Origin of the sequence: Marinobacter sp. GH_1 (assembly GCF_048595985.1) — a bacterium.
In the GTDB taxonomy this organism is placed as follows: domain Bacteria; phylum Pseudomonadota; class Gammaproteobacteria; order Pseudomonadales; family Oleiphilaceae; genus Marinobacter; species Marinobacter shengliensis.
Window position 1 is genome coordinate 2238895 of the sequence record NZ_CP184460.1, and the last position, 114214, is coordinate 2353108.

Below are 114214 nucleotides of genomic sequence, written 5' to 3' on the forward strand. Positions count from 1 at the left end.
GGGTCGCTATTTAGAGGTAGGTGTTCAATGCTTTTGCTGTCTCGAAGTTCCCATTACTCGCTATCGAGTTGGCGCCACATGTGAGGGTGCTGCTGTTTAGCTTTCTGGCTCTGGTGCTGGGAGGATGTGATCAGCCGACGAATCTCATCAAGTTGAGTGGCTGGGCACAGGGGGCGGTTTCTGATCAACCCACCGGGAACTCGGTTTTCGCATAGCGAACATGGGATTTACGTCGTACTGTCAGGGTATAACCCAAGGTAAGCGGGCCAAGGCGACCGATTAGCATGATTGCCATGACGACCAACTGGCCGGCGGTGCCGAGTTCGCCCGTCGTACCCCGTGAAAGACCAACGGTGCCGAACGCGGAAACCACCTCAAACGCGATGTCCAGAAATTCATCCTCAACCAGGATGCTCAGTGAAATTACGCCGAGGAAGACCACCGCCATCCCGATGGTGGCTGTGGCGAGGGCTTTGAGTACGGTCTCGCTGCTGAGGGAGCGTTTGAAGAAGCTGACATTCAGATTGCCCCGCAAAAACGAACGGGTTGCGGCAAGAACAATGACGAAAGTCGAAATTTTGATACCACTGGACGTGGAGTTCGGGGCACCACCGATGAACATTAGAAGCAGCATCAGCACACTGGTGCCGGCGGTTAACGATCCAATATCGAGAGTGTTGAAGCCTGCGGTTCGTGGTGTCACTCCTTGAAACCAGGCGGCGAGGAGCTTGTCCCAGAAACTATCCAGTGCACCAAGAGTGGCTGGATTGCCAAATTCCAGGATAAGGATGGCGCCGGTGGCGAACAGGTTCAGAAGCAAGGTGGCTAGTAGTATGACTTTGACGTAAACCGACAACCGCGACCAGCAGCGCTTATCCAAGAGCTCCATGATGACGATGTAGCCCAGACCGCCTGTGATAAACAGGGCCGTTACCGACAGACTTATGCCTGGATGGTCGACATAGGTAGAGAGGCTGTCTGGCGACAAGGCGAAGCCGGCATTGTTAAACGCTGAAATCGTGTAGAACAAGGCCTGGTAAAAACCCTCTGACCACCCCAATTCCGGGACGAAAAATAGACCGAGTAATACAACGCCGATGGCTTCAGCCGTCAAAGCAAATACGGCTATCGACACAGCGGCTCGTCTGGCTGTCTGAAGTGAGATTTCGTTGAACGCTTCCTGAGCAACCAGTTGGTGCTGCAGTCGTAACTTGAAGCCCAAAGCGAGAGCCGTGAGCACTGCGAAGGTCATCAAACCCAGCCCACCCAGCTGGATCAGAGCCAGTATCACCAGCTGTCCAAACAGGGTGTACTGGCTGCCAGTATCTACAACCACAAGACCGGTCACGGTCACCGCCGAGGTTGCCGTGAAGGCAGCCTCCATCCAGGTGACCTGCTCAACCGTTGCCACGGGAAGTTTGAGCAAACACGCCCCAAGCGCAATGAGGACAAGAAATGACTCAAGCAGCAGTCGGGGAGGGTTGATGCCCCGTTTGCCGGGGGTATTTCCCTTGGTCTGGTGGGAGACCAGATCCAGAAAATGGATTTTCATAAACGGTTGACCAGATCCCTCAAGTCTTCGAGTTGGCCGCCTAGGACTATCCTGTCGCCCTTTTTAATCTTCCAAGTATGATCCGGATGAGGGTGGGCTTCTTTCATTCGCTTCACAATCAGTGCTACTACCGGTTCTCCGTTAATCACTTCTCCAATGGTCTTATCGACGAGGTCTGCTGTGGTATGGAAGTCCACGATAAAATAGTCATCGTCGAGACCCAGGTAATCGTGAACCATCGGATAGTTCAATTCCTGGGAGATCCGCACCCCCATCTCATACTCGGGTGCAATTATGCGGTCGGCTCCAAGTCTCTCCAGAATCCGGTGATGCTGATTCGTCAGCGCTTTCGCCCAGACTTTTTTTACCCCAAGCTCCCGGAGCTGCAATGTGGCCAGCATGGTGGCTTCGACGTTCCTGCCGATGGCGACAACAGCCGCATCATAGCTGCCGGCGTTCAATTCAATAAGAGAGTTTTCGTCGGTGACATCGGCGATCACCGCGTGGGTAATCTCTTCTGCCAGTCGGTCTACACGCTGTTCATCCGAATCGATACCAAGTACTTCGTGTCCAAGGCGCGTTAACTCGCGCGCAATGGTTGCTCCAAAAACGCCAAGGCCAATAACAATAAACTGTTGTTTCTCAATCATGGCTGTCAATCCGGTATCGGTAGAATGTGTCAGGAAGCCGCGACCAAAATTTTCTCATGAAGCAGCCACGGTCGCTCCAACTATGCCGTAAAAAAACCGTAAAAATTTGCTTTTGGCCGTCCTCATTTTTCTCGGGATGTGATCTCCTTATGCCGTCTAATGGACAGCCGGGCAGGGCGGGACTTTTAGCTAATGAAATTCTATCGGTTAAAACCGGAACTCCTTGGTCATATCGTAGTCGCGTTGGCTTGGCTTGGTTTTTTGGCAGCGGCGAACAGTCAAGCTCCTCAGCCAGTGACGTCCATCTTTCCTTACTTGGCGCCCGTGGTTTTTTTTGCTTGGGTATACGGTGCCAAATGGGGATTTTTCTTTGCCGTAATTTCAACTATCGCAGCGCTTCCCGGTGACTATATTGATACCCACACCAAAGCCGAATTACTCTATGCTGCTTTATCTACTTATTCTCAGTTAACAGGAGCTGTCATAGGCTGTGTGCTGGCAAAAATGATACGTGAACGGTCTGGGCGATCCTGATGCTGCCTCTGTTAAATATCCTTCCAGTTATCCAAATACTCGGTTTCCTACTGATTTTGCTCAGTTTACTGATGACGCTGCCAGTAAATCTCCTAATGTTCGGTGATACACCGGATTGGCTGGCTTTCGTGAAGTCCGCCAGTATCTGTTGCGCTGTTGGCCTGTTATGTTTTTTTGGAGCGGGCGGAAAACGCCGCCATGCCCTAAAACAAAGGCAAATGTTTATCCTGACCGTATCTGCCTGGATTTTTATTCCATTATTCTCAAGCCTGCCGTTATTGTTGAGTGATCTTGACCTGAGTATTACAGACGCATTCTTCGAAAGCATCTCTGGCGTGACAACCACGGGCTCTACGGTAATGAGTGGGTTAGACCACCTCCCGGGAGACATTCTGCTCTGGCGATCGATCATGCAATGGATGGGAGGTATCGGCATCATTGGCATGGCCGTAGCGATTCTTCCATTTCTCCGAATTGGTGGTATGCGGCTGTTCGCTACGGAATCTTCAGAGTGGACGGAGAAAGCCGTGCCGCGCACGAACCGTCTTGCGAGGGGGCTGGTTGCCAGTTATCTGGTGCTGACATTTGGCTGCATCCTAACATACTGGGCCTTGGGCATGGATCTATTCAACGCAGTGAACCATGCCCTGACAACCGTATCCACCGGCGGCTATTCCACATCAGATAGCTCGATGGGGCAGTTTGACCAACTTTCGATACTCTTTGCTGCGAGTATTTTCATGATGCTCGGCGGTATTCCATTTTTCCTGTTCGTCAGACTATTGAACGGGCAAGTTCAGCCGTTACTGCGCGATCAGCAAATTCACTTTTTCCTAAAGTTCCTGTTTCTGATTGCAGCCGTTATTGCCGTATACCGCATCTGGAATGACGGAACGTTTCCACTGGATGCGTTTGTGCACGCGCTATTCAATGTGACATCGGTTGTAACGACAACGGGCTACGCTTCTCAGGATTATTCGCTATGGGGACCTCTGGTCGTGGTCCTGTTTTTCTTTCTTACGTTTGTGGGTGGCTGTTCCGGTTCAACAAGTGGTGGCATGAAGATCTTCCGGTTCCAGCTATCCATGCTGCTACTGCGGGAGCAGGTATCCAGATTGCTCCACCCAAGAGCGGTTATAGCAAGGCATTACAACGGGCGGATCATCAGTGATGAAATCGTGGCGTCCAGCGTAGCGTTCTCATTTATATTCCTGGCAACGTTAGCGGTAGTGGCAGCAGTTCTTGCCGCATTGGGCCTTGACCTCGTAACCAGTTTGACGGGGGCGGCGACGGCACTCGCAAACGTGGGGCCCGGCCTTGGTGACACCATCGGCCCTGCGGGTAATTTTCAACCATTACCAGATGCGGCAAAGTGGGTGTTGATGGTTGCCATGCTTTTAGGACGATTGGAGTTGCTGAGCGTGTTCGTGATGTTCTCACCGCAATTTTGGCGAAGCTAGAGTAAGCTGTGTGTGAGGTACCATCAATAATCCATGGCGATGGGTTAGTCGTACTATCACCATCTACTTGCTAGGCGACAAAACAATGAAAAAACTAACCCTTCAAATCGCCGCATTTCTTAGCGCTCTTTCTTGTTTTGGATCAGTAAATGCGGCTGAGTCGAGAACTGCTCTCGTTCCACTGCCTTCCATTGACGATTTTACAAATGGCGATGGTTGGGGTTTTGGGCTTGGGTTTGGCGTTGAGTATGAGACTGCCTACGAGGGGTCCGACGAATTTGAATTTGAGGTCGACCCAGCGGGTGGTGTTCAGTACCGGACCGGCGATCACCTGTTTTTCTGGGCAGGTGAAGCAATTGGCTGGCGGACACTGGTAAAGGATACCTGGTTGTTTCAATCATCCATCGGCTACGAAGAAGGCCGTGAAGAAAGTGACTCAGACGATGGCAGACTGGACGGTTTAGGCGATTCACGTTCCGGAGTCACCGTGCTGCTGGAAGTGCGCCATGCGCTGACGGAAGACTGGCGTTACTTTCTGGATGGCCGGGTCTTAACAGGTGAGGTCGGTACACTGGGGATTTTGGGAGCAGGAACCTGCCTGGCCTGCAAGCCCGACGGTACTGGCTGGGAAGTGGGTGCGGTTGTTACGTTCCACGATGGCAAGCTTGCCAACCGTGACTTTGGCGTGACCACACAACAGTCCATAGATTCCGGCCTACTGGCAACCGATGTTGATAGCGGGTACAGATCAACAGGGTTCAATGTTAGCTACCGTAATTACTTGCACAAGAACTGGCAGATCTTCGGTGAGGCTCTTTACGAAGCCTTTGGGAGTGAGGTTTCAGACAGCCCGATCACGCGCAACAATTACGAGGCGGAGATTGGTATTGGCTTCATTTATGTTTTCTAGTTTTGGCTGAGGGAGGCGTAAACGATTCTGTTCGTCTTGCAAAAGCGACATCCGGGTCTATATTGGATTTAACATAATATACATTATGCGCAGTTGTGCATGAACTGGAATCGCATAAAGAATACCCCGCTGCTGTCCGGCGCTATGCGAGCGATTCTGCAAAAAAATCCAGAAGCATGCGCACCTTCGGCGACAGATGACGGTTATGGGGATACACCGCCCAGATACCGTCATCGTCTTCCTGGTAATGGGTAAGCACCGGAATCAACAGCCTGGAATCCAGAGCGTTCTGAACGTAGTAATCCGGTAGTTGAACAATACCAATGCCCTTGAGGGCGGCATCAAGCAGTGCCCTGCCACTGTCGCAGCGGATGTTCCCCGTTACCCGCACGTTGCGCGGCTGGCCCGCTTCCTGGAAGCGCCAGTAATCCAGGTTTCCCAACAGGCAGTTGTGGTTCGCCAGTTCGGACAACGAGTGGGGCGTGCCTTGCGTGGCGAGATAATCCGGCGAGGCACACACGTATAGGGTTCGCGATGCCAGGCGTCGGGCCATCAGGGTCGAATCCTCCAGCTTACCCATGCGAACAGCCAGATCGTATCCTTCAGCCACCAGGTCCAGCGTCTGGTTGGTAAGCTTCATGTCCACGTCGAGTTCGGGGTATCGCAAAACAAAGTCGTTGACCAACGGAGCAATGGATTTCTCTCCATAGGTCACCGGCGCAGTCAGCCTCAGCCTGCCTCGCGGGACCAGCTGCATGTTGGTAATAGAGCGCTCGGCCTGCTCCAGGGCGTCGAGTACCTGCCGGCAGTGCTGGTAAAAGATCTGTCCGGCCTCGGTTACCGACACCCGGCGTGTGGTGCGGTAGAACAACCGGGTCGATAGGCGGGCCTCTAGGGCACTGACCTGGCGGCTGACCTGTGCCGTCGACACGTCCAGTCGCTTCGCGGCACGCGTGAAACTCTCGGTTTCGGCAACCGCCACAAACTCGTTTATCCCTTCCCAGCGATACATGGTTTTCCCCGTTTGCTTTGCACCACCCGATTATTGCACACACGTAAAGGTGATTTGATAAAAACAGAGATTATCAATCAAAGAGCCATAAATACAATATGGGCTTCGTTTGGGCGTCCCGCCCTTCCTGAATAATCAATGGAGAACGTTATGGCTGAGATAATCAAATCAAAAGCAGCAATTGCCTGGGGCCCGGGTCAGCCACTGTCGGTTGAAGAGGTGGACGTGATGCCCCCGAAAGCAGGGGAAGTACGGATAAAAGTGATCGCAACCGGTGTATGCCACACCGATGCGTTTACCCTCTCGGGTGAGGATCCCGAGGGCAACTTTCCAGCAATCCTTGGCCATGAGGGGGGCGGCATTGTAGAGGCGATTGGTGAAGGCGTTACCAGTGTTGCCGTCGGCGATCATGTGATTCCTTTGTATACCCCCGAATGTGGCGAGTGCAAATTCTGCCTGTCCGGCAAAACCAACCTGTGCGGGAAAATCCGCGAAACCCAGGGCAAGGGGCTGATGCCCGACGGCACCAGCCGCTTCTACAAGGACGGACAGCCAATCTATCACTACATGGGTTGCTCGACCTTCTCCGAGTACACCGTTCTGCCGGAGATTTCGCTGGCGAAGGTCAACAAGGAAGCCCCGCTGGAAGAGGTGTGCCTGCTCGGCTGCGGCGTAACCACCGGCATGGGCGCGGTCATGAATACCGCCAAGGTGGAAGAAGGTGCTACGGTGGCCATTTTCGGTCTCGGCGGCATCGGCCTGTCTGCGATTATTGGTGCGACCATGGCCAAGGCGAGTCGAATCATCGCCATCGATATCAATGACAGCAAGTTCGACCTGGCACAACAGCTTGGTGCAACCGACTGCATCAATCCCAAAGACTATGACAAGCCGATTCAGGAAGTGATCGTTGAACTGACTGACGGTGGCGTGGACTATTCCTTCGAATGCATCGGGAACGTCGATGTCATGCGGTCCGCACTGGAATGTTGCCACAAGGGATGGGGCGAGTCGGTCATTATTGGCGTTGCCGGGGCAGGCCAGGAAATTTCCACCCGCCCGTTCCAGCTCGTGACCGGTCGCGTCTGGAAAGGCTCCGCCTTCGGAGGGGTCAAAGGCCGTTCCGAGCTGCCTGGTATTGTCGAGCGTTACCTGCAGGGTGAATTCAAGCTTAATGATTTCATCACCCACACCATGGGGCTTGATGACATCAACGAGGCCTTCGAGCTGATGCATGAGGGCAAGAGCATCCGCAGCGTTATTCATTTCGACAAGTAATCGCGACGGCCACCTGCCCCGCAGGTGGCCGACCGATGGAGGTCCCGATGACAATCGAAAACCTGAGCAGCAACAAGAGCTTCGGTGGCTGGCACAAGCAGTACAGTCACCGTTCTGAAACTCTGGGTTGCACAATGCGATTTGCGATTTACCTTCCGCCAGGAGTAGCCAACGGGGAAAAAGTACCGGTGCTCTATTGGCTGTCCGGCCTGACCTGTACCGATGAAAACTTCATGCAGAAAGCCGGCGCCCATCGTGTGGCCGCGGAATTGGGCATGGCTATCGTGGCACCGGACACCAGCCCCCGCGGCGATGACGTTGCCGACGATGAAAGCTACGATCTTGGCCAGGGCGCTGGCTTCTACGTGAACGCTACCGAAAGCCCATGGCATCCCAACTACCGCATGTACGACTATGTGCTGAATGAGCTGCCTGCACTGATCGAATCTGTTTTCCCGGTAACGGATCAACGCTCGATTGCAGGTCATTCAATGGGTGGTCATGGTGCCCTCGTTCTGGCTCTGCGCAACCCTGAAAGATACCGGTCCGTATCGGCCTTCAGCCCGATCAGCAATCCGGTAAATTGCCCATGGGGCAAGAAAGCCTTCACTGCGTACCTGGGCAAGGACACCGCGCGTTGGGCCCAATACGACGCCAGCCTGCTGATGCGGGATGCAACACAGTTCGTTCCGGCACTGGTCGATCAGGGCGAAGCGGATAATTTCCTGACTGAGCAGCTTCAGCCAGAGGCGCTTGAGGCCGCGGCCAGCATCAGCAATTACCCGCTGGAGCTCAATTTCCGGGAGGGCTACGACCACAGCTACTTCTTTATTGCGAGTTTTATCGAGGAGCATTTGCGATTTCATGGCGGGCATCTTGGGTGTCATGTCTGATCTGGCCCCGGATTGCAGGGGCCGTCAATTGACGGTCCCGGTCCGGGTTATGGCATAGCAACCGAACCCAATCACTACACCCCAGAAGTGCCGAAAACAGATTGTTGGTAATTTGACCTGCCCCCAGCAGGGCGAGGCCCGTCAGGCAAAACCCTCCAGCACAATCTTGCCAACGGCGGTTCCTGATTCCAGTTCGGCGTGTGCGGCACGTAGATTCTCAGCGTTGATCGCTCCGAGGTGCTTCCCTGCAGTTGTGCGGATGAAGCCTTGATCTACAAGCCGTGAGACCTCATTCAACAAGTCGTGCTGAACCTGCATATCATCCGCCTGGTGCATTGAGCGGGCGAACATGAATTCAATGTGCAATGACAGACTCTTCGGCTTGATCTTCATTACATCCAGACTTGCAGGATCGTCGATCATGGCAATCTTTCCAAACGGCCTAAGCACCGCCACATAATCGTCGAAGTATTGATCTGTGGCGTTAAGACTGGCCACATGGGTTACAGAACCAATTTTGCCGGCAGACACCAGTGTTTCGATCTGGGGCTGCAAGGGTTCACGGTGATTCAAAACAAAATCCGCACCCAATGATTCAACCCAGGCCTTCGATTCCGGGCGAGATGCCGTAGCGAGTACTTTTGCGCCTGTCAGCTGTTTGATCAATTGAACTAGAATTGAACCCACGCCTCCTGCGGCGCCAATCACAAGTACCACATCGTCGCTTGGAGTGATGGACCCAGCCAACTGTCGCTCAAGTTGCAGGTGGTCAAACAGCATTTCCCATGCTGTTATCGTGGTCAGGGGCAACGCCGCAGCATCGGCGTCGGACAGGCTGGCAGGCTTCCGACCAACCAGACGCTCATCGACAACCTGGTATTCAGCGTTGCTGCCCTGACGGGTAACGTCACCGGCATAAAATACGGTGTCACCTTCTTTGAAGAGTGAAGCGTCCTCGCCTATTGCCACTACCTCTCCAACGGCATCCCATCCAAGTACTTTGATCTGGCCTGGTTCGGGCTCTGCCTGCTGGCGTACCTTGAAGTCAACGGGGTTCACGGCGATGGCTTTGACTCTGACCAACAGGTCCCGGCCTTTTGCGACGGGACGTTCCATCTCAACATTTTGCAGCGCATCAGGGTTTTCGATAGGAAGAGATTCCCGATATCCAACAGCTTTCATTATCTGTCTCCGCAATGATTTTCGAGTAGCGCACAGTATGGTCGCCGTTTACATTCGGGTAAACGGGAAAATTTGTTAAACATATTCAAAGAATTTTTGAAAATGAGTCTTGATGATCTGATCGTGGTTTTGAGGAACGCCAGCAATGAGGCTGTTGAGGGATGACCTGCGTGCAAAAGTAGGCGAACTGATGAATGCAATGATTGCCGGCGGCCTTTTTCCTCCGGATCGCTTGTCCGGAGGAAAAGATGAACAGCCTGTCGCATCAGTCAGGGTGATGATTGATATATCTCGTCCGAATTAGTCCGCCCGGCCAACGGGCGGATATGCTACCAGCTCTTGTACACCAAATTTCCCGAGGATGCTATGAACACACTTTTTACTCCCCTGAAAATGGGCGCCAGTGAATTGGCCAATCGGGTCATCATGGCCCCCCTCACCCGCGTCCGTGCCGACGCTGATCACGTTCCCACGGATATAATGGTTGAGTATTACGCCCAGCGTGCCTCTGCCGGCCTGATCATCGCTGAAGCGACCATGGCCATCGAAGGCACTTCGGCCTTCTGGCGCGAGCCCGGTATCTATTCCGAGGCGCAAGTTGAAGGCTGGAAGAAAGTCACTGATGCGGTACACGCCAAAGGTGGCAAGATTTATCTGCAAATCTTTCACGGTGGCCGCGCCTGCCACCCGGTGTTAAACAATGGCAAGGATCCGGTAGCGCCCAGCGCCATTGCCATCACCAGCGATGAAGTGCACACACCGGAAGGTAAGAAGTCCTACACGGTTCCCCGCGCACTGGCCGACAGCGAAATCCCGGCCATCATCGACGGTTTCCGCACCGCCGCCGAGAATGCCAAACGCGCCGGCTTTGACGGTGTTGAGGTTCATGGCGCCAACGGCTATCTGCTGGACCAGTTCCTGCGTGATAGCTCCAACCATCGAGAAGGCCCCTACGGAGGCCCGATCGAAAATCGCGCCCGGCTTCTATTGGAGGTGATTGAAGCCGTATCCGGAGCGTTCGGTTCCGAGAACGTCGGTGTTCGACTGAGCCCCCTCAACAGCTTCCAGAGCATGAAGGATAGTGATCCGGTCGGTCTGGTTACCTGGCTCGCCAAGCGCCTGAACGACTACGACCTGGCCTATGTTCATTTGATGCGCGGCGACTTTTTCGGGGAACAGCAAGCGGACGTCATTACTCCGGTCCGTGAACACTTCAAGGGCAAGTTGATCCTCAACATGGGCTACACCGGTGAAGAAGCAGAACAAGCCATCGAATCCGGACAGGCCGACGCTGTCGCCTTTGGCGTGCCCTTCATTGCCAACCCGGACCTCCCGGAGCGCCTGAAGCTTGGCTCCGAGCTCAACGAAGCAGATCCGGCGACTTTTTACTCCCAGGGTGCGGAAGGGTATATTGACTACCCTTACCTTGAAAGAGTTAGCTGAAGCACAATGCTGAGAAGGGGCTGTCAGCCCCCTTTTTCGTTGCGCAGAACACATGACCGTTGAAAGCGCGATCTCCTTTCTTGTTTCTTCCAGTCTGAGGCCCTAGTGATCTGGCCGGTTAGACCGCTTTCAGGTGCCGCCCGCAGGGCGAGGTGGTCATGATTTCGTGCCAGCGATCCCGCAGCAGGCGCTCGAGGTGGTCCCGAATCCAGATAATGCCGGGATCCCGGTCATGGCGGGCGTGCCAGACCAGGTACATGCTGGTGGGATCAACCTCAAAGGGCAGCTCTCCCATCCAGAGCCCGTTCACAAAACCGCAGTCCTGACTGATGAGCTCCGGCACCGCCGCAATCAGGTTTGTCTCCCGAAGCACCTGCGGCACGATGGAGAAATGATTGACGGTGGCGGCAATCCGGCGGCTTTGCCCCTTCTGGTCCAGGTAGCTGTCCACGAAACCATGGGCGTCGCCCGACATGGACACAAGCAAATGCCGGGCCTCCAGGAATTCCTCCATGGTGATCGGCTTACCCGCCAGCGGATGTCCTTCGCGCATCGCCAGCACGTAGCCACCCTCAAACAACCAGGTGCTCCGCAGGCTGTGGTCGTGCTGGTTCAGAACGCCAACCGCCAGGTCCACGTGGGCTTCGCGCAGATCGTCGTAGGTGCCATCGGGCGTGTACGGGACCGCGTGCAGATCGACACCGGGCGCCTCCTGCTCCAGCAATTCGATTAACTGGCGCCAGACCATCTCAACGATCACGTCGGTAGCGGCGATGCGAAATTTCCTTTTGGAATTAGCGGGGTCGAACTGAGTGGCTGAAACCGCGTTGGTTAGCGCGTACATGGGCCCGCCTACCTGGTCCCAGAGGCTCAAGGCATAAGACGTTGGCTCGATGTTACGACCTTTGCGGACAAACAGCGGGTCGCTCCAGATCTGGCGCATCCGGGAAATTGCGTTGGATACCGCCGGCTGGGTCATGGCCAGACGCTCGGCGGCTCGGGTCACCGAGCGCTCGGTCATGATGGCGTCGAAAATATAGAGGAGTTGCAGCTCCTGGGTTTTCATCGTGGGGTACCTGAATGATGGCAATGGACCCGGATAAGTCTGACGAGCATTGGCGGGCAGTGCAACCGGCACACAAAAACACCCTCCCATAGCAGGAGGGTGTTGATTCGAACCGGTGAGTTACAGGTTGCCTTTGACGAAGGCCCGCAACTGGCCCAGGGTACCGGCACCGGTCTGCCGGGCCACCACGCCGCCCTCGCGGAACAGCGCCAGGGTCGGAATGCTGCGGATTCCCATGCGAGCCGCCGTTTCCGGGCTGTCATCCACGTTGACCTTGGCCACTACCAGGTCATCGCCCAGTTCGTCGGCGATTTCTTCAAGCATGGGGCCAACGGTCTTGCAGGGGCCGCACCAGGGTGCCCAGAAATCGACCAGGACCGGCTTGTCGTTACGACCAACGGCCGCATCAAAGTTGCTGTCGTTTACTTCAACGATGTTGCTCATATCGTTTCTCCGTTTCCAGTAATGCCTGAGCCTAACCATGCGCCCTGCTCTTGCTGAAAACCAATTGTTCAGCGGTATACATGGTATTTCCCGGGGTGATGTACACCGGTTGTCAGTGACTGCCAAAGCGCTTGCTCAGCACCAGTCCGCCCCAGGCCAGGGTGCGATCACCGGTACCGTTCTTGATTTCGGAGCTCTGCACACGCAACACGTAGCTTAGCTCCATGTTGTCCCAGAGCGTGTAGGTGTAACCGGCCCAGACTTCCGCTAGCAGTACATTCAGATCATTGGCACTGAGTTCGTGATCAGAATCCCGGAACTGACCCTGCAGGAAAGCGTTGTAGGCTCTGGCCTTCACCGACAGGCCACCCCAGAAGTAGTTCTCCCGACCGCCAACCGCGGAGACGCTGGGCGCCCGCTCACCGTAGGCCATCAATTCCGGGTTGAAGCGGTTATCCGGCGACGAAATCAGCCCTCCCCGGAACACCAGGGCGGCGCCAAATTCAGTGAGGTATCCGACGCTCCCAAAGTAGGTCACCTTGAACTTGCTGCCCGGCTCACTGCCATCCAGGTACTGGTGGTAGGCCGCGTGGTACCGCAAGGTAGGCTCGCCCCCTTCGGAGATCTGGTGATCCCAGCCTTCGGGCTTGTCACTGCCGGTGGCCTTGTGAATCGCATTCTGACTGTGCTCAAACAGGTCTAAGCCCAGGGCACCAACGGTCAGCGAGGTGGTCCATCCCGAGGTGCCACCGGCTGACTGATAACTGCGGCTCGTGGACAGATACACCAGGCTGCTGTACGGTCGGTCGCTCCTGTCGATACCTTGCTCCGTAATCTCCTCGGGGGTAAAGCCGTAGGCACCGAACTCCACCGAGGTGTTCTCAGGCTGGTCCGGCAGCCGGCCAAAACTGCCAACCAGGCCCTGGTCGATCGCTCCCACCGCGCGGGAAACCAGGCTGTTGTTCAGCGCCTCGGAGTTGGAGGAATAGGTTATGGCGACCCCGGCTGTGTAGTCCCGGTCGGTCCGGGTCGGGGCGAACAGATCGTTATCAATAGACAGTGCAATGGCGGAAGCGGACTCACCAGCCAGGCTGACAGACGACGCCACAGCAAAACCGAGTGCAAGAGCGAGTGAAAGGGAACGCATGGCCAACTCCAGTGCTTCAATTGTGTGGATCAAGTTGGCGGCTATTTTTCGGATGACGGGCGCGGCAGACTAATCAAGAGATGGTATTCTCAACATCACAGATAGTGATGCATAGGTACTTATACCGCCTTTTTCAGGCTTATTCCCTGAGCCTCCCTTCTAAGAAGAATTATAGAAATCACACCTTAACTAATGATGTATAGATATTTTTTATTTTTAATCGTGGAATCCTAAAACGTTTCGGTGAACGTTTCGGCAGCAAAAAACGGTTTATTATAATTTGAGATGATGTGTTCCATATTGTTTCGGAATTATTCAGGTCGCCTCCCCAGCCCCATACTTCTCCCCATCAACTGCCGACCACCCAGGCAGTTCCGATGAAAGCGTTGACTCATTCAAACTCAGGAGAAGATGTTATGCGTAAAGTTGCACTGCTAACCCTCGCCTCACTCATCGCGGTAGCGGCTATTCCTGCCCACGCGACTCTGGCAGATCGCAAATCCGATGAACCGGGCGTCGAAGCCCCTCAGCCGGCCCCCTATAGCGGACAGGTTGTTATCCGCGGCGAAGTGAAGTCCGAAAGCCACGGTTAAGCTTTAGCTGCTTCATTTGCGTCTTGGCACCAGGGACGGTGCGTTTTTGGCTTCGAAGCAACGCGTAAGCCTCACGGGGCAAACGTCAGCGCGGTACCGAACCAAGCCAAACTCTGGCATAGCCATCGTTCCCATTTGACACTTTCCCATGCTGGCACCAAGCTCCAAGAACACCACTTAATTGAACTCAAGTCCGGAGCTGACCATGAGCAATCTCGCGCCCGACACTGAACTGGATTGCCCCATTACCGATGAATGTGGCGCTATAGTCCAGCTTCTTCATCCCAGAAACCGTGACCTCGGGGGCTTTTCGGTAAGGCGGGTTCTGCCGGTAATTGGCCGGAAAATGATCGGGCCATGGATCTTTTTTGATCATATGGGGCCGGCCCATTTTGCGGCCGGGGATGGCATTAACGTGCGCCCTCACCCCCATATTGGCATTGCGACCGTTACCTACCTGTTTGAAGGTGAAATCCTGCACCGTGATTCGCTGGGCAGTCAGCAACCGATCCGCCCCGGGGATATCAACCTGATGGTGGCCGGGCGCGGGATTGTTCATTCGGAGCGGGAGCGCCCGGAAATCACAGCCTCCGACCACACGCTCCACGGATTGCAATTGTGGCTGGCGCTGCCCGAGGCAGACGAAGAAACAGAACCGGCGTTCTATCACTATCCCGGCGACACAGTGCCATCAGTTTCCGTGGATGGCGTTCAGGTACAGGTAATGATGGGAACCGCTTTCGGTGCCGCGTCGCCGGTCAAGACCTTTGCCGGTACCCTGTACATTGAGGCATGGTTGAAACCGGGGCAGAAACTGACTCTGCCTGATGCCGAGGAACGAGGGTTGTACGTTGCCAAGGGGAAGCTGCGGGCAGGCGGAACGGAGGTGCCTGAATATTCCATGGCCGTTTTGGCGGCTCACGAGGGCGTTACGGTTGAAGCGATCGAAGACACCCGGCTCGCCCTTGTTGGCGGCGAACCACTGGGTCGACGGTTTATTGAATGGAATTTTGTGTCCAGCCGTAAGGAGCGTATCGAACAGGCCAAGGATGACTGGCAGAACCGGCGTTTTCCCATCGTGCCTGGCGATAAAGAAGACTATATCCCGTTACCTGGCTAGAACCATCGCCCAACACGTGAGGTGTACTGGGTGTAATCGTCCCCGAATAATGCCCGCATATGACGTTCCTCGGGTTTAATCTGGAAGCGATTCATGTACAGCATGAACAGCGGGAGTAACAGCGCGGCAAATACGCTGCCCAGATACAGGCTCCACGCAATAAGCATCAGCAGAAATCCGAGGTACATGGGATTGCGGGTGTAACGGTAAATCCCGTCAACCACCAGGCTGGCAGACTGATGGGGCGTGCGAGGATCAACGGTGGTGCCTGCTGCACGAAATGCCAGAACGCCGGCCAGGGCAATACCTGCGCCAGCCAGGACCATGAAGGTGCACAGAATCAGCCTGCCCGGAACAGTAAAGTAGCCAGCCGGCAACAGCCTCGAAATAGCCCACATGGCCGCCCCAAAAAGGATAACCAGAACAACGGGCGGAACCTTGAGTTCAAGTGCTTTCACTATTTGTGTTCGCTCCTGAGAACGTTTGGCTACACTGGTATCTCTGACTGGATGCCCAAGGCTGAGTTTACGGCGTCCCGAATCTCGCGATACCGCTCCGGATTGCTGATCAGTGTATCCAGATTGTCCTCAGGGAACATCTCTTTCAGCTTGGATCTGGCCGATTCTCCGGCAAATACCGCCGGGAACAATTGCTCCAGGGCACGCAGCATCACCTCAGGTGACACCGAGGCGCCAGGCGACGCCCCAAGTATTGTGCCGTAGGTTTTATCCTTCGACACGATAATCTCTGTGCCCATCTGCAAGTCACCGTCCTTGATGATCTGTACCCGCTGCCCCGCCTCGATGGGCTTCCAGTCAAACTTCTGGCTCAGGCCGGGGGCAAACTTGTCGAGGGCCGCCAACATACTTTTATCGCCTTTGAAAGTTTCGGAGATCAGGTACTTGACCAGCGGGAAATGCTCAAGGGCCACATTCAGCAGTCCCGGAATATCGTGCAGCCGCATGGCCCGGAGGTAATCGAATAAGCCTCTGCCCTTTTCCAATACTGGCTTGAACGAAGCGAACGGGCCAAACAGGAGGTAGTGCTGGCCATCAGCCACCCGTAAATCCAGATGCGGTACCGACATGGGCGGGGCCCCGACCTCCGCTTTGCCATAGGTTTTGGCCCGGTACTGGTCGGCCTGCTCCGGGGTAATCCTGGCCTGCAGAAAACGCCCGCCCACGGGAAAGCCGGTAAACCGGCGAGCGAAAGGTAGATGGCTCTTCTTCAGAATCGGAAAGGCTCCCCCGCCGGCTCCCACAAACAGAACGTCCGCGCGGTGTTGCACCGGCTCGCCCCGGGTTTGGGTTTCCACCAACCAACTCCCTGCCGGGCTGCGATGCACTCGCTTAACATGCACACCGTATTCGACCTTTACACCCAGCTGGTTCACGGCGTATTCCGCCATCAGCTCAGTCAAGGCGCCAAAGTTGACGTCGGTGCCCGTTTCGATAACGGTAGCGGCCATTTTCTCATCGCGTGCGCGGCCTTCCATGGTGAAGGGAATCCAGCTTTTGATTTCATCAAAGTCTTCGGAGTAACGCATATGTTCAAAGAAATGATGGGCCGACATTTCTTTGAATCGTAGTTTCAACTCCTCGATGGAGGATTCAGATACGATGGTGCAATGCTTGGTCTGGTTGATAAAGCTGGTTGGCTCTTTAATAGCGCCTTTATCAACCAGGTAAGCCCAGAACTGTTTGGCAACGTTAAACTGGGCGTGAATTTTCAGGGCTTTCTCAACGGAAATAACCTCTTCATCCACCGGCGTGTAGTTGAGCTCGCAGTTGGCTTCGTGACCGGTGCCGGCATTGTTAAATACCCAGGAGTTGCCCGCCCCTGCGCGGTCCAGGCGTTCCAGAATGGTTACGTCCAACTCCGGGGCCAGTTCCTTTGCCAGGATGGCAAACGTCGTTCCCATAATGCCTGCGCCGATGATGGTTACTTTCATAGAGATAGCCGCCAGTGTCCGTTTGAGTGTCTTTAACTGAAATATCTTCCCAGAACATAACATAATTCCAGAGGGCTCGATAACGGGATCAGAATAGGCTACTATGGGACTGTATATTTATACAGTCATCCATAAACAGCGAGGAATCTTCTTAATGGCTGTTCAATCTTTGTTCTACTCAGACCGCGACGGACTCGAAATGGCACTCAAGAATCCCGACTCGATGCTTTTCACTTCCAAAGCCGAAGCTGATGCCCGCGATAAAATGCTGGAGCTGTCGGAGAATATCCAGCTCTGGTTTGAGAAGAAAATCCCGGATATGCCGGAGCAACTGGTGGAGCAGTGCGCCCTGCTGATTGCCGAGAACAAGGATCTGTTCCAGAAAGCACTGAAGAAGCCGGAGATCCTGGCCGAAGCCGAGACTCCGGCTGACTAGAGGCGAACGCCTGGGCCGCCCCCAGTCGGGAATCCCCTATTTTTCCTTGGGTGGTATTGATTCGTACACTGGTCTGAAAATCGATGTTAACGTAACAACTCCCGTACCACGGAATACCATTCAGCAAGGAGTCTCTAATGGCAAATACCCGCGCATACGCTGCATCAAGCCCAACGTCCGGCCTGGCGCCCTACTCCTTTGACCGGCGCGAGCTGAGACCAGACGACGTTGCTATTGAGATTGATTACTGCGGCGTTTGCCACAGTGACCTGCACACGGTCGAGAACGACTGGGGCGGCTCTCAGTATCCCGTTGTTCCTGGCCACGAAATCATTGGCCGTGTAACCGCCATAGGCCGGGATGTTACCCGCTACCAGCCCGGTGATCTGGTGGGTGTAGGCTGCATGGTTGATAGCTGTCGCACGTGTTCAGCCTGCGATTCCGGGCTGGAGCAATACTGTATTGAAGGCTCCACCATGACCTACGGCAGCCTGGATCGCCACGATGGCACCGTCACCCATGGCGGTTACTCAGAGAGAATCGTGGTAAGCGATCGTTTCGTGGTTCGGGTGCCGGAAAATCTTGACCCGGCCAGCGCGGCACCGCTCCTGTGTGCCGGTATCACCACTTACTCTCCGCTCAAGCACTTCAAAGTTGGCAAGGGCCACAAAGTGGGCGTTCTTGGCATGGGTGGCCTGGGCCACATGGGTGTGAAGCTGGCCAAGGCCATGGGAGCGGAAGTCACCATCTTCACCCGTTCAGAAAGCAAAGTGGCGGAGGCGAAGAAGCAGGGTGCTGATCACGTCATAATTTCCACAGACAAGGCGCAGATGAAGGCCGCTGCGGATTCATTCGACTTCCTGCTCGACACCATTCCCGTGGCCCATGATCTCAACCCTTACCTGAAGTGCCTGAAATACGATGGCACCCATATTCTGGTAGGGCTGCTGACGCCTGTGGAGCCCGCACTCCAGGCGGGACTGTTGGTAACCAAGCGGCGGGTGGTTGCCGGTTCGCTGATCGGCGGTATGCCGGAAACCCAGGAAATGCTGGATTTCTGCGCGGAACACAACATTACCTGCGACGTTGAAATGCTGGACATCCGCAATATCAATGACGCCTACGAGCGACTGAAAAAGAGTGATGTGAAGTACCGCTTCGTGATCGATATGGACACGCTCAAGCAAGGCTGATTACCACCCGTTAACACCCCGGGTTGGCATTGTGTCGCCCGGGTGGTCTTTGACAATCCGCTAATAACCATTCCGGTTGCAAAGGGTTAGCATGGGTCTATTGTTATCGTAATCGACCCTGGACACAGCGCATGACTTTTGCACGCATTGCCGGAACCGGCTCCTACCTGCCGGACAACATCGTTACCAATCGCGACCTTGAACAGAAGGTGGATACTTCTGATCAATGGATTCGTGAGCGCACCGGCATTGAACAACGTCACATCGCCCTGCCCGGCCAGTCCACTGTGGATCTGGCAGAGCAAGCCGCACTGCGGGCCATCGAAGCCGCCGGCATTGAGGTAACGGATATTGACCTTATTGTTTTTGCCACCACCACCCCGGATAAGGTTTTTCCGAGCTGTGCCTGTATTCTCCAGGCCAGGCTGGGTATTCAGGGTTGCCCGGCCTTTGATATCCAGGCGGTATGCAGCGGTTTTGTCTATGCCCTGGCAACCGCTGAGAAATTCATAAAAACCGGCACCAGTAAGAAGGCACTGGTCATTGGCGCTGAGGTGTTCTCCAGAATCATCAATTGGGAAGACCGGGGCACCTGCATCCTGTTCGGCGATGGTGCCGGTGCGGTAATTCTTGAGGCCAACGAAGAAACCGGAATTTTGTCGACTCACCTCCACGCTGATGGCCGCTACGAGGATCTGCTACACGTTCCTTGCGGCGTATCTAACCACTTCGATGCCATCAAGGCAGGCAATGCGTTTGTAGAAATGAAAGGTAACGAGGTGTTCAAGGTTGCCGTAAACACCCTTGGGCAGATTGTCGATGAAACCCTGCAGGCCAACCAGATGCGAAAATCCGACATCGACTGGCTGGTACCACATCAGGCAAACCTGCGTATTATTGCCGCCACGGCCCGCAAACTGGATATGTCCATGGACCAGGTTGTGGTGACTGTTAATCGCCATGGCAACACCTCCGCAGCGTCCATTCCCCTGGCGCTGGATGAGGCCGTTCGGGATGGACGTATCAAACGGGGTGAAACCGTTCTGCTGGAGGCCTTCGGCGGAGGGTTCACCTGGGGCTCCGCATTGCTGAAATACTGATCAGGCACGGTGCTCTCATTCCCGAAAGCGCTATTATTATTTTCTTTTAGTATTTTTGGTTCTTAAAAAACTTTGTTAGATTACTTCTCAGATTCACCATTTCCGGTTCTGAGGAGCGTCTGATGAAACAACTGTTTAAAGGATTTGCGCTGGGCGCAGCCCTGCTCTCCGCCCAGCCAGCGCTGGCGGCTGATCGCGAGCTTCTCAATACTTCCTATGACATCGCTCGGGAACTGTTCGCGGCCTACAACGTGGAGTTCCAGAAGTACTGGCAGGAAAAAACCGGTGAAACGGTCAATATTCGCCAGTCCCACGCTGGCTCCTCACGCCAGGCACAAGCCATTATCCAGGGCCTCAAGGCAGACGTAGCCACCTTTAACCAGGTTACCGATATTGACATCCTGCACGAACGCGGTCGCCTGATCCCGGAAAACTGGGCAGAGCGTTTGCCAAACAACAGCTCCCCCTACTATTCCACCATGGCGTTCCTGGTACGCAAGGACAACCCGAAGAACATCCAGAACTGGGATGACCTGGTTCGTGATGATGTTGCCCTGGTCATGCCGAATCCGAAAACCTCCGGCAATGGCCGTTACACCTATCTGGCCGCACTGGGATACGCCCAGGATGCCTTCGGTGACGACGAAGCAAAGATTGACCAGTTCCTGGCAGACTTCCTGGGCCGTGTCCGGGTGTTTGACAGCGGCGGCCGTGGCGCCACCACCACCTTTGTTGAGCGCGGCATTGGCGACGTACTGCTGACCTTTGAATCGGAGGTTCTGAACATCGCCGATCGTTTCGAGAACGGCGAATATGAAGTTATCACCCCCAAGGTCAGTTTTCTTGCAGAATTCCCGGTCACCTGGATTGACGATTACACCCGCCAGAACGGCACCGAGGAACTGGCAAAAGAGTACCTGAGCCATCTTTACTCTGAAGACTCCCAACGCTTGCTGGCCGGCTTTAACTACCGGGTTCACAACGAAACGGTGATCGAAGAGAACGCAGACCGGTTCCGTGAGCTGAAGTTGAAATCCATCGATGAGATTACTGGTGGCTGGGAAAACGCCATGACCAGGCATTTCAGCAGCGGTGGCAAACTCGACCAGTTACAGCGGCGTCGGTAAGAGGCTGAGATGTCTGCTCCCGCTCAAATGAGCGCCGCCCCAGCGCGGCGCTTTTCAGGTCGTAGCAAACGGGTATTGCCGGGGTTCGGTTTGAGCCTCGGCATTTCGCTGTTTTTCGTCAGCCTGGTTTTGTTGCTCCCGTTATCTGGCCTGGTGGTGGAAACATCCGGCATGACCTGGGACCAGTTCTGGTTCACGATCACCGATCCCCGGGTGGTTGAATCCTACAAGGTGACGTTATGGACGGCCCTGGCCGCATCGCTGTTTAACGGTGTCTTTGGCTTGTTATTGGCCTGGGTTCTGGTGCGTTATGACTTCCCGGGCAAGCGCGTACTGGATGCCTTTGTCGACCTACCATTTGCGCTGCCTACCGCGGTTGCAGGTATTACCCTCGCTACCCTGTTTGCCCAAAACGGCTGGTACGGCCAGTGGCTGGCCAAGCTGGGCATTGAAGTGGCGTTCACCCCTTTGGGTATTGTGGTTGCCATGGCTTTCACCAGCATTCCCTTTGTGGTGCGCACTGTCCAGCCTGTGCTGGAGGAATTGTCACCGGCGGATGAGGAAGCCGCGGTCAGCCTCGGTGCTTCCGACGGCCGGGTGTTCCGCAAGGTCATCTTTCCGTCGTTGTGGCCTGCGCTGGTCACAGGCATTGCGCTCTCCTTCACCCGCAGCCTGGGTGAATTTGGCGCCATCATATTCATTGCCGGCAATACCCCCTACGTCAGCGAAGTCACCAGCCTGATGGTATTTATCCGGTTGCAGGAATACGACTACGCTGCGGCCAGCGCCATTGCCTCGGTTGTTCTGTTGGCCTCACTGGTACTGCTGTTTGCCATTAACCTCTGGCAGGGCCGATACCTGCGTCGTCTGGAGGGCCGATAGATGGCAGCTGAACATCATCGCGTCGGCGATCAACCCTGGGTGCGCCGCCTGCTCATTGGTACTGCGGTTCTGGTGTCGCTTGTTCTACTGGTGATTCCGGTGGTGGTCATTTTCTTCCAGGCCCTGAGTGCCGGCTGGAGCACCTTTACCGGTAACGTGCTGGACCAGTTCACCCTGCACGCCATCGGCCTGACCTTGCTGGTTGCAGCACTGACGGTGCCACTCAATCTCATCTTCGGTACTGCCCTCGCCTGGGCCGTTACCAGGTTCCGGTTTCCAGGCCGGAAACTGCTGGTGACCCTGATCGATATTCCCTTTGCCGTGTCACCGGTAATCGCCGGCTTGCTGTATCTATTGCTTTACGGCCGGAACGGTTGGCTCGGCGGCTGGCTGGCCACCCACGATGTCCAGTTGATGTTTGCCTGGCCGGGCATTGTCATGGTCACCGTATTTGTCACCTGCCCGTTCGTTGCCCGCGAGCTCATCCCGCTGATGCAACAGCAAGGCAGTGAGGAAGAAGAAGCCGGCGTGGTTCTGGGCGCTTCTGGCTGGCGTATTTTCCGGAAGATTACCCTGCCTAACATCAAGTGGGCGCTGATCTACGGCGTAGTACTGACCAATGCCCGCGCCGTGGGTGAATTCGGTGCCGTGTCTGTTGTTTCAGGCAATATTCGCGGTGAAACCAATACCTTACCGCTTCATGTTGAACTGCTTTATCAAGATTATAACGTGGTAGGCGCCTTCGCCAGTGCCGCCCTGCTGGCAACCATTGCCATCCTGACGTTAGTCGTTAAAGCCTTTGTAGAGTGGCGCCAATCCCGCCCAACGATCCTGACGCCCGAGAAAGGAGGTGTCTGATATGAGCATCACTATCGACCAGATTTCCAAAACCTTCGGCCGTTTCCAGGCGCTGAAAGACGTTTCGCTGGAGATTCCTGAAGGTAAACTGACCGCGCTTCTGGGGCCGTCCGGCTCGGGCAAAACCACGCTGCTGCGGATTATCGCCGGGCTTGAATCTTCGGACTCTGGCCGAATCCTGTTTGGCGGCGATGACGTCAGCAACCTGCACGTTCGGGATCGTAATATTGGCTTCGTGTTTCAGCACTACGCCCTGTTCCGTCACCTTACCGTGGCAGAGAACATTGCATTTGGCCTGGAGTCCCTGCCCCGCAAACAGCGGCCGACAAAATCCGAGATACGCCAGCGGGTGGCCAAACTGCTGGAGATGATCCAGTTACCGCAACTGGCTGACCGATATCCGGCGCAGTTGTCCGGTGGCCAGAAACAACGTGTGGCCCTGGCCAGGGCCCTGGCAACTCAGCCCCGTATACTGCTTCTGGACGAGCCCTTTGGCGCCCTGGATGCGAAAGTGCGCAAAGACCTGCGTCGCTGGTTACGGGCGCTGCATGACGAGTTTCATTTCACCAGCATCTTTGTCACCCATGACCAGGAAGAAGCCCTGGAGCTGTCCGATCAGGTGGTGGTCATGAGCCAGGGACAGGTGGAACAGGTTAACGAACCTACCGATCTGTATGCACGGCCCGAAAGCCGGTTTGTGTTCGACTTCCTGGGCCATGTCAATGTGATCTCCGGCGTCGTGAAACATCATAAGCTGGTTCAAGGGGATGCCTGGGTATCTCTGCCTGGGCAGAAGTCTGATCAGGAGGCGCAGCTGTACTTGCGCCCCCACGAGGTCCACCTTGCCCGGGCGCCAGCAATTCACGCCCGTTTACCGCTGCGTATCGAGGCCATCAGTCTGATTGGCTCGGAAGTGCGGATAGAGCTCGTGCCGGTGGGCTGGAACAGTGACGAGATCTGGGAAGTTGGCATGAGCCACAACGAATTCGCCCGCCACAATCCAAGCCGGGGTGAACTGTGGTACGCGGTACCAGACATCGGCCACCTGTTCGTCGCCGATAGTGCCCAGCCACGATCCGTCGACTGGGCTTATACCACAGCGGCTAACGCCAGTAATATGTAATTATCAGGCCGCCACCCAGCAGCCGTCGGAATACTGCTGCAGGCCGCTGTCATCCACCCGCCATAGCCAGAGCCACCGGTTTTCAACCAGGGCTCTGACGTCGTCCTGAGCCTGCAGCACTTGCTCAATTCGCTCTGCTGGCGCGTCGATCACCACGGTCAACCGCATGGGTTCGTGGCGCAAACGTTCACCATCGTGAACGGATTGCCAGGGTAATCCGATGCGAAGATCGGTGCCGTTGCCCTCGACAACCCCAATGTTGCCTCCCACAACCGAATGCAGCAGTTTGTTGCCCGCGCCATAGAGCGATGGCTGGGTAACCGATCCGAAATACTGCAGGTTGATCCAGTTTGCCACCACCATCGGCGCCGACATCAGCGCAGACAACACCGAACCTGTGTCGTCCAGTTCTGGTCTGTATTCGTGAAGGAAACACCGGCCGGCAAGATTGATTGAACGGCTGCGGTGGCGGGGCGCAATAATCATGGCGGCATTGTTTGCCAGCCCCCATTCAGGCCTGACCTCCGCCCAGTTTTGGGTACGCTTGTTGAGTTCTTTCAGGAGGCCCTCATCGGAATGACCATTCAAGCCGAGACTCCCTGCCCGCTCACGGCGCGTGGCCGCCGAGGCATTTTCAAAGCACTGCAATAGTTCATTGGCAATCCGTTGATGGCTGGCGGGTATGGCCGTTTCCCCCAGCAGGCGTACCTGGTCCGTCACTGTGCAGTGCTCCGCAGCCACAACCAGGGTGCTTTCCGGCAAGACAATCCCGCGCTCCGCCAGCCCGGCGCGCACACAGCGGTCGTTAAGCAACTGTGCGGCAATGCTGGCATTAACGTCGCCGTTTTTACCGCCGCAGGCTCCGCAGGCAAGTCCAGCCTGGTTCGGATTGTTATCGGTGTGAGCGCCATGGCCGACCAGCACCAGCAATGGTGCAAAGTCGCCAGTCAACGACATGGATCTCAGCAGTCCCTCAGCAAGGTTAACCCGCTCTGGATCTGATAAGGGATCTCCGCCATAGCGGTGGAACAGGCGGCCTTCCGGCGCCGTCTCCCTGGTTTTTCGGTTCTTGTGCAAGCCATCCCGAATCAGCTTCCATGCCCATGCCAGTCCGGTGGTTTCCACCAACGTAAAGGTTGAGAGGCTACCGTATTTCGCATGTCGAACCGTTTCCCGTACCTGTTCCCGTCCATCCAGCCGCCTGTTGCGCTCCAAGTCTGCCGAAAGACTGCCAAGGGTATCAACATAACGATAAGCCGGTGCCAGCAAACCCGGCAACCGGGCTTCATCGTCTGACGGGCCAAGTTTTTGATGCATCACGGGCAGCCCAAAGAACCCGGCAACACCAAGGGTGTCTATCTTTGCCGAAGCGCTTTCCAAGTGCCGCCTCAGCACCTCTGAGCGGACATCAATGCAGAACGCCGCCTGGACTTCAGGGATTCTGCTTGCCAATTCTTCGGGTTGTTTCGCCGGGCGCCGCAAGCAGTCCCTGAACTGGCGCTGCCATGCCATTTCATAGGCGCGATGCCAAACCCACACCAGTGCATCATCACCGTGAGCGTGCCTCGCCAGTTGCCCACCAGAGACCGCTTGTTGCCATTTATCCCGCTCATCGGCCGGTAGCGCAGACGCAGCCATCCACTCGCAAGCCAGTAACACAGTAGCTAACTGGTGGCAGAGGTGGGATGGCTGGCCGTCAAGGGACGCTCGCCAATCTTCACCGCGGCACCATGACGCCCAGCCCGGCAAATGCAGCAACAATGCATGTACCGCCGCCGTTAACTGATCTGGGGTATAAGGCAAGGCTTTAGCAAGAAAATCTGCAGCACTCTGCCAATCATCCGGAAGTTGTGCCGCCAGCGCTTTAGAAACCAGGCCCCGGGGACCGGCCATGGATAACCAGTAGCGATACAGGTCGGTACCCTTGGTATTCGTCAGCCATTGTCCCTGCCGATGATCAAAATACCGACCACAGAGCAGCCCGAGAAACTGCGTAGTCTGTGATAGCGCATCACCGTCACCCGATGGCTGAATGTGTGACAGCGCCAACCCCGGTTTCACATCACGTTGCCGTAACCGGGACAGCTGCTCAAGCAACAATTGCGTCGGCCTGTCTACCCCCTGCGCCTCGGCTGCAGCTATCAGGTCGCTCTCACGGATACGGCCGCCGTGCCAGGCCTCCAGATAGAATTCCGGCGCCATCAACATGCCCTGCCCCCTGCGGGAAACCAGTTCGATGGCGGCTTCCTCGATACCCTGATGCCTGTGGCCCCACCAGGGATTCACCGCTATCCACCGATCCAGAGGCCAGCTAGGGGCAATCCGCTCACAGGCCATAGCGACCTGATCAACAGCCTGGTTCTGACCAACATCCGGCACGCGTATGGTTGCACTCATGATGGTTCTCCTGAAGACAGAACGTAACGGGCTTTTTTCGTCTTTTCCGTGCCCCCCTGGAGCCATTGCCTGGCCCACCGTCGGGTAACCCGTTCGAACGGTTGATCAAGATACAGGCCCTGGCTGAGCGGCAGGTTCAACCGCTGCAACCAGGCCCAATCCGGCCGAAAAAGCACGAGTAATGACATCCCCGCCAGAAGACCCAGCATTACCCAGGCCACCACATTGGCCGCCGGCCAGAGCATAAAAGTATCTGCGCCCGTAACCGCAGGCCCCAGTACCAGGTGGAGAAGACCATATAGCGGTACCAGACTGATCGCCATGGCGACAACCAATACCCGGGCTCGGGCCGTGCTACCCGACGGAACTCCGAGAACCGATGCGGCAACTGCCAGCACCAGTAACGCCGCCAGTATCGCTTTGCCCTCCACAAGCTCGGGAAGCATCCACAGCATGGCTGCCGCCAAACCTGATGCCACGCCGGCAAGCACCAGCTGCGATGCCCCCGGTCGACCGGAGAAGTAGACCGCCGTGGCCTTTACCGTCCGGCCAGACGCCAGTAATGAGTGCGCTTTGTACAGTGAGTGGGCGAGCAAGTGCAGCAACGCCAGGGTGTAGGCACCCAGCGCAATCTCAAAGAGCATAAAACCCATCTGTGCGTTGGTGGACCAGACCAGCGCGTGTTTTACCGAGCTCTGAGTCATCATGGCAAACACCGCCACGATGGCGGTCACGCTGCCGGCGACAAGCAACAGGAAGTGGCCGGCTGTAAACCCTTCAAACACCGGGAACAGCCGCAGCCAGAGGAACCCGCCAAGGTTGATCACCCCGGCATGAAGCAGCGCCGATACCGGCGTAGGCGCTTCCATCACCCGGATCAACCAGCCGTGAAATGGAATCTGTGCGCATTTGAGAACGGCGGCGACGGCAAGCAGTACGGACGCGATCGTCAGCTCGGGGGACGACCCACCAATTTCCCTGGCCAATGAGTAGATTTCGGGGATATGAAAACTGCCGTAGTGGCGCCAGATAAACACCACAGCACCAATAATCGCCAGATCACCCAGGCGACTGGTAATGAACTTCTGTGCCGCGGCCAACCGGGCTTCCGACCGTTCCGGGTAGAGCGTCAGCAACTGGTGCAAGGCCAGGCTGACACCAATCCAGGCGAATGCCAGAACCAGCAGATGATTGGTGAATACCAACACCAGCACACTGGCCACTGTGGTGAGGAACCAGGGCAAGAACACCGGGAAGGCGGCATCGCCGCGCAGATAATCCCGGGAATAACGTAGAATCACCCAGGAGACAAAACTGACCATCAGCGCCATCCATACCGACAGGCCATCGGGATACAGCCCAAGGGGTGCACCCAATTCCGGCAATCGCGTATCCAGCCCGGCCGACTTCAGCAAAAGCAAAATGCCCACCACACCGGTGACCACAATCAGCGCTTTCAGCAAAAACTCCGCCAGGCGCCAACAATGGGCAATTCTGGTTTTTGATCGAGTCCAGTTGACGAAGCCGGCCAGCGCCAGGAGCAGGATCGGCAAGGCAATCCAGGTTGCTAGGGCGGAGGTAGAAAATAGGCTGGTAATTGTCGGCATAACGAACTCCTTTTGCGAACAGAGTTACTTTGCCGACTATCAATTCATAGATAAAATGGTTTATAACGATTAAATTGTTCTTAAAAAAAGAACAATGTCAAAATCCGGGAGTATCCGTGCGCCTGAACTATCACCATTTGTACTATTTCTGGAAAGTAGCCAGTACCGGCCATCTGACCCGAGCAGCGGATGCGTTGCATATCTCCCAGTCTGCGCTGTCCGGTCAGATCCGGAAACTCGAGGACAGTCTTGGCCATGAACTGTTCATCCGGGAGGGGCGACGGCTAAAACTATCCGAAGCCGGCCGCGTGGCCTTCACCTATGCGGAAGATATTTTTCGCCAGGGCGCGGAGCTGGAAGCCCTTTTCCGAACCGGGCGCCAGACCAATCGGGAGGTGCTCAAGGTTGGCGCGGTAGCGACTCTGTCAAGGAACTTCCAGGAAGGCTTCCTTCGGCCACTGCTCGGCCGCCAAGATCTGGGCCTCAAGCTCCAGAGCGGAAGCCTGGAAGATCTGCTACGACGACTATCGGCCCACCGTTTGGATCTTATTCTGTCCAATCAACCCGTTCACGGTGACGACGAAACCCCTTGGCTATCACGGCGTATTGCCAGGCAACCTGTCAGCATTATCGGGCCGGCGGCCGCCGAATCCCGGGTCGGCTTTCCTGACATGCTGCGTGACCAACCACTGATCGTTCCGGGCCAGGACAGCAATATCCGGCAGGCTTTTGATCAGCTGTGTGAGTACCACCAGATTCACCCGATTATTCTGGCTGAGGTGGACGACATGGCGATGATGCGCCTGCTGACTCGAGACAGCGGGCATTTCGCCATCCTGCCCCCGGTGGTTGTGCGCGACGAACTTCGCAAAGGCGAACTCAGGGATTACGGTGCGTTGCCGGGCGTGTTCGAAGAATTCTATGCCATTCGTATTCGCCGGCAATTTGAGTCTCCGGCCCTGCAGGAGCTAATGGCTCAACCTCCGGAACGACTATTGACCTTTCCGGACAATGATTCTGGTTGAACTGGTCTTTTGATGCGGCGCCGGGGCCGTTATAGTCATAGGGAGTAAAAATACAACAAGATCAGGAAGTAGCCATGACATCACGCGCCCCTCAAAAACCTTCTGTCATCATAATCGGCACCGGATTTGGCGGGCTCGGCATGGCTATTCAGCTAAAAAAAGCCGGCTATGAGCACATCACATTGCTGGAAAAAGAAGGTGCAGTTGGCGGAACCTGGCGAGACAACACCTACCCCGGCGCGGCCTGTGATGTTCAGTCGCACCTTTACTCCTACTCCTTTGAGCCCAAACACGACTGGAGCCGGAAGTTTGGCCTCCAGGCCGAAATACTCGGGTACATGGAGCATTGTGTTCACAAGTACGACCTGGCGCGCCATATTGAGTTCGACCGTGCCGTAGCCACGGCCAGCTTTGACAGCCAGTCGAATGAGTGGGTAGTGGGTACAGAATCGGGCCATGAATATCGCGCTGATGTGCTGATCACGGCTACCGGGCAGTTGAACCGCCCTGCCATACCCGCCATCCCCGGCATTGACCGTTTTAAGGGCACCTGCTTCCATTCTGCGCGCTGGAACCACGATTATGATGTGACCGGCAAGCGGGTTGCGGTGATCGGCACCGGCGCCAGCGCCATCCAGTTTGTTCCGGAAATTACTCCAAAAGTTGCAGCGCTGGACCTGTATCAACGCTCCGCTGCCTGGGTTCTGCCGAAAGCCGACCGCCCATTTACCGCGCTTGAGCAATCACTGTTCCAGAAACTGCCGGCCTGGGACAGGCTCTACAGGGCCATGATCTACTGGAAGAACGAGTCACGCGGGCTTGCTTTTACCAGGTTCAACCGGCTACTGGATATCTTTGCCCGACAGGCCAGGAAGGAAGCACAGACATGGGTGACCGACCCCCACAAACTGAAGCACATCATTCCGGACTATCGTATCGGCTGTAAACGGATTCTGATCTCCAACGACTGGTACCCGGCCATTAACCAGCCGCACCTGAATCTGATCACTGAGGGAATTTCTGAGATCGATGAAACCGGCGTTGTGACGGCCACCGGAGAACACCGTCCCGTCGACGCCATTATTTTCGGAACCGGCTTCAAGGCGACGGAGTTTTTGTCACCCATCAAGATCACTGGTCGTCAGGGTGTTGCGCTGAACGACGCCTGGGCAGACGGCAGTAAAGCGTTCAAAGGCATTACCGTGAATGGCTTTCCGAATCTGTTCATGCTGTATGGGCCCAACACCAATCTGGCCCACAATTCGATTCTGTTTATGCTGGAATCCCAGTTCCGCTATGTCATCAGCTCACTTGATTCCCTGGCCAGATACCCCGGGGCTGCCATGGAGGTGCGGGAAGACCGGCAATCCCGCTATTGCCAAGTGGTCCAGCACAGCCTTGAGAACAGCGTCTGGGATTCCGGATGCACCTCCTGGTATCTGGATGAACATGGCCGTAACACCATCAACTGGCCCGGGTTCACGTTCAGTTATCGCTTCTCTACCCGCGCTGCAGACACCGCTGATTACCAGTTTCTGGAGCCTGAAGCAGGCCGTTAGTCCTCTGCTGTACCCGCTCGGTTGCAGTTCAACGCTAAAGATAGGATGATTGATCGAGCTCTATGATTATTTTTCGCGCGCCCTGCTCTCCCCCAGCCTTGATGTGATTAACCGGCAGAACCAGCCATGAAATTTCGTCTCGATACGTTCACCCTTCTATTGCTCGGTGCCATCGTCCTGGCGTCGTTCCTGCCGGTTACCGGGCAAGCCGCGGACATGCTTGCCACCACCGGCACCATTGCTGTAGCCCTACTGTTCTTTTTCCATGGTGCAGCCCTATCCCGGCAGCAGATCATCGACGGCGCCACCCATTGGCGCCTGCACATCCTGATTACCGCCCTGACCTTCGTGTTCTTTCCCCTGGCAGTATTACCCATTAATGGGCTCAGCAACCTTGTGCCGGAATGGATGCCGAGGGATCTGGGGTTGGGATTTCTCTATCTGGGCGTACTTCCGTCAGCGGTGTCGTCGTCCATTGCCTACACCGCCATGGCCAGAGGCAATGTGCCTGCCGCCATATGCAGCGCTGCAGCGTCTAATGTGTTCGGAATGATGCTCACTCCGTTCCTGCTGCTTTTACTGGTTTCGACTTCGGGAACCGGGGAGTTTGCAGTGGCTGAGGCATTGAAAGACATTGTTCTGCAACTGTTGCTGCCCTTTGCTGTAGGGCATGCCTTCAGGCCAATGCTGGGAGGTTTTCTTTCACGCAATGAATCATTGATGGCTCGGTACGACCAGTGTGTCATCTGGATTATCGTCTATTCAGCATTCTCACACTCGGTGGTCAGCGGCCTATGGCAGAACCTGCCGCTTCAGGCCGTGGTGTTGACCATTCTTCTATGCGTCGGTTTGCTTGGGTTGTTCATGCTGGTGGCGATGGTGATGGTCAGAAAGCTGGGCCTCAGTCTGGAAGACGAAGCCGCGGTGGTGTTCTGTGGTTCGAAGAAAAGCCTGGCATCCGGTTTGCCAATGGCCAAAGTGCTGTTCTCTGGCCATCCGGGCTTCGGCATGATTGTGCTGCCGATCATGTGCTACAACCAGATTCAGGTCATCGTCGGGGCCATCCTGGCCCAGAAGTATCGAGCGAAAATCGATCGGGCGTCAGCCGCCCATGCCTCCGAATAGGGTTGCCAGGATAACCAGACCGACGATCCACCCAATAACGGCAGGCCAGAAATTCACCATCTGCGGTGGTTGGTCTGCCTGATCGGCACTGGCCTGCTCCCTGGACACCTCTTCATCCGGGTAATTTCGCGGGTCTGGTTCATGGCTTGCTTCCCGAACGCTGAACCAGTCAAACCAATCACCCAGAAACTGCGCCACCGGACGGGGAAAACTGCCGTTCTCTGCCATCGGGCGGATCTGGGGCTCAAGGCTTTTGGCGATTTCCCTGCGTAGCGGCAACTGGTCTGCAGGCGGTTCGCACAAGATGGCCTTCCAGATACCAGCATCCTGCTGGCGCTGGTTGTCGTTCATTAGGGCTTTAATCTGAATCACCACTTCGCGGACAACCTGGGCTTCGTGGGCGTCCAGCGCCCGCTCTGCGTTGCTCTCACCCCCGGATTCCTCAGTCTGCTCTCGGCCGACTTCTCGGGCGACTGGCTCAGGTTGGGTGGCAACGCTGGCAGCCGGCATGCCACCGGTCGCCTCCCTGAAAGCCTGCTCCAGCGCCTGGGCCTCGTTGTCCGAGGCAAATTTCATCTGGCGCTCGTAAGCCTGCCGAATGCGTTCGCGATCTCCGGTTGGCTCGATGCCAAGGATGTCCCAGCAATTCATAAAACAGTCACTCCGGATCTGTAAAATCTGTAATCTTTATAGAGACAAATCAATCGTTCTCCCCTAGGATTCAGGGAGAATCACAAAGAATCTGTCCGCTCGGCAAATTATAGAACGACACCCATGCGCATTACGAATTACCTGTCAGAAAATCGCGCTAACCGGCTCCGCATGCGCAGAACCTTCGGCCACTCCCTGCTTGCCTCAGCCATTTTCGCCCTGTCGATCAGCACTGCCGGTGCAGACACCAGTGTTCCTGAGTTCAGCAATGGACTGGTGGCGTTTGGCGATGACATTCCAGAGGTGCTAACCACCACCCGGCTGCGCCAGCCCAAAACCCGGGTTCCCGGAAGTACCACCGTGATCACCGGTGATATGATTCGGGACCTTGGCATTCAGAACCTGTACGAGGTGTTCCGCCTGGTTCCGGGCATGGTGGTCAATTTCGTTGGCAGCCACCAACCGGTTACCACCTACCATGGCACTGTGCATTATGAACAGCGCCGTATGCAGGTCCTGGTAGACGGCCGAACTGCGCATAAGGCAACCCTTTCCGATATGGACTGGGAAACCATGCCAGTACCACTGGACATGATTGAACGCATTGAAGTCGCTCGGGGGCCCAACTCAGCCGCCTATGGTATCAATGCCTTCCTGGGCACCATCAACATCATCACCCGGGACCCGGCCGATACTGCCGGAGTGGAAGCACGGGTGGTTCGGGGCTCTCGGGGGCACCTACGTACTTTTGGTTCAGTGGGTAATGCCGATCCGGATCTGGATTGGCGATTAACCTATGAAAAGCGCAAGTTTGATGGCTTCGACTACCAGGTAGACGGCGGCGAGCGCTTTCCATTCCACGATGGTCACGACATCAACTCCTTTACCTATGATTCCCGCGTCAAGATCAACGACCGCACGGATGTTGAGCTGCGGGGTGGCGTTGTGGATGGCATCAATTACCAGGACAAGCGCAAAAGCGGCGAGCTGAATCCAAACGAGAATCCGGATATTGATGTTCGGGACTACTACCTGCAATCCAAACTGAACGTGATTGCGTCCGAGCGCCATTTTTTCCATGTGATGGCCAGTGTTCAAAATTTTGACCGTCGGCAACAATACACCGTTGGCTTTCCGGATAGCACTGTGCAGTGCCTCAGAGACAACACACCGCTGTATCAGTACACCTATTTCCCGGATGGCAGTCGAGAACGGCTCTGCTTTGTAGACGGGGGTGGCGCGCCCGCCATTGCCCAGGTAGACGCGGATTCAGAGGATACCCGCCTGGAACTGGAGTTTCAGGACACCATTCTGCTCAGCGACGACCTGAGAATTGTGTCCGGCGCGGGATTCCGGAAAGATACCTTCCGCTCTGAAACCTATTTCAACGGCCGCGGTAACAATTACCAGTCCCGCTTCTTCGGCAACGTGGAGTATACGCCGATAAACTGGCTGACCCTTAACGCAGGCGGCAACTGGGAACGCACAAGCACAACAGACGATCACTACTTCTCACCTCGGTTGGCTGCTAATTTCACGCTCAACAGCCGGCACGCCCTCCGCTTTGTCTATTCCCAGGCGGTCAGAACCCCGGATGGTTTCGAGCAGAATCCGGACTGGGGCTACACCCTCCGCAATGTCCGCCCTGCTATTTATTCCGATCTTGAGGGCCGCAGGGTAACAACCGCGGATGCGTACGAAGACCTGGGGTGGCTTACGCTCGGCAAAGACCTGAGGGAAGAACGAATCATTTCCCGGGAAGTCAGCTACTTCGGCCAGTTCCCGCTGGAGCGGGCCATGCTGTCTCTGGAAGTGCGGGGCTTCAAGGATGAAATGCGCGACATGATCAGCGGTGTCATCCAACTCAAGGACTGGAGCATCGACAATAATGTTGCCGTTGATCAGCAAGGTTTTGAAGTGGAAGCGATGATTGAATACCCCGGCACAACCTTCCGTGCCAGCTACGGCTACCTGGATCAGGATACCTGGTACACCGGTCGGCCAATCATCAATCAGGACGGCGACCTTGATACCGGAAAACAGGAGCAGGCGGTCAGTTTGCTGACCCGGCTGTCTATAAGGCACTCCGGCAGTCTGGCGCTGATTCAGGATCTGCCCTGGGGTCTCAAGGCCTCATCGGCTTTCTACTGGGCGGACGAATTCAGGCGCAGTCAATTCGAGCGCATTGATGCAAGAGTTGTCAAGCGTTTCTATCAACCGCGCTATACGGCGGAAGTGGCCTTCACCATGCAACACTACCTCAACCGGGAACCGGAACTGAGCTCTGATAATAACATCAAGGACCACAATCAGTTCTTTGTGGAGGCGGGAGTCCGGTTCTGACACTATGCTAAAAGGATTGACCAACGGGATAGCACACCAATTGGGACGGTATGATCTCATCCAGACACTCTGTTACTGACCAGCCACGATTCCAGCAACGGTTCAGTGGATACCTGATGGCGCTGGCACTGATACTGTTGTTGCCATGGCCCAGCATTGTCTTCGGCCAAAACGGTCAGCCCGCGCTACCGAGTGTGTACATTGCTGGTTCGGGTAACACCGCCCTGGATCAACACGTGACCCGACTATTACGTTCAGAACTCGGAGAATCGGTTGAACTGGTATTTCTGTCAGAGGGCCAGGAAACTCTTGTATCGGCCAGCCCAGTGATCACCATTGGCCCGGCCGCATTCACTCGTATTCGTCAGATCAACAGGAACGCACAGATACTGGCATTGCTGGTAGAGCGCAAGTTTATCCAAGGCTATGTTAACCGCTCCCCTGGGCTGGTGTCTGCGGTGTTTTATGACGTTCCCCTGTTGCGGCAGGCACTGACCGGTAAAGCGATACTGCCTCAGTCCAAGCGCATTGCCTTGCTGGCTTCCACGGAGTCTGTCGAGATCTATGAAGATTTGATGGATCAGCTGGCGGAGTACAGTCTCGAAGCGCGCGTATTCGTCACGGATAGCGACGACCAGTTGATTCCTACCCTTATCAGGGCCCTGAACTACGGTGATTTTCTGCTCGCCGGCCCTGACGACGTCATCTACAACCCCAGAAATATCAAACATATTCTGCTGACCGCCTATCGGCGAAACCGTATCGTCATCGGGCCAAGCCAGGCCTATGTGAAAGCCGGAGTGCTGGCCTCAGGCTATGCCCCCTTCCCGGCCATGGCGGCGAAGGCTGGCGAGTTACTTCAGACATACTTTGATACAGGTAATTTTCCTGAACCCGTCTATCCAAATGAGTTTCGTGTGGAGGTCAATGAACAGGTGGCCCGATCACTCAATATCCCACTTCCCAGCCGTGAATGGATATCGAAATACCTGGACGACCTGATGCTTTCCAGCCAGGAGGATTCCGAATGAACAGGCAGAATGCATCCCTGTCCAGAAAACTTCTGTTGCTTGGCGCCCTGCCTGCGGTTGTCATGTTTGTTGCCCTAATGGCGTTTTTTACCTCGGCCCGGCTGGAGGACGCGCGTACCGACCTGGCTGAAAGCAGCCAGATGCTGGCGGACAGCCTGGCCCCGGCACTCGAGTACGCTGTGGTTTCCGGCAATATCGCGGCCCTTGAGCAGACACTGAATCAGTCGCTACGGCGTAGCAAAGCCGAGTGGATACGCGTAACCGATGTGGTCGGAAAAGAGCTCGGCTTTGTCAGCAATAGTCTTGACAGCTCCTCACAGCGACACCACAACTTCGATATTTACTCTGCGGAAATCCTTCAGGAACCCCTGGAACTTGGAGCAGGCACTGACTGGTTTAACCCCGGCTATGGGTTCAGTTCTGGTTCCTTGCGGGTTGGTGCAGTTGAAGTCGGTGTTGAACCGCGCGTGCTGGCTGATCGCCAGCAGAGTATTCTGTGGTCATCTAGCGCAGTTGGTGTCGCCATGCTGCTGTTCACCATCGTTCTGGTTAACCATTTCCTCAATAATATCCTGCAGCCCATTCGAAAGGTGGCGAGCCGCGTTGATCAACTGATTACCGGCGATTATGACTTACAGCCAGTTATCACCAAGGGAAACTCAAAAGAGATTGTCGCCATCCAGAAACAGCTGAACGAACTGGCGGGCCATCTGGAGAAGCTCCGAGCCACCCGCGACCAAACCCTGGCAGTGTCGGAAGAGGCCCGGGAAAAAGCTGAAATGGCAAGCCATGCCAAGTCGGAATTCCTTGCAACCATGAGCCACGAGCTCAGAACCCCGCTCAATGGGGTACTGGGAATGGTTGAGTTAATCCAGGAGGAACCGTTAACCAAGCGACAGCGGGATTACCTGGGCACTGCCCGGCAGGCGACAGAGGACCTGCTTACCGTCATTTCCGATATTCTCGATTATGCCCGCATGGACAGCGGCACTCTGGAACTGGAACACCAGGAGTTTGATCTAAGGTCCATTCTGGCCAACTGTGCGGCTTCCTATCGCCATGCAGCAGAGCAGCAAGGCCTGGCACTGGATATCAATTTTCTGGGAGACTGGCCAGACAAACCGGTGGTGGTTGGCGACGCACCTCGAGTCCGACAGATTCTGGCAGGGCTGCTGGATAATTCGATTAAATATACCGCGAACGGGTTTGTCAGTGTTCGCGCAAGTTGGTTATCGCTTGAGAGCGGCTGTGTGCTTTTCGGCTGTTCAGTCAGTGATTCCGGAGCGGGTATTCCCAGTGACCGCCTCCACAATATTTTCCACACATTCGAGCAAGTTGACTCCGGTAACACCCGTGCCCATGACGGCGCCGGACTGGGGCTCTCTCTGGTTCAGCGGTTGGTGGAACTGATGGGTGGCCATATTCAGGTGGAATCAGATTTCGGAGAGGGCTCCTCGTTCCGTTTTGAGCTGCCATTTGAGCTGGCGGATGCCCCGGCCACGGTTCAACCGGAGTTCACGGATATCCCGAGGGAGCAGTTGGGAAAAAAATCCTGGGCCCTGGTGGTCGAGGACAATGAGGTGAACCAGAAGGTCTCCACCACGCTGCTGAACAAGCTCGGTTTTGAAACCGATACCGCGAATAACGGCCAGGAAGCGGTCGACAAGGTAAAAAACAAACACGAAGGCTACGATGTCATCCTGATGGATTGCCAGATGCCGGTGATGGACGGCTACCAGGCAACCCGAATGATTCGCGAATGGGAACAGGGGAACGGCCAATGCGGTACGCCGATCATCGCCCTGACGGCTGATGTCTCAACAGAAACCGAGGCCAGCTGCCGGGCCAGCGGCATGAATGATTACATACCCAAGCCGGTACGCCGCGAGACGCTCAGGGAAGTACTAAGCCGCTGGATTCGATTGTAAAGAACCGGCGAGCTTACGCTACCGGTTCACGCATGGTGACAAATTCTTCCGCTGAGGTCGGGTGAATACCCATGGTTGAGTCAAACTGCGCCTTGGTGGCACCGGCCTTGATAGCAACGGCCAGCCCCTGAATGATCTCGCCGGCGTCTGGCCCCACCATATGAGCGCCGAGCACCTTGTCGGTCTCATCGTCCACCACCAGTTTCATCAGGCATCTCTCGTCCCGTCCGCTCAATGTGTATTTCATCGGTCGGAACTCTGAACGGTAAATGCGCAGCCTGTACCCGGCTTCCCTGGCCTCTTCCTCAGTCAGACCAACGGTACCGATATTCGGCTGGCAGAATACAGCGGTCGGAATAGCACTGTAATCCATATCGCCCTGACCGTCACCAAACAGCCGACGAGACAGCACCATGGCCTGGGCCAGTGCCACTGGAGTGAGCTGCGGTGTGCCGATGACATCGCCCAGCGCGGTGATTGAGGGTACGGAGGTCTGGAAGTGGTCATCCACAACGATGTGACCCGAAGCGTTGAGTTCAATACCCAGTTCTGTCAGCCCCAGACCATCAACCAGGGCTCTCCGGCCCGTTGCCGCCATCACAAGGCCCGTTTCAAGGCGTTCTCCATCAGACAACATAACCTGATAGTGGGCGCCCTGGGTCTCAATGGATTCGATGGTTGCGTTGAAACGCAAGTCGACGCCCTTTTTCCGCATTTCCTGCTCGGTGAACCGGCGCACATCGTTATCAAAGCCCCGCAGGAACAGATCCCCCCTGTACAACAGGGTGGTTTCCACCCCTAGCCCGGCCAGTATACCGGCGAACTCCACCGCAATATAACCACCACCCCAAACCACGGCATGACGGGGTAATTGCGGAAGGTAGAACATTTCGTTGGAGGTAAGGATGCAGTCTTTACCGGGAACATCCGGCACTACCGGCCAGCTTCCCGTCGCGACTGTGATGTGTTTTGCGCTATAGCTCCGCTCGCCTACCGTAACGGTATTGGCATCGCTGATGGTTGCCGTGCCATTGATGATCTCAACTCCGGCATTCTCGAGCAGGCGACCATAGATGCCATTCAGGCGCTCAATCTCAGCGTTTTTGTTTGCCACCAGAGTGGGCCAGTCGAAGCTGACCTGATCGAGCGGAACTCGCCAGCCATAGCCTGCTGCATCTTCCAGTTCGTCATGAACATGGGCGCCGTACACAAACAGTTTTTTCGGAACACAGCCAACGTTGACACAGGTGCCGCCCAGGTACCGGGACTCAACCACCGCAACCTTCGCGCCCCGCTGGGCTGAGATTCTCGCCAGGCGGACACCACCGGAACCGGCACCAATTACGATCAAATCAAAATCATGGCTGTCGGACACATTCACTCCTGATGACAAATTCTGTGTTAATGCGGCGTTGCCTCGTTCCGGGCGTCATTAGCTTCAGACCCAATTTCCCGGAACAGGACATGATCTTCAAAATCACCCAGGCGTATCTTGCCCAGGCTGCGGAAGCCCTCGGATTCGTAAAACGGCAGGTATCGGCTGTTACCGGTATCCAGTACCAGCCCCTTGCCCCGGGGATTTTCCTCACAAAGCTTCTCGACCGCTTTGAGCAAAACCCGACCATACCCCTGATTCTGGTATTTTGGGTTGACCCCCATCAAAGGCAACTGATGAGCCTGTGGGTGCGGCAACAGGTCGCGGATTTTCTGATGGTAATCCAGGTATCGGCGAGTCGAGGCAAAACCCGCGGTCAACACCATGCGAATTCGCCAGCTAAGCTGCTCGGCGAGGTTCATCCGGAGTTCCGGGTCGCCGATGAAGGCCACGGCAATCAGGGTATCCCCTTTCATCACACCAACGGCATCCTGATTGAGCTCAAGGTACAGGTCAATCAGTTCCCTGACTGTCGCTCTTACTCGCTGGTCGTAACCCGCCCGGCGATGATCAAACAGGTATTGGAACGTTGGATCTTCCCGGTACGCATGGCAAAGAATCGACTGGGCCTCGTTGCGGGCAGTCTCATCAAGACGAACCACGACAGCATCAGAATTATTATTGTTTTCCTGCTTATCACGCATTTACTCGCGCTCCTCCGGAATGACCGGTCAGCTTGGGGCATGCCCCTTTCAGATCGTCAGTGTCAGCCGCACGGATACCCGCCCCGGCTCATTTCCCCTGTCCATGGCAGCCTGATCCACAATCACCCCATGCCGGGCATCAAGCTGCTCCAGCCAGGCCGCTACCTCGGCAAACGGTGCGGCTTCAAGCCATACCCGGATGGCAGACTCGCCACTTGGCTCAAATCGCTGTAGCGAAAGCCCCGCTTCACCTGCGGAGCGGGTAACCAGGGCCATCAGTGCCCGACCGTCTTCAGGCTTGTCAACGCCGGCCCCGGCCGACGAACCGGAACCCGCACCACCAAGGCGACGAATGGTTGCCTGGTTTGCCTGCATCCAGGCCAGAAGTTGCTCGGCATTTTCACGACTGGCTTTCGCCTGGTTGCTGAAATCAGCCACAGGCCGCCAGATGCCAAAATAGAGAATGGCCAACAGCAAGGCAATGCCCAGCACCACCAGCGCCTGTCTATCCCGCACCGGCAGTTGATCGTATCTCGCGATAAGCTTACCGACCGCCGGCTGGTCTTTGATTCGTGCCCACATGGCGTTAGCCTCCCGAAACCGTCAACCGGCCACGGGAGCCGGAGCTTTCATTAACCACAGACCCAATCTGCGCACGCAATCCCTGATTGGCCAGGCCATTTCTCAGATTACTCATCCGTTCATAACTGTCGGCCCGAACGTCTACCACCAGCTCTCCCCTGTTCCGGCTGTAGTTAATGGAATTAAAGGTAACCGCCTGGGCATTCGCAACCCGGCTGTACTGATCTCCGATGTATTTCATCAGCGTGATGAAATCCATTTCTTCCCGGCCAGCGCCTGCCACCCTCAACTGACCCTCAATCACCCGGCGCACATTGCCCGCGTGGGTACGGCGGTCAGCCGGAAAAGCGTCACGGTAGATGGCCATCGCCTGGCTTTGCAGCTCCTCGGCCTCCTGGTTGTGATACACACCCATACCAATCTCAAGCCCCAGCTGAATCACAAACCAGACGGACGCAACCGCAATCAGTGGCTTCCAGGGCTTCAACGGGCTGCTGCCGCTCGTTTTAACGGAGAAGGCGCCCTGGCAGAGATTGATCGGGTGACACATTTGATGATGGTAGGACCACGCCAGCAGCTCCAGCGCCGTAAATTCCAGGGGCTTCTGCGCCAGATGTACCCGGCCATCGGCACCGCTCAGTTCCAACAATGCCGGCTGCCAGAGTTCCAGCTCGGGCTCGGTTCCATAAACCGTGACCGGTACCTCCGCGACCACCTCTTCAGTGGCTGGCGCTGCGAGGGTAACCCCCAACATGCCCAGGTTGGCGGTCTGCAGTCGCAGCCACTCGCCTCGATGACTTACCAGCATGACCCACTCGCCGTCGAGGCAGGCGGTCCAGCCGTTATCGGTTATCGGCAACAGGGAGGCGTCCGGGTAAATGGCATCCAGGCGCACGTGCTCCCAGCCTGTAAACAGCTCTAACCACTGCCCCATTTGGGATTGATCTATTGCCGCAACATGGTATCCATCCGAGGTATGACGGCCAAGCGCCAGGTGGACGCTCTCGATATCCTGGGCAATCTGTTCTTCCACCGCGTATGGCAACGCCTGGTGTACGAACCGGCTTTGCTTGGCGGGAATGTCAGCCAGGCAAAACAGGGCTTCGTCACCCGGAATAAGGCCGATCAGCAGCACTTTTTCCAATGCATTCTGGCCGAGTGTCTGCTCAATCGCATCCCGGGTATCTGCCGCACCACTGGCCTGGGTATCGCCACTGGCATCCTGTAAAAGCCAGCTGAACAGCTGTGATTCCGGGTTCTGGTCCAGGTCTGCGAAGGGCGGGACCGGCCGAACAAAAAGGCGGTAAGACATGGCTATCCTTCTGAGAATGTATAAGGCTCTTTGGTGATGCGATTCTTCTGCCCGGAATCCCTGTGAACCGTCCGGACTTCACCCTCCGGACTCCTGAATACCGTACTGACCATATTAACGACACGATTATCGTAGGTAATCCGTGAAACAACTTCAAAAAAACGGGTTTGCAAGGTCAACCCGGTGGTTTTCAGCCCCATGCCGGAAAACTCGGGCAAAGCGAGGAAATCCTGTAAATTCTCAAACCGCTCTTCTTCTCTCTTGGCCAGAACTGACTCTGCCTGAGCTTCCGTCATGTCATCGTGCAACGACATCAACACCGCGCCAGTGGCGGTATTCACATTGATCCCGATACCACTGACCGGCAGCGTACTGACATGAGGCCGGAGCGCCACATAGATTTCCTCGGTCATCCCATCGATCAGGCGTAATTCGGTGATTGACACAAACGGCTGATTGGCCGCCCGATACGCCGGCTCCGCTATCAGGTACTGGCCATCTTCGGCGCCATAGGCACTGATGGTCTGGTCATCTGCATCAATCCAGTCAATCAGTGCGTCGACTGAAACAGCGGTAATGCCGAGAGCCCGGAACAGCCGTACCAGTCTGTCGCGGGTCAAAGGGTCTACCTGGCCGTTTGGGGTAACCAGATCATTGAGGTTGATGCGCCCTGAAAGGTCATCTATCTGAACCTCCGCCACGCCGTTGTCGTCCAGTGGCAGGATGGCAGCATATTGAGCCCAGAATTCATCGGGGCTGTCCACCATCACGCCGTCCTCCCGGTCCTGCTCAAAATCGCGTACCAGAATCCGGCGGGCGAACTCTTCGGCGCCCAGTGCAATGCTGTGCCCCTGCTGCTGCGCCAGGTAATGCCCGGCCTTGAACACCTGAACACTTTGTTGCCTGCTCATGCCTGTGGCCAGCATCACCACCAGAGCCATGGCCAGCAGCACCATGATCAGCGCTACGCCCTGCTGTCCCGACGGCTTACTCTTGACCCGTTGCCGTGTCATGTGCCGGTACCTTGCTGGGTATCCTGAACTTCTTGAGATTCTTCTTCATCGGTATCCGAGTTGCCCGTTGCCTCCTGCTGCTGGTTAACCACGGCCTGTGCCTGGGCAAGGTCAAAGTCAGCCAGGGCAAAGGTTCTGACCAGTTCTCCGAATAGTTCATGCTCCAGAGTAATTTCAATGCCCCTCGGCATGGGCAGGACTGGCCTTGCACCGGGCGACAGGCTGGCGAGGTCCTGATCTGACGGCCAGTCGTCCTGCCAGTTGAGTTGACTGTTCAGAAAGCGAATTTCGAGCGACACCACGTTGTCCAGTAACAGCAGATCCTGGCTGTTATCTTCCTGCCCCTGGTCAACCGTCGGCCAGTAGCGGCGCCGGAGCTCGGTCCCGGTGTATTCCCAGGCAACCCGTTGCAGCCCACTGCGCCTCAGGCCAAGGGGGTTGCGCCAACCCTGGCGGGTTAATACCAGTTCAAAAGCGTCCTCACGACTGCTGAGTGCGGGCCGGAAGTCGCCGTAGACATCCCGAATCGGCCGGTTAACCAATTGGTTCAGGTCCCTCTCCAGCAGTAACATGGTTTTCTGGAGGTTTTCGAACTCGCCAGACACATCATTTACCCGGTCCCGCGCAGTCACCACGCCATTGATCACCTGCCATACGCCGAGGCCGATAACAGCGGTGATGGTCACCGCAATCAACACTTCCATCAAGGTAAAACCGGAACTGGTGTGAAGACCTGAATAGCCTGAACGGGAGTGCATCACTTCTCCCCAAGAAATGCTGACAGGGTATGCACCGGAACCGGATCGCCCCCACTGTCAGTGTAGCGGGCAACGGTTACTTCCACCCGACGCATGCTCGGCTCGGCGGTACCTTGAACAACCGTGGTGACCCGCCACCGGTACTGGCCGAAATCCTGATCATCGGAGTTTTCTGAAATGCCCGGCAACGCCTCTTGCAAACGGAGTTCATTAATCCGGTTATCGGCCACCCAGCCGGCCAGGGTTTTATCGCGAACCCGTTCGTAGCTTGCGATGTACTGGCTACCCACCTCCGCTGCGGCGGTGGCGATCAACCCGAACACCAGCAAGGTAACCAGCACTTCAAGCAGCGTGAAACCTCTGACTGTGTTTACCATGCCCCATCCTCACTGCCCGGCTTTCGCCATTGAAGCGGGGATACACCGTCAGATTCGATTACGTGCATGTCGTCGGTGTTGTTTCCGATGGTGAACTCAATAATAAAGGGTGTGGTTTCGCCACTGGAGAAAAACACCACATCCGGGCGCAGACGATCTTCTGCCGAGGTCAGGCGGGGCGCGTCGTTCTCAATGTAATCAGTGAGGGTTAGCCATTCAGGCAAGGGCCTGGCACGGAACAGCCGCTCCCCGGACAACTTCCATTCACCGGTGTCATCCTGATACGACACGAATCGGTAGTTGTCGTCCTCAATTAACAGCCCAAGCTCCAGATTGTTCAGGATCGCCTGTTCCGATGCGGTTTGCATCAGCAGGAACAGATCCTGAACGGTATTCTCCAACTCTCGCTTCTGGGAACTTCCGGCCATGTTGAACACCGCCAACGCGGCCAGAAGCCCGACAATAATCAGGACAACCAGAATTTCAATCAGCGTAAAACCGATTTGGTTCGCCCTGCGTTTCACAATCGATCAGTTCCCGGTATTCCAGACACTGATATCGGCAGCATCACCCTCGCCACCCTCCTGGCCGTCAGAGCCGAAGGAGTACAGATCGTAGGGACCCTCCGTTCCGGGGCTCACGTACTGGTACTCGTTACCCCAGGGATCTTCCGGGACGCTTTTCAGGTAGCCGTCTGGGTTCCAGTTACGGGGTTCCGGTGATCCGCTGGGCCGGCGCACCAACGCTTCCAGACCTTGCTGGGTAGACGGGTAATGGCTGTTATCCAGGCGATAGAGGTCCAGGGCGTTAGCGATATTGCTGAGCTGGGTTTCGGCTACCGTCACCTTCGCCTGGTCGCTACGGCCCATAATGTTGGGCGCCACAATCGCTACCAACAAGCCAAGAATGACCATCACTACCATGATTTCAATCAGCGTGAAGCCTTTGTTACGGGCCGGGTTCGGGTTCTGTTTCATACTCATTGTTCCACTCATCATTGACCTGGGTCTTGGGTTAATCCGTTTTCATGGCAGGCGTTAGCCCACGAGATTGCTCATGTTCAAAATGGGCAGCATGATCGCCAGTACGATGATCAGCACCACGACGCCCATCACCAGCAGCATCAACGGCTCAAACAGGCCGACAATGGCTGCAATCTTCGACTGCAGGGTGTTTTCCTGCATCCGGGCAGTGCGCTCCAACATGCCGTCCAGCTCACCACTGGCCTCACCACTGGCAATCATGTGCAACATCATTGGCGGAAAATAGCCGGTCTGGTCCAGCGACCGATGCAACGAGCCGCCCTCGCTGACTTTACGTGCCGCATCTTTCAGCTCTTTACGCAGGTAGTCGTTAGACAGTACCTCACCGGCGATTTTCATGGCCTCTACCAGTGGCACACCACTGGTGGTCAGGATGCTCAGGGTGCTTGCATAGCGCGCCGTGTTCACACCCCGAACCATGCCCGAGAACAACGGAAGATGTAATAACTGCTTGTGGAATTTCATCCGGAACCCGGGTTTGTTCAGGGCAACGCGGAAAGCAACCAGTGCCAACATCAACAGGATAAAGAGATAGACACCATAGGTGCCAAGAAATTCCGACACCGATAACATGGCCATGGTCAGCCCAGGCAAGTCCTGCCCCTGCCGCACAAACACCTCGATGATATCCGGCACCACGTAGGTCAGCAGGAAAACGACAATGGCGATTGCAACCACACTGAGAATGATCGGGTAGATCGCGGCCAACTGGATTTTTTGCCGGGCTTCCTGGCGGTTTTCGGTGTAGTCCGCCAGCCGGTTCAGTACCAGGTCCAAATGCCCGGCGTGTTCACCGGCAGCAACGGTGGAGCGATAAAGCCGGGGAAACGCCCTTGGAAACTCACCAAAACTGTCCGCCAGCGTGTAGCCTTCCATCACTTTGGCCCGAATGGCAATCAACATGCTACGGATACGGGGCTTGGTGGATTGCTGCGCGGCTGCACTGAGTGCCTGTTCGATGGGAATGCCTGACTGAATCAGTGTCGCCAGTTGGCGGGTGACCAGGGCAAGGTCCGCAGCACTCAGGGAGCCTCGATTACTGAACGGGTTAGTACGAGCCTGTTGTTTGTCAACGGCCGGTTCAACGGTCAGCGGGGTTAACCCTCTCTCCCGCAATTGCTGGCGCACGGCACGAGCAGCGTCCGCCTCCAGAACACCCTGTTTCTGCTTTCCCCGTTGGTCCAGCGCTTTGTAAACGTAGGCTGGCATGGATTACTGGCTCCGGTGGGTAACGCGCAGAACTTCTTCCACGGTGGTCGTGCCTTCCAGGATTTTTTTGACCCCGTCTGCGTGAATACTCGGACTGCGGAGGCGAGCAGCTTTCTCCAGGTCCATCTCCCCTGCTCGTTTGTGAATCAGCGTGCTGATTTCTTCGGTAATTTCCACCACCTCATAGATACCAATACGCCCACGGTATCCCAGCTGGTTACAGTGTTCACAGCCTTTCGCCCGATAAATGGTGGGCGGATTGGCCGGGTCCTGCTGCAGGAATTCGCAATGTTCTTCGGTCGGCGTATAGGGTTCGCGACAATGGGTACACAACACCCGCACCAGACGCTGGGCAACAATACCCACCAGGCTTGAGGAAATCAGGAAGGGTTCAATGCCCATATCCATCAAGCGGGTAATGGCACCCACTGCAGTATTGGTATGCAGGGTTGAGAGCACAAGGTGACCGGTCAGACTGGCCTGAACGGCAATCTCCGCGGTTTCCAGATCCCGGATCTCACCAATCATGACCACATCCGGGTCCTGGCGCAGGATAGCCCGAAGCCCCCGGGCGAAGGTCATATCCACCTTGGTGTTGACCTGGGTCTGGCCGATACCAGGCAGGTTGTATTCGATGGGGTCTTCGACAGTCAGAATATTGCGGCTTCGGTCGTTTATTTCCTGCAATGACGCATACAGGGTTGTCGACTTACCGGAACCGGTCGGGCCAGTAACCAGCAGAATTCCGTAAGGGCGGTAGATGAGTTTGCGCAGGATCTTCAGGTCATTTCCCGCCATGCCCAGGGATTCCAGCCGAATGGTACCCGCCTGTTTATCCAGCAAGCGCAGCACAACCCGCTCACCACTGGACGACGGCATGGTGGACACCCGGATATCCACTTCCCGGCCAGCAACCCGGAGCGCAATACGGCCATCCTGGGGCACCCGCTTTTCAGCGATATCCAGTTTTGCCATGACCTTGATGCGGGAAACCAGCAAAGGCGCCAGGGCCCTTTTGGGCTGAACCACCTCACGTAGCACGCCATCCACCCGGAAGCGCACCACCAGGTGTTTTTCATAGGTTTCGATATGAACGTCCGAAGCGTTGGTTTTCACTGCCTCGGTAAGAATGGCATTGATCAGGCGAATGATCGGGGCGTCGTCTTCCTGCTCCAGAAGATCTTCGGTCTCCGGCACAGAATCCGCCAGCGACGCCAGGTCCATGTCATCGCCAATACCCTCCACCATCTGCATGGCTTCGGCTGAATCATTCTGATAAGCAGCGTTCAGGGCCTGGTCAAAACGGTTTGCTTCAATTGTGGTAAAGCGGGCCCGACCACCACTGATCCGGTTTGCTTCAGCAAGTGCAGAGTGGGACGCACCCGGTCGCACCAGGATAATCGCTTCACCGTCTTCATTGCGGGTAAGAATGACACCGTTGCGCTTGGCAAAGGTGAACGGAAGACGGCCCAGCGGCGCATCCTGCGGCTGCATTTCAGTTTCGGTGGTCAAGGTCTTCCTCGTTGTTTCCGTCAGATCATTCATTATTCTTCTGGGACTTTCCGGCGCCGGAAAAATCCTTTAATTCTTTAGCCATACAAAGGCACTAAAAAAGGCTACCACAGGAATGGGAACCACTGAACAACTCTATACACTATACTGCCACTAATTCATTTCAGTCTGATAACCTGTGAGCTTTTTACGCCTACGATCATTCATTCAGGAAACCCGATGCTCGCTCTTGATCAAAGGATACCATTGTTACTTGCGGTGACTGCGGTTGTGGCCATGCTAGGGCTGACCACTTGGCAGGCATACCAGTTCTGGCAAAACGAGTCGCAGCGTACCCTGCCCCAGGTGCAGGTAGCAGGCAATGGAACGGACACAACAAGACAGAACGTGCCAGAGGTACAGCTGGCAAACCTGACCCTGTTCGGTGCAGCGACGGACACCGGTGGCGCTGTGGAGGTGGATACCGAAAATCTGCCAGAAACCAACCTCAGGCTTTCGCTGCGCGGTGTGTTGGCTGCTGACGGCGAGTTCCCGGGCAGCGCGCTGATTGAAGATGACAAGGGCAAGACCGAAGCTTACCTGGTGGGCAACGAGCTTCCCGGCAACGCCAAGCTACGCACCGTGTTCCCTAACCGGGTCATTATCGAGCGCGCCGGCAAACTCGAAAACCTCTATTTTCCGGAGCTTGATGATCGCTCAGGCGTTTCTCTGGCCAGCAGCAATGCAGAAGCACTCGACCAGGAGATACAGCAACGGCAAACACCGCAGCCTGCACAACGTGCATCATCCAGCGGCACGGCCACGCCAGCGGGCGAACAACAACGCAGAGAGGAGATCAGACAGCGACTGGAGCAGTTACGCCAACGGCTACAGAACAGTAATTGAGGCCTGATATGGCAACGGCAACCTGGTCTGCACGTCGCCATTCCATCCTCATCCCCCTGGTATTTGCTTTTTCCCTGGCGGGCGCCATTGAACTCAGTGACCGGCTGATGACCTACGTGCTGAGTGAATTCGGCCAGGAAGCCCATCAAAGGCTGCAAGACTGGCAGCGGCTGCATCAATTGGCCCGTAATGCCCCGATCGACCGACAGCTTCGCCTGGTCAATTCGTTCTTCAATCGGATCCCTTTCGTCAGTGACATCCAGCATTGGGGTGAAGAAGACTACTGGGCCACGCCCGTAGAATTGCTGACCACAAATGGTGGAGATTGCGAAGACTTCTCCATTGCCAAGTACCTGACACTCCGAGCCATGGGCGTTCCCGACGAAGAGCTGCGTATTGTCTATGTCAAAGCCCTGGAGCTGAACCAGGCCCACATGGTTCTGGCCTGGTACAAGACCCCGGACGCCGATCCGTTGATCCTCGACAACCTGATAAACGACATTAAACCTGCCTCTCAAAGAACTGATCTAGAACCCGTTTATAGCTTTAACGGTGAAGGCCTCTGGCTCAACCGTTCCACCGGGGAGCGGTCGAGGATTGGCGATGCTCAGAGGCTTGAGCACTGGCAGGACCTGAACAGACGGTTGACCGAGTCTCTGCGACATTGATGTTGCACCTGGCGCCAAATGACAAAGCCAATGTCGCACTCTGCCACTGGGTTTTGGCGCCAACGCTATAGAATGCCGACACTTTTCATGAAATCGGGAGTTGTGGTCGATGCGACGCTGGAATGGATGGGGTGATGATCAGTTCAACCTGGAGCTGCCTGCGCAGGGCCAGGCATTTCTTGAACAGCGAGTTGGTTCTGCCAATCCGTTACAGGATGCCACCCTGGAGAAGGTCTGCCTGAAGGTACCGGCCACACGCCTGCCTGCCGACGCCAAGGTTGATGATTTGATCGATACCAGCGCGGAGGTACGAGTGCGCCACGCCCGGGGCCAAAGCCTGGTGGACTGGCTCGCCCTTCGCAGTGGTGAGATCGGGACCTTTCCCGACGGGGTTGCATTTCCAGACTCCAATTCGGATGTTCGGGCCTTGCTGCGCTACGCCAACGACCACGACCTGCATCTGATTCCCTACGGTGGCGGCACCAGCGTGGCGGGGCACATCAACCCCATCGACCAGGGCAAACCGGTTCTGACCGTCAGCCTGGCCAAAATGAACCGCCTTCTGGACCTGGACCGGGAAAGTCAGCTGGCCACGTTTGGCGCCGGCACGCCGGGCCCCCTGGTCGAGGCGCAGTTACGTGCTCACGGCTATACCCTGGGCCACTTTCCCCAGTCCTTTGAACTCTCCACCATTGGCGGCTGGGTGGCCTCCCGCTCCAGTGGACAACAGTCCCTTCGCTACGGCCGAATTGAGCAGTTGTTTGCCGGAGGCCGAATCGAAACCCTGCAGGGCACGCTGGACCTGCCCACCCTGCCCGCATCCAGCGCCGGGCCGGATATCAGGGAGATGATTCTGGGCTCCGAAGGTCGTCTGGGGCTGATCACTGAGGTTAAAGCCCGTGTCAGCCACCTGGCTGACCAGGAAGCCTTCTATGTGGTGTTCTTCCCAGGCTGGGAACAGGCAAAAACGGCTTGCCGAAAACTGGTTCAGAACCGGATTCCCCTGTCCATGTTGCGGTTAAGCAACGCCATAGAAACCGAAACCCAACTGGCTTTGGCCGGCCACCCCCAACTGATCGGCATGCTTGAGAAATTCCTGTCGTTCCGTGGGGTACGCGAAGGTAAGTGCATGATGACCTTCGGCATTACCGGCAGCAAAGCCCAGTGTCGTTCTACCCTGGCTCAAGCCAGGAAAGTGTGCACTGCCCATGGTGGTGTTTATACAGGCACCAAACTTGGCACCAAGTGGGCTGAAAAGCGCTTCACCATGCCCTACTTCCGGGAGGCGCTCTGGCAAATGGGCTATGCGGTAGACACCCTGGAAACGGCGACAGACTGGGATAACGTCGATAACCTGCTCAATCGCATTGAGAGCAACCTGCGGGAGGGTCTCAGTAAGGACGGAGAAAGAACCCACGTGTTCACCCACCTGTCCCATTTTTACGGACAGGGTTGTTCCATCTACACAACCTATGTGTTCCGCGTAGCCGATACCTATCCGGAAACCGTTGCCCGATGGCAGCACCTGAAAAACACCACCTCGGAACTGATCGTCCGCAACCGGGGAACCATCAGCCACCAGCACGGGGTTGGCAAGGACCATGCCCCCTTCCTGCCGGTGGAAAAAGGTGAACTGGGCATGCACGCCATCCGTGCGCTGACCGATAGCTTTGACCCAGACGCCCGCCTCAATCCCAAAACCCTTCTGGACTGAGGTCGGTATGACACGACAGCAGATTCTCGCAGAACTGAAAAGCGGTGATGCCCGATTCGATGTGGTGATTGTCGGTGGCGGCATCACCGGCGCAGGTGCTGCCAGAGAAGCAGCCGGGAGCGGCCTGAGAACCCTTCTGGTGGAACAGAAAGACTTTGCCTGGGGCACCTCCAGCCGATCGTCAAAGATGGTTCATGGCGGATTACGCTACCTGGGCAGTGGCCATATTGGCCTGGCCCGGGATGCCGTCAGGGAGCGCCAGCGCATGATGGAGGAGGCCCCGGGGCTGGTTGACCCACTCCGGTTTGTCATGCCCCATTTCCGGGGCCAGTTCCCCGGCCCCCGACTGTTCCAGGCTTTGTTATCGGTATACGATCGGCTTGCCGGTGTGAGCAGCCGGCAACGCCTGACCGCCTCACAAAGCCAGCAATGGGCGCCCGGTCTGAGCCAGGCCGGGCTTCTGGGTGCCAGCCTGTTTACCGACGCCCTCACCGACGACGCCCGACTGGTGCAAAGGCTGATCGCCGAGGCGAGCCAGGACGGCGCCCTCTGCCTCAACTATGTATCCGCCAACCGGATCACCCGGAATGAGGCCGGCAGGGTTAATGGGGTTGTTCTGGTTCCGGAGGGGGAACCACTGCAAGCTGGCATTTCCGTATCAGCCAACACGGTTATCAATGCCACCGGTGCCTGGGCAGACAAACTGCAACAGCAGGGCCCTTCAGAACAACCGCTGAGTATTCGCCCGCTCAAGGGCAGCCACCTTGTCGTGCCCTGGCAACGGCTACCGGTAACCTGCGCTGTGTCTTTGTTCCATCCGGAGGACAAACGCCCGGTATTTGCCTTTCCGTGGGCCGGCACAACGGTACTGGGCACCACCGACCTGGACCATCCGGGAAGCCTGGACCAGGAGCCGGTTATTAACGAACAGGAGGTTCGCTACCTGTTGAAGGTGGCTGAACACCTTTTCCCCGGCGCCAGCCTGACCGCCCAGGATGTGATCTCCACCTGGGCTGGTGTCCGGCCCGTGGTGACGGATGGTCAGGGCAAGGCCCCCTCCCGTGAGAACCGTGAGCACGCCCTGCGCCGGGACAAGGGCCTGATCAGCGTCGCCGGTGGCAAACTCACGACCTTCCGACAGATTGCCCGGGAGGCTCTGGAAGCCGCGCTCGGGCCGGATGGCAGCCACAGGCTCCGGGCCGATGACCAGCCAGTGTTCACTCCACCGGCCGACCTTCCGCGACCCACTCAGGTTCGCCACCTGACCTGGCACCGTCTCAAGGGCTACTACGGACCGGCCCTGGGCGAACTGTGTCGCGATGCGGATTTCACTGAAATCGCCGATTCCAACGTGCTCTGGGCTGAACTGGAGTGGGCCTGCCAATCTGAGCAGGTACACCACCTGGATGACCTTTTACTTCGCCGAACCCGCCTGGGGCTTGTCTTCCCCGCCGGCGCCAGAGCCCTGCTGCCAGACATCCAGGAACGATGCCAACGCCGGTTGGGTTGGACTAACGACCACTGGCAACGGGAAGTGGAGCGCTACCTGTCGCTGTATCAGCAGGCTTATGCCCTGCCATCTGAGGGCAGGTAAACAGTATGGCCAACACACCGCTGATTCTGGCGATCGACAATGGCACTCAGAGCGTCCGGGCGCTGCTGTTTGACCAACAGGGCAATTTGCACGGCAAGGGCAAGCAGGAAATCGAACCCTACTTCTCAGAACACCCGGGCTGGGCCGAGCAGCATCCTGACTACTTCTGGCGCAATCTCGGGTTGGCCTGCCAGGCGCTCTGGCAAAGTACCGATGCGACACCGGACCAGGTCGCCGGCGTAACCGTGACGACCCAGAGGGGCACGGTAATCAACCTGGACAAACACGGGCAACCGTTGCGCCCGGCCATTATCTGGCTGGACCAACGCCATGCCCGGGTGGACGGCCCGTTAAAGGGCCCCTGGGGACTGTTGTTCAAACTGGCGAGACTGGAAGACACCATTGAGCGGTTCCGGGAGAAAACCCAGGCCAACTGGATTGCCCAGAACCAACCGGAACTCTGGGCACAAACCCACAAGTTTTTGTTGCTCTCCGGCTACCTGAATTACCGCCTGACTGGCGAGTACAAAGACTCCACCGGCAGCCAGGTGGGCTACCTGCCTTTTGACTACAAAAAACAGCAGTGGGCCGGTAACCGGGATTTCAAATGGCAGGCCATGCCAATCACCCGTGACATGCTGCCAGACCTGGTACGTCCCGGTGAAACCATCGGCCAACTGCTTCCCGACGCCGCCCACCACCTAGGCCTGCCAGCAGGCCTGCCAGTTATTGCGGCGGCGTCAGACAAGGCCTGCGAAATACTCGGCTCCGGCGGGCTCAGCCCGGACATCGGCTGCATGAGCTACGGGACCACCGCGACGATCAATACCACCAATCACCGTTACGTTGAGCCCACACGGTTTATGCCGCCTTATCCATCGGCCCTGCCCGGTCACTACTCAACGGAAGTGATGATTTACCGGGGCTTCTGGATGGTCAGCTGGTTCAAGAAAGAGTTTGGTTTGCGGGAGCAAAAGCTGGCCGAACAAAGGGGGATCGAACCGGAGGTCCTGTTCGATGAACTGGTCAATTCGGTACCGCCTGGCTCCATGGGCCTGATGCTGCAACCCTACTGGAGCCCGGGTGTGCGCCAGCCAGGCCCCGAAGCCAAGGGTTCGATCATCGGGTTCGGCGACGTCCATACTCGGGCACACCTGTATCGCGCCATTCTGGAAGGCCTTGCCTACGCACTCCGCGAAGGCAAGGAGCGGATCGAGAAACGCAGCGGTCAGAAAATTCGCCGGCTCAGGGTGGCCGGTGGCGGTTCACAAAGCGATGCTGCCATGCAGTTGACCGCCGATATTTTCGGACTGCCTGCCGAGCGACCGCACACCTATGAAACCTCCGGCCTGGGCGCGGCGATAGACGCCGCCGTGGGATTGGGGCTGCACCCGGATTTTGACACCGCAGTGCGGGAAATGACTCGTGTCGGCGAGGTATTCACCCCGTCTGAGCAAGCGACTGAACTCTACCAGCGCCTCTATTCCGAGGTGTATCTGGACATGTACCCAAGGTTACAACCGTTGTATCGGAAAATCAGGAGTATCACCGGCTACCCCAAGTAATGATTGACGAGCACAGAATGATGCATTTTCGCCATTTAGGTATATAATGGTGAAAAATGCACAAAGGAGCCCTAGCCATGAACGAGCCGGCTACCCTGGCCCCCCAAACCAGCGACAAAGCCCTGCTGGCCAAGGCCTTGCTGAACTCCGCCAAGGCGTTTGGTATTTCCCAGGCCGAAGCCGCCGCCATTGTTGGCCGCAATCGCAGCGGTTTGACCCGCGATGGCATCGATCCAGACAGCAAGGCGGGAGAACTGGCGCTGCTGTTCGTTCGCCTGTATCGGAGCGTTTACGCCCTGACCGGTGGCGACAACCAGGCCATGGCCCACTGGCTCAATACGCCAAATAATTACTTTCAGGACACCCCCAGGGATATGATTCAGTCAACGGAAGGGCTGGTCCGGGTGATTCATTATCTGGATGCCATGCGGGGAAGGATTTGAACTACAAGGAGCGTATTAAAAACACCCTGACGAACCTACAGGGGCAGGTCTTTCGGGTGGTTGAGAGTCAGGAAGACATCGCCACCACCCGAATCGTTGACAACATGCAGGAACAGGCGCGCCTGGAGCAACTGCTGGATGCCAGCAAACCGACGATCCCCGAGCAGGCCAGTAAACTGCACTACCTGCTGTCAACGCCCTTTCGATACCCGCCACTCAAATACGGCTCTCGGTTCGGCCGTAGCTTCGAACCCAGTCTTTTCTACGGCGCCATGAGCATTCCGACAGCCCTGGCAGAGACCGCTTTCTATCGGTTTGTGTTCACCAGCCACGTGTCAAAACCCTTCAAACGGCCGCTGACCACGCTGCACACGGTTTTCACCGCCCGTTTTCGTTCAAGCCACGGAGTGCGGCTTCAGGCCCCTGAGTGGCAGGACCTTCAAGAAACCCTGACCGACCCGGTCAGCTACCGGGAATCCCAGGCGCTGGGTAGCGACCTGCGCCAATGCGGCGCGGAAGCGTTTCAGTTTCTCTCTGCCCGGGCTCTTCAGGCCGGCTTGTACCAGCTACCCTGGCAACCTGAGCACGGAATGGACGGACTCAACGTGGCGCTGTTCAGCCCCCGGGCACTCCGGGACACGGCGCCGAAGTCGTACCACAAACTCATCGTCGCCACCTCAGACCAGCAAGTATCCATGAGTCTGACGCTGGCTGATGGCCGTAAGCAGGTTCACAACTTTGGCCGGGAAGCCTTTCTGGTAGAGGGTGTTATTCCTCAACCGGCCCTGTAGCCACCACCCCGTCATCGCGCTGCCAACCTCCGCCCAAAGCTTTGTAGAGGTCGACGGCGGCAATCAGTCGGTTCAGGCGCATCTGGCTGAGTTGCTGGCGAGCGTCGAACACATTGCGCTGGCTCTCCAGCAGGGTCAGCAGGTCATCTGCGCCCTCCCGATAACGGACTTCCGTCAGCCTGAGTGTTTCTTCAGCACGTGCCAGGATCTCTTGCAGGCGCTGCTCCTGAAGCTCAAACAGAGAATCCCGGTCAAGGGCATCGCCCACTTCCTGGAATGCCGTCAACAGACTGCCCCGATAGCCTTCGAGCAGGGCCACCCGCCGGGATTCCGAAATCGCCAGGGCGTTTAGCCTCTGGCCGCCATCAAACAACGACTGACTCAAACCCAACAGACCACTCACGCTTCGAGTCGGATCAGCAAGGCTGAGAAAACTGTCGGTGGATAACCGAACCGCTGCACTCAGGGAAACCGACGGCAACAGGGCTGCCCTGGCCTGTTCAATATCGGCGCTGGCAGCCACCAATCTTGCCTCCTGGGCGGCCAGGTCGGGTCGACGTGTGACCAGACTGGCCGGCGCCAGGGGACTGATCACCGGTATGCTTACCTCTGAGATATCGGCATCTGGATTGTCGCCCTCAAACGGTAATTCTCCAGTCAGCACCCGTAATGCTACCAGCCGTTGCCGGGCCTGGTATTCCAGTGGCGGCACCGCGTTACGCAGGCTCAATACCGAAGTTTGCTGGCGCGCCAGCTCAGCCCGACTGGCAGCACCATTGCGGAAGCGGGCCTCCACCAATGCCAGAGTACGCTCGCCAATCGCCAGGTTATTCCGTGCCACCTCTACCCTCTGCTGTAACTCCAGCCATTCAAACCAGGTGCTGGCGACCGATGCAATCAGGGTGATACGAGCTGCGTCGTAGTCAAACCGGGTGGCCTGGAAAGATGCCAGAGCTGCGCCTTCGACGGCAGACAACCGCCCCCAAAGATCCAGTTCATAGTCCACGGATAAGCCGGCACTGGTTGAACCCCCGGTGTTGGTATCACCACCGGAGGCCCGGGAAGCCTGCCGCCCGGTACTGGCCGTTGCCCCCACCGAGGGCAAGAGGCCAGCACCGGCGGACTGCAGCTGCAAATCGGCCTGAATGACGGACTGGGCAGTGGCCGCCAAGTCGGGGTTGGCCGCCAGGGCCTTGTCAATCAGCCGGTTCAAATTGTCATCATTGAAAGCCCGCCACCAGCTGGCATCGATGTCCTGCCCCTCATCGATTTGAGCGGACCATTGCTCCGGTGGAGTAACTGGCAAAGGCACCGGCTCCGGCGTGAACGTGGCGCACCCGCCAACCAGGAGAGCCGGCAGTAAAACCAATATTCGAGCGGTCATAGTCATAGTCTTATTCCGACGCCAGGGCATGGACCGGGTCCAGGTGAGCGGCTTTGCGGGCTGGCAGAAAACCGAAGATCAGCCCGGTGGCAAAGGCACAGGAGAACGCTAACACCATCGGCAACACGGTCATGTGGACCGGCGTGCCAAACGAGCCGATCAATTGGGTGGCGGTGATGCCCAGCGCGACACCGATCAGCCCACCAATGGCCGAGACCAGCCAGGCCTCGGTAAGAAACTGTTGCAGAATGTTCCAGGCCCGCGCTCCGGTGGCCATGCGAATGCCGATTTCCCGCGTGCGTTCGGTCACGCTCACCAGCATGATGTTCATTACACCGATGCCGCCGACCAGCAGCGAAATGGCCGCAATGGAGCCAAGCAGCCAGGTCAGGGTATTCTGGGTTTCAGAGATGGTGTCGATCAGCGACGCCATATTGCGGATGGTGAAATCCTCAATGCCACCATGCCTGGCCAGCAGGGTTTCGTGAATAATCGCCTCTATTTCGCTCATCCGGTCCAGATCAGCCACCGCCACGGTGATATTGCGCAGGTGGGTTTGGCCAAAAATACGCAAACTACCCGTTGTGTAAGGTACTAACACAACATCATCCTGATCCTGGCCCATGGGCGATGCGCCCTTCTCCCCCATCACGCCAATCACCTGGAACAGCACATTGTTCACCATCAGATGTTTGCCGAGCGGGCTTTCGCCGGGGAACAGTGTGTCGGCCGTCGTTTTGCCCAACACGGCTACTGCCGCATAGTTGAGCTCATCCTGTTCCGAAAAGAAGGTGCCTTCAATCACCGGCCACTGCCTGGCCACCGGAAACTGGTATGAGGTGGCGTTAATTTCTGCACGGTGGTCAAGGTTAAAGTACCGAAGCGTTTGCGAACCGGTGAGTTCAGGTATCGCTGCAAGAACCCCTTCTACTTCATTGATTGCGCGATAATCTTCGGGAGTTAACGTGGTCACCGACCAGCGGCCTCCTCGCTGATCCGGGCCGCCGGGGCGAATCAGCAACAAGTCACTGCCCATGGTACTGATTCGATCAACCACGTCTTTCCTGGCCCCCTCCCCGATAGCCAGCATGGTAATCACAGACGCCACGCCAATCACGATGCCCAGCAACGTCAGTGCGGTTCTGAACAGATTGCTGCGCAACGAACGCACAGCACTTTTCAGGGCCTCCTGCCAGTCACTCAGCACCACGCCATGGCGACTGGCCTCTATTGCCGATGATGAGTCTGTAGCGCTGTCATCCCGGCCAGTATCTCGAACCACTTCGCCATCGGCGATATGAATTTGCCGGCGGGCAACATCGGCCACATCCTGATCATGGGTGATCAGAATAACGGTATGCCCCTTGCCAGACAGCTCAGTCAGCAGCCGGATAACCTCTTTGCTGCTTTTGCTGTCAAGGGCGCCGGTAGGCTCATCGGCGAAGATCACCTGGCCGCCATTCATTAATGCCCGGGCAATTGAGACGCGCTGCTGCTGACCACCAGACAGCTGGCCGGGGCGATGGGTAAGCCGCTCGCCCAGCCCCAGTTCGGTTAACAGCTTCTCCGCCCGCTCCCGGCGCTGGACGGGCGCCCTGCCTGCATAGATGGCCGGAATCTCAACATTCTCCCGAGCGGTCATCCCCGGCAGCAGGTTGTAGCTCTGGAAGACAAAGCCGAAAGCCTCCCGGCGCAATAACGCCAGGTCATCCCGACTGAGCGCGGAAACGTCACGGCCGTCATACCAGTATTCCCCCGAGGTTGGCTGGTCCAGGCAACCGAGGATATTCATCAAGGTGGATTTACCGGACCCGGAGGGGCCCATAATGGCAACGAACTCACCCGGATAAATTTTCAGGTCAATGCCCTTGAGTACCGGTACGGCCAACTCCCCTTCACCAAAGGACCGGGTAATACCCCGCAACTCGATCAGAGGCCGGCTTGAGGTCATCGCAGCATACCCCGGAAGTTGTTGGTGTTACTGGAACCAGAACGCGGATCCCGGGAAACCAGCACGACCTTTTCGCCTTCCTTTACGCCGGAGACCACTTCCGTATGTACCCGGTTACTGACGCCGGCCACAATGTCCCGCCATTCAACCTGGCCTGCCTGGGTCAGCACCTGCACCCGGCCCCGTTGAACCGAGGACACTGGCACCCGCATCACATCCAGGGCTTCGCTCTGAATAAAGAACACCTGGGCCGTCATGTTCGGTAGCAGTTTGCCGTCATCGTTATTGGCATCGAACAGGGCGTTGTACAATACAACATTGTTGGTCACTTCCGGTGTCGGCTCTATGTACAGCAACTCGCCGTACACCTTCCGTTCCGCACCACCCAGCGTGGTGAAGTAAACGCGCATCCCAGGCTCGAGTTTGCCCACATCAGCTTCCGATACCTGTGCCCGCACCCGCATGGTGGCCAGATCAGCAATACGCATCAGAACCGGGGCTTGCTGGGTTGCATTCAGGGTCTGGCCCTGGCGGGCTTCAATGGACACGACAGTGCCCTCCATGGGTGCATAGATTCGTGCATACCCGAGGTTGGCTTCTTCCGCGCGCAAGGTGGATGAGGTTTGTTCGATCTGGGCTTCCAGCATCGCCAGTTGCGCTTTGGCGGATGCCAGTGACGCCTCGGCAGTCTGCAGCGATTCCCGCGTAGTAGCTTCTTCTTGGAACAGGTTGGTCTGGCGCTGGAACTGGATTTCCGCCAGCCGCAACTGGGCCTTTCGGTCATCCAGTTGCGCCCGTTGATTCTTGAGCTGGGCCCGGGTGGCGTCGACCTTGGCTACGTATACGGTCGGATCAATCTCCGCCAGCAAGTCACCCTGGGAAACCGTTTGCCCAACCCTTACATGGATGGTTTCGAGCTGGCCTGATACCTGGGCACCAACGTCCACGTAGTTGCTGGGCTCCAGCACGCCGGTAGCGCTGACCAGCTGCTGGATGTCGCCGCGGGTGACTTCGATGGTATTCAGTGGCGGCTGTTTGTTTCCGCCGTTCTGGAAATACCACCAGCCTCCGGCTGCAAGAATCACCAGACCTGTGAAAACACCAACCCAGGTTGGCCAACGCCGGCGGTTGCGGGGAGCAAGTGCCATTCAGAAGTTCTCCATACGCTCTGATCAGCGGCAACCATAGAGAACGCCAGCGAGAAAAAAAAGAGTTTGCTCAAGGTTTTGCCAAACCTTTACATAGCTCCAGTTCAGCTATGAACTGCGGTAACCGCAACCGTTTGCCAGTGGAAATTCGCGGCCCATTCATAAGCCTGTTGGTAAGGCATCGGCTTCGCATAATAGAACCCCTGCCCAAGATCGCACCCAAGTTCAATCAGACGAGCGTGAGTCTCAGCATTTTCAATGCCCTCAGCCACCACCCGACGACCAAAGCTGCGGGCCAGGCCCAGTATTGCGGTGACCACCATTTCACTCTCCGGATCGTCCAGCATGTCATTGACAAAAGAACGATCAATCTTGATCTCGTGGGCAGGAAGCTTACGGAAGTAGTCCAGAGAGGAATAGCCGGTACCAAAATCGTCCAGCGACACCTCCACCCCCAAGTCCCGACACCGCCGAAGCGTGTCAATTACCAGGCTGGCATCATCCATGGCGGTGGTTTCAAGCAGCTCCAGAATCAGCCGGTGGCGGAGCCCGCGGGGCAAACGCTCCACTGCCTGGGCCAGATCTGCCGGGAAGGTTTTGCCCAGAAAGTGGGATGGGCTGAGATTCACGCTCAGGGAATAGGCCAAACCCTGACTATTGAACAGCAACAGTTTGTCGATGGCTTCGTTGATCACCAGGTTGCCAACGGTGCGAGCGTATTCGGTGTATTCAAGATGTTCCAGAAAGTGCCCCGGGCCCAGCAAGCCATCGTCGGGATGATTCCAGCGAATGAGCGCCTCAAAGCCTTCGATGGTCTGGCGCCTATAATCAATCTTGGGCTGGTAATACAGCTCCAATTCGTCACGACTGATGGCCTGGCCAATCTGCTCCAGAACCCTTACTCGCTCTTTCCGGGTAAAATGGGACTGCAGGTCAAAGATTTTATAGGCGTTCTTGCCGGATTCCTTGGCTGCATACATCGCCTGGTCCGCGTGGCGAAGCAGTAAATCGGTATCTGCGTCGTCATCCGGATACACTGTCACGCCCATGCTGCCAGACAGGTGTAAAACAAAGTGCCGGTAACTGATGGGCTGGCGGATGGCTTCCAGAATGCGGGAATACACACGCTCATCGTCTACATCCCGAAGTATCGCCACAAATTCATCACCGCCAAGGCGGGCGATCACATCGTGGCCCCGCACGGTATTCTTCAGCCGCTCCGCGATCGACCTGAGAACTGCATCACCAACGGAGTGTCCATGCTCATCATTGATCTCCTTGAAACCATCGAGGTCAATAAAACAAACCGCCACGGTGCCGTTGCGCTGCTTGGCTTCAAACAGCTCCTGTTCAAACAATTCCGTTAACCGTCGCCGGTTGGGCAGCCCGGTCAGGGCATCAAAATTAGCGGCCTGTTCCAGGCTGAGTTGATGCTCACGTTTTTCCTGGTAAAGACGCTTCCGTTCAATCAGGGTGCCAACGGTCTGCAGCAGCGGAGCAAGGTCGTCGGCAAGGCTTTCTTTATAGCCGCCCACCCGGTTGGCCAGGCCAACCAATCCGATCAGATTCCCGCCACTGTATACCGGCAACCCGATATAACTGGAGATCGGAGGATGGCCAGGTGGCAGGCCACCGCGGCGCACATCGTTTGCATAGTTGTTGGTAAGCACCACAGCGCCGGATACCAACCCTGCCCCCAGGAGGTTATCCAGCCTCTCAAAGAGCATTCCCCTGCGTTCTACCTGCTGGAACAGGGCCTGGGTTTCAGGGCTCCAGGCGATGTTGGTGATGGCGCCTACCTTGAGGTACGGCGTGCCATCGTTGTGATACAACACCTCACCAATAAATCCGAACTGGCTACCCGTAAGGGCCAGCAAATCGGCCAGCATCAACTCGAATGCCGCCCGCTCGTTGTCATTGGTCAGAAAGACATTCTGGGCCCGCTGGATGGCCCGGCTGAGATGCGACACCGCGACGTCACCCGCGTCTCCTCCAGTGAGATAGGCACATTCCAGCTCGTCTTCGATGAGACTCGCCAAAGTACGAAGTACATCCAGGTCCACTTCCTGAATCTGACGGGGCTTGTCATCAATAATGCACAACGAACCAAGCTTGAAACCACTGGGCTCCCGGACAGGAATGCCAGCGTAAAAACGGATGTGTGGATCACCGGTGACCAGTGGATTCGATTTGAAGCGGGGGTCCTGGGTGGCATCTTCAACAATAAACGCTTTGTCCTGGCGGATAGCGTGATCGCAGAATGCCACCGAGCGCGGTGTTTCACGAGCATCAATGCCGTCCTTGGATTTAAACCACTGGCGCTTATCATCCAGAACGGTGAACAAGGCCGTTTTGACTCCATAAAACTGGCGGGCGATTCGAACCAGCCTGTCAAACCGCTCCTCTGGTGGCGTATCCAGAATCCCTAACTTCTCAAGCGCAGTGAGGCGCCTTTTCTCCATAGGGTCCAGGGGCATACAGGTTTCGCTCCGCGTAAGGAAACAAGAGACCAAGCCTTTTCGGCATTTGAGTTGTTAGAAGGGCCTTCGACCAATCCTTCTATCCACTGCCCTTACAACAAGAAGTGTAGATCAAGGCTGCCGCGAGAGTTATTGATTTTAGTAACCGGGCATTGCAGCTTGACGCGCCATGGAGGACCGTTTCAACAGGACAATTTGCCGCCCTTGGGTAAATGCCTATAAGAAATAGCTTTCTATTCGGACCGGGCAGGAGTACAGTGACTCTCGTTGGAAAGATTTAGCACAGCACTCATCAATAAGACGCATCTCTGTTGTAAGTTGTAACAAGTAGCTTTCGTCCTGTTTTTGATCACGCCAGTTTTTTGTTTCCCGCACTCCGCTGACCAAGCCTCACAATGATGCCTGGCGGCAATTAAAATGATTGAATTCAGGATTTATAACTATGTCTACTGTTACCGGTACTGTTAAGTTTTTCAACGAATCAAAAGGTTTTGGCTTTATCACTCGTGAAGGCGGCCCGGACGTTTTCGTTCACTACAGCTCCATTCAGGGCGGCGGCTTCAAAACTCTGGCAGAAGGCCAGCAGGTTGAATTTACCGTTTCTCAGGGCCAGAAAGGTCCTCAGGCGGATAACGTAGTAGGTCTGTAATTTTACGGCCCTGATACGATAGAAAAGGCAGCTTCGGCTGCCTTTTTTTTATTTTAGGCGTGAAAAGTTTGCAACACCGCAAACAACATCCTCCCTCCCCGATCATCACCTGTAGCATTCCCCCATGGTCTGGCTTTACCGCTAGGCTTCTCGCGGTTCGAAGAAATCTCTCTCCCTCCGTCGATCAACTCTGCCACGTGCCCCGTACAAGCATTGGGCGATCCGAAACATAGCACCTATACTGCCCTAAGCAGCTGAAAGATATAGCGGGTATTTTTGATTTCTGCGGACGCGCATATGGGAGGCATAGAATGTCGGCTCGTAATGGACCGAAAGGACACCGTTCATCCGCTGACGACAATGGGCGTTTGCGGGCTTCCACTAAGCAGAGCGAGCAAGATTTCTATGAGCTGATCGAAAGCCTCCCAATGGTCGCAGTTCAAGGCTATGACAGGAAACGCCGGGTAATCTATTGGAACGATGCCAGCCGACACCTCTACGGCTATACCCGGGAGGAAGCCGAGGGCCAGCTGCTGGAAGATCTGATCATTCCGGACCATTTGCGCGAGGGCGTAATAGACGCCCACCAGAATTGGCTGGAGAGCAACATCAGCATTCCACCAGAAGAGATTGAGTTAAAGCACAAGGATGGACACCTCGTGCCGGTTTACTCCAGTCACGTCATGATCAAACAGGACACTGGCGACTGCGAAATGTTTTGCATCGATGTCAGCTTGCAGGAACAGAAGAAAGCCAACGACAAACTCCAGTGGATGGCTAATTTTGACGACCTTACTCAACTGCCCAACAGACGGATGATGGAAGTTGAACTGTCGGCTCGCCTGATGGAGGCAGAACGGCGCCAAAGCGGCGAGATCGCCGTCGTGTTTATTGACCTAGACAATTTCAAACTGATCAATGACACCTTGGGGCATCACTATGGAGACGAGCTGTTGCTCGCTGTTGCGAATGGCCTAAAAGGGGAAATTCGTTGCTGCGACCAGCTTAGTCGCTTCGGTGGCGATGAGTTCGTACTCTTGATGTTCGATTTTGACGGTCCCGAAAGCATTCATGAAGTATTTCGCCGCTTGAGCAGTATGCTCGAGCGTGGCTTCATTCTGAATGGCGCTTGTTATCAAGTCACCGCGAGTTTCGGCGTCAGTCTTTACCCCAATGATGGCACGACGGTCCCAGAATTGATGGGAAACGCCGATGCCGCGATGTATCAGGCAAAGGAAAGCGGCAAAAACAGCATCTGTTTTTACACCTCCGACATCAATGATCGCCTGCTTCGTTATCAAAAAACAACGGCACTCCTCCGTAACGCTCTCGTTGCTGGCTCCCTGCAACTGTATTTCCAGCCCCAAATTGATCTGAAAAACGGGCGCATGCGGTCATGTGAGGCCCTGCTGCGATGCTTTGATGAAAACTCACGGCCGGTACCCCCAGATATCTTTATACCGGTGGCAGAAAAATCAGGACTGATTAACCGCATTGGAGACTGGGTTATTGATGCAGCCTGCAAACAGCTTACGGCCTGGAAGGACACGGCGCTTGGAGACCTGCGAATTGACATCAATTTGTCGGGCAAACAACTGACAAACCAACATTTGGCCAGCGATATCCTGCAGAAGTTGTACCATCATGACCTGCGTCCTTCCCAGTTAGGCGTAGAGCTAACGGAAAACGAAGTGATCGAAGGTGATGAAGTACAGATTGGTCAACTGGAAAGACTGAAAAACGCCGGGGTGCACATTTCCATTGACGATTTCGGCACTGGTTATTCGTCGTTGCTCTATTTGCGTAAACTGCCCGTTTGCAGCCTGAAGATTGATCGGAGCTTTCTACACCATGCCATGGAAAACAGCAGTGATATGGCGATCATGCAAGCCATCATCACCGTTGGGCACAGTCTCGGCTTGAGCGTAGTCGTGGAAGGCGTGGAAACCAGCGAACAAGACAATCTCGTCAAGACCCTGAGCTGTGATCTGGCTCAGGGATATCTTTATGCCAGGCCCATGCCGGCCGACTCAATGGCAGCGTATCTGGTGAGTATGGGGCACTAAAACGGCCCTTCAGTAACCGTTATGGGCGAATCTTCTCCCCAAGCTTTTTATCCATCAGTCTGAACAACGGCTGGGTGTAACGTGTAACCGGACCAGGTAACGCCGCAAGCGCAATGCTGCCGGCAGTCCCCATCAGGCTACCAACCCTGGCTGGCCCTTCATCCACCGCTTTGACGATCCACCCCGCGGCCTTATCCGGAGTCATCATCGGCATGTGCTTGTAAATGCTGGTTTGCGACGACATGGGCGTGCGCACCATCGGGTAGTACACCACGGTAACGTCTATCCCCTGATCACCCATTTCCGCCAACAAAGAGCGTGAGAAAGACTCCAACGCAGTCTTGCTGGCCAGGTAAGCGGAGAACAAGGGAATCGGAACTTGGGAGGACAACGTGGAGATGTTCACCACCTGCCCCCGGCCCTGGGCCAACATCCTTGGAAGCAGCTTCAGCGTTAAGCCGACCGCAGCAACGTAGTTGATATTCATGGTGCGCTGGTAATCGTGCAGCCGGTCCAGAGCCTGAGAGATGGGGCGGCGAATGGAACGGGCGGCATTATTGACCAACACATCTACCCTATCGTGCTCGGCCAGTATCCGGTCTGCAACCGACTGCAAGCCGGCTTCATCCGTCAAGTCCGCCGGGTAGACCCAGGCTTTGCCGCCCTCGGCGATAATAGCCTGCTGCACTCTTTTCAATTCATCCTCCCGACGAGCCACAAGGCAAAGACGCGCCCCTTTTCGGGCCAATTGATAGGCTGCCTGTTCACCAATACCGCTGGACGAGCCCGTCAGAACAATGGTCTTGCCGCTCACACTCATGAATACACCTCGGTTTCTTGTCTTGTTTTTATAACGCCACCTTGATACACCTTGGCGCACTGCCGCGCCGAAAGGCTTCAAGTATAACAACGTGATAAACGCCATGGGCATAGACTACAGCAAACTTGGCTCACCGGAGACCCGGTCGTTCTGGCTCAATCAATTTGGCCCTTACCTCCCTAATGAACCGCTTCGAGAAAACCGCAAGACCGATATCCTGATTATTGGCGGTGGATTCACCGGCTTGTCCTGTGCAGCGCACCTGAAGGAACTGGACCCATCAGTCGAAGTTACCGTTCTGGAAGGCAGTGCCGTTGGTTTTGGGGCCTCAGGGCGCAACGGCGGGTTTTCAATGACCCTGTTCGGCTTTGAGCCCGAGATCACCTGCCTGCTTCACGGCAGGGAAAAGGCCCGGGCCGCCCACCAGTACATGGAAGATGCCGTCGACTACGTGCGTGATTGTGTTACCCGATACGACTTCGACAGCGATTACGAACACAATGGCTTTCTACGGATTGCACTGACCAACAAACATCGTGAACGCCTGCAAAAACAGCAGGATCTGTACCATGAACTGGGGTTCTCAAGCTCCTTTGATTGGTGGGGCGAAGACCAGCTCTCGCAACGGCTTCACAGCCCGCTGGCTAAAGCCGGCCTGTTTGAGCAACGATGCGGCATCCTGAACCCGGCAAAGCATGTTCGGCACTGGAAATCCATTTGCAAGAAGCTGGGCGTCCATATCTATGAAAACACCCAATGCCAGGCCATCACCTATCCCCAGGGCGGGGTTAGCGTGCAGACGTCCGGCGGCACCGTTAGCGCCAGCAAGGTGGTACTGGCTACCAACGCATACAGCCATCTACTGCCGGAGATGGGAGCGTTTCGTCGTAATCAGACCCCCATCTGGACACATCAGATCGTCACCCAACCCCTCACTCCAGAGCAGTGGCAAGCCATCGGCTGGGCCGGACGCTACGGTATAGAGACCAACCGGCACCTGGTTCACTACCTGAGGCCAACGGCAGACGGGCGCATTACCTTTGGCGGCGCCAACGTGGTGACCACCGCAGGCCAGAACATGAGCCTCGACCACCACAAACCAACATGGCGGACACTGGAAAAACACCTGAAAACCCTGTTCCCGCCACTGGCGGAGATTGACATCGATTATCAGTGGGGTGGCCCGGTGTCGGTCACACTCGACATGGTTCCCAACCTTGGATTCTACAAAGATGATCGCACGCTGTACCTGTGCGGATGCACTGGCCATGGTGTATCCCTGACGCAATACAGCGGGAAAACCCTGGCTGAGCTGGCCCTCGGCCTGGAAAGCAAGCGTACCGAGGCATGGTTTGTAAATCGAACACCAGTGCGCTGGCCTGTGCAGCCATTCAAGCAACTGGGTGTAGCGGCGGTAAAGGGGGCGCTTAAAGCCGAGGATTATTGGTGGGAGCGGAAGCTATGGTAAGCCCCCCCACTCCCACCGGCGCCAGCCCTTACCCCTCGTTGACAAGTGTTCCTTGCAGTACGGGTACCTGAACGGTCGCCTCAAAGTTAACGGCCTGCAATAGCAGGTCTCTCGACCCACTCAGCGGGTATTGAGGGTGGAATCCGTAGACCAACAGTGCCAGCTCGTCGCCCGGGTTCAGCGCTTCTGCGACTCCGACCAGTTCAACAACCTCTGCCTTTTTCAGGCCCCTGACCGGTTGGATCTGATCATCGATCAGCTGCCACCGGCTGCTGCCCTCACTGCGTTTACCTAACCCGACAAACAGAATCGCGTCGCAGCCCGGCTCATACTGACTAAGGCCAGCCGCGCATTCTGTTCGACCGAGTATATCGGACACAGTTACAAGAGCTGTGGGAATACCTCCGATTGTTACACCATCGGCGCCGGCTTTGCCCAGCAACAAAGCCTCAGGTGGCAATGTCGGCGTCGCCGCCGCGGTGGCGCCGTTCGGAACAGGCATGTCGGCACTCACCATGCGCTCCACTACGGCATCACCGCTTAGTAACGTGCCCGGTGCGCCAGGTGCCGGGAAGGAATCGACCGGCACCTGAACTGCAGCTCCATCTTCCAGAGAAAGGCAGACGTTCTGATCAGTCCCGTCAAAATAGTCCGCCAGCGGCTTGCCCTGTAGATGGTGCTGGAGCCAATTTAGAGTGGCATCCGATATGGAGACATCGCCGCAGGCAAAAGCCCCGCCGGCAGACTGAAACCCCGGGATCTCCAATAAGCTTGCGGTTGGATCAACGTACTCAGCCGGCTGCAGCTCGTCTGGCGCTTCAACGGGGAGAATATGACCGGTCTGGTGTGTGAGCAATCTGACATCGCCTCCCCGGGCACGCAGACAATCGAAATTTCGCCAGGCTTCGTTGAAATTGAACAGCGTGTCTTTCATTCCCTGGGTAAGCAAAACATTAACGGGCCGGAACGGAGTTGGCGGCACGTCATAGGCTGGCGGAGCAATTTGAAAACTCAACAAATCCGGAGATTCGGGTACCGACAGTGGTTCACCGGTACAGCGATAAGCGGGGCTATGGTAGAAGAAGAAATCCAACCCGGATTCGGGAAAACGGTTCAAGACGAGCCCCTGCGCGAGAATTTCACGGATAATCGGGTCCAGCCCGCCGTTTCCGTTACCGGTTGATCCGGCTTCACCGCCAGCTACAAGCACCAGATCCCAGCCGGTCTTGATCACGTTCCCGGGGTTGAGGCTCGACCGCAGGTCATACCAGGTGATATCAGGAACCAGCGCGTCCAGTCGCAGCTTCGGGTCTTGCCCGTGCAGCAATAACTGAAATCCACCACCGTAACTGCCACCTATAGCGCCGACTACCGGATTCGGGTTCAGCTCCGGTGGCAAGGACGGCTCGCGCCGATACTGAAGGTACTCGAGGTTATCCTCTGCCCAATCCAGTATCTGAATCAGATCGCGGCCTTCGAACTCCGGGTCCATAACTCTCACGGTACCCGTACTTTCGCCAAAGCCACGCTGATCAATGGATATCACGACAAAGCCCGACTCCCGGTAGTTGTCGAAACCGGTCGTGGAGCGTGATCCGCCAAAACCATGGCCATGCAAGACCAGAGGATGCCCCTGCCGACAGTCAATGCCTCCGATGGGCTCCAGCACCTGAAAGGAAATGGTTTCTCCGGAGCTCGACGTAATGGCAACCGGATAGCTGCGGCCACCTTGGGTGGGTGTGTTTGCAGAACACGAAATTGGCACAATCGCGGGAACATCACACGCCTGGCCGGCATTTTCACAACCGTTGTTTGCCGGCCTTTCCGTTACCTGTGGATTGGAAGCAGGCTGTTGTGCATCGCTGGAGCCGCTATCAAGGCAGCCTGAAAGACTCACCGTCATGGCAGCTGCGCAAGCAAAGCGCAGGCTATTAGTGCAACGGATGTAGTGGCGCATCAGGAATTCCTCTCTTGTTATTAGAATGCCAGCCCTAACCCTTTTAGATAGGCATGAATTGTATTATGCGATGCATTCCAACAAAAGTTCAACTGATTCATCGATGCTTTCCGTCGTCACACCATCGTAACGAAATTGCCACAAAGGAGTATTAGGCTGCCTGTTAGTCGGTTTAATTATGGTTATACGATATGAAAGGAATTCACATGAATTATCAGAGACGACGGTTTCTGCAGATACTGCTGGTGGGTGGCTCAACCGTGGCAGTGAGCGCTTGTGTGGGAGGATCCGGCGGTGGCAACCCACTTAACAATCCGCCTGCACCGAATCTAAACCCGGTACCCGACCTGGGCGACACACCCGCGGACATCCTGGCCATGGAACTTCCGCTTTCTCCCGGGCCTCTCATGAGCATTGGCCCTCTCGAAAACAGTGGGGTTGACGGCATTCTGATTCCCCCAGAGTTTGAGATCCGTCGAGTTGCCGTCTCCGGGCTTACAAGCTCCACGGCAATCCCTCTGCCTTCACTGGGGCTGATCAATTACCCATGGCACATCTTTCCGGATGGCGGCGCGGTATTTGATCTTGATGACGGAGGATGGATTTACGTCAGCAACAGCGAAATCACTCCGGCGGGCGGCGTCGGCGTACTGAGATTCAATCGTGATGGCGAGATCACAGACAGCTACCCCATCCTTCGAAACACCCGCCAAAACTGTGCTGGTGGCCCCACGCCCTGGCAAACCTGGCTATCTTGTGAAGAAGTTCCCGACGGCAGGGTTTACGAATGCGATCCTTTGGGCACACCGGATACCGCAAGAGAACTCCCGGCGCTGGGCATTTTTAACCACGAAGCGGTTGCAGTCGATCTCACAACGAAAACACTCTACCTTACAGAAGACTCGGGAAGCGGCCGGTTGTACCGGTTCAGGTCCGGCGGTATGGCCGCATCCATCAATGGAAAGCCGGGGCTGGATATGGATAACGGAATCCTGGAGGTCCTGGAAATTGAGGGCTTCGAAGCCGGCGCATATCAACAAGACCTGGCCGAAGCCCGAACGGTGAGGCGGGTTCGCTGGGTACCCGTTCAGTCCCCGGACCGACCTCAGAGCCAGGTCCGTTCGGAAATCGAGATTGCTACTGGCGCCGGGGCCCCAGGCACTGTTTTCAAAGGCGGTGAAGGGATCTGGCTTCAGGAACTGCCGGAAGGCCAGCGACCGCTGGTGAGCGGCGCGAACAACCCGCTACGTGCGGTGGTCTATTTTGCCTGCAAAGGTGACAACCGAGTGTACGCCCTGGACATCGACAACGACTTGATAGAGGTTGTATTCGACAACGAACAACTGATCGCCCCCGACACCCCATTCGATGATGTTGATAACATCACCATATCACCCATGGGTGATGTCATTGTCGCCGAAGACGGTGACGCCATGCGACTGATGGTAATGAACCCCAATGGTCCGTCAAAAATCCTGTTGCAGATACCCGGTGGCGGCAGTGAACTGACTGGCCCGGCGTTTACCGGTAATGGCCGGTTCCTCTATTTCAGTTCTCAAAGAGGGAATGCCGCAGGTCCCGGGATTCCAGGGCTAGGCATCACTTATGAGCTGACAATACCAGAACGTTTTCGAGCTGGTTGATTTCTAGGCAGCCAGATAATCGCCACAGGCAATTCCCGGGGTGTGCGGGTAAATCTCACACGCCCTGATTCTGCGCATTGCTTTTTGGGGACGAGATCGAAAGGCCAACAGTCTCTGGAAAGGCTGCTGTGGGTTAGTGAGGTAAAAATAAAATGGAGGCGCGGGTCGGAATCGAACCGGCGTACACGGAGTTGCAGTCCGCTGCATAACCACTCTGCCACCGCGCCGGGTAAGCCTAGATTCTGGCTTATGCTCTCAGGAGGCGTGAGAGACTTGGAAATTGGAGCGGGAAACGAGATTCGAACTCGCGACCCCAACCTTGGCAAGGTTGTGCTCTACCAACTGAGCTATTCCCGCTCTTCGTCTAGAGGCTTTGCCTCGTCAACGGCTGCGTATTCTACGGATTCCGCCGGGGGCGTCAACACCTTTTTTTCAAGTTTTTGTTTTTACGGCAATTGTGAACAAACTTTAGCCAACACCACCGCTTTTTGTCATTTCCGGCCAACCCATCAGAACCGTTATCTGCGCAATGGTTTATCGCCCCCACATCTTTCAGAATCCATGACACCCAATCACATTATCAGGCAGACCAATACCATGCGCGTTCCCGCAACCGTCATCGCTACCCTCTTTACCCTGTCAACCATGGTGGCCAGCCACGCATCTGGCGAAGGATGGACGCCCAAGCAGCAAGGCAAGGAACGGTCTGACATCAACACCTATGTCAGGACCGTTTCGGATACACCAATCAAACAATTCCGCGGTGTGGTTGAAATACAGCACTCTATGGTGGCTGCGCTATCGGTGATTGATGACATCTCCCTGTGCCAACAGTGGATCTACAACTGCCAGGAAGCCAACTACCACGTTACAGATGACGGTGAGCGGCTACTGTGGATGAAATTTGATGGCGTTTGGCCAGCCTCAGACCGGGATGTGGTGATGAAGTCCGTATTCCTTCAGGACGAACCGGGTGGCGCTGTCACGGTGCAATCCACGGGCCGCCCGGATGATGCCCCGCAGCAATCCGGTTACGTGCGCATCCCCATGCTGGATAACAGCTTTTTGGTAGAACCGCTTGAGGATGGCTGGATACGGGTAACATTCACCACCCATATGGATCCGGGAGGTCTGGTGCCCGCCTGGGTGGCCAATATTGTGGCTACCGATGCACCAATTCGAACACTGGAAGGGTTAAAACGGATGATGGAAACATCAGCCTATCGTGACTATTCAACGAGCGCGCCGCCGAAAGAATTGGTCGAGAAGCACAACCTGCGCTTCCCGACCGGCGATTCCTGAGCTACCTCAGCTATTGCCACCACGGGCCGCGCGATTGCCTGCCACCTGGGTAGCACTGTCGCAGTTAAGGAAGCTGGAGGTCTGCAGCCAGTTCTGGTCCGGGTAGTATTTGAAGACCAACTGGCCACCTTTGAGGTTGTCCACCACGGTTTGCACCACTTTCTGGTCTACCGCCGGGCAGCCATGACTGCGGCCGATGCGCCCGTATTGATCCACCCAGTTGCTGTTTACATAGTCTGCACCATGAATCACGATGGCCCGCTGCCTTGCGAGATCGTTAATGCCTGGCTCCAGGCCGTCCAGTCGCAAGGAGTATCCGTGCATACCACGATAGGATTCACTGGCCTTGAACAACCCGATGCTAGACTGATAACTGCCCTCAATGTTCGAGAAGGCGGTTGCCTCTTCGTTGCCTGAGTTTCTACCGTGAGCAACCAGGTCCCGAAGCAGTAAATCGCCCTGCTCCAGATCAAAAATCCACATCCGTTCCTGGCTCGAATGCAGTGAGAAATCAATCACTGCAAGCCGTTCTGGCATGGCAACGCCGTTGGCGATGGCGCAGTGTGTGGCTTTGAAGGCTGCCTCAAGCACTTCCGGGTTCAGCTTGGGTGCAACACTGGCGAGACGGGCAAGCAACTGGTCATCCAATGACTGGGCCTGGGCCGGTATGGAAATGGCTAAAGAAACCGCCAGGCCGGAAAACAATGAAAAAACGCGTCGATTGTGATGCTTGGGCATGCACGTTACCTCAGGATTCAGGAAGATAAGCTACCTGCTTGAAAAGATGCCTTATTCTAACAGAGAATTTTGAGACGCCGTTCATTCCGTACAATTTTTAACCGTTCCCATACAAATCGTGGACGCTTGATCCTCCCTTCCCGCCGCATAACAAGACCGAAACGTGACCGGTCCGATCACCGGCAAGGTTACGGAAAACCAAAGATACTGGCAGACCCGTTCCGGAATCTTTAAGCTTGAGACTATCTTTTCTGCATACCGGACAAGGATTAACGGCACCTGTGGCGACTGATTCCGGCTATTCAACGACAGCACACCGCGACACCCCCGGTAACCTTGACTGCAACGGTGACACCCTGACTCTATCCGGCAGTTGGACCCTCTCCCATTATTCAGTACTCAACCGGCGGGTAACCGAGGTTCAGGCCAGCGGTGCCACGATCAACAACATTCAGTTCGACAAGCTAAGCCGGGTAGATACGGCAGGGGCGGCGCTTATCGCCCGATTAACAGGCCCGGAACAGGCACTGAGGTTTCTGCAGAATGCCAACCTGCCAGATGAACAGCGGGAACTTCTGATCACCGTTGCCGAGGCGATGGCAGGCGCACCCTGGCAGCCCGCCCGGAAAAACGCTCTGCTGGATTTTCTGGCCGACGTCGGAGAGAAAGTGACCGCCATTGCCCGCCTGCTCTGGATGCTTGCAGGCTTTATCGGGCAAACCCTCGCCACCCTGTTTTATATCCTGCCCCGGCCAAAGCGGTGGCGCATCACGCCATTTGTGGCTGCAGTGCATGACACCGGGCTGAATGCCCTGCCCATTGTTGCACTGCTGACCTTTCTGGTGGGCGCCGTTGTCGCCTTTCTGGGAGCTACAGTGCTGGAAGATTTTGGCGCAACGATTTACACCGTGAATCTTGTGGCTTTTTCGTTCCTGCGGGAGTTTGGCGTTCTGCTGGCAGCCATTTTGCTCGCCGGGCGCACCGCCAGCTCGTTCACCGCTCACATCGGCGCGATGAAGGTCAATGAAGAGCTCGACGCCATTCGTACCCTGGGTTTGAATCCGGTGGAACTGCTTGTAGTCCCGCGAGTTCTGGCCATGATGGTCAGCCTGCCAGTGCTCACCTTCATTGGCATGATCTCCGGAATGGTGGGCGGTGCCGCCGTCTGCGCACTGGTGCTGGATATTCCACCAAGTCAGTTTATAGCCATCGTGGAGCGGGATATTGCCCTGAAGCACTTTCTGGTAGGTATTGGAAAGGCCCCTGTATTTGCCTTCCTGATTGCAGTTATTGGTTGTCTCGAAGGCTTCAAGGTGGCGGGCAGTGCCCAGTCGGTGGGCGAACACACCACCTCCAGCGTTGTTCAGTCGATCTTTATGGTGATCCTGCTGGACTCCATAGCGGCGTTGTTTTTCATGGAAATGGGCTGGTAAGTCATGCCGGAGATGAAACCACAGAAAGGCCACAGCCCTTCAACACCGGTGATCCAGGTGCGGGGGCTGTGTAACCGTTTCGGTGATCACGTGGTCCATGAGGACCTGGAGCTGGACCTCTTTCCCGGGGAGATCCTTGGGGTTGTCGGCGGTTCCGGCACGGGCAAATCGGTTTTGCTGCGCAGCATCGTGGGCCTCAACACACCTTCAGACGGCCACATTCAGCTTTTTGATGTCGATCTCACAGAACTTTCTGGCACAGAGCGGTCTCTGTATGAGCAGCGGTTCGGCGTGCTTTTCCAGGGAGGCGCTCTGTTTACCTCGCTGAATCTGGTGCAGAACGTTTCGCTGCCACTGGTCGAGCACGCGGGCCTTACCCGCATGGAAGCCGAGGAGCTTGCCCGGATGAAGCTGGCCCTGACCGGGCTGCCAGCAGATGCCGCCCTGAAATACCCGGCCGAGCTTTCCGGTGGTATGGTGAAACGAGCCGCCCTGGCCCGCGCCCTGGCGCTGGACCCGGAGGTGCTGTTTCTGGACGAACCCACAGCGGGGCTGGACCCGATCGGCGCGGCAGCGTTCGACGAACTGATCGTGACCCTGAGGAACGCCCTTGGGCTGACAGTATTTCTTGTTACCCACGATCTGGATACGCTGTACACAACCTGTGACCGGGTAGCCGTATTGTCCCGTAAAAAAGTGCTGGTGGCAGACACACTTGAAAACGTCGCCAAGACCGACGACGAATGGATACAGGAATACTTTCATGGCCCCAGGGGGCGGGCCGCGATTGATGCACATAACCGGCTGACCAGACAGGAGCCCGTTTAATGGAGCCAAAGGCCCATCACGTTATTATCGGACTGTTCACGCTGGCTGCAGTAACAGCTGCCCTGCTGTTTGCACTATGGCTGGGCAAATCGACTGCAGACCGCGAGTGGGCTTACTACCAGATAGGCTTTGATCACCCGGTGGGCGGGCTGTCTAAAGGCAATCCGGTGTTATACAGCGGCGTTCCGGTTGGCGATGTTCTCGAGCTGTCCCTGGCACCAGACAATCCCGCCCATGTTCGGGTGCTGGTGCGTGTGGATCGCGACATCCCGGTACGGGAGAACACCCGGGCGGAGCTGGTTCTTGCCAATATTACCGGCAGCATGAGTGTCCAGTTCACCGGCGGTACAACCAACAGCCCGGTACTTCAGGGTAACCGTGACAACCCACCGCTCATCAACGCACAGCCATCGGCGTTTTCCAACCTGCTGAACAACGGCGAGGCCATGATCTCCAGTGCAGAACAACTGTTAACCAGCATGAACCGCTTGCTCGCGTCGGAGAATCTGGAGAATGTATCGGCCATTCTGGACAACACACGCCTGGCAACGGAATCATTACTCGCCAATCGGGAAGAGTTGCTTGCCCTGATGGCTCAGTTCGACACGGCCGCCATCCGCGCCGAGGAAGCCGCGATCAAGGTTTCTGATACATCGGACCGGGCGCGCCAAACCCTGGAGCAGGAAATCGCGCCGGTGCTGGAATCCATGACCCTGGCCCTGTCTACCTTGCAGCCTACCCTGAGCCGGTTGGACCGACTGACCGAAGACAATGAACAGGTGTTGGATGCAGGGATTCAAGGCCTGGGTGACATAACACCGGTACTCCGCGAAATGCGCAACACTCTTCGCAACCTGAATTCCTTTACCCGCAGACTCGACGCAGACCCAATAGGCACCCTTCGTGGCGGCCCCAACCTCCAGGAATTTGAGCAATGACAATCGGCCTCCGCCGGCTGGCGGTTTATATCTCCGCAGCCACGCTAACGACTGCGTGTACCGTGTTCCCAACACCAGAACCACCACGGGCCCTGGATCTTGCCCCGTACGCTTCTGAGCCAATGCGGGAAACTCCCCGGCCGGTTTCGCTAAGAATTGATACCCCGCTGGCTTCAGACCCTCTGGACAGCGCTAGGGTCTTGCTTAAGCCTTCCCTTTATGAGTTCCAGGCGTTACCTGCAGTTCGCTGGCGTGACAATATTCCGGTGGTGGTCAGAGACTATCTGATACAGAGTTTTCGTTACAACGGCGGGTTTGACAATGTTATCACTGACACCAGCCCGGCGTTCGCCAGCCATACCCTGATTTCCGAACTATCGGCCTTTCATGCCGAGAACAGGCAGGATCAGGGTGTTACGGTGGTGATGGAGTTACACACAGAGATCATGGGCAATCGCACCCGGAGAAGCCTTTGCAGCAAAAGCCAACGGGTGGAGCAGCGAGCCGAGAGCGCCTCAGTGGATGCCTTGATGGAGGCCTTCAGTGAGAGTTCCCGGGCGCTGGCCGAAACCACGAATCGCTGGGCGTATGCCTGTCTGGCCGAAGCCAGACAACGTCAGTGATCGTTATCCGGGAACAGGTCGGGCCAGGCTGCCTGCAGGTACAGCACCATTGACCAAAGCGTAAGAACCGCCGCCAGATACAACAGCCCGATCGAAACATACGCCAGCAACTGCCCCGGCGGAAACGCCAGCAGGCCAACAATGGCGACCATTTGGGCGGTGGTTTTAATCTTGCCGATATAAGAAACCGCGACACTGGCCCGGCTACCCATTTCCGCCATCCATTCCCGCAACGCTGAGATAACAATCTCCCGTCCGATAATAATGGTAGCGGGAATGGTCATCAGCACCGCAGCATGTTCTTCAATCAATACCGCCAATGCCACCGCCACCATCAGTTTGTCTGCTACCGGGTCCAGAAACGCGCCAAATGGCGTGCTCTGGTCAAGCTTTCGGGCCAGGTAACCATCCAACCAGTCGGTGATTCCCGCCAGCGCGAAGATAACGGCACTGGCCATGTAGCTCCATTGCATGGGCAGATAGAAAACAACCACAAACACCGGAATCATCACGATCCGGGACATGGTCAGTACGTTGGGTAAATTCATGGACTTCCTATTCATCATGCAATGCCGCGTAAATGGATTCAGCCAGTGATTTGCTGATGCCTTGCACTTTGGTCATTTCATCCACACTGGCTTTGCGAATTTCCTGTATGCCGCCAAAGTAACGGATAAGTTCCCTGCGGCGCTTGGGCCCAACCCCTTCGATACCCTCAAGGGTGGATTGCCGGCGTTTTTTGTCCCGGCGAGCGCGATGTCCGGTAATGGCAAAACGGTGGGATTCATCGCGAATATGCTGAATCAGGTGCAACGCCGGCGAGTCAGCGGGCACCCGGAAAACATCGCCGGTCATGGCATCAATCAGCTGCTCCATTCCCGCCCGGCGGGTCACACCTTTGGCGACGCCAATCAGCGGAATGTCAGAGATCCCAAGTTCTTCAAGCACTTCCCGGGCAATGTTCAACTGCCCTTTACCACCGTCGATAAACACCAGGCTCGGGCGTTTGCCCTCACCGCTAACCAGCCGGCGATACCGGCGTGTCAGTACCTGCCGCATTGCGGCATAGTCGTCGCCAGCGGTCACGCCTTCAATGTTGTATAGCCGGTAATCGCTCTTCAGCGGCCCATTCTCGTCGAAAACCACACAAGATGCGACGGTATTTTCCCCGTGGCTGTGGCTGACATCGAAACACTCCATTCGCGCCGGGGTCTCTGCCAGTTCCAGCAGGTCCCTCAGGGCGAGCAATCGCCGGTACACGGTTTCTTTGCTGGCCAGGTGGGTCAGCAGAGTCTGGCGGGCATTCGTCATGGCCAGTTCCAGCCAGCGGCGGCGCTCACCACGTACATTGCCACGGATACGGGTTTCCCGATTGGCGGCCTCACTCAGGGCTTCCGCCAGCAGCGCCTCACCTTCAACCGCCACGGGCACCAGAATATCTCTTGGAATCTCCCGGCGGGTATCGCCGCCAAAATAGTACTGGCCCAGAAACGCCGCCAGCAACTCACCTTCGGACTGCTCCAGTGAAAAGCGGGGAAAATAGTCCTTGGTACCCAGAACCCGGCCACCGCGCACGATGATCACCACCACACACACCACACCGGCATCCTGGGCAATCGCAATAACATCGGCATCACCACCCTCACCGTCGACCGACTGCTGCTCCTGTACATGGCGCAGATGGTTGATCTGATCCCGGTAAGCGGCAGCTTTCTCGAATTCCAGGTTCTTCGATGCCGCTTCCATGGCATTCATCAGGTCATGGATGATGGCCGGGTTCTTACCCTCCAGAAACATGGTGGCGTGGCGAATATCCTGCTGGTAGTCCTCGGGGCTGATGTACTCCACGCAAGGTGCGGTACAGCGGTTGATCTGGTATTGCAGGCAGGGACGATTCCTGTTCCTGAAATAGCTTTCACTACAGGATCTTATACGAAAAACCTTCTGTAGAACATTAAGACTTTCCTTGACCGCCCCAGAGCTAGGGAACGGGCCAAACCAGGTGCCACCACCCTTCTTGGTACGCCCCCGCCGGAACGTCAGCGACGGGTAGTCACTGTGGGACGACAGATAGATATAGGGGTAGGACTTATCATCCCGAAGCAGGATGTTGTAGGGCGGCCTCAGGGATTTGATCAGGTTTTGTTCAAGCAACAGTGCTTCGGTTTCGCTGCCGGTAATAGTGACTTCGATGGAGGCAATCTTGCCCACCAGGGCCTCGGTTTTCGGGGCCAGGCCGGTTTTGCGGAAATAACTGCTGACGCGTTTCTTGAGGTTGCGGGCTTTGCCCACGTAGAGCACGCCGCCGGTGTCATCGTACATACGATAAACGCCGGGGCGCTCGGTCAGTTGCTTCAGGAAGTCTTTGCTGTCAAACATCCCGACGGTATCTTCGGGTTCAGACCTTGTCGGCATCCAGCAATCCAAGCCGTACCGCCATCAGTGCCAACTCGACATCGCTGGAGATCTCGAGCTTCTCGAAAATACGATAGCGGTAACTGTTGACGGTTTTCGGGCTCAGGCAGAGCTTGTCGGAAATGTCCTGCACTTTCTGGCAATCCACCACCATCATGGCGATCTGCATCTCCCGCTCAGACAACCGCTCGAACCGGGACAGCTCCCCGTCTTCCTCACGGTCACCACCCAGCGTTTTGAGTGCCATTTTCTGGGCGATCTCCGGGCTGATGTACCGCTGGCCGGAGTGGGCCTTGCGAATAGCTCGCACCATCTCCTGAATATCAGCACCCTTGGTGATATAAGCGGTGGCACCACTCTGCATGACACGGGCGGGGTATGGGTCGTCGGCACAGGCCGTTACAACAATCACCCGAATGGAATCATCAATACGCAGTATTCGCCGGGTTGCTTCGAGGCCACCAATGCCAGGCATCCGAATGTCCATCAGGACAATATCCGGGCGGTCCTTGCGCACAAACTCAATCGCATCCTCACCGGATGAGGCCTGGCCAATCGCTTCAATATCGGGATTGTCAGCCAACATGCGGGTTATACCGGAGCGCACCAGCTCGTGATCATCAACAACCAGTACCCTGATCAAATGTCACCTCGCCATCAGGTATGAAAAAAACAGACTGATTGTAACGTTTAGAAAAGCCTACGGGTAGGCACCGCAGGCAAAAGCCTGCAGACAAACCAATAAAAGCTTTCAGACTTCGGCGGAAGGGCTGCCAAGGCCAGCCGTGTTCTCGACCGGATCAAACCAGACCACCAGATCGCCCCGGCGCACGGCAGACAGCACCCGCTCCCGCTCTGCCAGTGGATTCTCGGTGTCGTTCAACCCGTGGTAACGCGTGCAGTACTCCTCAGCCAGCCCTTGCAGCTGGTCTTCGGTCAGCAACCCGGCGTCCACCACAAATTTCTCTTCCCGGGGGTCCGCTTCCGGCTGCTGCGCTGCTTCGTCACTCATAAAACCTCCAATCAGTCGCTGTATGTTACGGTTTTATGGCGACGATCAGAACCCCCGTTGTTGGAGACACATGCTATTGATCCGCATACCGGGTTCGAAAGCCGGAGGCCAGCTGCCGCATAGATACAGACTCCTGCCTGAGCGACTCACTCACCCGACGCGCATTGTCCACGTTCTCCGTCAGGGTGTCAGCGCTGGCAGACAATGAGACAGCCCGGCGGCCTACCCTGCCGATTTCCTCGTGCTGAAGGCCAATGGAACTGCGGATATGATCGCTGTGCTGCTCCAGCTCATCGAACTGGTTTTTCAGTCGCTCCAGGTGAGTTTTAAGCGCCAAGAGGTTGCTCTGGTTCAACTCCCCCGCTTCTCGCATTTCCGCCAGAAGCCCATCGACACTACCAACGCCTGTTACAAGGTCCTGCACCCACTGGCGGATGTTGCTGGTGGACTCCGCCGTCCTTCGGGACAGTGTGCGCACCTCGTCTGCCACCACTGCAAATCCCCGACCATGCTCACCGGCCCGGGCAGCTTCTATGGCGGCGTTCAGCGCCAGCAAATTGGTTTGTTCCGCAATATCGGCAATCACACCGATTACCTGTTCGATCTTGCCCGTCGAGTCATTGAGGGCGTGAATGGACTCGGAAACCCGCGCTATCACCTCAACCGTATGCTCTGCCGCCTGCTCGCTGTTCCGCAAACCGCCCTGCACTTCCACATTGGCAACCACGGCCTGCCGGACAGTGACTGCCGACAGCTCTGTGGCTTGCTCAATCTGCGATGCCTGATCAGCAATTGAAGTCATCGACGCACTGACATCACTGATCTGTTGTCCCGTTTCCTCTGAGGCACGCTGCAAGGCTTCAGCCCCCTCATCAAGCGCCGCAGAACGCTCATCCAGGCCGGCCGCTGCACGACGGATATCGCCAATGAAACCCTCAAATCGTCGCACGAGGCTTTCCAGCGCACCGGCAACGCCCGCCACTTCGTCGCGGCCGCCCACCTCCGGCGTTCGTGACAAGTCAGACTCGGCCTCCATTGCCATCAATTCCCGCTCCATGTATTGCAGCCGCAAAATGACCGAATGTCTGAGCCACAGGGTCATGGCCACGACCACCACAAGGAACGCCAGGGAGCCCCCAAGAAGAACAACTCTCTGCCCCGAGAGGAACGCCAGCAAATCGTCCGCGCCAGCTGCCACATCGTCCCGACTGGCAGCCTGTTGCTGGTTTATGGCCTCCAGCATTGGCTCCAGCGCAGGAAACAGCTGAAAATCGACCACCTGGCCTACCCGGTAGTAACTTTTCTCTTCAATACCCTTGTCCATGTCGCCCATCAGAGCCAACACCCGATCAAACTCGCCTTGATGATCGACAGCCCAATTGCGCAAACGCTCAGCCCCTTGCACACGCTTCCAATGGTCACGCAAAGCGGTGTCCAGATAGTCAAACTCCGTCTCGATCTCATCCCATAACAGTAACTGCGCCTTTATCTTGAAAGCCAGGTCCTGAAGCCGGCGATGATCCTGCTCAAGATCCATCAGCACCCAGGTGTCCTGAAGATTGTTGCGCATGAGATTCTCGGAGGCATCCTCGGCCTTGAGAATAATCATCCAGGAAAGAACCGCCAGGCCTGTGACGGCAATAAGAGAAAGGACAGCAAAGAACAGGATGCGGGCTCGAACGGTGGACAGCATGACAACTCCAGACGGGAAGGTACCCGTGGAGGGTATGCCTGTTTTATGACACTTTTATTTCGGATTTCGCGTCAAATACTTGATTGCGCCTTTTTGCGCACTTCAAAACCCTGTTCCAATTCACTATCATCGCCGCTTTCATAACGTTTGGATGCTAATGAACCAGAACGCCTTCCGACTGACACTGCCGATCCTGTTTGGTTATCTGCCATTGGGCATGGCCTTCGGCGTGCTGTTCGCCACGCAGCTGGACTATGCCTGGTGGGTTGCGCCCCTGATGGGTCTGGTTATTTATGCAGGGTCTGGCCAGATACTCGCTGTTAGCCTGCTGGCCGCAAGTGCCGGACTGCTGGAAGTGGCTGTGGCCATGTTCGTGCTTAACGCCAGGCACCTGTTTTATGGGCTTTCTCTTTTGGGGCAGTTCCGCGGTGCCGGTTGGCGCAAGGGCTATCTGATATTCGGTCTCACCGATGAAACCTACTCGCTGCTTACCAGCAGGCCGAGGACACCTGATCGCCAATACGAACAAGCCATTGATTTCAGAATTACGCTGTTCAACCAGCTTTACTGGATAACGGGCTGCGCCATTGGTGCCCTGCTTGGTGAGCTGGTCGCTTTCGACAGCACCGGTATTGAGTTTGCACTGGTAGCGCTGTTCATCGTTCTGACCATTGAGCAATACAAGGCCTTGGGCAACACTTTTCCGCTCTGGGCGGGCGCACTGGCGGCGGGCCTGGCCATGTTGCTGGTACCGCCAGCCCATCAGTTGATTGCAGCGATTACCCTGGTCACAACCACCCTGCTGCTCCACTACTGGAAGCTACACAAGCGCACAAATGGCGGTGAGGTAAGCCATGGCTGAGCAGTATTATCTGGCGGCCTTCATTGCGGTGTCTGCAGGTGCAACCTTTGCAACCCGTGTGGTGCCGTTCCTGTTTTTCGAGCGCCACACCGAGCACCCCCTGGTAAAGCATATCGGCCGCTTTCTACCGGCAGCTGTCATGGCATTGCTTGCGGTGATTTTTCTTCAGAGGTCGGCAAACTGGAACGCCAGCGCGCCAGGGTTGGACGCCTTAGTTCCAGGGTTGCTGGTGGTCATCATTCATTTATGGCGGCGCAACGCGCTTCTCTCCATAGCAGCGGGGACCGCCGTTTACATGACCATTCAGCAGGCGGGCTGGCTCACTTAGATCAAGGCGTGCCTTCAACATTGGCAACCAGCCTGGAATCTTCCAGAGCCGCCGTGCGGTGCTTGACCACACCTTTGTATTCCGGGCTCTCAATCATGGCCAGAAAGGCATTGATCGACGGGTAGCGCACCAGCAAAACCTGATCCCAGGACTCATCGGGCGGAGCAATCAGCGAACCTACAGAGCGGCCCGACCAGATCACTTCAGCACCAACGGTGCGAACACATTCCGCAGCTTCTTCCATATACCGCTTGTAGGCATCACGGCCTGAACAATCGTGAGCGTCATCCTGGTAAGCAGCCCGGTCGCGAAACCGTAAAAGATTCAGCATCACAACGGGCTGATCTTTGGGGGTTTCCTGCAAAACTTTGCGGAGCTCTTCCTGAGATGGATTGATGGTCGCCATGTTTGTCCCTGTTCATGAATGCTTAAACGTTACTGTATATCAAACCTGTGTAACCAACAGTAAACCAATTTTCGGGAATATGCACCAGCTGACTACGACCGACTTATGCAAGATCACCCCGTAAAGTTGGCAAGGCAATCGCAAATCAGGGGTTCAGCCCAGGATCGCTGCGAGACGAATGGAACTAAACCCCAAGCAGCGCTTTAACGTCAGAAGTGAAAACGGCTACCAACCATCGCAACACGTACATCATCGTAGTCACCGGCATCTGCATCCAGTGCGAAATTGTTATAGACGGCGTAGATCTCGAGACGCTTGATGGGCTGATAGACGTAAGCGACGCCGAAGACCTCAACATCGGAGCCCGCAATGGTTGTACGAACCTCAGGGTCACCTTCGTTTGCTCCGGGCGTTACAACAACCGGATTAAAGTCCTTGCCCTGGGCACGATGCACTGTAAAGGCATGCTTTCCAGTCTTGTATCCAACCTTTAACATGCTGAAGTCAGAGTCACGACCTGCATCGTTTTCGGTGTTCGAGTACACCACACCCAGGTTGATACCGGTATCGTGCAACCAGGAAACCGAGCCTCCGATGGTCTCCAGATCACCTGCGGCGCCCCCTACATCCTTGGTGGAGTAACCAACAGAGGCAGACAAGCGGCCAAGGCCATCAATGTTTTCGTTATAGGAAGCGGCAAGTTCCGTGATGTCCTGCTCGCCTTTATAGCCCTGGCTGACAGCCAGGCTTACAGGCCCAAACTTCGGGCTGTCATAACGCAAACGGTCGTAGCGGGACTCGAAATCCTGACTTCGAATAGACTGAAAAACCGTCGGGCTAGCGCCGCCACTCTTCTCCACAAACGGCAGGGCGCCGCCTACCAATGCGAGATCCGGGAACGTGACGACCTTGGTGCCAGACAGGTCGGCTTCGGTCGCGCCATCAGCCGCACCAGGCCCCTGCCCTAAGGTCAACTTTCCGTATGCACCCTCAACGAACAGGCTGATAATGCGCTCATCAAAGTCGCCCTTGATGGAGCGGTTTTCCGGTGTCACCAGATTCGACGGGTTATGCTGGTATTCCCACTCCAGATGAGCGCCCACCTTCAGGCCGGTGTCCGGGAGATCCGTGCTGATCACACCGCCCACACGGCTGGAAGCATAATCGTTGTCCACGATGTACTGCTCGGAACCATTGCCGGTGTCGGAATGCATGATGGCCATGTTGATAAAGCCATACACACGCACGTCCAGGTCAGGCATCTCGACCTTTTGGGCAAATGCGGGGGCAGACGCCATGCCTGCCAGGGCAACACAGATCGCAAGTTTGGCTTTCTTCATCTCTTATCTCCGTTTTGGAATAACGTTATGCCATAGAGTTTAACAGAGCAGAATAAGTGATAGAGACAAAAAGTGGTTTGACGGAGGTCAGTTTAAGGAGACTCGGGGAAGCCGATGAGGGGGGATATAGAAACAAAAAACCCCAGCATTCCTGCTGGGGTTTCATATTGGCGGAGAGGGAGGGATTCGAACCCTCGATACGCTATTAACGTATACACACTTTCCAGGCGTGCGCCTTCAGCCACTCGGCCACCTCTCCAATAAACTGTTTCAAATCAGCGATGTCGTCGCTCATTTGAGGGCGCAAACTTTAATGGTTTTGGGGGCGTTTGGCAACTGTCTCCAGCGAGATTCCTGAAAAATTTGTTTGAACGGGGATAATTGCTCATTCTTGTAGCCAGATCCTTTAACCCGGAGTGAAAAATCATGCTGATGAAGGCAGAACAATCCACGCTGCTACTTGTTGATGTTCAGGAACGCCTGATGCCCGCCATAAGCCAGGGCGCTGAAGTGGCTGATCGTTGTACCTTGCTGGCCACCATTGCAGGGTTGCTGGAGGTGCCGGTGGTGGGCACGGAGCAGCTACCCGAGAAGTTGGGGCCGAATGTTGAGTCGGTGCGGGAACTGTGCAACGTCACGGTGGGCAAACATCACTTTGATGCCTGTCCGGACGGTTTGATTGATCAGCTACCGGAGGGGCGCCAGCAAATTGTCATCGGCGGCTGTGAAACCCACGTATGTATGCTGCAAACGGCGCTGAGTTTGCTGGATGCCGGCTATAAAGTATGGGTGGTAGCGGATGCCACCGGCTCCCGTAACGACTTCGACCGGGATGTCGCACTTGACCGCCTGCACCAGAGTGGCGCCCGGATTGTCACCACCGAGATGGTGGCTTTCGAGTGGATGGTGCATTGCAAGCATCCCCGTTTCCGGGATATTCAGGCGTTGATCAAATAACCGAACCAACGAGGTGTTCATGCTGAATATGGATTTCTCCCAGCGGGTGGTGATTCATACTGCCGAGCAACCCTGGGTTGCCAGCCCCGCCGCCGGGGTTGAACGTAAGCCCTTGGCCCGGGAGGAAGCCGAACGGGGCCATGCTACCAGCGTGGTTCGTTACCTGCCGGGCTCCGCCTTTGCTCGCCACGAGCATCCGCGGGGCGAGGAAATCCTGGTTCTCGAGGGGGTATTCTCGGATGAAACCGGCCATTACCCGGCTGGAACTTACCTGCGCAATCCGCCCGGTAGCGGGCATGCACCTTACAGTGAACAAGGCTGTACGTTATTGGTGAAGCTTCACCAATTTGATCAATGGGATACGGCCACGGTTCGTGTCGATACCAACAACGCAGAATGGTTGCCTGGCATTGGCGGACTGCAGGTAATGCCGCTGCATGAGTTCGAGCATGAGCATGTGGCACTGGTTAAATGGCCAGCCAATGAAGTATTTCAACCCCATCGGCATTTTGGTGGTGAGGAAATCTTTGTACTTAGCGGAGAGTTCTGCGATGAGCATGGCCGTTATCCCGAGGGAACCTGGTTACGTAGCCCACACCTGAGCCAGCATCACCCGTTTGTTGACCAGGAAACGGTCATCTGGGTGAAGACCGGTCACCTCCCCTTAGATTGATTTAACCAAAAGCGGCCCCTCGAGAGGGGCCGAAATAGAGCACTATCCCGACTACAACAACATCATCAAACACCACCTGGCTAAGAGGCGAGATTGGTGCGCCAACCGGGTTGGCCAAACTCATCACTGCCGAATCGTTCGTGGCCATTACCAATAGCCATCCCTTCACCAGCCGGCACTTCGAATACATGGTAGGCCTCTGGTCCGAAGGGATCGAGGGCGGTATCCAGGTACTCATAGGCATCTGGCACCGGCTCGCCGGACATGGCAACCCTGAACTGCCGCTCCACCATCGGGACCGTAACACTCAGAGGCTGCTGCACCCAGAGAAAAACAGCCTTCTGGGCGACCAGATACTCGCACCGAACCACTTTGCATCCCTCGCGCAGGGTCAACGTGGTCGGCTCTTTTCCAGGCTCAAGACGGAACTTGTGAATGGTTTTCATGGCGATACTCCTTCAGAGGTTGCCAGACACAGTTCAATCATGCGCCGCCGAAGACTTCGAGAAAATAAGATTTATTGAGCAAGAATCATCGATATTATCGAGGTAAATCAAAGCCGCTACAGATTGCCCGCACACCTTCATGGGCAACCTTCCGGCTTCGGGTGATGGCGTAGAGTTGATCGGTTACCGCTTTGACAGGAGCAATCTCCTCCACCTGATATTGGCGGCACACTTCCTCCTTTATCGCCGTTGGCGCCGCAAATACGCCCAACCCTTCCCGTCCGAACACCTTGATTAACGCGCTGTCGTCTACCCTGGCCACCAGGTCCATCCTGACATTGCTGATGGTCAGCCAGTTCATCAACTTCTGAAAATACGGCGCATCCGTGGCGTTGGCCAGCAAGGGCTGATGATTGAGAGAGGCCGGAAAGTCGTCCCGAAGCCGCCCAGCCATCTCCGGGGCGGCAAACAAACTGATGGTAGACGATGTCAGGGGATGAACCGCGAAGCGATCTGTGACCGCTTCGGTCTGAGGCATACGGTCTGTCAGCACGACGTCGAGTTCTTTGCGTTTGAGACTGAGCAGCAAATCTTCCGCGCGACCTGTCCGGCAATCCAGGTTGACTCGCCTGTTCAGCTTCAGAGCCGGCTGCAACAACTGAAAAGCAATCAGCTTATGAATTGACGCCGAAACGCCGGCCGCTAATCTCAGAGGGCGATCAGCGGGGGCCAGACGCAAGGTTTCAGACAGCTCCCCAGTCAGTGCAAAAATGTCGTTGGCGTAGGACTGAACCAATTGCCCCAGTTCAGTCAGGACCAGACGCCGCCTTTCCCGGCTGAACAACTGCCCTCCGACTGATTCCTCGAACGTGGCAAGCTGGCCACTCAGGGTTTGCGGCGCAAGATCGAGCAGCTCGCTGGCTTTGGCAATCGAGCCCTCACGGCTGATGACCCAGAAATAATAGAGATGCCTGAGATTGAGCTGATCCATGGCGTAAACCTAGTTTGTGGTGGCTCTTCGTGACCGCAGCAACCAAACCGACATCAACACACTGTGCAGCACCAATAATGGTACCGCCACCAGTAGCAGGCTTGCCCAGCCAACCGAAGCCAGTACAGCGCCAGCACTCAAGGCCGCTGTCGCCTGAGCCGTGAACACCATCATGTCATTCAGGCCCTGCACACGGAAACGCTCAGACTGCTGGTAACCCTGGGGCAACAGGGTTGTCCCGCCAACGAACAGGAAATTCCAACCCACGCCCAGCAGCAGTAACGCCCACAAATAATGATGAAAGCTGATACCGCTGGCCGCCAGCAGAATGCACGCCAGGTAGGCCAATAATCCCGCCGCCATCATCAAGGGGATGCCGACAACACGGGTCAGCCAACCAGAAATAAGAGACGGAAGATACATGGCCATAATGTGTAACTGAATAACCCGCTTGGCATCATCCAGATCATGACCGGCCATTTCGGTCATGCTCAAGGGGGTTGCAGTCATGATAAAGCTCATCACCGCATAGCCGATGGCGGCGCCGCTGATAGCCGTCCACACCAGCGGATTTGCCAGTATCTCCCTGAGCGGGCGACCCCCGCCAACCACGGTTTCCCGGACCCGCTCTGCCTTGGCGCGATACCCGAACGCAAGAATGATAAACGCCAGGGCCTGAACAACGGCCAACCCGACCCAACTGTAAAGGAACGGGAAGGATTCAGATTTCCCACTGCCCAGGCTAGCTACTTCAGGCCCCAACCAGGCCGCAACCAGGCCTCCCAGCAGCACTCTTGCAGCTGCCGAGCCGGCCATGTCCGGCGCTACCGACTCCATCGCCGCAAAGCGATACTGGTGCACCACGGCCAGGCCCGAACCGCCCAGAACGGCAGCAAGGCACATCAGGGTAAAGTGCGATTGCCAGGAAGCGTACGCACCCAGCAAACCTGCGAGAATGCCTGCAAGTGCGCCGAAAAGCATCACCTGTTTGCGCCCTATCCGCTCCATCAACCATGTCGCCGGCTTTATGGCCAGAACCGTGCCGACCACCACCAGCCCGACCGGCAAGGTTGCCAACTCTGGCGCAGGCGCCAGCAGTCGTCCCTGAATAGAGCCAATAAATACGATAAAAGGCGCGGTGCACATGGCCAGCGCCTGGGCCGCCACCAGCACCCAGACATTCAACGGCATGGATTATTTCTTCCTGTAGATAATGCCGGGATGGCATTGAACCATTTCGTACAGATCAGGCAGGCCGTTCAGGGATTCAGAGGCACCCAGAATCAGGTAGCCGCCCGGATTCAGCGCCCCGTGCATGCGGGTAAGAATGTCCTTTTTAAGGTCTGCGGAAAAATAGATCAGCACGTTCCGGCACATGATGATATCGAATTTGCCGAGCATATACCGCTCAAGCAAGTTGAGTTCTTTGAACTCCACCATGGCCTTGATCTGCGGTTTGATCTGCCACCCGCCGTTAGGTGAGGGCGTAAAAAACTGCTTCTGCCGCTCCGGGGAAAGCCCGCGACCTATTGCAATCATCTCATATTCACCCCGCCGGGCCACTTCCAGCACGCTTTTGGAAATATCGGTCGCAGTGATCTTTACGTCACGCAGCTTGCCGGGGCGAATGCGCCGGAATTCGTCCACCACCATGCCTACCGAGTAGGGCTCCTGCCCGGTTGAGCAGGCGGCAGACCAGACACGAAGCGGTTGGAGCGAATTGCGCTCGGCGAACTCCGGCAACAGCTTGTCCTGAAGAATACGGAATGGGTGGTTGTCCCGAAACCAGAGGGTCTCGTTGGTGGTCATGGCATCGATAACCAGCTCACGCAGGCCGCTGCGCCCCACCCGCTTCAAGCGATCGAGAAGCTCACCCAGTGAATTCAGGTTGTTCTCCTCAAGAATCCTGCGTAGACGGCTCTTCACCAGGTACTGCTTGTTGTCACCCAACAGAATGCCACAAGCGTCCTGCAGGAATGTCTTGAAGGCTTCGTATTCCTGAGGCGTAATTTCCGCTTTCATTGGATCTCTATCGTGGGTAAGTCCATGAGCCGAGGCATCAATTCTGGTCAATAATTTCCATCACGCGCTCGGCAAGCTCATCCGGGCTGAATTTCGCCATAAAATCATCGGCACCGACCTTCTGAACCATCGCCCGGTTAAAGACGCCACTCAGGGATGTATGGAGCATCACATACATGCCGCTGAGCGCCGGATTCTCTTTGATTCTGGTAACGAGGGTGTAACCGTCCATCTCCGGCATTTCCACATCGGAAATGATCAACGATAAGTGGTCTCGGGCAGTGGAACCATCCCCCGTAATCTCCTTGAGGTAGTTCAACGCCTGTTTGCCGTCATTCTTGGTGACCACTTCCATTCCGATCGCGGTCAGGCAGCGCTCGATCTGGCGCCTCGCCACAGACGAATCATCAACAACCAGTACCGGCAAATGCCCGGGCACACGCTCGGCGCTGCGAGTTTTCAGCTCTTCGGTGACATCTTCCCTGAGAGGAGAAACTTCTGCAAGAATCTTTTCTACATCTATGATTTCTACAAGTTTGTCATCAATTTTGGTGACCGCCGTCAAGTACACATCCTTGCCAGCCCCCTTGGGTGGCGGGAGGATATCTTCCCAGTTCATATTCATGATCCGGTCGACACCAGTCACCAGAAAGCCCTGAGTTTTACGGTTGTACTCGGTAATGATGACAAAGCTTGTTGCCAGCTCTTCCTGTGGAATGCCTGCCATGCCAATGGCCATGCTCAGGTCGATGATGGGGATGGTCTCGCCACGGATATGGGACACGCCCCGAACCACCTGGCGGCTGTTAGGAATCGATGACAATTTCGGGCATTGAAGGACCTCCTTCACCTTAAAAACGTTGATCCCGTATAGCTGCCGCCCCCGCAAACGGAACAACAACAGCTCAAGCCGGTTCTGACCAACCAACTGCGTACGCTGGTTAACGCTGTCCAACACCCCTGCCATAACTTTCTACTCCCGGCATGCCAACGATCGGCACAGAATTTGCTCAGTTATTATTAAACAACTTGCTTACGCGAACCCGGACCAAAACATTGACGCCGGGTGTCCAATCAGGGTTAACGGCCCCAGCGCCATTTTCCTTAACGGAACTCGCGTAAATATGCCTAACTGACAGCATAGGACAAAGCAGTGCAGATGCGAACCATCTTTTTAGCGACCTTTTGCCTATCGACCCTGGGCCTGAACGCCGCGGCTGCGGCCACCACTGCAAGCGAGATACGCGATGCCGCCGGTCAATTTATCGAAACCTGGGCCGACGAGCAGCGCCAGCAACAGTACGAGGTGAACTTCACCGTCGGCAGCATCGACAGCCGGCTTAGCCTGGCTGCTTGCGAACAGGCACTCGAAACCGCGTTTACCAACGATCCCCTACGTACCACATCGCCATCGGTGATGGTGTCCTGTGCCGGGGAGCGGCCATGGCGGATGTTCGTCACAGCCAGTGTCGAAGTACACGGCCCTGCCCTTGTGGCGGCTCGGCCTCTGGCCCGCGGTGAGCGCATCAGCGGTGAACTTTTGCAGGAAAAACAGGTGCAGATCAACGCCAGCCGCCGGGGCATTCTCACAGATATTGAACAGGTATCCGGCATGCTGGTGAGGCGACCAGTTAATGCAGGGTCGGTGCTGACGCCAGATCTGCTCGAAGCTCCCAATGCCGTTGAGCGGGGCGATCATGTTATCATCACTGCCAAATCCGCGGTGTTCTCGGTCAGTTCCCGAGGCAAGGCGCTGGCCAGTGCCAGTGTCGGCGAGCAAGTGATGGTTGAGAATCTGCAATCAGCACGCACGGTTCGGGCAACGGTCACGGCTCCTGGCCGGGTGGAAATTGCCATGTAACGGAAAATCCGTGCCCAGCGGCAAATTTTTTCCGTTTTTTTCTAAAGGTCGGCTAAACGCTGCCGATAAGCAGATATAAACTCGATTCCGCCGCCTCTGAAGGTGGCCACAGGCAAGCAGGTATCCTTATGTCAGTTGACTTAAATGGAATTGGCCCCGGCCAGGTCAACACCACCAGAACCACGGCCGACAAAGCAACAGGCAGCCAGAGTACGCCCTCCACGGCTGGAGAGCAGGCAAAGGCTCAAAGCACGGCTGCCCGCGGCGACAACGTCAGTCTCAGCAATCAGGCCAAAAACCTGAAGCAGCTGGAACAGAAACTGGGCGATTACCCGGAAATGGACGACGACCGCATTGCGCAGATTCGCGCAGCACTGGAAGATGGCACCTACAAAATTGATGCAGAGAAACTGGCCCAGAAAATGCTTGAGATGGATAAAAGCATTTTCGGGTGAGTAAAACATGGCTGCAATCATTGAATTGAAGACCCTTCTCTCAGAAGACATCCGCCAGCTTGAAACCCTGGCGGATCTTCTCAACCAGGAAAAACAACTCCTGGCGTCCTCCGACATCGCTCCGCTCCAGGAAATCACCACTCAGAAAAACAACATCCTGACGGATATCCGTGAGCGTGCGAAACAAAAGATCCGCCTGCTGGTGAACATGGGGTACCGACCGGATGCCGGCGAGCCCTCGAGGTTTATCCGTGCCGGTGGTATGGAAGACCTTTACCAACTCTGGAAAACCGCCGATGGGCGCCTTCGTGCCTGCCAGGAACTGAACCAGAACAACGGTCGTGTTGTCGGACACCTTCAAAAACGCCTGACGAGGCTCACGGACATCTTCCGTGGCGCCTCTGCCCAACAGAAGCTTTATGGCGCCAAGGGCGAACAAACCAGTGTATCCAGCGGCAACATTCTGGCCAGCGCCTGACCGACCCGGCAAACAAAAACGCCCGGATGAGCTATCCGGGCGTTTTTCGTTAGATTCACCTTACCCGTTCATTAACGGGTGTAGATCGTCATCTGGGAATCCGGATGAAACCGTATGTTGTGAATGCTGACGTTCCCCATGGATGGACTCTGATTGCCACTCACGCGGATATTGTCCATCCGGATCTCCTCAATCCGTTCGGGAAACGCCAGCCTCAAGGCGCCATCCTCTCGAATGGAATAGCGGGGCTCACCCTCCCTGTAGTGAACACCAGAGATGGTCAGGTCGGAATCGAGGAAACTGAGCACTGGCACAAAAATGTTGGCGGCCAGCTTGATTCCCTCTACTGAATCGAGTCCGGCGAGTTCCGGGTCATCAACCGCGCCGCCAGCATTTCCCGGCATTGCGGCAACCGTTTCAATACGCTCCAGCAAACCCACACTGCTTTGAGCCGTTACGCCGGCCATATCGCTGTCAGACAGAGGCGCAAAGCCCCCCTTTTCATATAACTGACCGGCCTGCGCAGGCATGGATGCCGCGCTGGTATTGCCGGCCGCCAGCGACACCAACGGCTGAAACGGCAACGTCACCATGGTAACCAGCGCTGCCGCATTACGATAACGGGCCTGGTGTTTGAGAACGCGATGCAGTTCCTTGTCAGTCACCCAGCCAGCGGCGATCAACACTTCGCCCAGGCGCTGCCCGGTTTCCCGCTGCAACAACAACGCCTCGTCCAGCTGACCTTCCGACAAATAGCCACGATTGATCAACAACCGGCCAAGCCGGGACTTTTCTTCAAACCCCTTACGGATTCTCACTAGGCTCCTCCCGCATTCAGAGTGATCACCGTACAACCAGGCCCGGTATTGATAATGATTAAAGCGTAGCCCAATCCCCTGGCCTACGCTGTTCTGATTTGCACTTATTCAGGTAAGGATCTGTTAAGATCTTCGCTAATTTTGTTCTATCCGGATTGTCTCAGGATTCCTGATAACAACTGAAACTGTGAGAGCCTCTGAAATGACAAATACCGTAAAACCCGTATTAACTGTGATGTCCGTCCTGTTTGCCGCCATCGCTGCCCTGATGCTGGCCACTCCTATTCAGGCCGAAGAACTGCCGAAGGTTCGCTTTGTTACCTCTGAAGGGGCCTTTGAGCTTGAGTTGCGCCCTGACGTAGCCCCCAAAACCGTGGAGAATTTCCTCTCCTATGTCGAAGACGGATTCTACGACGGTACGATCTTTCACCGGGTGATTCCCGGCTTTATGATTCAGGGCGGCGGATTAACCGAAACCATGGCCCGCAAACAGACCAAAAACCCCATCGTTAACGAAGCCTCAGCAACCCTGCCTAATCTTCGGGGCACCGTGGCCATGGCCCGAACCAGCTCCCCAAACTCAGCAACCTCTCAGTTCTTTGTTAACGTCGCCAAAAACGATTTCCTGAATGCTGGTGTGCGGGGTGCGGGCTACGCGGTCTTTGGCAAAGTCACCGAGGGCATGGGCGTGATCGACAAGATTGCCGGCGTACAAACCGGACATCGCCAGGGCATGGCGGATGTTCCGGTTCAGGCCGTCGTGATCGAGAAAGTGACTCTGGTTAATATTGAAGACTGAGCCCTATGCACTCCCCCTGCCTGCCACCGGCCATGGAGCCGGCAGATCTTATCTGGCGCGACGGCGTACCCGAATCCACCCGGTTTGGAGACGTATATTTCAGCAGGGACAACGGCCTGGCAGAAACCCGGTATGTTTTTATCGGGCATAACCAGTTGCCGGAGCGGTTCCAGCAGGTGCCAGACACCGGCCACTTTGTGATCGCTGAAACCGGTTTTGGCACGGGCCTGAATTTTCTCGCCGCCTGGGCGGAATGGTTAAAGCAGCGCCCGGCCGATGACAACGCCATACTGCACTTTGTGTCGGTAGAACGATTTCCCCTGCGCCGTCAAGACCTCGAAAAGGCGCTGTCGTACTGGCCCGAGCTAAGCCCCCTGGCAACGGAGCTTATCGAACATTACCCTCCACTGATCAAGGGCACTCACCGGCTGGTGCTGGCCGGAGGTCGGGTTCGGCTGACCCTGTATTTTGGCGATGTCCTGGATGCCTGGAAGGATCTCACTTTTTTCGCCGATGCCTGGTTCCTTGACGGCTTCGCCCCGTCGTTAAACCCGGACATGTGGCTGGACGATGCCATTGGTCTGATCACCAGCCATAGCAAGCCCGGAACGACCCTGGCCACGTTTACCGCCGTTGGCCGTGTGCGACGCAGCCTTGCAGAGGCCGACTTCGAGATCGCAAAAGTCCCCGGCTTTGGCCGCAAGCGGGAAATGCTTGCAGGTATATACGCGCCAGGGAATACCACTAATCAAGAGGCGAGAACTGGCACGGTTGCTGTTATCGGTGCAGGAATTGCCGGCACCCTGCTCGCCCGCAATCTGGCGGAACGGGGTGTTCAGGTGCTGCTGCTGGACAAGGCGCCCCACGCCGGTTCTGCGGCATCTGGCAATCCCCAGGGCGCGCTCTATGTAAAACTTGGTGTGGAGTACAACGCACAGACTGAGCTTGCCGCAACTGCCCTCAGTTTCAGCCAACGTTTCTATCGGCCCTGGCAAAACCGCTTCTGGCACCCAACGGGGCTGCTGCAATTGGCGACCGATGATCAGGAAGCTGACCGCCAACGGCGGTTCTGCGAGCGCAATGAATACCCGGATAATCTGCTGGAACCCGTGAACGCAATCAGGGCGAGCGAACTGGCAGGGATTCCCGTCGATACTGGCGGTCTCTGGTTTCCCGGTTCTGGCTGGCTTGAGCCTGCAAAGGCCTGTCAGCAGCTGGCTGAGCACCCGCTGATCGAAACACGATTCAGTTACCAGGTCGTCAACCTTCTGCCATGTAACAATCAATGGTGTATCCGCAATCACTCTGGCGAAGACTGCCGCGCAGACGCGGTGATCATTGCCGGAGGCCACGAAAGCCCCGCCTTGGTGCCCGTAGCCGGGCAGCTCCGTTTGAAAGCGATCCGCGGTCAGGTTACTGAACTACCGGAGGCAGACTTCAACCTACCCCAAACGGTGATCTGCGGGACAAAGTATCTCAACCCTGTTCAAGGCGGCAGTGCAGTCACCGGGGCGACATTTGACCTTAAGGACGAGACCCCCTACCCAACCCCCGCAGGCCACCAGGAAAACCTTGACGAGCTAAAACGGATTCTGCCGTCTGTAACCAAAGAATCGGTGCCAGATCCCGATCAGCTGCAAGGGCGAGTGGCCTTTCGCTGTACCACGCACGATTACCAGCCTGTGGCCGGCCACATGCGGGACACCGAAGGGAACCACCTTAACGACCTGTATCTGCTGACCGGCCTGGGCAGCAAAGGGTTGGTCTGGGCACCCTTGCTGGCAGAATATCTGGCAGATGTTATCAGCGGCCAGCCCCACTGCTTGCCTGCGCCGCTCTCAAAGCGACTGGAAACGGGGCGGCTATACCGAACCTGACACTTACCCAGGCGTAATGAAGCCGGCCTACAGTTTTGTGACATTCAGCCGTTACCATTAGAGGAGCTGCTCTGCATTGGGATGTTGCAGCAGTCACATGGGAGAGTTAGTGGAATGTCTATTCACGTAAGTGAGCCGGGGCGACCAATCGGCACCCGATTGCCGGAAGCCTTGCGAAGCCGTCGCGTTGGCGACGTCACCGAGCTGACGGAATCCGGCGCGATTTCACCGGGCCACAGCGAGGCAACCGACGCGGAGTTTCAGCAGGCCGCTAACAGCGGCCGCCACCGTGCACTCCAGGAGTATGGCGCCGCAGCCGCCGGAGAACGGCGCGAGGAGCGTGTGTACCTGCCTGTTTCCGCCATTTGCTCACCGGCGCTGTACTCTGTACCCGCTACGGCTTCCATGGGTGAGGCCATGTCCAGCATGGAAGACAACAATGTGCACCATCTGGTCATCCTGGCCGACCACAACGTTGCAGGCCTGATTGACCTGCGCTGGCTACTCGCCTGGCTCCACGAAAACCCGTCACAAGCAGTAAGTCAGAGCCTGTCTCAGGTTGAACTGCCAGCTTTCCTGACCGCCTCTCCGGAAACCGACGCACATCAACTCGCACGGCTTATGCTTGCACACCAATTGAACGCGGCACTGATCGTTGACGCAAAAGGCCAGCCATCAGGCATTGTGACCAGTACCGACTACCTGAAGCTGTATGCCAGCGCCAGCCGGCAGGAGGGGACCGTCTAAGGCCTCGCCCCCCTTTAAAGACATTAAGGGTTCTCGGAGGTCAGTGCATCGCCCTCCGGGCCGAACAGTCTAATTGCCAGCTCACCACCCAGGTCTACCAACGCAGTAATTTCATCATCCCGATAGTTTTTCAGCCTTAACACATTCAACCCCTCAACATCAGGCTGAATGCGCCAGCTCCGATAAGCCGCTTCGTCATCACCACGATTCAGCCTTGCCAGGATTGCATGGCGGGTGGAGGGATTTCCAGCGCCTTCAGCGAAGACCCCATCGGTGGAACCGGCAATGACCATATCGCCGTTAAACAGCAGGCCCTGGCTCAGCTCTACAATGGCAGTGTCATTCTGATCATTGGCCGACAATGCACTGCCTATGGCACCCGAGGTACTGTAACCGAGAGCAAACCCGGCCCGGCTGTTCACACGTGTGCGAATAAGTTCGTCAGCATCATCTTCGTTAACTTCCACTCGATACTCAAAGGGGCCGTCACCAATCAGCCAGGCGCTACCATCGCCATAAAACCCGTGCCGCAGAACCTCGGCGGATTCTTCCCCAACCTGGTAAACCGACACTGTCCCCGAGGCGCTGCCACCGAAGAAAAAGGGGCCGGTAACCGCCGTGCCGTCGATCGATGATGGCGCAAAACCAAACAGCAGGGGGCTGAGAGCGGCCACACTGCCGCCCACCACATGGTCATCACCCTCAGAACCCACCTGGCGCGTCCAGGCGACCGTTGGCACCAGTGCATCGCCATCGGGTATGGTATCGATTCGGGTCAGGAAGGCGTCGATACCGCCGGCCGACGACTCTCCACCCCATACGCCGTCGGTTTCACCCGCGATCGCAACATAGCCACTGCCAGGGTTGAGCCCTATCCATCGAACACGGTCATGCCCGGAGGTGCCCATCCGGAACAGGTCATCCCAGCGCAGCTGATACTCTCCTTCACTTAGTCGATAAACGCCTACAATCACATTATCTCCGGCCCCGGCATCGCCTGAGCCAACCGGCTCGTCAGTAGTGAATGCCACGGCCATTTCATATCGGGTGACCCGGACCGTGTCTTCGGTGACCCGCCGCTCCGCCACATCCACGAACACATCGGGGCGGGCTGAGGCATCTGCGAGATCGGCAACAACTACAGGGTCGCCCAGCAGGGCGCCAGTCTGATCATGAATGCGCACCTGAACCTGGCCGTTGTTGCTCCCGGCGACAAAGTAGCGACCGCCATGACCAACGGTAAAGTCCGTCGCAACAAACCCGTCATTCCAGACAATAGACTCTTTCAGACGATTGAAGCTGAGCCTCAACAGGTTATCGCTGGCACCTCTGGCAAAACCTTCCCGGCCCGCCTGGAACCGGCTGTCTACCGCCAGGTTCGCAAATCGGTCGTGCAGGTCCTCCGGCGTTGAATAGCTCTCACTGGCACGGACCTCGAAAAGCAATTCATTCTGGCCAACGGGAAAGCTTAAGGTATCGTTCTCCACGCCTTCCTGCTCAATGACAAACTCGGTTCCCAGCCGTGCCGTGGAGCCTTGGGCGTGCGTCAAACGGACTTTGATGACGTCCTCCCTATCACCGGACAGCGTGGCCCGATATTGCCCGGTTGTACCGGTGTTCAACGTATCTCGCGGGCCGCCCTTCAGGGTTTCGATGGCAACCGTCGGTTCATTGTCACGAATGGTCAGGTTGGTTCGCACACCGGTGTCCGATGCGCCCAGGGAGGCAATGCCCGTGCGCACCTCTGTCAAATGAAGCTGCGCCAGTTCGGAAGGTTCGGGGATGGTGTCGTCAATGACTTCCAATGGAATGTAGCACTCGGTGATACCTGGCTCGAGGGTAATCAGCCCCCGATCCTTGATGCCAGCGTCGTTCTCGTAGTACTCGATGTAGGTCAGCTCCTCGCCCTGTTCATCCACCGGGAACGCGGTTTTGCTGCCCTGCGCGACAATGTCGTTACCGATAATGGCACGGCCGAGGTTGTCACTGCTGTATTCGCACCGCTGGTGCGGTGGGCTTTCCTCGTCGTCACACTTATTCTCATCGAATTCCGAGCGCAGCTCGAACGCGATGGAAACCCTTGTCACGGAGGGTTGGTCTAAAAGGACCTTTGCAAACACGCGATTGGTTGGCGAAGTAACTGCCTTGGACTCCTTAAACGAGCCATCCTCGTTGTACAGGTCAATCTCATAGTCATGCTCGCCGACCACATCCAGTGCAGGCAGTTCACAACGGGTTCGGGAGCTGTCGGGAATGTCCGGGCTCTCGCCCTCGGTGAACGACGGCGCCTCCAGCGTCACTACATTCCGTTTGACTTCAATATCAAAAGGCTGGAACCCGGCCATGCGGCCATCGGTGGTGACAATGTCGATGTTGTCGTTTCTGCCCAGGTCCGCCTCACCTCTCGCGCCCCCGGACAGTCCAGGAACGCCGCGCATGATGATGCCCTGGCGGGCTTTATTGCTGGTGTCTTCCAGCGCGAGCCAGGAGGGGGCGTTCGTCAGCGAGTAATCCAGAATGCTCTCGCCGCCATAGGCTCCCCAGTTGTAGTAATACTCAACCCCCAGGTAGGCCGTGGTCGGCGGCGCGCCAAGCAGCGTGGGCTGGTCGGGGTCTTTTTCGGTTTTACAGCCGGCAGACATCAGTGCGATCAGGGCCAGGCCAAGAAGACGGCCAGAGGAGGAGGTGCGGGGGAGCAGATCGGCGCGCATGCAAAAATCCGTTTCATGACGTTGTTGTTATGGCGGTGCCAGCGGGGCATAACGCTCCCGGTTTACACACCGTTACAGATCAACGCCATGTTAGCCAATTTGCGCCCTGCCGGATCTGCGCGAGTTCTCAGATTCACCGGCCGGGCCCGCATCAGCCTGCTACGCCATGCTCCTCTAAGAGGGCGAGAAGCCCCTCTTCATCCAGGACAGGCACTCCCAGCTGTTCTGCCTTGGTCAGCTTGGAGCCAGCAGCCTCACCCGCCACCACGCAGGCGGTTTTCTTCGAAACGCTGCCCGCGACCTTGGCTCCCAGCTTCTCCAGTTTTTCCTTCGCCTGGTCCCGGGTCATCTGTGACAGGGTGCCGGTCAGCACCCAGGTTTCGCCGGCCAGGGGTTTGGCCTCGGCAGGGACAACCTGTTCTTCCTGCCAGCTTACCCCGGTGTCTTTCAAAGCCTGCAGGGTTTCCTGGTTGTGGGGCTGGTCGAAGAAACTGCGAATATGGCCGGCCACGATGGGACCAACGTCCGGTACCGCCTGCAGCGCCTCGTCATCGGCAGCTGAAATTGCCTCAAGGGTACCGAAATGCGATGCCAGGGACTTCGCGGTCGCCTCACCCACCTCACGAATACCCAGGGCGTAGAGGAACCGCCACAGCACCGGCTTACGGGCCCGGTCAATGGCCGCCACAAGGTTGCCTGCTGATTTATCCCCCTTACGGTCAAGGCTGGATAACTGGAATTTGGTTAGTCGGTACAGGTCCGCGACGGTGTTCACCATGCCTTCATCCACCAGCACTTCAATCAGCCGGTCGCCCAGACCTTCGATATCCATGGCCTTGCGGGAGGCGTAATGGCGAATGGCTTCCTTGCGCTGGGCGGGGCAGTACAGCCCCCCGGAACAACGGGCGACCGCCTCCCCTTCTATCTGGACGATGTCCGAGTCACAGACCGGGCATTGGCTCGGCAGGACCACTTCCGCTGCGCCCTTCGGGCGTTTCTCCGGAACCACCTTCACCACTTGCGGAATGACATCTCCAGCGCGGCGTATGAACACCGTATCACCGATGTGCACATCCAGCCGGCGAATCTCGTCCATGTTGTGGAGTGTTGCGTTGGAAACGGTCACGCCACCCACAAACACCGGTTTGAGCCGGGCAACAGGCGTGACAGCCCCGGTCCTGCCCACCTGGAACTCCACATCTTCAATAACGGTCAGTTCTTCCTGGGCGGGGAATTTGTGGGCAATGGCCCACCGGGGCGCCCTGGACACAAAGCCCAGCTGCTGCTGCAAATCCAGGCGATTCACCTTGAACACGATACCGTCTATTTCGTATGGCAGCGTGTCGCGCTTGGCCATCAGCTCCTGGTACGCCTCGAGGCACGCTTCAACCCCCTTGGCTTTGCGCATTTCCGGGTTAATACGAAACCCCCAGCCCCGAACCCGCTGCAAGCTTTCCCAGTGGGTTTCAGGCAGCAGGCTTTCGTCGGTGACCGCCATGCTGTAGGCACACAGCTCCAGGGGGCGCTTGGCGGTGACTGTTGATTTCTTCTGGCGCAGGCTACCGGCAGCGGCATTTCTGGGGTTTACAAAGGGCTTTTCGCCTTGCTCAGCGAGGCGCCGGTTCAGTTGCTCAAACCCCGCCTTGGGCATATAGACTTCACCCCGAACTTCCACCAGATCCGGATAGTCGTCGCCCCGCAAGGTCAAGGGGACTGACGGAATGGTGCGTATATTGGCCGTGATATCCTCACCGGTATAACCGTCGCCTCGGGTGGCGGCCCGAGTTAATACACCCTGCTCATAGTGCAGGCTGACCGCAAGGCCATCCAGCTTGGGCTCACAGACATATTCCACCGGATCCTCGGTTGCCAGGCGATCACGCACTCGGCGGTCGAAATCACGGAGCTCGTCGTCACTGAACGCATTGTCCAATGACAGCATGGGCAATCGATGGGTGATTTCTTCAAAGCTGGTTTCCGCGGCACTGCCGACCCGCCGGGTAGGCGAGTTATCTGTGGCAAGTTCCGGGTAGTCCGCTTCCAGTGTCTGGAGTTCACGGAACAGCCGATCGTATTCAGCATCGGGTATCCTGGGGTCATCCAGAACGTAATAGTAGTAATTGTGATCGTCCAGGGCAGCGCGCAACTGTTCCACGCGCTGCTGGATATCGGCAGAAACCTGGCTCATCGGATCGAATGTCCTGATTAAGTGTTATACCCGATGGGAACGCTGTTTACGTTCGAATTCACGGATGCGCTGCCGGCAGTGCTCAATCGTCTGCGGAGTCATTACGCTGCGGCGCTCGTCTTTCAGTTCACCGCCCATATTGCGCACAACGCACTGAGCGGTTTCGAGCATGAATTCGAAGGCCTGCATGGCATTGGATGGCCCGGGCAGGCTCATGAAGAAACTGATTCCGGGAGTGTTCAACGTTGGCATATCCTGGGGCCGGAAGGTTCCCGGCTCCACCGCGTTGGCAACGCTGAACTGCACTGGCGTGGTGGTGTCAGCACCTTCATGCCGGTGGTAGATGTCCATGTCGCCATGTTCAAGACCGCAGGCCTCAAACAGCTTTTTCAGTATCGTTCCCTGGAACTCCTCACCGTTACGCGCCAATACGTTAATCACCAGCACTTCCCTGGCTTCCGGGCGATTGGCTCCCGCCAACGGCTGGTTCTTGCGTGGGCCCGGTGCCGCTTCCCGGCGAGCGGTATCCTCCTCAACCTCTGTGGTCAACACAGGAGGTTCTTTCGCTCGGGTTTTTGCTGCGGGACGAGATTTCGGTTCTGGTTCTGGTGCTGACTCCGGTGCCGGCTCCGGTTCTGGCGGCAGTTCGGGCTCTGATACCGGCCGGGCGGAGACTTCGTCGTCGTAGACCTCCTCAGCCTCACCCGCCGGTGGTTCTACTGAACGCTCGGAACGGCTATTCACGACTCTTGGCTCACCCAGGACACCATCGTCGATGTTGTCGTCGGTCGCGCCCCACCCCGATTCCAGCATAACGTCGTCATCGTCCGAACTGCCGAAATCCTCTGACGTGTCTCGCTTGAGGTAGCCCCGCTCTTCGAGGGTTCCCCTGGATACGGTTCGGGCTCCACCATTGGGAAGTTCTGGATTGTAATCATCATCGAGCGGGGAATCCTTCAGATCATCCGCGCCCATTCCGGAGGAAATCGCCATGGATTCCTTACGGGCCCGGCGCATCCGCCGAACACCATCAATGACGATTCCAAGAATAACCAGGGTACCTATGGCAATTAACCATTCCCTAAGTGACATAGTGCTGCTGTCCTGTTTGCAGTTCGGAACGTTGCTACTCTAAGAAAAGCCCGTAATGAATACAACGCACTCCGGGCCGAGATGGCGTTATTGTCATGGTTGACGCCTTTTTCGCCAACCCTCAGGCCTCCGCCAAGGCTGCCGCCTCGTCGACATCCACCGAAACCAGCCGGGAGCAACCCGGTTCGTGCATGGTGACGCCCATCAACTGGTCCGCCATTTCCATGGCGATCTTGTTGTGGGTAATGTAGATGAACTGTACCTGTTTGGACATCTCTTTCACCATATTGGCGTAACGGCCAACGTTGGCATCGTCCAGCGGGGCGTCCACCTCATCCAGCATACAGAAAGGCGCCGGATTGAGCTGAAAGATAGAGAATACCAGGGCAATCGCAGTCAAGGCTTTCTCGCCACCGGACAGCAGGTGGATGGTACTGTTCTTCTTGCCCGGTGGCCGCGCCATGATCGCCACGCCGGTCTCCAGAAGGTCTTCGCCGGTCAGCTCCAGATAGGCATTGCCGCCACCAAACACCTTCGGGAACAACGCCTGCAGGCCACCGTTAACCTGATCGAAGGTTTCCTTGAAGCGCTGGCGGGTTTCCCGGTCTATTTTGCGAATGGCGGTATCCAGGGTTTCCAGGGCTTCCATCAGGTCGTTGTGCTGCTCATCCAGGTAGGTCTTTCGCTCACTCTGTACCTGATATTCCTCGATGGCTGCCAGATTAATAGCCCCCAACCGCTGGATACGGTTACCAATCTTCTCCAGTTCTTCGGCCCAGATTTTCTCATCGGCATCTTCCGGCAACTGGCCCAGCACTTCCTGGAGCTTTACATCCAGCTCCTTGAGCTGCTCGATGTGGTTACCAGACCGGATTTCGAGCGCCTGGGATTCCAAATTGAGCTTTTCGAGCCGCGCACGTACCTCACCCACCACATGCTCAGTGCGGCTTCTGCCCTGCTCCCGCTCCCGTACCTCGCGGTCAATGTCTTCCAGGGCGTCCCTGGCGGCCGAAAGCTTCTCCTCCTCCGCCAACCGGCGCTCCAAAAGCCCCTCGAGTTGAAGTTGCAGGTCTTCCAGTGGCTCTTCAGCGCTCTCTCGGCTTTCCCGGAGCATATCAAGACGCTCTTCCAGCCGTTCTTTCTGCATTTGCATGCGTTCGATGGTCTGCTTCAAACCATCGCGCTGGCTTTGCAATGACTGCAGTTGCAACTGCAACTGGTGGGCATGGTCCCGGTCGTGGCGGGCTTCCTGGCGGAGCCTGTCGAGATTCTCCCGCAAGGTATCACGCTGCTCCAGCAGCCGTTCTTTCTCTTCGTCACTGTCCTCGGTGGAAGCCAGCGCCAGGTTCCATTCTTCCCTCGCGGATTCGAGATCTTCCTTCTGCTGTTCCAGGTTTCCGGCCACATCTTCTATATCATCCCGGATACGGGCAAGGCGGGCATCAATCTGTTCAGCCCGGGCTTTCAGACCACTAACTTTTGAGGACAACGCACCGAGTTCCCGCTCAGCGTCACTCAAACGGGCCTGGGCTTCTTCCCTGGCCGACTCAGCACGCTCGCCCTGTTCCTGGAGCAACTCCAGTGCCTCGACCGCCTGCTCAAGCAGCTCTTCCGCCTCTTGCAGACGTGCCTCAAGCTCGCTCACTTTCTTCTGGCGCTCAATGACACCGATTTGCCCGGCTTCGGAGTCGGGCATCAAGACCCAATCGCGAGCAACCCAGACGCCTTCAGGGGTAATCAAGCTGTCACCGGCGGAAAGTTGGGACCGGCGCGCCAGTGCGTCACTGGTGGAGTCTGCTGTATCAATACCGGCAAGCAGATGACTGATGGCACCCACGCCATCCACCTTCGCCGCCAACCCTCCAGCAGGCCTTGGTTCAGTGCCCGAAGACACCAGCGCAAGGCCTTTTGGCGCGCTGTCCAGGGCGTCAACAAGGTGGTCAAAGCCCGGCAATGCAAGCCCCTGGCTGAACCGGCCAATCACCTGCTCTACCGCAAATTCCCAGCCATCTTCAATACGCAATGCGGCGGCGACCCTGGGCGCATCCGACAAACCGTTATCCCGCAACCAGCCCTGCAAGGTGTCGTCATGGCCGCCCATCTGTTCATCCAGCAAGGCCGTTTGGGAGTCCAGGGCCGCTTTCAGGCTATGCACCTGTTGCCGGCGTTCGGCCACAGCCTGCTCTGCTTCCCGCAGCTTCTGCCGGCTCTGGTATACGTCATCCTGCAGTGTCTGAATGCGCTCCGCTGCCTCTTCACGCTGTAGCTCGAGGGTTTCCTGCTGTTCCAGCAGCTCATCAAGTTCCGCCCGGTCCAGCTGCTCTTCCAACAACACCTGTTCGTCCAGCAGTTTGCCGTGACGGTTCTGTAGTTGGGCAATAGCGTCTTCCAGCGACCGGATTCGGGATTGGGCGAGTTCCGCCTGGCGCCGAGCGTCGGATGACCGGGTGCTGAACTCCTCCCACCGGTGCTGCCAGTCACTCATGGCGTCTTCGGCCAGCTGAAGTTTTTCTCCAGACTCTTCAGAACGCATAGCCAGGGCTTCCTGCTCCGGCTCAATCATATCGAGCTCTTGCTGAATGCCCGCCAGCTTTTCTTCGTCCTGCTCAAGCTCACGCCCCAGTTCCCGCTGGTTGGCCATGGCCTGATCCAGCTCTGCGGCGGTCTGGCGGCTGCGCTCCCGCTGGTGTTCCAGGCTTTGTTCGATCCGGGCAATATCGGCGCCGGCTTCGTAGTAGCGTGCCTGGGCCCGATTGAAATGTTCGGTGCGTTCGTGGTGGTCTTCCCGAAGCGATTCCAGGGAGGTTTCCAGATTAACCCGTTCGGTCAGCAGTTTTTCCAGCTCGAGCTCGGTATCCCGAATCTTTCCACGCCAGGACTGTAAGTCATTATCCAGCGCCTGCCAGCGCAGCACCGTAAGCTCGGCCTTTTTCTGCCGTTCTTCCTGCTTGTAGGCCTTATACTTCTCGGCCGCGGCCGCCTGCCGCTCCAGATGCTGCAACTGGCGCCCTAGCTCCTCGCGGAGGTCGGTAAGCCGTTCCAGGTTCTCCTGGGTGCGCTTGATCCGGTTCTCGGTCTCGCGCCTTCGTTCCTTGTATTTGGAGATTCCCGCGGCTTCCTCGATGTATACGCGCAGCTCTTCAGGCTTCGCCTCAATCAACCGGGAAATCATGCCCTGCTCGATGATTGCGTAGCTACGAGGGCCAAGGCCGGTGCCCAGGAACAGATCGGTGATGTCCCGGCGGCGACATTTGGCGCCATTCAGGAAGTATTCCGATTGCCCCTCACGGGACACACGGCGCTTGACCGAAATTTCGTTGAACTTGACGAATTCACCAGGCGCGGTGCCATCACCGTTATCGAACACCAGTTCGATAGACGCCTGGCCGACAGGCTTACGGGCACTTGAGCCGTTAAAGATGACGTCCGTCATGGACTCGCCGCGCAGATACTTGGCGGAGCTTTCACCCATCACCCAGCGCACGGCGTCGATGATGTTGGACTTGCCACAACCGTTTGGCCCCACCACCGCCGTCATGTTGGACGGGAATGGCACCGTAGTGGGATCAACAAACGACTTGAAGCCAGCCAGCTTGATGGACTTGAGCCTCATATCAGGCGTTCTCCTCCGTGAGAATGCTCAAAACCTGTGCTCTCTGGTGTTCGCCGAAGTCCTGGATAACCCGCTCCAGGAGAGCTGAATCGCCCTTAACCGCCGCATCTGCCAGATGGCGGAAGAAAGTGCCGGTTTCGGCGATCTCACTTCTGAAATGCTCAAGGGCTACGTAATAGGTGCGGCTGATGGCGGGCCGGAAATTCTCAAGGGTTTCTTCAAGAAACGGGTTTTCGACCAATCGGTAGGCGTAACGCATGACGCCGAAGCCGGCGTCTATGACCTGTTCCGCGGCATCAGTGGCATTGGAATTGAGTGCATCAATGACCGCCTGAAGCTCCTTGACCTGGCTCATCACGCCACCAAGCTCGGAACCGGACCACCGCTCCAGCACTTTGCGCCCGAGCATGCATAGCAGATCGATGTAGATATCGTACAGGGCGTTGACCGAACCCGGGGTCAGGTCAGACACCACCGCCCCCCGGCGCGGAAAGATTTCCACCAGGTGGCGGCGCTCAAGTATCAGCAGCGCTTCGCGCACCGAGCCACGGCTGACATTCAGCTCACCGGCCACCTTCAGTTCCTGAATCCGCTCCCCCGGCTTGAGATCACGAATGATGATCCGTTGGCCGATATGCTGCGCGATTTGCTCTGAAAGGCTCTCCGGTGCCTGAAATCTCATAAACCTGATGCTCTCTTGTTATGACAGGACATGGTCAAGCGCAGAAGTTTATCACAGCCTCCGGCCAGCCCCACCCCTTGTCTGACATTTTGATTGCAGGTTTTGCACCAGCGGCAATGCCCTGCCGGAAAAATGGCGCTTTCGGACAATCACCCCGCCCAAACCCTCAAAACGGAATAAAGAAAACATTATATTCCATTGTTTATTATGCCTTTATTTTCAATGGCACAGTTCATGCTGTTAAGGCTGTAACCATACCCGTTTCCAGAAGCAGAGCGAGCCATTGTGAAAAACCTGACTTCGATTCAGCCGTCAAAGACGCAGCCGGCCAGGCTGGCCGCCCTGAAGCAGTCGTTTCATGACTGGAACCAGTCCCCTGATGTTCTTGCCAAGCTCGCCAAACGGCTGTCTACCACCCTGTCACTGGAAACCCAACTCGGTATCATCGCAGACGAGATTGCACAAACCATCCCGTTTGATGCCCTCAATTACCGGCATCGGATTGCCCGGCAGGATTTTGTGTTCTCAACCGGTATGGGCGGGCCCCATCGCTGCGAATACCGCCTCACGCTGGAAGGAAGTTACTATGGCACGCTCGCGTTTCAGCGCCGGCAAAAGTTTACAGACGAAGAACTTACTGGCCTGGAGATGATGCTCTCGGCAGCCATCTGCCCACTGCGCAACGCCTGCCAGTACATCGCCATTGAGCAAGCCGCGTTGACCGACGCCCTGACCGGCATTGGTAACAAACGTGCCCTTGACGAAGCTCTGCTGCGGGCAAGCGCTCTGGCCGACCGGCATGGCGCGCCCTGGAGCCTCATCCTGTGCGACCTGGATCACTTCAAACTGATCAATGACAACCACGGGCACGTGGTTGGGGATCATATCCTGACCAGAACCGCAGAGAAGCTGGAACAAGCCATTCGAAATTCAGACACAGTGTATCGATTTGGCGGGGAAGAATTTGCCGTATTACTGCCTCACACCAGTGAGCAGGAAGCACGGGAAGTTGCCGAGCGCATTCGCCTGGCGATCGAAAGTATTCGGGTGGATGGTGGTGAGACGCCACTGACGGTTACCGGCAGCTGCGGTGTGGCAACCCACCTTGCAGACGAGTCGCCGGAGCAGTGGCTGGCCCGGGCAGACGAAGCGTTATATCGGGCGAAAGCACAGGGCCGCAACTGCACCCGCGTTTTCGCCAGTATTTCCTGAGCGACAGTTGGGGGGGCTTATTCGCCCCGATTGTTACGAGCCGGCTTCTTTGCGCCTGACCTTGCTTTGCGGTCATCGCGCTTTGGCTTGGCGGGCGCAGAGTCGCTGACCTGCCAGGTTCCCTTGCGGGCACGCTGCAGAGACTTTCCGGGACTTTTTCGTCGCCTGCGATCGTGAGCCGCCTGCTCACCGGGGGTCTTTTGCGGAATATCCACCGCAGACAGCCCGACGGCCTTGCTCAGGGCATCCACACCTTTCTGATCCAGCTCTTCCCATTTGCCCAGGGTAAGACGGCTTGGCAAGAAAATTGGCCCATAGCGCACCCGCTTAAGCCTGCTGACCCTAACCCCCTGGGACTCCCACAGGCGCCTGACTTCCCGGTTCCGTCCTTCCATCAGGGTCACGTGGAACCACTGGTTGATGCCGCTGCCGCCAGCGGGAGCCAGGTCGGAGAACTTGGCCATGCCATCATCCAGTAACACACCTTCCAGCAAACGCTGCTGCATGGCGTCGTCTACCTCACCAAATACCCGCACGGCATATTCCCGGTCAATCTGGCTCGACGGGTGCATCAACCGGTTGGCAAGCTCACCGTCGGTTGTGAACAACACCAGCCCGGTGGTATTGATATCCAGCCGCCCGATGGCGATCCAGCGCTGGTCTTTCAGGCGTGGCAAGCGGTCAAATACCGTTGGCCTGCCTTCCGGATCTTTCCGGGTGGTGACTTCGCCCTCGGGCTTGTTGTAGATCAGCACCCTGCGAACCACCTGGGCGGCGGCTGACACATCCAGCTGCTTTCCATCCAGCTCAAAACGGTCGTCCGTAGTGGCTTTCTGGCCTGGCTCCGCCGGCTGGCCGTTAACCTGTAACCGCCCGGATTCCATCCACCCTTCAATCTCCCGGCGAGACCCAACACCCGCTCTTGCGAGCAGTTTCTGAATGCGTTCAGGGCCCGCCGTCAGAGCCTTATCGCCCTGAGATGCTCGGGTTCTGGAACCTGGTTTTCCAGGGCCTTGTTTTCCGGGGCTAGATGCCGCCATGTAATACGTCCTTACCGATTAACCGATGTCTTTTGACATCAGTGAAGTGTCTGTTCCGATTCAGCAGCCTGGTTGTCTCCGGGTTGTCCGGGGTCGTCACTGCTGTCATTTTGGGATGATTCAAACTGAATCTCCCCCTGTATGTTTCGTTCGATCTCCCGGCCAATTTCCTCGAGATCACGAACCTCAGACAGCGGTGGCAGCTCATCCAGCCCTGTCAGGTTAAAATAATCCAGAAACTGTCGGGTGGTGGCGTACATTGCAGGGCGACCCGGCACATCACGATGGCCAACAACCCTTACCCACTCTCGCTCAAGCAGGGTACGAATGATATTGCTGCTTACCGTAACACCGCGAATATCTTCAATTTCACCCCGGGTGATTGGCTGCCGATAGGCAATCAGGGCCAGGGTTTCGAGCAGTGCCCGGGAATACCGTTGGGGTTTTTCCTCGAACAAGCGACCAACCCAGGGTGCCAGCTCTTCCCTCACCTGCAGTCGATAACCGCTGGCCACCTTTTTCAGCTCAAAGCCTCGTCCCTCGCAAGCTTTGTCCAGCTGCACCAGCACGTGCTCCATCACCTGGCGGGATGGCCGCTCATCTTCCACAAACAATTCTCTGAGCTGTTCCAGCGACAGGGGCTTTCCAGCCGCCAGCAGGGCCGCTTCGGCAATCGCCTGAACACGCGCAAGATGGTCTTCGTTCATAATCTGGCCTTCACCTAGCTGGCAGCCCGGGCACGCACGTGAATCGGGCCCAGCACCTCTGCCTGTACAATTTCAATCAGCTGCTCTTTCACCAGTTCAAGCGTTGCGAGGAACGTCACCACCACACCCAGCCGCCCTTCCTCAATGGTAAACAGGCTTTCAAACGTGACAAACCGGTCGCCCTGGAGCACCGAGAGAATGTGAGACATTCGCTCGCGGGTCGACAGCCGCTCTTTCTCAACATGGTGACTGGTGAATAGATCCGCCCGTTTCAGAACGCCATGCAAAGCCAACAAAAGCTCCCGCATATCCACTTCCGGGTGGGGCTGAGACGAAGGCAGCTTCGGCAAGGCGGCTGACGCTGCAAAAATGTCACGCTCCAGACGCGGCATTTCATCGATATCTTCGGCAGCCTTCTTGAACCGCTCGTACTGCTGCAACCGGCGAATCAGCTCCGCCCTGGGGTCCAGCTCCTCGTCATCGTCTGTTTCATGGCGGGGCAGCAGCATTCGGGATTTTATCTCTGCCAGCGTGGCCGCCATCACCAGGTATTCAGCCGCCAGTTCAAAGCGCATGGCTTCAACGGCGCCGATGTAGTCCATGTACTGGCGGGTGATTTCACTCACATCAATATCAAGGATGTTCATGTTTTGCCGGCGTATCAGATACAACAGCAAATCAAGGGGACCCTCAAAAGCCTCCAGAAACACCGCCAGGGCATCGGGAGGAATGTAGAGATCCTTGGGGATATCCACCAACGGCTTGCCGGAAACCAGAGCCAGAGGCACCTGCGCGCCGGCCTCAGCCGGGGCGTGTGTCAACTCGTCAGTCTCGTCGGTCATGGCCTCTCCAGCCGTTGGCAGTGGCGACAGGTTAAACTCAGCGGTAGCTGAGGCCCATTGCAGTGCGTACTTCTTCCAGGGTATCGCGAGCCGCATCCCGCGCGTGTTCGCGGCCTTCTTCCAGAATGGACCGAACCACATCCGGGTTTTTCTCATAATCCCGGGCCCGCTCGTGAAGCGGCCGCTGCTCTTCAATCACTGCATCGATCAACGGCTTTTTGCAATCCAGGCAACCAATGCCAGCGCTGCGACAGCCTTGCTGTACCCACTCACAGGTCTCGGCGTCTGAGTACACCTTATGCATACTCCAGACCGGACATTTCTCCGGGTCACCCGGGTCGGTCCGGCGCACCCGCTGAGGGTCTGTCTGCATGGTGCGGATTTTCTGGGAAACGCTGTCAGGCTCTTCCCGCAGGCCGATGTAGTTGTTGTAGGACTTGGACATCTTCTGTCCATCCAGGCCCGGCATTTTCGATTCCGGCGTCAACAACGGCTGGGGCTCTGGCAGGATTACCTTGCCGCCGCCTTCGATATAGCCGTACAACCGCTCCCGGTCACCCAGGGAAATGTTCTGCTGCTCTTTCAACAGTGCCCGTGCGGTTTCCAGGGCCTCCATGTTGCCCTCTTCCTGATAGCGTTTCTTCAGGTTGCGGTAGAGTTTGGCGTTTTTCTTACCCATTTTGACGATGGCCGCCTCGGCCTGCTCCTCAAAACCGGGCTCGCGGCCATAGATGTGATTGAAGCGGCGAGCGATCTCCCGGGTAATTTCCACATGGGACACCTGATCGGCACCCACCGGCACCTTGCCGGCCCGGTACATCAGGATATCCGCGGTCTGAAGCAGCGGATAACCCAGGAAACCGTAAGTTGCCAGGTCTTTCTCCCGCAGCTTTTCCTGCTGATCCTTGTAGGTGGGAATGCGCTCCAGCCAGCCCAGCGGCGTAATCATCGAGAGCAACAGGTGCAGTTCTGCATGCTCCGGCACCTGAGACTGGATAAACATGGTTGAGGAGCCGGGGTTAACACCCGCGGCCAACCAGTCGATAACCATGTCCCATACGCTTTGCTGAATGCCGGAGGTGTCATCGTATTGCGTGGTCAGGGCATGCCAGTCTGCCACGAAGAAGAAGCACTCATACTCGTGCTGGAGTTTCACCCAGTTTTTCAGCACACCGTGATAGTGGCCGAGGTGAAGCTTGCCGGTCGGTCGCATACCGGACAAAACCCTTTGCTGGGAATCTACAGAACTCAAAGCACGAACTCCTTATTTCTGTTTATTAGGCGCCTGGTTTCACCACCGGAGGTGGCTCAGGAAATCAGGCTGACCGGGCATTATAGTCTTTACACCTCGCTGCGTTAAGCAAAGCGATATAAAACACCGGCGCCATAACGCAAAACCCCCGGAATTCTCGCGAACCCGGGGGTTTTGGTGAAGGTTATGGCGGGCTTACCAGCCAGTCACTTCCTTCAGGGCCTTGCCGATTTCGGCCAGGCTGCGCACGGTTTTAACGCCGGCATCTTCCAGGGCGGCAAACTTCTCGTCTGCGGTACCCTTACCACCAGAAATGATGGCGCCAGCATGGCCCATACGCTTGCCAGGAGGTGCAGTGACACCGGCGATGTAGGAAACCACAGGCTTGGTGACGTTCTCTTTGATGAACGCAGCCGCTTCTTCCTCAGCGGTACCGCCGATTTCGCCGATCATCACGATGGCTTCGGTTTCCGGATCTTCCTGCAGCAGCTTCAGAATGTCGATGAAGTTGGAGCCAGGAATCGGGTCACCACCAATACCGATACAGGTGGACTGACCGTAGCCGAAGTCAGTGGTCTGCTTGACCGCTTCGTAGGTCAGGGTGCCGGAACGGGATACGATACCAACCTTACCCTTCTTGTGGATATGGCCAGGCATAATGCCGATCTTGCACTCGTCCGGAGTGATCACACCCGGGCAGTTCGGTCCGATCATGCGAACGCCTTTACGGTCAACGTATTCTTTGGCGTAGAGCATGTCGATGGTCGGGATACCTTCAGTGATACAAACGATCAGCTGAATGCCGGCATCGGCCGCTTCGATGATAGCGTCTTTACAGAACGGAGCCGGAACATAGATGACGGTCGCTTCTGCACCGGTCTTCTCTACCGCTTCACGTACAGTGTTGAACACCGGCAAGCCCAGATGCTCAGTGCCGCCCTTACCGGGGCTGACACCACCGACCATCTTGGTGCCGTAGGCAATGGCCTGCTCAGAGTGGAAGGTACCCTGTGCGCCGGTAAAGCCCTGGCAGATAACCTTGGTGTCTTTGTTGATCAGGATGCTCATTATTTACCCCCTGCGGCTTTAACGACTTGCTCTGCGGCGTCCGCCAGACTGGTAGCGGCGATAATGTTCAGGCCGCTGTCCTTGAGCACCTTGGTGCCCAGTTCGGCATTGTTGCCTTCGAGACGAACCACAACCGGCACTTTCACGCCCACTTCCTTGACCGCACCGATGATGCCTTCAGCAATCATGTCGCAACGCACGATGCCGCCGAAGATGTTGACCAGAACGGCCTGCACAGCGTCGTCAGACAGGATGATCTTGAACGCTTCGGAAACGCGCTCTTTGGTAGCGCCGCCGCCCACGTCCAGGAAGTTAGCGGGCTGGCCGCCGGACAGCTTGATGATGTCCATGGTGCCCATGGCCAGGCCCGCACCGTTAACCATACAACCAATGTTGCCTTCCAGCGCTACGTAGTTCAGTTCCCACTTGGCCGCTTCCGCCTCGCGAGCGTCTTCCTGGGAGGGATCACGCATTTCGTGGATTTTCTTCTGACGGTAAAGCGCGTTGCCGTCGATGCCGATCTTGGCGTCCAGACAGTGCAGGTCGCCGGCCGGTGTGATCACCAGCGGGTTGATCTCTACCAGTGCCAGATCGCGCTCTTCAAACAGCTTGGCGAGGCCCAGGAAGATCTTGGTGAACTGACCAATCTGCTTGCCTTCAAGACCCAGTTTGAAAGCCAGCTCCCGACCCTGGTACGGCTGAGCGCCTACCAGAGGATCGATTTCGGCTTTCAGGATCTTCTCGGGAGTCTCTTCAGCAACCTTCTCGATTTCAACGCCACCCTCGGTGGAGGCCATGAAAACGATACGGCGGGTGCCACGGTCAACGACCGCACCCAGATACAGTTCCTGATCGATGTCAGTCAGGGATTCAACCAGAATCTTGCTTACCGGCTGGCCATTCTCGTCAGTCTGGTAGGTTACCAGGTTCTGGCCCAACCACTTCTGGGCAAACTCACGGATGTCTTCCTTGTTCTTGACCAGCTTTACACCGCCGGCCTTACCGCGGCCACCGGCGTGAACCTGAGCCTTGAC

102 protein-coding genes and 3 tRNA genes (1 of these 105 cut by a window edge) are annotated in these 114214 nt (G+C 56.5%); 48 read left to right on the top strand and 57 right to left on the bottom strand.

Annotated features, from left to right (window positions below):
* Positions 1-184: 184 nt before the first annotated feature.
* The gene (locus ACNSOI_RS10185) at positions 185-1552 is read right to left on the bottom strand and encodes a TrkH family potassium uptake protein (protein WP_152438171.1); all 1368 of its coding nucleotides are present in this window, start codon (positions 1550-1552) and stop codon (positions 185-187) included.
* A complete protein-coding gene (locus ACNSOI_RS10190; protein ID WP_152438172.1) occupies positions 1549-2202 on the bottom strand; it encodes a potassium channel family protein in 654 nt (217 codons plus the stop codon). Before ACNSOI_RS10190 ends, ACNSOI_RS10185 begins: the two co-directional genes overlap by 4 nt.
* A gap of 192 nt (positions 2203-2394) precedes the next feature.
* On the opposite strand from ACNSOI_RS10190, the gene ACNSOI_RS10195 reads away from it, so the two are divergent.
* From ACNSOI_RS10195 to ACNSOI_RS10205, 3 genes are all read left to right on the top strand, one after another.
* On the top strand, positions 2395-2736 hold the full coding sequence (locus ACNSOI_RS10195) for a hypothetical protein (protein ID WP_152438173.1): 342 nt from the start codon (positions 2395-2397) through the stop codon (positions 2734-2736).
* Positions 2736-4196, top strand: coding sequence for a TrkH family potassium uptake protein (locus tag ACNSOI_RS10200; RefSeq protein WP_228715526.1), 1461 nt, complete (start codon positions 2736-2738; stop codon positions 4194-4196). The genes ACNSOI_RS10195 and ACNSOI_RS10200 overlap by 1 nt, the downstream gene beginning before the upstream one ends.
* A gap of 85 nt (positions 4197-4281) precedes the next feature.
* Positions 4282-5106, top strand: a complete 825-nt coding sequence (locus ACNSOI_RS10205; protein ID WP_420193949.1) for a MipA/OmpV family protein — start codon at positions 4282-4284, stop codon at positions 5104-5106.
* Between the two features lie 142 nt (positions 5107-5248).
* Here ACNSOI_RS10205 and ACNSOI_RS10210 read toward each other — a convergent pair whose 3' ends face one another.
* Positions 5249-6118, bottom strand: a complete 870-nt coding sequence (locus tag ACNSOI_RS10210; protein WP_138437453.1) for a LysR family transcriptional regulator — start codon at positions 6116-6118, stop codon at positions 5249-5251.
* A gap of 159 nt (positions 6119-6277) precedes the next feature.
* Here ACNSOI_RS10210 and ACNSOI_RS10215 point away from each other — a divergent pair, with 159 nt between their 5' ends.
* On the top strand, positions 6278-7396 hold the full coding sequence (locus ACNSOI_RS10215) for an S-(hydroxymethyl)glutathione dehydrogenase/class III alcohol dehydrogenase (protein WP_420195717.1): 1119 nt from the start codon (positions 6278-6280) through the stop codon (positions 7394-7396).
* Positions 7397-7443: 47 nt separating this feature from the next.
* Positions 7444-8289, top strand: a complete 846-nt coding sequence (gene fghA, locus ACNSOI_RS10220; protein ID WP_420193950.1) for an S-formylglutathione hydrolase — start codon at positions 7444-7446, stop codon at positions 8287-8289.
* A gap of 141 nt (positions 8290-8430) precedes the next feature.
* On the opposite strand, the gene ACNSOI_RS10225 is transcribed toward fghA, so the two are convergent.
* Entirely contained in the window at positions 8431-9471 is a 1041-nt protein-coding gene (locus tag ACNSOI_RS10225; protein ID WP_420193951.1) for a zinc-binding alcohol dehydrogenase family protein, read from the bottom strand.
* Positions 9472-9837: 366 nt separating this feature from the next.
* On the opposite strand from ACNSOI_RS10225, the gene ACNSOI_RS10230 reads away from it, so the two are divergent.
* Positions 9838-10914: an alkene reductase gene (locus tag ACNSOI_RS10230; RefSeq protein ID WP_420193952.1), complete on the top strand. Its 1077-nt coding sequence runs from the start codon at positions 9838-9840 to the stop codon at positions 10912-10914.
* Between the two features lie 118 nt (positions 10915-11032).
* Here the strand turns inward: ACNSOI_RS10230 and ACNSOI_RS10235 are convergent, their stop codons facing one another.
* The 3 genes from ACNSOI_RS10235 to ACNSOI_RS10245 all read right to left on the bottom strand — a co-directional run bounded on the left by ACNSOI_RS10235 (position 11033) and on the right by ACNSOI_RS10245 (position 13571).
* Entirely contained in the window at positions 11033-11980 is a 948-nt protein-coding gene (locus ACNSOI_RS10235) for a LysR family transcriptional regulator (protein WP_420193953.1), read from the bottom strand.
* Positions 11981-12100: 120 nt separating this feature from the next.
* Positions 12101-12424, bottom strand: a complete 324-nt coding sequence (gene trxA, locus ACNSOI_RS10240; protein ID WP_224848255.1) for a thioredoxin — start codon at positions 12422-12424, stop codon at positions 12101-12103.
* Between the two features lie 112 nt (positions 12425-12536).
* Positions 12537-13571, bottom strand: a complete 1035-nt coding sequence (locus ACNSOI_RS10245) for a lipid A deacylase LpxR family protein (RefSeq protein ID WP_420193954.1) — start codon at positions 13569-13571, stop codon at positions 12537-12539.
* Between the two features lie 416 nt (positions 13572-13987).
* On the opposite strand from ACNSOI_RS10245, the gene ACNSOI_RS10250 reads away from it, so the two are divergent.
* Positions 13988-14164: a hypothetical protein gene (locus tag ACNSOI_RS10250; RefSeq protein ID WP_420193955.1), complete on the top strand. Its 177-nt coding sequence runs from the start codon at positions 13988-13990 to the stop codon at positions 14162-14164.
* A 205-nt stretch (positions 14165-14369) separates the two neighbouring features.
* Positions 14370-15284, top strand: a complete 915-nt coding sequence (locus ACNSOI_RS10255) for a pirin family protein (RefSeq protein WP_420193956.1) — start codon at positions 14370-14372, stop codon at positions 15282-15284.
* On the opposite strand, the gene ACNSOI_RS10260 is transcribed toward ACNSOI_RS10255, so the two are convergent.
* The gene (locus ACNSOI_RS10260) at positions 15281-15742 is read right to left on the bottom strand and encodes a methyltransferase family protein (protein ID WP_138437457.1); all 462 of its coding nucleotides are present in this window, start codon (positions 15740-15742) and stop codon (positions 15281-15283) included. The two genes, ACNSOI_RS10255 and ACNSOI_RS10260, sit on opposite strands and share 4 nt — an antisense overlap.
* 29 nt (positions 15743-15771) lie before the next feature.
* Complete coding sequence (locus tag ACNSOI_RS10265; protein WP_420193957.1) at positions 15772-17235, bottom strand: malate:quinone oxidoreductase; 1464 nt, start codon at positions 17233-17235, stop codon at positions 15772-15774.
* 154 nt (positions 17236-17389) lie between these two features.
* Between ACNSOI_RS10265 and ACNSOI_RS10270 the strand changes: the two genes are divergently transcribed.
* The 7 genes from ACNSOI_RS10270 to ACNSOI_RS10300 all read left to right on the top strand — a co-directional run bounded on the left by ACNSOI_RS10270 (position 17390) and on the right by ACNSOI_RS10300 (position 23954).
* Positions 17390-17671, top strand: coding sequence for a YebG family protein (locus ACNSOI_RS10270; RefSeq protein ID WP_319634238.1), 282 nt, complete (start codon positions 17390-17392; stop codon positions 17669-17671).
* A gap of 137 nt (positions 17672-17808) precedes the next feature.
* Entirely contained in the window at positions 17809-18864 is a 1056-nt protein-coding gene (locus ACNSOI_RS10275; RefSeq protein ID WP_319634237.1) for an NAD(P)-dependent alcohol dehydrogenase, read from the top strand.
* 131 nt (positions 18865-18995) lie between these two features.
* A complete protein-coding gene (locus tag ACNSOI_RS10280; RefSeq protein WP_152438209.1) occupies positions 18996-19964 on the top strand; it encodes a beta-ketoacyl-ACP synthase III in 969 nt (322 codons plus the stop codon).
* Between the two features lie 122 nt (positions 19965-20086).
* On the top strand, positions 20087-21091 hold the full coding sequence (gene cysP / locus ACNSOI_RS10285; protein WP_420193958.1) for a thiosulfate ABC transporter substrate-binding protein CysP: 1005 nt from the start codon (positions 20087-20089) through the stop codon (positions 21089-21091).
* 27 nt (positions 21092-21118) lie between these two features.
* The gene (gene cysT, locus ACNSOI_RS10290; protein ID WP_228704050.1) at positions 21119-21973 is read left to right on the top strand and encodes a sulfate/thiosulfate ABC transporter permease CysT; all 855 of its coding nucleotides are present in this window, start codon (positions 21119-21121) and stop codon (positions 21971-21973) included.
* Positions 21974-22831: a sulfate ABC transporter permease subunit CysW gene (gene cysW / locus ACNSOI_RS10295; RefSeq protein ID WP_061333386.1), complete on the top strand. Its 858-nt coding sequence runs from the start codon at positions 21974-21976 to the stop codon at positions 22829-22831.
* A gap of 1 nt (position 22832) precedes the next feature.
* Positions 22833-23954: a sulfate/molybdate ABC transporter ATP-binding protein gene (locus ACNSOI_RS10300; protein WP_072677282.1), complete on the top strand. Its 1122-nt coding sequence runs from the start codon at positions 22833-22835 to the stop codon at positions 23952-23954.
* A 3-nt stretch (positions 23955-23957) separates the two neighbouring features.
* Here the strand turns inward: ACNSOI_RS10300 and ACNSOI_RS10305 are convergent, their stop codons facing one another.
* Positions 23958-26351 (bottom strand): YbcC family protein, encoded by a 2394-nt coding sequence (locus ACNSOI_RS10305; protein WP_420193959.1) that lies wholly within the window; start codon positions 26349-26351, stop codon positions 23958-23960.
* A complete protein-coding gene (locus tag ACNSOI_RS10310) occupies positions 26348-27958 on the bottom strand; it encodes an NADH-quinone oxidoreductase subunit L (protein ID WP_420193960.1) in 1611 nt (536 codons plus the stop codon). The genes ACNSOI_RS10305 and ACNSOI_RS10310 overlap by 4 nt, the downstream gene beginning before the upstream one ends.
* A 116-nt stretch (positions 27959-28074) precedes the next feature.
* Here ACNSOI_RS10310 and ACNSOI_RS10315 point away from each other — a divergent pair, with 116 nt between their 5' ends.
* From ACNSOI_RS10315 to ACNSOI_RS10325, 3 genes are all read left to right on the top strand, one after another.
* Positions 28075-28983, top strand: coding sequence for a LysR family transcriptional regulator (locus ACNSOI_RS10315; protein WP_061333390.1), 909 nt, complete (start codon positions 28075-28077; stop codon positions 28981-28983).
* A gap of 74 nt (positions 28984-29057) precedes the next feature.
* Positions 29058-30542: a flavin-containing monooxygenase gene (locus ACNSOI_RS10320; protein WP_420193961.1), complete on the top strand. Its 1485-nt coding sequence runs from the start codon at positions 29058-29060 to the stop codon at positions 30540-30542.
* Between the two features lie 126 nt (positions 30543-30668).
* Positions 30669-31667: a bile acid:sodium symporter family protein gene (locus ACNSOI_RS10325; protein ID WP_420193962.1), complete on the top strand. Its 999-nt coding sequence runs from the start codon at positions 30669-30671 to the stop codon at positions 31665-31667.
* Here ACNSOI_RS10325 and ACNSOI_RS10330 read toward each other — a convergent pair.
* On the bottom strand, positions 31644-32318 hold the full coding sequence (locus ACNSOI_RS10330) for a J domain-containing protein (protein WP_420193963.1): 675 nt from the start codon (positions 32316-32318) through the stop codon (positions 31644-31646). The genes ACNSOI_RS10325 and ACNSOI_RS10330 overlap by 24 nt on opposite strands.
* A gap of 123 nt (positions 32319-32441) precedes the next feature.
* On the opposite strand from ACNSOI_RS10330, the gene ACNSOI_RS10335 reads away from it, so the two are divergent.
* The 3 genes from ACNSOI_RS10335 to ACNSOI_RS10345 are packed head-to-tail and all read left to right on the top strand — an operon-like array spanning position 32442 to position 37620.
* On the top strand, positions 32442-34661 hold the full coding sequence (locus tag ACNSOI_RS10335; protein WP_420193964.1) for a TonB-dependent receptor plug domain-containing protein: 2220 nt from the start codon (positions 32442-32444) through the stop codon (positions 34659-34661).
* Between the two features lie 50 nt (positions 34662-34711).
* A complete protein-coding gene (locus ACNSOI_RS10340) occupies positions 34712-35692 on the top strand; it encodes an ABC transporter substrate-binding protein (RefSeq protein ID WP_420193965.1) in 981 nt (326 codons plus the stop codon).
* Complete coding sequence (locus ACNSOI_RS10345; protein ID WP_420193966.1) at positions 35689-37620, top strand: response regulator; 1932 nt, start codon at positions 35689-35691, stop codon at positions 37618-37620. Before ACNSOI_RS10340 ends, ACNSOI_RS10345 begins: the two co-directional genes overlap by 4 nt.
* Before the next feature lie 13 nt (positions 37621-37633).
* On the opposite strand, the gene gorA is transcribed toward ACNSOI_RS10345, so the two are convergent.
* From gorA to gspE, 11 genes are read right to left on the bottom strand one after another with little or no spacing between them, the layout of a single operon-like run.
* Complete coding sequence (gene gorA / locus ACNSOI_RS10350; protein WP_420193967.1) at positions 37634-38995, bottom strand: glutathione-disulfide reductase; 1362 nt, start codon at positions 38993-38995, stop codon at positions 37634-37636.
* 26 nt (positions 38996-39021) lie between these two features.
* On the bottom strand, positions 39022-39699 hold the full coding sequence (locus tag ACNSOI_RS10355) for a GNAT family N-acetyltransferase (protein WP_319633998.1): 678 nt from the start codon (positions 39697-39699) through the stop codon (positions 39022-39024).
* Between the two features lie 48 nt (positions 39700-39747).
* The gene (gene gspM, locus ACNSOI_RS10360; RefSeq protein ID WP_420193968.1) at positions 39748-40281 is read right to left on the bottom strand and encodes a type II secretion system protein GspM; all 534 of its coding nucleotides are present in this window, start codon (positions 40279-40281) and stop codon (positions 39748-39750) included.
* Between the two features lie 4 nt (positions 40282-40285).
* Positions 40286-41593 carry a type II secretion system protein GspL gene (gene gspL / locus ACNSOI_RS10365; RefSeq protein ID WP_420193969.1) on the bottom strand — a complete coding sequence of 436 codons (1308 nt, stop codon included), beginning with the start codon at positions 41591-41593 and terminating at the stop codon, positions 40286-40288.
* Positions 41594-41595: 2 nt separating this feature from the next.
* Positions 41596-42606: a type II secretion system minor pseudopilin GspK gene (gene gspK, locus ACNSOI_RS10370; RefSeq protein WP_420193970.1), complete on the bottom strand. Its 1011-nt coding sequence runs from the start codon at positions 42604-42606 to the stop codon at positions 41596-41598.
* The gene (gspJ, locus tag ACNSOI_RS10375; RefSeq protein ID WP_420193971.1) at positions 42603-43364 is read right to left on the bottom strand and encodes a type II secretion system minor pseudopilin GspJ; all 762 of its coding nucleotides are present in this window, start codon (positions 43362-43364) and stop codon (positions 42603-42605) included. The genes gspK and gspJ overlap by 4 nt, the downstream gene beginning before the upstream one ends.
* Positions 43364-43741, bottom strand: a complete 378-nt coding sequence (gene gspI / locus ACNSOI_RS10380) for a type II secretion system minor pseudopilin GspI (RefSeq protein ID WP_420193972.1) — start codon at positions 43739-43741, stop codon at positions 43364-43366. Before gspI ends, gspJ begins: the two co-directional genes overlap by 1 nt.
* Positions 43735-44265 (bottom strand): type II secretion system minor pseudopilin GspH, encoded by a 531-nt coding sequence (gene gspH, locus ACNSOI_RS10385; RefSeq protein ID WP_420193973.1) that lies wholly within the window; start codon positions 44263-44265, stop codon positions 43735-43737. The genes gspI and gspH overlap by 7 nt, the downstream gene beginning before the upstream one ends.
* A 6-nt stretch (positions 44266-44271) precedes the next feature.
* Positions 44272-44724, bottom strand: coding sequence for a type II secretion system major pseudopilin GspG (gene gspG, locus ACNSOI_RS10390; RefSeq protein ID WP_420193974.1), 453 nt, complete (start codon positions 44722-44724; stop codon positions 44272-44274).
* A 54-nt stretch (positions 44725-44778) separates the two neighbouring features.
* Complete coding sequence (gene gspF, locus ACNSOI_RS10395; protein ID WP_420193975.1) at positions 44779-45993, bottom strand: type II secretion system inner membrane protein GspF; 1215 nt, start codon at positions 45991-45993, stop codon at positions 44779-44781.
* A gap of 3 nt (positions 45994-45996) precedes the next feature.
* The gene (gspE, locus tag ACNSOI_RS10400) at positions 45997-47487 is read right to left on the bottom strand and encodes a type II secretion system ATPase GspE (protein ID WP_230714764.1); all 1491 of its coding nucleotides are present in this window, start codon (positions 47485-47487) and stop codon (positions 45997-45999) included.
* Positions 47488-47724: 237 nt separating this feature from the next.
* Between gspE and ACNSOI_RS10405 the strand changes: the two genes are divergently transcribed.
* The 7 genes from ACNSOI_RS10405 to ACNSOI_RS10435 all read left to right on the top strand — a co-directional run bounded on the left by ACNSOI_RS10405 (position 47725) and on the right by ACNSOI_RS10435 (position 55165).
* Entirely contained in the window at positions 47725-48390 is a 666-nt protein-coding gene (locus ACNSOI_RS10405; protein WP_106695830.1) for a type II secretion system protein N, read from the top strand.
* Positions 48391-48398: 8 nt separating this feature from the next.
* Complete coding sequence (locus ACNSOI_RS10410; RefSeq protein WP_106695831.1) at positions 48399-49058, top strand: transglutaminase-like cysteine peptidase; 660 nt, start codon at positions 48399-48401, stop codon at positions 49056-49058.
* A 109-nt stretch (positions 49059-49167) separates the two neighbouring features.
* Positions 49168-50772, top strand: a complete 1605-nt coding sequence (locus tag ACNSOI_RS10415; RefSeq protein WP_420193976.1) for an FAD-binding oxidoreductase — start codon at positions 49168-49170, stop codon at positions 50770-50772.
* A 7-nt stretch (positions 50773-50779) separates the two neighbouring features.
* The gene (locus ACNSOI_RS10420) at positions 50780-52366 is read left to right on the top strand and encodes a glycerol-3-phosphate dehydrogenase/oxidase (protein ID WP_420193977.1); all 1587 of its coding nucleotides are present in this window, start codon (positions 50780-50782) and stop codon (positions 52364-52366) included.
* A gap of 5 nt (positions 52367-52371) precedes the next feature.
* Complete coding sequence (locus ACNSOI_RS10425; RefSeq protein WP_420193978.1) at positions 52372-53931, top strand: FGGY-family carbohydrate kinase; 1560 nt, start codon at positions 52372-52374, stop codon at positions 53929-53931.
* Positions 53932-54008: 77 nt separating this feature from the next.
* Positions 54009-54374 carry an MbcA/ParS/Xre antitoxin family protein gene (locus ACNSOI_RS10430; protein WP_061333408.1) on the top strand — a complete coding sequence of 122 codons (366 nt, stop codon included), beginning with the start codon at positions 54009-54011 and terminating at the stop codon, positions 54372-54374.
* Positions 54371-55165 carry an RES family NAD+ phosphorylase gene (locus ACNSOI_RS10435; RefSeq protein WP_420193979.1) on the top strand — a complete coding sequence of 265 codons (795 nt, stop codon included), beginning with the start codon at positions 54371-54373 and terminating at the stop codon, positions 55163-55165. Before ACNSOI_RS10430 ends, ACNSOI_RS10435 begins: the two co-directional genes overlap by 4 nt.
* Here the strand turns inward: ACNSOI_RS10435 and ACNSOI_RS10440 are convergent.
* From ACNSOI_RS10440 to ACNSOI_RS10455, 4 genes are all read right to left on the bottom strand, one after another.
* Positions 55143-56555, bottom strand: a complete 1413-nt coding sequence (locus tag ACNSOI_RS10440) for an efflux transporter outer membrane subunit (RefSeq protein ID WP_420193980.1) — start codon at positions 56553-56555, stop codon at positions 55143-55145. The genes ACNSOI_RS10435 and ACNSOI_RS10440 overlap by 23 nt on opposite strands.
* A gap of 4 nt (positions 56556-56559) precedes the next feature.
* A complete protein-coding gene (locus ACNSOI_RS10445) occupies positions 56560-58500 on the bottom strand; it encodes a MacB family efflux pump subunit (protein ID WP_420193981.1) in 1941 nt (646 codons plus the stop codon).
* Entirely contained in the window at positions 58497-59648 is a 1152-nt protein-coding gene (locus tag ACNSOI_RS10450) for an efflux RND transporter periplasmic adaptor subunit (RefSeq protein WP_420193982.1), read from the bottom strand. Before ACNSOI_RS10450 ends, ACNSOI_RS10445 begins: the two co-directional genes overlap by 4 nt.
* A gap of 104 nt (positions 59649-59752) precedes the next feature.
* On the bottom strand, positions 59753-62125 hold the full coding sequence (locus tag ACNSOI_RS10455) for an EAL domain-containing protein (RefSeq protein WP_420193983.1): 2373 nt from the start codon (positions 62123-62125) through the stop codon (positions 59753-59755).
* A gap of 445 nt (positions 62126-62570) precedes the next feature.
* Here ACNSOI_RS10455 and ACNSOI_RS10460 point away from each other — a divergent pair, with 445 nt between their 5' ends.
* Both ACNSOI_RS10460 and ACNSOI_RS10465 read left to right on the top strand, forming a co-directional pair.
* Positions 62571-62777, top strand: coding sequence for a cold-shock protein (locus tag ACNSOI_RS10460; RefSeq protein WP_058091071.1), 207 nt, complete (start codon positions 62571-62573; stop codon positions 62775-62777).
* 311 nt (positions 62778-63088) lie between these two features.
* A complete protein-coding gene (locus ACNSOI_RS10465; protein ID WP_286249984.1) occupies positions 63089-64843 on the top strand; it encodes a putative bifunctional diguanylate cyclase/phosphodiesterase in 1755 nt (584 codons plus the stop codon).
* 19 nt (positions 64844-64862) lie between these two features.
* Here ACNSOI_RS10465 and ACNSOI_RS10470 read toward each other — a convergent pair whose 3' ends face one another.
* Positions 64863-65663 carry an SDR family NAD(P)-dependent oxidoreductase gene (locus ACNSOI_RS10470; protein ID WP_286249986.1) on the bottom strand — a complete coding sequence of 267 codons (801 nt, stop codon included), beginning with the start codon at positions 65661-65663 and terminating at the stop codon, positions 64863-64865.
* 103 nt (positions 65664-65766) lie between these two features.
* Between ACNSOI_RS10470 and ACNSOI_RS10475 the strand changes: the two genes are divergently transcribed.
* Positions 65767-67131, top strand: coding sequence for an NAD(P)/FAD-dependent oxidoreductase (locus ACNSOI_RS10475; RefSeq protein WP_420193984.1), 1365 nt, complete (start codon positions 65767-65769; stop codon positions 67129-67131).
* A 28-nt stretch (positions 67132-67159) separates the two neighbouring features.
* Here ACNSOI_RS10475 and ACNSOI_RS10480 read toward each other — a convergent pair whose 3' ends face one another.
* Positions 67160-69088, bottom strand: a complete 1929-nt coding sequence (locus ACNSOI_RS10480) for an alpha/beta fold hydrolase (RefSeq protein ID WP_420193985.1) — start codon at positions 69086-69088, stop codon at positions 67160-67162.
* Positions 69089-69294: 206 nt separating this feature from the next.
* Here ACNSOI_RS10480 and ACNSOI_RS10485 point away from each other — a divergent pair, with 206 nt between their 5' ends.
* Complete coding sequence (locus tag ACNSOI_RS10485) at positions 69295-70731, top strand: alkaline phosphatase PhoX (protein ID WP_420193986.1); 1437 nt, start codon at positions 69295-69297, stop codon at positions 70729-70731.
* 153 nt (positions 70732-70884) lie between these two features.
* Here ACNSOI_RS10485 and ACNSOI_RS10490 read toward each other — a convergent pair.
* Positions 70885-70958: transfer RNA gene (locus ACNSOI_RS10490), tRNA-Cys, on the bottom strand.
* Between the two features lie 54 nt (positions 70959-71012).
* Positions 71013-71088: transfer RNA gene (locus tag ACNSOI_RS10495), tRNA-Gly, on the bottom strand.
* Between ACNSOI_RS10495 and ACNSOI_RS10500 the strand changes: the two genes are divergently transcribed.
* Positions 71062-72033 (top strand): START domain-containing protein, encoded by a 972-nt coding sequence (locus tag ACNSOI_RS10500; protein WP_420193987.1) that lies wholly within the window; start codon positions 71062-71064, stop codon positions 72031-72033. The genes ACNSOI_RS10495 and ACNSOI_RS10500 overlap by 27 nt on opposite strands.
* Before the next feature lie 6 nt (positions 72034-72039).
* Here the strand turns inward: ACNSOI_RS10500 and ACNSOI_RS10505 are convergent, their stop codons facing one another.
* Positions 72040-72771 carry a murein L,D-transpeptidase catalytic domain family protein gene (locus ACNSOI_RS10505; protein ID WP_058091144.1) on the bottom strand — a complete coding sequence of 244 codons (732 nt, stop codon included), beginning with the start codon at positions 72769-72771 and terminating at the stop codon, positions 72040-72042.
* A 281-nt stretch (positions 72772-73052) separates the two neighbouring features.
* On the opposite strand from ACNSOI_RS10505, the gene ACNSOI_RS10510 reads away from it, so the two are divergent.
* The 4 genes from ACNSOI_RS10510 to ACNSOI_RS10525 are packed head-to-tail and all read left to right on the top strand — an operon-like array spanning position 73053 to position 76593.
* Positions 73053-74204: an MlaE family ABC transporter permease gene (locus ACNSOI_RS10510; protein ID WP_420193988.1), complete on the top strand. Its 1152-nt coding sequence runs from the start codon at positions 73053-73055 to the stop codon at positions 74202-74204.
* Positions 74205-74216: 12 nt separating this feature from the next.
* Complete coding sequence (locus tag ACNSOI_RS10515; protein ID WP_171040050.1) at positions 74217-75032, top strand: ABC transporter ATP-binding protein; 816 nt, start codon at positions 74217-74219, stop codon at positions 75030-75032.
* Positions 75032-75970 carry an MlaD family protein gene (locus ACNSOI_RS10520; protein ID WP_420193989.1) on the top strand — a complete coding sequence of 313 codons (939 nt, stop codon included), beginning with the start codon at positions 75032-75034 and terminating at the stop codon, positions 75968-75970. Before ACNSOI_RS10515 ends, ACNSOI_RS10520 begins: the two co-directional genes overlap by 1 nt.
* Positions 75967-76593: an ABC-type transport auxiliary lipoprotein family protein gene (locus ACNSOI_RS10525; RefSeq protein ID WP_420193990.1), complete on the top strand. Its 627-nt coding sequence runs from the start codon at positions 75967-75969 to the stop codon at positions 76591-76593. The genes ACNSOI_RS10520 and ACNSOI_RS10525 overlap by 4 nt, the downstream gene beginning before the upstream one ends.
* Here the strand turns inward: ACNSOI_RS10525 and pgsA are convergent.
* The 5 genes from pgsA to ACNSOI_RS10550 form a co-directional block, all read right to left on the bottom strand.
* Positions 76587-77141, bottom strand: coding sequence for a CDP-diacylglycerol--glycerol-3-phosphate 3-phosphatidyltransferase (pgsA, locus tag ACNSOI_RS10530; RefSeq protein WP_152438251.1), 555 nt, complete (start codon positions 77139-77141; stop codon positions 76587-76589). The genes ACNSOI_RS10525 and pgsA overlap by 7 nt on opposite strands.
* A 7-nt stretch (positions 77142-77148) precedes the next feature.
* Positions 77149-79008 carry an excinuclease ABC subunit UvrC gene (gene uvrC / locus ACNSOI_RS10535; RefSeq protein ID WP_420193991.1) on the bottom strand — a complete coding sequence of 620 codons (1860 nt, stop codon included), beginning with the start codon at positions 79006-79008 and terminating at the stop codon, positions 77149-77151.
* Complete coding sequence (gene uvrY / locus ACNSOI_RS10540) at positions 78992-79651, bottom strand: UvrY/SirA/GacA family response regulator transcription factor (RefSeq protein ID WP_058091151.1); 660 nt, start codon at positions 79649-79651, stop codon at positions 78992-78994. The genes uvrC and uvrY overlap by 17 nt, the downstream gene beginning before the upstream one ends.
* A 108-nt stretch (positions 79652-79759) precedes the next feature.
* Positions 79760-80020 carry a hypothetical protein gene (locus ACNSOI_RS10545; protein WP_058091152.1) on the bottom strand — a complete coding sequence of 87 codons (261 nt, stop codon included), beginning with the start codon at positions 80018-80020 and terminating at the stop codon, positions 79760-79762.
* 73 nt (positions 80021-80093) lie between these two features.
* The gene (locus ACNSOI_RS10550) at positions 80094-81713 is read right to left on the bottom strand and encodes a methyl-accepting chemotaxis protein (protein ID WP_061332207.1); all 1620 of its coding nucleotides are present in this window, start codon (positions 81711-81713) and stop codon (positions 80094-80096) included.
* Positions 81714-81870: 157 nt separating this feature from the next.
* Here ACNSOI_RS10550 and ACNSOI_RS10555 point away from each other — a divergent pair, with 157 nt between their 5' ends.
* Positions 81871-82575 carry an AzlC family ABC transporter permease gene (locus ACNSOI_RS10555; RefSeq protein ID WP_420193992.1) on the top strand — a complete coding sequence of 235 codons (705 nt, stop codon included), beginning with the start codon at positions 81871-81873 and terminating at the stop codon, positions 82573-82575.
* Complete coding sequence (locus ACNSOI_RS10560) at positions 82568-82903, top strand: branched-chain amino acid transporter permease (protein ID WP_420193993.1); 336 nt, start codon at positions 82568-82570, stop codon at positions 82901-82903. Before ACNSOI_RS10555 ends, ACNSOI_RS10560 begins: the two co-directional genes overlap by 8 nt.
* Position 82904: 1 nt before the next feature.
* On the opposite strand, the gene ACNSOI_RS10565 is transcribed toward ACNSOI_RS10560, so the two are convergent.
* From ACNSOI_RS10565 to ACNSOI_RS10575, 3 genes are all read right to left on the bottom strand, one after another.
* A complete protein-coding gene (locus ACNSOI_RS10565) occupies positions 82905-83309 on the bottom strand; it encodes a DUF1330 domain-containing protein (protein WP_058091156.1) in 405 nt (134 codons plus the stop codon).
* A 209-nt stretch (positions 83310-83518) separates the two neighbouring features.
* Positions 83519-84649 (bottom strand): porin, encoded by a 1131-nt coding sequence (locus ACNSOI_RS10570; RefSeq protein WP_286250020.1) that lies wholly within the window; start codon positions 84647-84649, stop codon positions 83519-83521.
* Positions 84650-84817: 168 nt separating this feature from the next.
* Positions 84818-84908 (bottom strand) — tRNA-Ser (locus ACNSOI_RS10575).
* 167 nt (positions 84909-85075) lie between these two features.
* On the opposite strand from ACNSOI_RS10575, the gene ACNSOI_RS10580 reads away from it, so the two are divergent.
* Both ACNSOI_RS10580 and ACNSOI_RS10585 read left to right on the top strand, forming a co-directional pair.
* Entirely contained in the window at positions 85076-85606 is a 531-nt protein-coding gene (locus ACNSOI_RS10580; RefSeq protein WP_058091157.1) for an isochorismatase family protein, read from the top strand.
* A 19-nt stretch (positions 85607-85625) separates the two neighbouring features.
* Positions 85626-86279, top strand: a complete 654-nt coding sequence (locus ACNSOI_RS10585; protein ID WP_420193994.1) for a cupin domain-containing protein — start codon at positions 85626-85628, stop codon at positions 86277-86279.
* Positions 86280-86359: 80 nt separating this feature from the next.
* Here the strand turns inward: ACNSOI_RS10585 and ACNSOI_RS10590 are convergent, their stop codons facing one another.
* From ACNSOI_RS10590 to ACNSOI_RS10610, 5 genes are all read right to left on the bottom strand, one after another.
* Positions 86360-86725, bottom strand: coding sequence for a DUF7352 domain-containing protein (locus ACNSOI_RS10590; RefSeq protein WP_061332202.1), 366 nt, complete (start codon positions 86723-86725; stop codon positions 86360-86362).
* A 94-nt stretch (positions 86726-86819) separates the two neighbouring features.
* Complete coding sequence (locus ACNSOI_RS10595; protein WP_152438259.1) at positions 86820-87716, bottom strand: LysR family transcriptional regulator; 897 nt, start codon at positions 87714-87716, stop codon at positions 86820-86822.
* A 9-nt stretch (positions 87717-87725) separates the two neighbouring features.
* Positions 87726-88907: an MFS transporter gene (locus ACNSOI_RS10600; RefSeq protein WP_420193995.1), complete on the bottom strand. Its 1182-nt coding sequence runs from the start codon at positions 88905-88907 to the stop codon at positions 87726-87728.
* A gap of 3 nt (positions 88908-88910) precedes the next feature.
* On the bottom strand, positions 88911-89738 hold the full coding sequence (locus tag ACNSOI_RS10605; protein WP_061332199.1) for a CheR family methyltransferase: 828 nt from the start codon (positions 89736-89738) through the stop codon (positions 88911-88913).
* A gap of 37 nt (positions 89739-89775) precedes the next feature.
* Complete coding sequence (locus tag ACNSOI_RS10610; protein ID WP_058091162.1) at positions 89776-90705, bottom strand: chemotaxis protein CheV; 930 nt, start codon at positions 90703-90705, stop codon at positions 89776-89778.
* 192 nt (positions 90706-90897) lie between these two features.
* On the opposite strand from ACNSOI_RS10610, the gene flgA reads away from it, so the two are divergent.
* From flgA to ACNSOI_RS10625, 3 genes are all read left to right on the top strand, one after another.
* Positions 90898-91599 (top strand): flagellar basal body P-ring formation chaperone FlgA, encoded by a 702-nt coding sequence (gene flgA / locus ACNSOI_RS10615; protein ID WP_171040053.1) that lies wholly within the window; start codon positions 90898-90900, stop codon positions 91597-91599.
* Between the two features lie 128 nt (positions 91600-91727).
* Positions 91728-92054: a flagellar biosynthesis anti-sigma factor FlgM gene (gene flgM, locus ACNSOI_RS10620; RefSeq protein ID WP_106695863.1), complete on the top strand. Its 327-nt coding sequence runs from the start codon at positions 91728-91730 to the stop codon at positions 92052-92054.
* Between the two features lie 7 nt (positions 92055-92061).
* Positions 92062-92532, top strand: coding sequence for a flagella synthesis protein FlgN (locus ACNSOI_RS10625; RefSeq protein WP_061332195.1), 471 nt, complete (start codon positions 92062-92064; stop codon positions 92530-92532).
* A 71-nt stretch (positions 92533-92603) separates the two neighbouring features.
* Here the strand turns inward: ACNSOI_RS10625 and ACNSOI_RS10630 are convergent, their stop codons facing one another.
* A complete protein-coding gene (locus ACNSOI_RS10630) occupies positions 92604-93350 on the bottom strand; it encodes a hypothetical protein (RefSeq protein ID WP_061332194.1) in 747 nt (248 codons plus the stop codon).
* 202 nt (positions 93351-93552) lie between these two features.
* Between ACNSOI_RS10630 and ACNSOI_RS10635 the strand changes: the two genes are divergently transcribed.
* The 3 genes from ACNSOI_RS10635 (at position 93553) to ACNSOI_RS10645 (ending at position 96773) form a co-directional block, all read left to right on the top strand.
* Complete coding sequence (locus ACNSOI_RS10635) at positions 93553-94149, top strand: peptidylprolyl isomerase (RefSeq protein ID WP_106695865.1); 597 nt, start codon at positions 93553-93555, stop codon at positions 94147-94149.
* A 5-nt stretch (positions 94150-94154) separates the two neighbouring features.
* Positions 94155-96026 (top strand): bifunctional tRNA (5-methylaminomethyl-2-thiouridine)(34)-methyltransferase MnmD/FAD-dependent 5-carboxymethylaminomethyl-2-thiouridine(34) oxidoreductase MnmC, encoded by a 1872-nt coding sequence (gene mnmC / locus ACNSOI_RS10640; RefSeq protein WP_420193996.1) that lies wholly within the window; start codon positions 94155-94157, stop codon positions 96024-96026.
* A 114-nt stretch (positions 96027-96140) separates the two neighbouring features.
* Positions 96141-96773 carry a CBS domain-containing protein gene (locus ACNSOI_RS10645; RefSeq protein WP_061332191.1) on the top strand — a complete coding sequence of 211 codons (633 nt, stop codon included), beginning with the start codon at positions 96141-96143 and terminating at the stop codon, positions 96771-96773.
* 23 nt (positions 96774-96796) lie between these two features.
* Here the strand turns inward: ACNSOI_RS10645 and ACNSOI_RS10650 are convergent, their stop codons facing one another.
* From ACNSOI_RS10650 to ACNSOI_RS10670, 5 genes are all read right to left on the bottom strand, one after another.
* Positions 96797-99484 (bottom strand): hypothetical protein, encoded by a 2688-nt coding sequence (locus ACNSOI_RS10650; protein WP_420193997.1) that lies wholly within the window; start codon positions 99482-99484, stop codon positions 96797-96799.
* A 151-nt stretch (positions 99485-99635) separates the two neighbouring features.
* On the bottom strand, positions 99636-101672 hold the full coding sequence (ligA, locus tag ACNSOI_RS10655) for an NAD-dependent DNA ligase LigA (RefSeq protein WP_420193998.1): 2037 nt from the start codon (positions 101670-101672) through the stop codon (positions 99636-99638).
* 24 nt (positions 101673-101696) lie between these two features.
* Positions 101697-102764, bottom strand: coding sequence for a cell division protein ZipA (gene zipA / locus ACNSOI_RS10660; protein WP_061332188.1), 1068 nt, complete (start codon positions 102762-102764; stop codon positions 101697-101699).
* Between the two features lie 121 nt (positions 102765-102885).
* On the bottom strand, positions 102886-106377 hold the full coding sequence (smc, locus tag ACNSOI_RS10665) for a chromosome segregation protein SMC (protein WP_420193999.1): 3492 nt from the start codon (positions 106375-106377) through the stop codon (positions 102886-102888).
* Between the two features lies 1 nt (position 106378).
* Positions 106379-107059 carry a GntR family transcriptional regulator gene (locus ACNSOI_RS10670; protein ID WP_061332186.1) on the bottom strand — a complete coding sequence of 227 codons (681 nt, stop codon included), beginning with the start codon at positions 107057-107059 and terminating at the stop codon, positions 106379-106381.
* Between the two features lie 285 nt (positions 107060-107344).
* On the opposite strand from ACNSOI_RS10670, the gene ACNSOI_RS10675 reads away from it, so the two are divergent.
* Positions 107345-108271: a GGDEF domain-containing protein gene (locus ACNSOI_RS10675; RefSeq protein ID WP_420194000.1), complete on the top strand. Its 927-nt coding sequence runs from the start codon at positions 107345-107347 to the stop codon at positions 108269-108271.
* Positions 108272-108288: 17 nt separating this feature from the next.
* On the opposite strand, the gene rluB is transcribed toward ACNSOI_RS10675, so the two are convergent.
* From rluB to sucC, 6 genes are all read right to left on the bottom strand, one after another.
* Positions 108289-109311 (bottom strand): 23S rRNA pseudouridine(2605) synthase RluB, encoded by a 1023-nt coding sequence (gene rluB / locus ACNSOI_RS10680; RefSeq protein ID WP_106695872.1) that lies wholly within the window; start codon positions 109309-109311, stop codon positions 108289-108291.
* 38 nt (positions 109312-109349) lie between these two features.
* Entirely contained in the window at positions 109350-110018 is a 669-nt protein-coding gene (gene scpB, locus ACNSOI_RS10685) for an SMC-Scp complex subunit ScpB (protein ID WP_286250060.1), read from the bottom strand.
* Positions 110019-110032: 14 nt separating this feature from the next.
* The gene (locus ACNSOI_RS10690) at positions 110033-110860 is read right to left on the bottom strand and encodes a segregation and condensation protein A (RefSeq protein WP_420194001.1); all 828 of its coding nucleotides are present in this window, start codon (positions 110858-110860) and stop codon (positions 110033-110035) included.
* Positions 110861-110897: 37 nt separating this feature from the next.
* Positions 110898-112112: a tryptophan--tRNA ligase gene (locus ACNSOI_RS10695; protein WP_082780552.1), complete on the bottom strand. Its 1215-nt coding sequence runs from the start codon at positions 112110-112112 to the stop codon at positions 110898-110900.
* Positions 112113-112307: 195 nt separating this feature from the next.
* On the bottom strand, positions 112308-113180 hold the full coding sequence (gene sucD / locus ACNSOI_RS10700; protein ID WP_011784666.1) for a succinate--CoA ligase subunit alpha: 873 nt from the start codon (positions 113178-113180) through the stop codon (positions 112308-112310).
* Positions 113180-114214, bottom strand: the 3' portion of a protein-coding gene (sucC, locus tag ACNSOI_RS10705; RefSeq protein WP_061332180.1) for an ADP-forming succinate--CoA ligase subunit beta. It continues 132 nt past the right edge of the window; 1035 of the gene's 1167 nt are visible here — the last part of the coding sequence; its start codon lies beyond the right edge, outside the window; its stop codon occupies positions 113180-113182. Before sucC ends, sucD begins: the two co-directional genes overlap by 1 nt.

Excerpts from the sequence above, each read along its gene's own strand:
- ACNSOI_RS10185 (WP_152438171.1), bottom strand. The coding sequence starts at position 1,552 with ATGAAAATCCATTTTCTGGATCTGGTCTCCCACCAGACCAAGGGAAAT.
- ACNSOI_RS10190 (WP_152438172.1), bottom strand. The coding sequence starts at position 2,202 with ATGATTGAGAAACAACAGTTTATTGTTATTGGCCTTGGCGTTTTTGGA.
- ACNSOI_RS10195 (WP_152438173.1), top strand. The coding sequence starts at position 2,395 with ATGAAATTCTATCGGTTAAAACCGGAACTCCTTGGTCATATCGTAGTC.
- ACNSOI_RS10200 (WP_228715526.1), top strand. The coding sequence starts at position 2,736 with ATGCTGCCTCTGTTAAATATCCTTCCAGTTATCCAAATACTCGGTTTC.
- ACNSOI_RS10205 (WP_420193949.1), top strand. The coding sequence starts at position 4,282 with ATGAAAAAACTAACCCTTCAAATCGCCGCATTTCTTAGCGCTCTTTCT.
- ACNSOI_RS10210 (WP_138437453.1), bottom strand. The coding sequence starts at position 6,118 with ATGTATCGCTGGGAAGGGATAAACGAGTTTGTGGCGGTTGCCGAAACC.
- fghA (WP_420193950.1), top strand. The coding sequence starts at position 7,444 with ATGACAATCGAAAACCTGAGCAGCAACAAGAGCTTCGGTGGCTGGCAC.
- ACNSOI_RS10225 (WP_420193951.1), bottom strand. The coding sequence starts at position 9,471 with ATGAAAGCTGTTGGATATCGGGAATCTCTTCCTATCGAAAACCCTGAT.
- ACNSOI_RS10230 (WP_420193952.1), top strand. The coding sequence starts at position 9,838 with ATGAACACACTTTTTACTCCCCTGAAAATGGGCGCCAGTGAATTGGCC.
- ACNSOI_RS10235 (WP_420193953.1), bottom strand. The coding sequence starts at position 11,980 with ATGAAAACCCAGGAGCTGCAACTCCTCTATATTTTCGACGCCATCATG.
- trxA (WP_224848255.1), bottom strand. The coding sequence starts at position 12,424 with ATGAGCAACATCGTTGAAGTAAACGACAGCAACTTTGATGCGGCCGTT.
- ACNSOI_RS10245 (WP_420193954.1), bottom strand. The coding sequence starts at position 13,571 with ATGCGTTCCCTTTCACTCGCTCTTGCACTCGGTTTTGCTGTGGCGTCG.
- ACNSOI_RS10250 (WP_420193955.1), top strand. The coding sequence starts at position 13,988 with ATGCGTAAAGTTGCACTGCTAACCCTCGCCTCACTCATCGCGGTAGCG.
- ACNSOI_RS10255 (WP_420193956.1), top strand. The coding sequence starts at position 14,370 with ATGAGCAATCTCGCGCCCGACACTGAACTGGATTGCCCCATTACCGAT.
- ACNSOI_RS10265 (WP_420193957.1), bottom strand. The coding sequence starts at position 17,235 with ATGAAAGTAACCATCATCGGCGCAGGCATTATGGGAACGACGTTTGCC.
- ACNSOI_RS10270 (WP_319634238.1), top strand. The coding sequence starts at position 17,390 with ATGGCTGTTCAATCTTTGTTCTACTCAGACCGCGACGGACTCGAAATG.
- ACNSOI_RS10275 (WP_319634237.1), top strand. The coding sequence starts at position 17,809 with ATGGCAAATACCCGCGCATACGCTGCATCAAGCCCAACGTCCGGCCTG.
- ACNSOI_RS10280 (WP_152438209.1), top strand. The coding sequence starts at position 18,996 with ATGACTTTTGCACGCATTGCCGGAACCGGCTCCTACCTGCCGGACAAC.
- cysP (WP_420193958.1), top strand. The coding sequence starts at position 20,087 with ATGAAACAACTGTTTAAAGGATTTGCGCTGGGCGCAGCCCTGCTCTCC.
- cysT (WP_228704050.1), top strand. The coding sequence starts at position 21,119 with ATGAGCGCCGCCCCAGCGCGGCGCTTTTCAGGTCGTAGCAAACGGGTA.
- cysW (WP_061333386.1), top strand. The coding sequence starts at position 21,974 with ATGGCAGCTGAACATCATCGCGTCGGCGATCAACCCTGGGTGCGCCGC.
- ACNSOI_RS10300 (WP_072677282.1), top strand. The coding sequence starts at position 22,833 with ATGAGCATCACTATCGACCAGATTTCCAAAACCTTCGGCCGTTTCCAG.
- ACNSOI_RS10305 (WP_420193959.1), bottom strand. The coding sequence starts at position 26,351 with ATGAGTGCAACCATACGCGTGCCGGATGTTGGTCAGAACCAGGCTGTT.
- ACNSOI_RS10310 (WP_420193960.1), bottom strand. The coding sequence starts at position 27,958 with ATGCCGACAATTACCAGCCTATTTTCTACCTCCGCCCTAGCAACCTGG.
- ACNSOI_RS10320 (WP_420193961.1), top strand. The coding sequence starts at position 29,058 with ATGACATCACGCGCCCCTCAAAAACCTTCTGTCATCATAATCGGCACC.
- ACNSOI_RS10325 (WP_420193962.1), top strand. The coding sequence starts at position 30,669 with ATGAAATTTCGTCTCGATACGTTCACCCTTCTATTGCTCGGTGCCATC.
- ACNSOI_RS10330 (WP_420193963.1), bottom strand. The coding sequence starts at position 32,318 with ATGAATTGCTGGGACATCCTTGGCATCGAGCCAACCGGAGATCGCGAA.
- ACNSOI_RS10335 (WP_420193964.1), top strand. The coding sequence starts at position 32,442 with ATGCGCATTACGAATTACCTGTCAGAAAATCGCGCTAACCGGCTCCGC.
- ACNSOI_RS10340 (WP_420193965.1), top strand. The coding sequence starts at position 34,712 with ATGATCTCATCCAGACACTCTGTTACTGACCAGCCACGATTCCAGCAA.
- ACNSOI_RS10345 (WP_420193966.1), top strand. The coding sequence starts at position 35,689 with ATGAACAGGCAGAATGCATCCCTGTCCAGAAAACTTCTGTTGCTTGGC.
- ACNSOI_RS10355 (WP_319633998.1), bottom strand. The coding sequence starts at position 39,699 with ATGCGTGATAAGCAGGAAAACAATAATAATTCTGATGCTGTCGTGGTT.
- gspM (WP_420193968.1), bottom strand. The coding sequence starts at position 40,281 with ATGTGGGCACGAATCAAAGACCAGCCGGCGGTCGGTAAGCTTATCGCG.
- gspL (WP_420193969.1), bottom strand. The coding sequence starts at position 41,593 with ATGTCTTACCGCCTTTTTGTTCGGCCGGTCCCGCCCTTCGCAGACCTG.
- gspK (WP_420193970.1), bottom strand. The coding sequence starts at position 42,606 with ATGACACGGCAACGGGTCAAGAGTAAGCCGTCGGGACAGCAGGGCGTA.
- gspJ (WP_420193971.1), bottom strand. The coding sequence starts at position 43,364 with ATGCACTCCCGTTCAGGCTATTCAGGTCTTCACACCAGTTCCGGTTTT.
- gspI (WP_420193972.1), bottom strand. The coding sequence starts at position 43,741 with ATGGTAAACACAGTCAGAGGTTTCACGCTGCTTGAAGTGCTGGTTACC.
- gspG (WP_420193974.1), bottom strand. The coding sequence starts at position 44,724 with ATGAGTATGAAACAGAACCCGAACCCGGCCCGTAACAAAGGCTTCACG.
- gspF (WP_420193975.1), bottom strand. The coding sequence starts at position 45,993 with ATGCCAGCCTACGTTTACAAAGCGCTGGACCAACGGGGAAAGCAGAAA.
- gspE (WP_230714764.1), bottom strand. The coding sequence starts at position 47,487 with ATGCAGCCGCAGGATGCGCCGCTGGGCCGTCTTCCGTTCACCTTTGCC.
- ACNSOI_RS10405 (WP_106695830.1), top strand. The coding sequence starts at position 47,725 with ATGCTCGCTCTTGATCAAAGGATACCATTGTTACTTGCGGTGACTGCG.
- ACNSOI_RS10410 (WP_106695831.1), top strand. The coding sequence starts at position 48,399 with ATGGCAACGGCAACCTGGTCTGCACGTCGCCATTCCATCCTCATCCCC.
- ACNSOI_RS10415 (WP_420193976.1), top strand. The coding sequence starts at position 49,168 with ATGCGACGCTGGAATGGATGGGGTGATGATCAGTTCAACCTGGAGCTG.
- ACNSOI_RS10420 (WP_420193977.1), top strand. The coding sequence starts at position 50,780 with ATGACACGACAGCAGATTCTCGCAGAACTGAAAAGCGGTGATGCCCGA.
- ACNSOI_RS10425 (WP_420193978.1), top strand. The coding sequence starts at position 52,372 with ATGGCCAACACACCGCTGATTCTGGCGATCGACAATGGCACTCAGAGC.
- ACNSOI_RS10430 (WP_061333408.1), top strand. The coding sequence starts at position 54,009 with ATGAACGAGCCGGCTACCCTGGCCCCCCAAACCAGCGACAAAGCCCTG.
- ACNSOI_RS10440 (WP_420193980.1), bottom strand. The coding sequence starts at position 56,555 with ATGACTATGACCGCTCGAATATTGGTTTTACTGCCGGCTCTCCTGGTT.
- ACNSOI_RS10445 (WP_420193981.1), bottom strand. The coding sequence starts at position 58,500 with ATGACCTCAAGCCGGCCTCTGATCGAGTTGCGGGGTATTACCCGGTCC.
- ACNSOI_RS10450 (WP_420193982.1), bottom strand. The coding sequence starts at position 59,648 with ATGGCACTTGCTCCCCGCAACCGCCGGCGTTGGCCAACCTGGGTTGGT.
- ACNSOI_RS10455 (WP_420193983.1), bottom strand. The coding sequence starts at position 62,125 with ATGCCCCTGGACCCTATGGAGAAAAGGCGCCTCACTGCGCTTGAGAAG.
- ACNSOI_RS10460 (WP_058091071.1), top strand. The coding sequence starts at position 62,571 with ATGTCTACTGTTACCGGTACTGTTAAGTTTTTCAACGAATCAAAAGGT.
- ACNSOI_RS10465 (WP_286249984.1), top strand. The coding sequence starts at position 63,089 with ATGTCGGCTCGTAATGGACCGAAAGGACACCGTTCATCCGCTGACGAC.
- ACNSOI_RS10470 (WP_286249986.1), bottom strand. The coding sequence starts at position 65,663 with ATGAGTGTGAGCGGCAAGACCATTGTTCTGACGGGCTCGTCCAGCGGT.
- ACNSOI_RS10475 (WP_420193984.1), top strand. The coding sequence starts at position 65,767 with ATGGGCATAGACTACAGCAAACTTGGCTCACCGGAGACCCGGTCGTTC.
- ACNSOI_RS10480 (WP_420193985.1), bottom strand. The coding sequence starts at position 69,088 with ATGCGCCACTACATCCGTTGCACTAATAGCCTGCGCTTTGCTTGCGCA.
- ACNSOI_RS10485 (WP_420193986.1), top strand. The coding sequence starts at position 69,295 with ATGAATTATCAGAGACGACGGTTTCTGCAGATACTGCTGGTGGGTGGC.
- ACNSOI_RS10505 (WP_058091144.1), bottom strand. The coding sequence starts at position 72,771 with ATGCCCAAGCATCACAATCGACGCGTTTTTTCATTGTTTTCCGGCCTG.
- ACNSOI_RS10515 (WP_171040050.1), top strand. The coding sequence starts at position 74,217 with ATGAAACCACAGAAAGGCCACAGCCCTTCAACACCGGTGATCCAGGTG.
- ACNSOI_RS10520 (WP_420193989.1), top strand. The coding sequence starts at position 75,032 with ATGGAGCCAAAGGCCCATCACGTTATTATCGGACTGTTCACGCTGGCT.
- ACNSOI_RS10525 (WP_420193990.1), top strand. The coding sequence starts at position 75,967 with ATGACAATCGGCCTCCGCCGGCTGGCGGTTTATATCTCCGCAGCCACG.
- pgsA (WP_152438251.1), bottom strand. The coding sequence starts at position 77,141 with ATGAATTTACCCAACGTACTGACCATGTCCCGGATCGTGATGATTCCG.
- uvrC (WP_420193991.1), bottom strand. The coding sequence starts at position 79,008 with ATGCCGACAAGGTCTGAACCCGAAGATACCGTCGGGATGTTTGACAGC.
- ACNSOI_RS10545 (WP_058091152.1), bottom strand. The coding sequence starts at position 80,020 with ATGAGTGACGAAGCAGCGCAGCAGCCGGAAGCGGACCCCCGGGAAGAG.
- ACNSOI_RS10550 (WP_061332207.1), bottom strand. The coding sequence starts at position 81,713 with ATGCTGTCCACCGTTCGAGCCCGCATCCTGTTCTTTGCTGTCCTTTCT.
- ACNSOI_RS10555 (WP_420193992.1), top strand. The coding sequence starts at position 81,871 with ATGAACCAGAACGCCTTCCGACTGACACTGCCGATCCTGTTTGGTTAT.
- ACNSOI_RS10560 (WP_420193993.1), top strand. The coding sequence starts at position 82,568 with ATGGCTGAGCAGTATTATCTGGCGGCCTTCATTGCGGTGTCTGCAGGT.
- ACNSOI_RS10565 (WP_058091156.1), bottom strand. The coding sequence starts at position 83,309 with ATGGCGACCATCAATCCATCTCAGGAAGAGCTCCGCAAAGTTTTGCAG.
- ACNSOI_RS10570 (WP_286250020.1), bottom strand. The coding sequence starts at position 84,649 with ATGAAGAAAGCCAAACTTGCGATCTGTGTTGCCCTGGCAGGCATGGCG.
- ACNSOI_RS10580 (WP_058091157.1), top strand. The coding sequence starts at position 85,076 with ATGCTGATGAAGGCAGAACAATCCACGCTGCTACTTGTTGATGTTCAG.
- ACNSOI_RS10585 (WP_420193994.1), top strand. The coding sequence starts at position 85,626 with ATGCTGAATATGGATTTCTCCCAGCGGGTGGTGATTCATACTGCCGAG.
- ACNSOI_RS10590 (WP_061332202.1), bottom strand. The coding sequence starts at position 86,725 with ATGAAAACCATTCACAAGTTCCGTCTTGAGCCTGGAAAAGAGCCGACC.
- ACNSOI_RS10595 (WP_152438259.1), bottom strand. The coding sequence starts at position 87,716 with ATGGATCAGCTCAATCTCAGGCATCTCTATTATTTCTGGGTCATCAGC.
- ACNSOI_RS10600 (WP_420193995.1), bottom strand. The coding sequence starts at position 88,907 with ATGCCGTTGAATGTCTGGGTGCTGGTGGCGGCCCAGGCGCTGGCCATG.
- ACNSOI_RS10605 (WP_061332199.1), bottom strand. The coding sequence starts at position 89,738 with ATGAAAGCGGAAATTACGCCTCAGGAATACGAAGCCTTCAAGACATTC.
- ACNSOI_RS10610 (WP_058091162.1), bottom strand. The coding sequence starts at position 90,705 with ATGGCAGGGGTGTTGGACAGCGTTAACCAGCGTACGCAGTTGGTTGGT.
- flgA (WP_171040053.1), top strand. The coding sequence starts at position 90,898 with ATGCGAACCATCTTTTTAGCGACCTTTTGCCTATCGACCCTGGGCCTG.
- flgM (WP_106695863.1), top strand. The coding sequence starts at position 91,728 with ATGTCAGTTGACTTAAATGGAATTGGCCCCGGCCAGGTCAACACCACC.
- ACNSOI_RS10625 (WP_061332195.1), top strand. The coding sequence starts at position 92,062 with ATGGCTGCAATCATTGAATTGAAGACCCTTCTCTCAGAAGACATCCGC.
- ACNSOI_RS10635 (WP_106695865.1), top strand. The coding sequence starts at position 93,553 with ATGACAAATACCGTAAAACCCGTATTAACTGTGATGTCCGTCCTGTTT.
- mnmC (WP_420193996.1), top strand. The coding sequence starts at position 94,155 with ATGCACTCCCCCTGCCTGCCACCGGCCATGGAGCCGGCAGATCTTATC.
- ACNSOI_RS10645 (WP_061332191.1), top strand. The coding sequence starts at position 96,141 with ATGTCTATTCACGTAAGTGAGCCGGGGCGACCAATCGGCACCCGATTG.
- ACNSOI_RS10650 (WP_420193997.1), bottom strand. The coding sequence starts at position 99,484 with ATGCGCGCCGATCTGCTCCCCCGCACCTCCTCCTCTGGCCGTCTTCTT.
- ligA (WP_420193998.1), bottom strand. The coding sequence starts at position 101,672 with ATGAGCCAGGTTTCTGCCGATATCCAGCAGCGCGTGGAACAGTTGCGC.
- zipA (WP_061332188.1), bottom strand. The coding sequence starts at position 102,764 with ATGTCACTTAGGGAATGGTTAATTGCCATAGGTACCCTGGTTATTCTT.
- smc (WP_420193999.1), bottom strand. The coding sequence starts at position 106,377 with ATGAGGCTCAAGTCCATCAAGCTGGCTGGCTTCAAGTCGTTTGTTGAT.
- ACNSOI_RS10670 (WP_061332186.1), bottom strand. The coding sequence starts at position 107,059 with ATGAGATTTCAGGCACCGGAGAGCCTTTCAGAGCAAATCGCGCAGCAT.
- rluB (WP_106695872.1), bottom strand. The coding sequence starts at position 109,311 with ATGGCGGCATCTAGCCCCGGAAAACAAGGCCCTGGAAAACCAGGTTCC.
- scpB (WP_286250060.1), bottom strand. The coding sequence starts at position 110,018 with ATGAACGAAGACCATCTTGCGCGTGTTCAGGCGATTGCCGAAGCGGCC.
- ACNSOI_RS10690 (WP_420194001.1), bottom strand. The coding sequence starts at position 110,860 with ATGACCGACGAGACTGACGAGTTGACACACGCCCCGGCTGAGGCCGGC.
- sucD (WP_011784666.1), bottom strand. The coding sequence starts at position 113,180 with ATGAGCATCCTGATCAACAAAGACACCAAGGTTATCTGCCAGGGCTTT.